Source organism: Bradyrhizobium sp. SZCCHNR1002 (assembly GCF_032381435.1).
Classification (GTDB): domain Bacteria; phylum Pseudomonadota; class Alphaproteobacteria; order Rhizobiales; family Xanthobacteraceae; genus Bradyrhizobium; species Bradyrhizobium aeschynomenes.
The window spans coordinates 285,986-382,500 of record NZ_JAUHIS010000007.1 but is presented as its reverse complement, the minus strand read 5'-3'; the positions used below and the strand labels follow the sequence as shown (position 1 = coordinate 382,500).

General features: G+C 66.2%; 82 protein-coding genes, 2 tRNA genes, 2 rRNA genes, 1 pseudogene and 1 riboswitch (2 of these 88 running past the window's edge). Of the genes and pseudogenes, 39 read left to right on the top strand and 48 right to left on the bottom strand.

Annotation, left to right across the window (positions count from 1 at the left end; translation table 11 throughout):
- The 4 genes from QX108_RS29170 to QX108_RS29155 all read right to left on the bottom strand — a co-directional run.
- Positions 1-197, bottom strand: a 23S ribosomal RNA gene (locus QX108_RS29170) (it extends 2,648 nt beyond the left edge of the window).
- Between the two features lie 486 nt (positions 198-683).
- Positions 684-759 (bottom strand) — tRNA-Ala (locus tag QX108_RS29165).
- A 94-nt stretch (positions 760-853) separates the two neighbouring features.
- Positions 854-930 (bottom strand) — tRNA-Ile (locus QX108_RS29160).
- Between the two features lie 229 nt (positions 931-1,159).
- A 16S ribosomal RNA gene (locus QX108_RS29155) occupies positions 1,160-2,648 on the bottom strand.
- The 16S and 23S rRNA genes sit together here with 2 tRNA genes alongside, the layout of an rRNA operon.
- A gap of 801 nt (positions 2,649-3,449) precedes the next feature.
- On the opposite strand from QX108_RS29155, the gene QX108_RS29150 reads away from it, so the two are divergent.
- Complete coding sequence (locus QX108_RS29150; RefSeq protein WP_315722026.1) at positions 3,450-5,504, top strand: M23 family metallopeptidase; 2,055 nt, start codon at positions 3,450-3,452, stop codon at positions 5,502-5,504.
- Between the two features lie 95 nt (positions 5,505-5,599).
- Here the strand turns inward: QX108_RS29150 and clpB are convergent, their stop codons facing one another.
- Positions 5,600-8,239 (bottom strand): ATP-dependent chaperone ClpB, encoded by a 2,640-nt coding sequence (gene clpB, locus QX108_RS29145; RefSeq protein WP_315784065.1) that lies wholly within the window; start codon positions 8,237-8,239, stop codon positions 5,600-5,602.
- Between the two features lie 225 nt (positions 8,240-8,464).
- Here clpB and QX108_RS29140 point away from each other — a divergent pair, with 225 nt between their 5' ends.
- Positions 8,465-9,250 carry an MOSC domain-containing protein gene (locus QX108_RS29140; protein WP_409998563.1) on the top strand — a complete coding sequence of 262 codons (786 nt, stop codon included), beginning with the start codon at positions 8,465-8,467 and terminating at the stop codon, positions 9,248-9,250.
- Positions 9,251-9,761: 511 nt separating this feature from the next.
- Here the strand turns inward: QX108_RS29140 and QX108_RS29135 are convergent.
- Positions 9,762-10,415, bottom strand: coding sequence for a TIGR02594 family protein (locus tag QX108_RS29135; RefSeq protein ID WP_172115594.1), 654 nt, complete (start codon positions 10,413-10,415; stop codon positions 9,762-9,764).
- Positions 10,416-10,671: 256 nt separating this feature from the next.
- Here QX108_RS29135 and QX108_RS29130 point away from each other — a divergent pair, with 256 nt between their 5' ends.
- Positions 10,672-11,535 carry an alpha/beta hydrolase gene (locus QX108_RS29130; protein ID WP_315784057.1) on the top strand — a complete coding sequence of 288 codons (864 nt, stop codon included), beginning with the start codon at positions 10,672-10,674 and terminating at the stop codon, positions 11,533-11,535.
- Positions 11,536-11,612: 77 nt separating this feature from the next.
- Here QX108_RS29130 and QX108_RS29125 read toward each other — a convergent pair whose 3' ends face one another.
- Complete coding sequence (locus tag QX108_RS29125; protein WP_315784054.1) at positions 11,613-12,518, bottom strand: LysR family transcriptional regulator; 906 nt, start codon at positions 12,516-12,518, stop codon at positions 11,613-11,615.
- 123 nt (positions 12,519-12,641) lie between these two features.
- Between QX108_RS29125 and QX108_RS29120 the strand changes: the two genes are divergently transcribed.
- Positions 12,642-13,502, top strand: a complete 861-nt coding sequence (locus QX108_RS29120) for an alpha/beta fold hydrolase (RefSeq protein ID WP_315784051.1) — start codon at positions 12,642-12,644, stop codon at positions 13,500-13,502.
- Positions 13,503-13,729: 227 nt separating this feature from the next.
- Here the strand turns inward: QX108_RS29120 and QX108_RS29115 are convergent, their stop codons facing one another.
- From QX108_RS29115 to QX108_RS29100, 4 genes and pseudogenes are all read right to left on the bottom strand, one after another.
- Positions 13,730-14,149 (bottom strand): secondary thiamine-phosphate synthase enzyme YjbQ, encoded by a 420-nt coding sequence (locus QX108_RS29115; protein WP_315722032.1) that lies wholly within the window; start codon positions 14,147-14,149, stop codon positions 13,730-13,732.
- Between the two features lie 722 nt (positions 14,150-14,871).
- Positions 14,872-15,162: pseudogene (locus tag QX108_RS29110) on the bottom strand (GIY-YIG nuclease family protein).
- Between the two features lie 283 nt (positions 15,163-15,445).
- Positions 15,446-16,108, bottom strand: coding sequence for a methionine biosynthesis protein MetW (metW, locus tag QX108_RS29105; RefSeq protein ID WP_315722033.1), 663 nt, complete (start codon positions 16,106-16,108; stop codon positions 15,446-15,448).
- A 3-nt stretch (positions 16,109-16,111) separates the two neighbouring features.
- Entirely contained in the window at positions 16,112-17,326 is a 1,215-nt protein-coding gene (locus QX108_RS29100; protein WP_315784046.1) for a homoserine O-acetyltransferase, read from the bottom strand.
- 91 nt (positions 17,327-17,417) lie between these two features.
- Positions 17,418-17,497, bottom strand: a riboswitch (SAM riboswitch).
- 199 nt (positions 17,498-17,696) lie between these two features.
- On the opposite strand from QX108_RS29100, the gene QX108_RS29095 reads away from it, so the two are divergent.
- Genes QX108_RS29095 through QX108_RS29085 form a run of 3 tightly spaced genes read left to right on the top strand, consistent with a single transcriptional unit; the run spans position 17,697 to position 20,602 of the window.
- A complete protein-coding gene (locus tag QX108_RS29095; RefSeq protein ID WP_315784043.1) occupies positions 17,697-18,530 on the top strand; it encodes a chorismate mutase in 834 nt (277 codons plus the stop codon).
- 42 nt (positions 18,531-18,572) lie between these two features.
- Positions 18,573-19,670, top strand: a complete 1,098-nt coding sequence (gene hisC, locus QX108_RS29090; RefSeq protein WP_315784039.1) for a histidinol-phosphate transaminase — start codon at positions 18,573-18,575, stop codon at positions 19,668-19,670.
- Positions 19,667-20,602, top strand: a complete 936-nt coding sequence (locus tag QX108_RS29085; RefSeq protein ID WP_315722037.1) for a prephenate/arogenate dehydrogenase family protein — start codon at positions 19,667-19,669, stop codon at positions 20,600-20,602. Before hisC ends, QX108_RS29085 begins: the two co-directional genes overlap by 4 nt.
- Before the next feature lie 2 nt (positions 20,603-20,604).
- Here QX108_RS29085 and QX108_RS29080 read toward each other — a convergent pair whose 3' ends face one another.
- Positions 20,605-21,789 carry a DUF2125 domain-containing protein gene (locus QX108_RS29080; RefSeq protein ID WP_315784036.1) on the bottom strand — a complete coding sequence of 395 codons (1,185 nt, stop codon included), beginning with the start codon at positions 21,787-21,789 and terminating at the stop codon, positions 20,605-20,607.
- A gap of 108 nt (positions 21,790-21,897) precedes the next feature.
- On the opposite strand from QX108_RS29080, the gene QX108_RS29075 reads away from it, so the two are divergent.
- On the top strand, positions 21,898-22,488 hold the full coding sequence (locus QX108_RS29075; protein WP_315784163.1) for a gamma-glutamylcyclotransferase: 591 nt from the start codon (positions 21,898-21,900) through the stop codon (positions 22,486-22,488).
- 6 nt (positions 22,489-22,494) lie between these two features.
- On the opposite strand, the gene QX108_RS29070 is transcribed toward QX108_RS29075, so the two are convergent.
- The 4 genes from QX108_RS29070 to ftsE all read right to left on the bottom strand — a co-directional run bounded on the left by QX108_RS29070 (position 22,495) and on the right by ftsE (position 25,864).
- Positions 22,495-23,262 (bottom strand): lysophospholipid acyltransferase family protein, encoded by a 768-nt coding sequence (locus QX108_RS29070; RefSeq protein WP_315784033.1) that lies wholly within the window; start codon positions 23,260-23,262, stop codon positions 22,495-22,497.
- Between the two features lie 12 nt (positions 23,263-23,274).
- Positions 23,275-23,988: a YdcF family protein gene (locus QX108_RS29065; RefSeq protein ID WP_315784031.1), complete on the bottom strand. Its 714-nt coding sequence runs from the start codon at positions 23,986-23,988 to the stop codon at positions 23,275-23,277.
- 255 nt (positions 23,989-24,243) lie between these two features.
- A complete protein-coding gene (locus QX108_RS29060) occupies positions 24,244-25,212 on the bottom strand; it encodes a cell division protein FtsX (protein WP_172183656.1) in 969 nt (322 codons plus the stop codon).
- Positions 25,205-25,864 carry a cell division ATP-binding protein FtsE gene (gene ftsE / locus QX108_RS29055; RefSeq protein WP_006615648.1) on the bottom strand — a complete coding sequence of 220 codons (660 nt, stop codon included), beginning with the start codon at positions 25,862-25,864 and terminating at the stop codon, positions 25,205-25,207. The genes QX108_RS29060 and ftsE overlap by 8 nt, the downstream gene beginning before the upstream one ends.
- A 214-nt stretch (positions 25,865-26,078) precedes the next feature.
- On the opposite strand from ftsE, the gene QX108_RS29050 reads away from it, so the two are divergent.
- Both QX108_RS29050 and QX108_RS29045 read left to right on the top strand, forming a co-directional pair.
- Positions 26,079-26,936: an MJ0042-type zinc finger domain-containing protein gene (locus tag QX108_RS29050; protein ID WP_315726421.1), complete on the top strand. Its 858-nt coding sequence runs from the start codon at positions 26,079-26,081 to the stop codon at positions 26,934-26,936.
- 54 nt (positions 26,937-26,990) lie between these two features.
- A complete protein-coding gene (locus QX108_RS29045; protein ID WP_172183654.1) occupies positions 26,991-27,371 on the top strand; it encodes a response regulator in 381 nt (126 codons plus the stop codon).
- 970 nt (positions 27,372-28,341) lie between these two features.
- Here QX108_RS29045 and QX108_RS29040 read toward each other — a convergent pair.
- Entirely contained in the window at positions 28,342-29,211 is an 870-nt protein-coding gene (locus QX108_RS29040; RefSeq protein ID WP_315784028.1) for a LysR family transcriptional regulator, read from the bottom strand.
- 456 nt (positions 29,212-29,667) lie between these two features.
- On the opposite strand from QX108_RS29040, the gene QX108_RS29035 reads away from it, so the two are divergent.
- The 5 genes from QX108_RS29035 to QX108_RS29015 all read left to right on the top strand — a co-directional run bounded on the left by QX108_RS29035 (position 29,668) and on the right by QX108_RS29015 (position 34,507).
- Positions 29,668-30,744: an LLM class flavin-dependent oxidoreductase gene (locus QX108_RS29035; protein ID WP_315722042.1), complete on the top strand. Its 1,077-nt coding sequence runs from the start codon at positions 29,668-29,670 to the stop codon at positions 30,742-30,744.
- Positions 30,741-31,256 carry a flavin reductase family protein gene (locus QX108_RS29030; protein ID WP_315784026.1) on the top strand — a complete coding sequence of 172 codons (516 nt, stop codon included), beginning with the start codon at positions 30,741-30,743 and terminating at the stop codon, positions 31,254-31,256. Before QX108_RS29035 ends, QX108_RS29030 begins: the two co-directional genes overlap by 4 nt.
- A 17-nt stretch (positions 31,257-31,273) precedes the next feature.
- Complete coding sequence (locus QX108_RS29025) at positions 31,274-32,764, top strand: sodium:solute symporter family transporter (RefSeq protein ID WP_315784025.1); 1,491 nt, start codon at positions 31,274-31,276, stop codon at positions 32,762-32,764.
- 62 nt (positions 32,765-32,826) lie between these two features.
- Entirely contained in the window at positions 32,827-33,117 is a 291-nt protein-coding gene (locus QX108_RS29020; RefSeq protein WP_315784023.1) for a hypothetical protein, read from the top strand.
- Between the two features lie 61 nt (positions 33,118-33,178).
- On the top strand, positions 33,179-34,507 hold the full coding sequence (locus tag QX108_RS29015; RefSeq protein WP_315784021.1) for an LLM class flavin-dependent oxidoreductase: 1,329 nt from the start codon (positions 33,179-33,181) through the stop codon (positions 34,505-34,507).
- A 55-nt stretch (positions 34,508-34,562) separates the two neighbouring features.
- Here the strand turns inward: QX108_RS29015 and QX108_RS29010 are convergent, their stop codons facing one another.
- From QX108_RS29010 to QX108_RS28980, 7 genes are all read right to left on the bottom strand, one after another.
- Entirely contained in the window at positions 34,563-35,732 is a 1,170-nt protein-coding gene (locus QX108_RS29010) for a mandelate racemase/muconate lactonizing enzyme family protein (RefSeq protein ID WP_315784019.1), read from the bottom strand.
- A gap of 33 nt (positions 35,733-35,765) precedes the next feature.
- Positions 35,766-36,473, bottom strand: coding sequence for an SDR family oxidoreductase (locus QX108_RS29005; protein ID WP_315784017.1), 708 nt, complete (start codon positions 36,471-36,473; stop codon positions 35,766-35,768).
- Entirely contained in the window at positions 36,470-37,540 is a 1,071-nt protein-coding gene (locus QX108_RS29000) for an ABC transporter substrate-binding protein (RefSeq protein ID WP_315784015.1), read from the bottom strand. The genes QX108_RS29005 and QX108_RS29000 overlap by 4 nt, the downstream gene beginning before the upstream one ends.
- A 17-nt stretch (positions 37,541-37,557) precedes the next feature.
- Complete coding sequence (locus QX108_RS28995) at positions 37,558-38,397, bottom strand: ABC transporter permease (RefSeq protein ID WP_315784013.1); 840 nt, start codon at positions 38,395-38,397, stop codon at positions 37,558-37,560.
- Complete coding sequence (locus tag QX108_RS28990) at positions 38,390-39,211, bottom strand: ABC transporter ATP-binding protein (RefSeq protein ID WP_315784011.1); 822 nt, start codon at positions 39,209-39,211, stop codon at positions 38,390-38,392. The genes QX108_RS28995 and QX108_RS28990 overlap by 8 nt, the downstream gene beginning before the upstream one ends.
- Before the next feature lie 77 nt (positions 39,212-39,288).
- Positions 39,289-40,233, bottom strand: coding sequence for a dihydrodipicolinate synthase family protein (locus QX108_RS28985; protein ID WP_315784009.1), 945 nt, complete (start codon positions 40,231-40,233; stop codon positions 39,289-39,291).
- Between the two features lie 25 nt (positions 40,234-40,258).
- Positions 40,259-41,074, bottom strand: coding sequence for an IclR family transcriptional regulator (locus tag QX108_RS28980; protein WP_315722053.1), 816 nt, complete (start codon positions 41,072-41,074; stop codon positions 40,259-40,261).
- Between the two features lie 225 nt (positions 41,075-41,299).
- Here QX108_RS28980 and greA point away from each other — a divergent pair, with 225 nt between their 5' ends.
- A complete protein-coding gene (gene greA, locus QX108_RS28975; protein ID WP_315784006.1) occupies positions 41,300-41,782 on the top strand; it encodes a transcription elongation factor GreA in 483 nt (160 codons plus the stop codon).
- 29 nt (positions 41,783-41,811) lie between these two features.
- On the top strand, positions 41,812-42,273 hold the full coding sequence (locus QX108_RS28970; protein ID WP_315722055.1) for a metallophosphoesterase family protein: 462 nt from the start codon (positions 41,812-41,814) through the stop codon (positions 42,271-42,273).
- A 53-nt stretch (positions 42,274-42,326) separates the two neighbouring features.
- Here the strand turns inward: QX108_RS28970 and QX108_RS28965 are convergent, their stop codons facing one another.
- Positions 42,327-44,675: a phosphocholine-specific phospholipase C gene (locus QX108_RS28965; protein WP_315784004.1), complete on the bottom strand. Its 2,349-nt coding sequence runs from the start codon at positions 44,673-44,675 to the stop codon at positions 42,327-42,329.
- Positions 44,676-44,843: 168 nt separating this feature from the next.
- Here QX108_RS28965 and QX108_RS28960 point away from each other — a divergent pair, with 168 nt between their 5' ends.
- Positions 44,844-45,719, top strand: a complete 876-nt coding sequence (locus QX108_RS28960; protein WP_315784002.1) for a MurR/RpiR family transcriptional regulator — start codon at positions 44,844-44,846, stop codon at positions 45,717-45,719.
- A 21-nt stretch (positions 45,720-45,740) separates the two neighbouring features.
- Here the strand turns inward: QX108_RS28960 and QX108_RS28955 are convergent, their stop codons facing one another.
- Positions 45,741-48,377, bottom strand: a complete 2,637-nt coding sequence (locus QX108_RS28955; RefSeq protein ID WP_315784000.1) for a TIGR02302 family protein — start codon at positions 48,375-48,377, stop codon at positions 45,741-45,743.
- 1,044 nt (positions 48,378-49,421) lie between these two features.
- Between QX108_RS28955 and QX108_RS28950 the strand changes: the two genes are divergently transcribed.
- The 4 genes from QX108_RS28950 (at position 49,422) to QX108_RS28935 (ending at position 51,776) form a co-directional block, all read left to right on the top strand.
- Positions 49,422-49,934: a hypothetical protein gene (locus tag QX108_RS28950; protein WP_315783999.1), complete on the top strand. Its 513-nt coding sequence runs from the start codon at positions 49,422-49,424 to the stop codon at positions 49,932-49,934.
- A gap of 219 nt (positions 49,935-50,153) precedes the next feature.
- Positions 50,154-50,687, top strand: coding sequence for a hypothetical protein (locus QX108_RS28945; RefSeq protein WP_315783998.1), 534 nt, complete (start codon positions 50,154-50,156; stop codon positions 50,685-50,687).
- Positions 50,662-51,189, top strand: a complete 528-nt coding sequence (locus tag QX108_RS28940; RefSeq protein ID WP_315783997.1) for a hypothetical protein — start codon at positions 50,662-50,664, stop codon at positions 51,187-51,189. The genes QX108_RS28945 and QX108_RS28940 overlap by 26 nt, the downstream gene beginning before the upstream one ends.
- 68 nt (positions 51,190-51,257) lie before the next feature.
- Positions 51,258-51,776: a hypothetical protein gene (locus tag QX108_RS28935; RefSeq protein ID WP_315783996.1), complete on the top strand. Its 519-nt coding sequence runs from the start codon at positions 51,258-51,260 to the stop codon at positions 51,774-51,776.
- Positions 51,777-51,903: 127 nt separating this feature from the next.
- On the opposite strand, the gene QX108_RS28930 is transcribed toward QX108_RS28935, so the two are convergent.
- Both QX108_RS28930 and argC read right to left on the bottom strand, forming a co-directional pair.
- On the bottom strand, positions 51,904-53,649 hold the full coding sequence (locus tag QX108_RS28930; RefSeq protein ID WP_315783994.1) for an SUMF1/EgtB/PvdO family nonheme iron enzyme: 1,746 nt from the start codon (positions 53,647-53,649) through the stop codon (positions 51,904-51,906).
- A 284-nt stretch (positions 53,650-53,933) separates the two neighbouring features.
- Positions 53,934-54,908: an N-acetyl-gamma-glutamyl-phosphate reductase gene (gene argC / locus QX108_RS28925; RefSeq protein ID WP_315783992.1), complete on the bottom strand. Its 975-nt coding sequence runs from the start codon at positions 54,906-54,908 to the stop codon at positions 53,934-53,936.
- A 192-nt stretch (positions 54,909-55,100) separates the two neighbouring features.
- Between argC and QX108_RS28920 the strand changes: the two genes are divergently transcribed.
- Entirely contained in the window at positions 55,101-55,397 is a 297-nt protein-coding gene (locus QX108_RS28920) for a HigA family addiction module antitoxin (protein WP_315783990.1), read from the top strand.
- 220 nt (positions 55,398-55,617) lie between these two features.
- Here QX108_RS28920 and lysA read toward each other — a convergent pair whose 3' ends face one another.
- From lysA to argH, 3 genes are all read right to left on the bottom strand, one after another.
- A complete protein-coding gene (gene lysA / locus QX108_RS28915) occupies positions 55,618-56,883 on the bottom strand; it encodes a diaminopimelate decarboxylase (protein ID WP_315783988.1) in 1,266 nt (421 codons plus the stop codon).
- A gap of 333 nt (positions 56,884-57,216) precedes the next feature.
- On the bottom strand, positions 57,217-57,510 hold the full coding sequence (lptM, locus tag QX108_RS28910) for an LPS translocon maturation chaperone LptM (RefSeq protein ID WP_315783986.1): 294 nt from the start codon (positions 57,508-57,510) through the stop codon (positions 57,217-57,219).
- A 97-nt stretch (positions 57,511-57,607) separates the two neighbouring features.
- Positions 57,608-58,999 carry an argininosuccinate lyase gene (argH, locus tag QX108_RS28905; RefSeq protein ID WP_315783984.1) on the bottom strand — a complete coding sequence of 464 codons (1,392 nt, stop codon included), beginning with the start codon at positions 58,997-58,999 and terminating at the stop codon, positions 57,608-57,610.
- Positions 59,000-59,095: 96 nt separating this feature from the next.
- Here argH and tlpA point away from each other — a divergent pair, with 96 nt between their 5' ends.
- Positions 59,096-59,785, top strand: a complete 690-nt coding sequence (tlpA, locus tag QX108_RS28900) for a thiol:disulfide interchange protein TlpA (protein ID WP_315783983.1) — start codon at positions 59,096-59,098, stop codon at positions 59,783-59,785.
- Between the two features lie 199 nt (positions 59,786-59,984).
- Here the strand turns inward: tlpA and QX108_RS28895 are convergent, their stop codons facing one another.
- The 6 genes from QX108_RS28895 to QX108_RS28870 form a co-directional block, all read right to left on the bottom strand.
- Positions 59,985-60,182: a putative motility protein gene (locus QX108_RS28895; RefSeq protein WP_172111345.1), complete on the bottom strand. Its 198-nt coding sequence runs from the start codon at positions 60,180-60,182 to the stop codon at positions 59,985-59,987.
- A 73-nt stretch (positions 60,183-60,255) separates the two neighbouring features.
- Positions 60,256-61,134 carry a 3-hydroxybutyryl-CoA dehydrogenase gene (locus tag QX108_RS28890; protein WP_315783981.1) on the bottom strand — a complete coding sequence of 293 codons (879 nt, stop codon included), beginning with the start codon at positions 61,132-61,134 and terminating at the stop codon, positions 60,256-60,258.
- Positions 61,135-61,234: 100 nt separating this feature from the next.
- The gene (locus tag QX108_RS28885; protein ID WP_315783979.1) at positions 61,235-62,173 is read right to left on the bottom strand and encodes an electron transfer flavoprotein subunit alpha/FixB family protein; all 939 of its coding nucleotides are present in this window, start codon (positions 62,171-62,173) and stop codon (positions 61,235-61,237) included.
- Positions 62,173-62,922: an electron transfer flavoprotein subunit beta/FixA family protein gene (locus QX108_RS28880; protein ID WP_008964844.1), complete on the bottom strand. Its 750-nt coding sequence runs from the start codon at positions 62,920-62,922 to the stop codon at positions 62,173-62,175. The genes QX108_RS28885 and QX108_RS28880 overlap by 1 nt, the downstream gene beginning before the upstream one ends.
- 117 nt (positions 62,923-63,039) lie before the next feature.
- On the bottom strand, positions 63,040-63,612 hold the full coding sequence (locus QX108_RS28875) for a cob(I)yrinic acid a,c-diamide adenosyltransferase (protein WP_172111349.1): 573 nt from the start codon (positions 63,610-63,612) through the stop codon (positions 63,040-63,042).
- A gap of 41 nt (positions 63,613-63,653) precedes the next feature.
- On the bottom strand, positions 63,654-63,848 hold the full coding sequence (locus QX108_RS28870) for a twin transmembrane helix small protein (RefSeq protein ID WP_008964842.1): 195 nt from the start codon (positions 63,846-63,848) through the stop codon (positions 63,654-63,656).
- Positions 63,849-63,978: 130 nt separating this feature from the next.
- On the opposite strand from QX108_RS28870, the gene QX108_RS28865 reads away from it, so the two are divergent.
- Positions 63,979-64,872, top strand: coding sequence for a YihY/virulence factor BrkB family protein (locus QX108_RS28865; RefSeq protein WP_315726423.1), 894 nt, complete (start codon positions 63,979-63,981; stop codon positions 64,870-64,872).
- On the opposite strand, the gene QX108_RS28860 is transcribed toward QX108_RS28865, so the two are convergent.
- Together QX108_RS28860 and gluQRS are read right to left on the bottom strand one after the other, a co-directional pair.
- Positions 64,799-65,995 (bottom strand): ATP-binding protein, encoded by a 1,197-nt coding sequence (locus tag QX108_RS28860; protein ID WP_315783976.1) that lies wholly within the window; start codon positions 65,993-65,995, stop codon positions 64,799-64,801. The two genes, QX108_RS28865 and QX108_RS28860, sit on opposite strands and share 74 nt — an antisense overlap.
- Positions 65,996-66,509: 514 nt before the next feature.
- Positions 66,510-67,379 carry a tRNA glutamyl-Q(34) synthetase GluQRS gene (gene gluQRS / locus QX108_RS28855; protein WP_315783974.1) on the bottom strand — a complete coding sequence of 290 codons (870 nt, stop codon included), beginning with the start codon at positions 67,377-67,379 and terminating at the stop codon, positions 66,510-66,512.
- A gap of 126 nt (positions 67,380-67,505) precedes the next feature.
- Between gluQRS and QX108_RS28850 the strand changes: the two genes are divergently transcribed.
- The 5 genes from QX108_RS28850 (at position 67,506) to QX108_RS28830 (ending at position 73,101) form a co-directional block, all read left to right on the top strand.
- Complete coding sequence (locus tag QX108_RS28850) at positions 67,506-68,159, top strand: DNA-3-methyladenine glycosylase 2 family protein (protein WP_315783972.1); 654 nt, start codon at positions 67,506-67,508, stop codon at positions 68,157-68,159.
- Between the two features lie 168 nt (positions 68,160-68,327).
- Positions 68,328-69,299 (top strand): peptidyl-alpha-hydroxyglycine alpha-amidating lyase family protein, encoded by a 972-nt coding sequence (locus tag QX108_RS28845; protein ID WP_315783970.1) that lies wholly within the window; start codon positions 68,328-68,330, stop codon positions 69,297-69,299.
- 222 nt (positions 69,300-69,521) lie between these two features.
- Complete coding sequence (locus QX108_RS28840) at positions 69,522-70,079, top strand: HNH endonuclease (protein WP_172111355.1); 558 nt, start codon at positions 69,522-69,524, stop codon at positions 70,077-70,079.
- A 417-nt stretch (positions 70,080-70,496) separates the two neighbouring features.
- Positions 70,497-70,793 carry a hypothetical protein gene (locus QX108_RS28835; RefSeq protein WP_315722072.1) on the top strand — a complete coding sequence of 99 codons (297 nt, stop codon included), beginning with the start codon at positions 70,497-70,499 and terminating at the stop codon, positions 70,791-70,793.
- 343 nt (positions 70,794-71,136) lie between these two features.
- Entirely contained in the window at positions 71,137-73,101 is a 1,965-nt protein-coding gene (locus QX108_RS28830) for a putative bifunctional diguanylate cyclase/phosphodiesterase (protein ID WP_315783968.1), read from the top strand.
- 52 nt (positions 73,102-73,153) lie between these two features.
- On the opposite strand, the gene QX108_RS28825 is transcribed toward QX108_RS28830, so the two are convergent.
- The 4 genes from QX108_RS28825 to QX108_RS28810 all read right to left on the bottom strand — a co-directional run bounded on the left by QX108_RS28825 (position 73,154) and on the right by QX108_RS28810 (position 79,913).
- Positions 73,154-74,257 (bottom strand): NAD(P)/FAD-dependent oxidoreductase, encoded by a 1,104-nt coding sequence (locus tag QX108_RS28825; RefSeq protein WP_315783966.1) that lies wholly within the window; start codon positions 74,255-74,257, stop codon positions 73,154-73,156.
- On the bottom strand, positions 74,254-77,190 hold the full coding sequence (locus tag QX108_RS28820) for a LodA/GoxA family CTQ-dependent oxidase (protein ID WP_315783964.1): 2,937 nt from the start codon (positions 77,188-77,190) through the stop codon (positions 74,254-74,256). Before QX108_RS28820 ends, QX108_RS28825 begins: the two co-directional genes overlap by 4 nt.
- A 163-nt stretch (positions 77,191-77,353) precedes the next feature.
- On the bottom strand, positions 77,354-78,637 hold the full coding sequence (locus QX108_RS28815; protein ID WP_315783962.1) for an MgtC/SapB family protein: 1,284 nt from the start codon (positions 78,635-78,637) through the stop codon (positions 77,354-77,356).
- A 34-nt stretch (positions 78,638-78,671) separates the two neighbouring features.
- Positions 78,672-79,913: an APC family permease gene (locus QX108_RS28810; protein ID WP_315783960.1), complete on the bottom strand. Its 1,242-nt coding sequence runs from the start codon at positions 79,911-79,913 to the stop codon at positions 78,672-78,674.
- Between the two features lie 836 nt (positions 79,914-80,749).
- On the opposite strand from QX108_RS28810, the gene QX108_RS28805 reads away from it, so the two are divergent.
- The 4 genes from QX108_RS28805 to QX108_RS28790 all read left to right on the top strand — a co-directional run bounded on the left by QX108_RS28805 (position 80,750) and on the right by QX108_RS28790 (position 85,015).
- Positions 80,750-81,202, top strand: a complete 453-nt coding sequence (locus QX108_RS28805) for a hypothetical protein (protein ID WP_315783958.1) — start codon at positions 80,750-80,752, stop codon at positions 81,200-81,202.
- Between the two features lie 469 nt (positions 81,203-81,671).
- Positions 81,672-82,811, top strand: coding sequence for an RNA ligase RtcB family protein (locus QX108_RS28800; RefSeq protein WP_315783956.1), 1,140 nt, complete (start codon positions 81,672-81,674; stop codon positions 82,809-82,811).
- Positions 82,808-83,431, top strand: a complete 624-nt coding sequence (gene prfH, locus QX108_RS28795; RefSeq protein WP_315783954.1) for a peptide chain release factor H — start codon at positions 82,808-82,810, stop codon at positions 83,429-83,431. Before QX108_RS28800 ends, prfH begins: the two co-directional genes overlap by 4 nt.
- A gap of 324 nt (positions 83,432-83,755) precedes the next feature.
- Positions 83,756-85,015 carry an Hsp70 family protein gene (locus QX108_RS28790; RefSeq protein WP_315783952.1) on the top strand — a complete coding sequence of 420 codons (1,260 nt, stop codon included), beginning with the start codon at positions 83,756-83,758 and terminating at the stop codon, positions 85,013-85,015.
- A gap of 9 nt (positions 85,016-85,024) precedes the next feature.
- Here QX108_RS28790 and QX108_RS28785 read toward each other — a convergent pair whose 3' ends face one another.
- Both QX108_RS28785 and QX108_RS28780 read right to left on the bottom strand, forming a co-directional pair.
- Complete coding sequence (locus QX108_RS28785; RefSeq protein ID WP_315799624.1) at positions 85,025-86,623, bottom strand: hypothetical protein; 1,599 nt, start codon at positions 86,621-86,623, stop codon at positions 85,025-85,027.
- A gap of 128 nt (positions 86,624-86,751) precedes the next feature.
- Positions 86,752-88,164, bottom strand: coding sequence for a hypothetical protein (locus tag QX108_RS28780; RefSeq protein ID WP_315783948.1), 1,413 nt, complete (start codon positions 88,162-88,164; stop codon positions 86,752-86,754).
- Positions 88,165-88,526: 362 nt separating this feature from the next.
- Between QX108_RS28780 and QX108_RS28775 the strand changes: the two genes are divergently transcribed.
- A complete protein-coding gene (locus QX108_RS28775; protein WP_315783946.1) occupies positions 88,527-89,099 on the top strand; it encodes a GNAT family N-acetyltransferase in 573 nt (190 codons plus the stop codon).
- Between the two features lie 5 nt (positions 89,100-89,104).
- Here QX108_RS28775 and QX108_RS28770 read toward each other — a convergent pair whose 3' ends face one another.
- A complete protein-coding gene (locus QX108_RS28770) occupies positions 89,105-90,154 on the bottom strand; it encodes an alpha/beta hydrolase (protein ID WP_315783944.1) in 1,050 nt (349 codons plus the stop codon).
- 135 nt (positions 90,155-90,289) lie between these two features.
- On the opposite strand from QX108_RS28770, the gene QX108_RS28765 reads away from it, so the two are divergent.
- Together QX108_RS28765 and QX108_RS28760 are read left to right on the top strand one after the other, a co-directional pair.
- Positions 90,290-91,843 (top strand): winged helix-turn-helix domain-containing tetratricopeptide repeat protein, encoded by a 1,554-nt coding sequence (locus QX108_RS28765; RefSeq protein ID WP_315783942.1) that lies wholly within the window; start codon positions 90,290-90,292, stop codon positions 91,841-91,843.
- Between the two features lie 161 nt (positions 91,844-92,004).
- Positions 92,005-92,175 (top strand): Flp family type IVb pilin, encoded by a 171-nt coding sequence (locus QX108_RS28760; RefSeq protein ID WP_315722087.1) that lies wholly within the window; start codon positions 92,005-92,007, stop codon positions 92,173-92,175.
- A 129-nt stretch (positions 92,176-92,304) separates the two neighbouring features.
- Here QX108_RS28760 and QX108_RS28755 read toward each other — a convergent pair whose 3' ends face one another.
- Both QX108_RS28755 and QX108_RS28750 read right to left on the bottom strand, forming a co-directional pair.
- Entirely contained in the window at positions 92,305-92,709 is a 405-nt protein-coding gene (locus QX108_RS28755) for a four-helix bundle copper-binding protein (protein WP_315783940.1), read from the bottom strand.
- A 281-nt stretch (positions 92,710-92,990) separates the two neighbouring features.
- On the bottom strand, positions 92,991-94,994 hold the full coding sequence (locus QX108_RS28750; protein ID WP_315783938.1) for a primary-amine oxidase: 2,004 nt from the start codon (positions 94,992-94,994) through the stop codon (positions 92,991-92,993).
- Positions 94,995-95,197: 203 nt separating this feature from the next.
- Here QX108_RS28750 and QX108_RS28745 point away from each other — a divergent pair, with 203 nt between their 5' ends.
- Together QX108_RS28745 and QX108_RS28740 are read left to right on the top strand one after the other, a co-directional pair.
- On the top strand, positions 95,198-96,217 hold the full coding sequence (locus QX108_RS28745) for a helix-turn-helix domain-containing protein (protein WP_315783936.1): 1,020 nt from the start codon (positions 95,198-95,200) through the stop codon (positions 96,215-96,217).
- Positions 96,218-96,282: 65 nt separating this feature from the next.
- Positions 96,283-96,515 carry the 5' end (the start) of an AMP-binding protein gene (locus QX108_RS28740; protein ID WP_315783934.1) on the top strand. It continues 1,285 nt past the right edge of the window, so 233 of the gene's 1,518 nt are visible here — the first part of the coding sequence; it begins with the start codon at positions 96,283-96,285; its stop codon lies off the right edge, out of view.

Genomic DNA, 96,515 nt, shown 5'->3' with positions numbered 1-96,515 from the left:
CGGGATCATCCTAGTCTCCTATTCAAACCCCAAGACCAAAGGTCTTGGAGTTCCGGCTATCGAAGGTGGGTTTCCCCATTCGGAAATCCGCGGATCAAAGCTTCTTCGCAGCTCCCCACGGCTTATCGCAGCGTAGCACGTCCTTCATCGCCTCTCAGCGCCAAGGCATCCACCGAACACCCTTAAGGCACTTGATTGCTCTCATTATCAATGTCCACACACTCGGCAGAATGTTGTCAGCTCCCCACCTGCCCCGAAGGACAAGCGTTAGTGAGCTGCAGGACACTGATTAGAAAGACCAGCTTGCTTCTTAAGATCGAACCGATCGCCGTGCGGTCAAGCGCGGCGAACAGAGTCATTTACAACAGACAGGATGCTTCACAGCTTCCAGCCTGCGCCGAAATGACCCGGAGATAGTGAAGGCGTCGATGCAAAGTCGAACGCGGACCGCTTGCGCGGTGGCGCTCATTGCACGACCCAACTCGGATCGATCTCCTCTTCACGATGTCAGATAACACGCAGTTGCCTGTCGTCCCGGTGAGGACCAGACAATGCGAAATGTTGTCTCGCGGACGAATTGAACACGCTCGATACAGCCCGCCTACGCCCTATCGGGCTCCGGCGCGGCAGCCTTCGCTGCACGGCTGGCTTGCCGAGCCGAAGCAGGCGTAGCCTGCGAAGGCTGGTGGAGCCTGTCGGGATCGAACCGACGACCTCATGCTTGCAAAGCACGCGCTCTCCCAGCTGAGCTAAGGCCCCCTACTCGGAAAGACGAATGCAATGTAGCGCGATCGTCGAGACGATTGGCTTACCAAATGGCTTGCCAGGCGATAGCGCCGGCAGGCGCGAAGATTGGTGGGCCTGGGAAGACTTGAACTTCCGACCTCACGCTTATCAAGCGCGCGCTCTAACCAACTGAGCTACAAGCCCTAACGCTCGAAGCTCGTCACTGCCCTGCCCCGAAAGGCTGATACAGCAACCGCGCAGCCCCAGGCAGCGTGTTCGTCCGCGAAGAAAGAGAAACGAAGACGGCGAAATCCCGCCAATGGAACTCAACCCGATCTGGCGATCGTGCTGGTCCCTGATGTTTCTAAAACAGCTCGATAGTGCGCGATCCGAAGATCGTGACCCGAAGGTCAGACTGAAGAGCCATCCTTAGAAAGGAGGTGATCCAGCCGCAGGTTCCCCTACGGCTACCTTGTTACGACTTCACCCCAGTCGCTGACCCTACCGTGGTCGGCTGCCTCCATTGCTGGTTAGCGCACCGCCTTCAGGTAAAGCCAACTCCCATGGTGTGACGGGCGGTGTGTACAAGGCCCGGGAACGTATTCACCGTGGCGTGCTGATCCACGATTACTAGCGATTCCAACTTCATGGGCTCGAGTTGCAGAGCCCAATCCGAACTGAGACGGCTTTTTGAGATTTGCGAAGGGTTGCCCCTTAGCTTCCCACTGTCACCGCCATTGTAGCACGTGTGTAGCCCAGCCCGTAAGGGCCATGAGGACTTGACGTCATCCCCACCTTCCTCGCGGCTTATCACCGGCAGTCTCCTTAGAGTGCTCAACTAAATGGTAGCAACTAAGGACGGGGGTTGCGCTCGTTGCGGGACTTAACCCAACATCTCACGACACGAGCTGACGACAGCCATGCAGCACCTGTGTTTCGGGCTCCGAAGAGAAGGTCACGTCTCTGCGACCGGTCCCAAACATGTCAAGGGCTGGTAAGGTTCTGCGCGTTGCGTCGAATTAAACCACATGCTCCACCGCTTGTGCGGGCCCCCGTCAATTCCTTTGAGTTTTAATCTTGCGACCGTACTCCCCAGGCGGAATGCTTAAAGCGTTAGCTGCGCCACTAGTGAGTAAACCCACTAACGGCTGGCATTCATCGTTTACGGCGTGGACTACCAGGGTATCTAATCCTGTTTGCTCCCCACGCTTTCGTGCCTCAGCGTCAGTATCGGGCCAGTGAGCCGCCTTCGCCACTGGTGTTCTTGCGAATATCTACGAATTTCACCTCTACACTCGCAGTTCCACTCACCTCTCCCGAACTCAAGATCTTCAGTATCAAAGGCAGTTCTGGAGTTGAGCTCCAGGATTTCACCCCTGACTTAAAGACCCGCCTACGCACCCTTTACGCCCAGTGATTCCGAGCAACGCTAGCCCCCTTCGTATTACCGCGGCTGCTGGCACGAAGTTAGCCGGGGCTTATTCTTGCGGTACCGTCATTATCTTCCCGCACAAAAGAGCTTTACAACCCTAGGGCCTTCATCACTCACGCGGCATGGCTGGATCAGGGTTGCCCCCATTGTCCAATATTCCCCACTGCTGCCTCCCGTAGGAGTTTGGGCCGTGTCTCAGTCCCAATGTGGCTGATCATCCTCTCAGACCAGCTACTGATCGTCGCCTTGGTGGGCCATTACCCCACCAACTAGCTAATCAGACGCGGGCCGATCTTTCGGCGATAAATCTTTCCCCGTAAGGGCTTATCCGGTATTAGCACAAGTTTCCCTGTGTTGTTCCGAACCAAAAGGTACGTTCCCACGCGTTACTCACCCGTCTGCCGCTGACGTATTGCTACGCCCGCTCGACTTGCATGTGTTAAGCCTGCCGCCAGCGTTCGCTCTGAGCCAGGATCAAACTCTCAAGTTGAACTTGAAGCTTTGAACCGGCTGATCACAACGTTTGACGAGGTCCCACCAATCGATCTCCACGCTTCACAGCGCGAAAACCATGGTGTTACCTTTGAAACATTGTCCGCCGAAGTCTTCTCGTCCGATCTCGAAATCAAGCCGAAGCTCAACCCCGAGACCCGCAAGGACTCCGCCGTCCACGTTTCTCTTTCTTCATCTTCACTTGTCAAACAGCCCGGGACCTTGGTCCCACCCTCTCTTGGAGGGGTTCCGCAGCCTTATTCGACGGCGATGGGCAACCGGGTTCTACCGGTTGTGCACCACTCAACGAAGTGAGGAGCAGTATTGGCGCGAATGCTCGCCTCGGTGTGTCCCGAAGCGGCGCCGCGCTCAGTGATCGGGTGTATAGGGGGAGCCGATCGGGGTGTCAACGACCATTTTCATGAAATCGTCGCATCGGGTGATTTTTTTCCGTGCCCCTACGGAAGCCCGATTTCTTGCGGACATCGTGCCCCACTTGGGCCACAATCCTGCGACGATTTGTTAAGCATCGACCTGGGTTGATTTGGGTCCAGCGGGGACGCCATCGATTCAAGGATGATCCAGATCAAGGAAATGGCGAGCCCTTCGCCTGACTCAGACGGCCGAGACGACATCGAGAGATCCTGAAGAACAATAGCGGTTTGCGGCGTCCGGCCTCCTGGCCCAGATGTCTCGAACCGTCAGAAGCGCGCCATCATTCCGAGCCGTTTATCCTGGACGGTACGCCAACCGGCAGCTGAGTGATCTCGGTGCTGACTTTGAACTTGGGGGACGAAGGTTGAACCATCGGACGTCACGCGGGGGGATTGGGCGCGAGATCGGCATGATCGATCTCGGGCATGAGCCGCCGCTATCGGTCGATGGCTCCGAGGCTGCGGTGATCGACCGCCGCCGCGTCTCCGTTCAATGGTTCTCAGGCACGATTCTGACCGGTCTCTGCGGCGCAGCCCTGATCGGCGGCGCCGTTTTCGCATCGCTCGACGGCGAATTGACCTTCGCGCGCATGCCGGAGCGGATGGAGAGCGCGCTGCGCGGCGCGTTTGGCGCCAATGACCGTGTCGCCACATTGCGCAAGAGCGACCGCCTGCCGCCGCCGAGCGAAGCGGCCGCCGCACGCAATGTCGTGCGTGTCTCGACCGTGACCCGCGCCGGAACGCGCGAAGTGATCCGTGTCCGTCCCTATGTGCGGATCTCGGGCAATCTCTCGATGACCACGAGCGATCTATCGTCGAAGATTCCGCCATTCAACGCGCAACGGCTGCTCACCGATACCGACAACGACAAGGCGGGGTCCGGTGAGGATCCCAACAATCCTGCGGCCGTCGAGCCCGACGCCGAGGTGTCCTTCGTCACCAAGGATCTCGCGACCGTGCTGCCCAAGGCGAAGATCGCAGCCTCGGTGGCGCTGGACGAGATCGTCATGCGGGTGCGCGATGCGGCGAACTGGCGCGGCAACAATGGCGGCGTGCGCTATGCGTCGCTCGCCAACGCTGCGGCCGACGCCGCCGGCGCGCAAGGCGGCGATCTGAAGCTGTCCTACGCCAATGACGGCAGCTCGCCCGATCCCTATGCCGGCTTCGAGACCCGCGTGGTGCCGGAAAACGTGACCCTGCTGCCCAAGACCAAGGACCAGATCACCGGCGGCAACCCGCTCGGCGAGCGCGTGCACCTGGTCAAGAAGGGTGACACCGTCGCCTCGATCCTGCGCGATCAGGGCGCCACGCCCGACGAGGCCAGGGCGATCGCCGCCCAGCTCGGCGCCCGCGGCCGCGATGGCGGCCTGAAGGAAGGCGAGAAGCTGCGCATCCTGATGGCGCCGACGAGCCCCGCCCCCGGCGCCCGGCTGCAGCCGGTTCGGGTCATCGTCGCCAACGACAGCATGATCGAAGCGGTCGCCGCGCTGTCGGACCTCGGTAGATACGTCGCGGTCGACGTGCAGAGCATGAATACGGTCACTGAGACCGCCGACAACACCAACGACGACGAGGATGACGGCACCGGCGTCCGCCTCTACCAGAGCATCTACGAGACGGCGATGCGCAACAAGGTGCCGACGCCTGTCATCGACGACATGATCCGGATCTACTCCTACGACGTCGACTTCCAGCGCAAGGTGCAGCCGGGCGACTCGTTCGACGTGTTCTATGCCGGCGACGACGACGACAAGCCGGGCAACAACGACAAGAGCGAAGTGCTGTTCGCCTCGCTGACGGTCGGCGGCGAGACCAAGAAATACTACCGGTTCCAGACCCCCGATGACAGCGTCGTCGACTACTATGACGAGACCGGCAAGAGCGCGAAGAAGTTCCTGGTCCGCAAGCCCGTCAACAACGCCATCATGCGCTCCGGCTTCGGCGGCCGCCGCCACCCGATCCTGGGCTATGTGAAGATGCACACCGGCGTCGACTGGGCCACCGCCTACGGCACGCCGATTTTTGCCTCCGGCAACGGCGTGCTCGAGAAGGTCGGCACCGAAGGCGGCTACGGCAAGTACATCCGCATCAAGCACAACAACGGCTACGAGACGGCCTACGGCCATTTGTCCGCCTTCGCCAAGGGCATGGAGCCCGGCAAGCGCGTCCGTCAGGGCCAGGTCATCGGCTTCGTCGGCTCCACCGGCATGTCGACCGGCCCGCACGTGCACTACGAAATCCTCGTCAACGGCCGCTTCGTCGACCCGATGCGCGTGAAGCTGCCGCGCGGTCGCTCGCTCGAAGGCCAGATCATGGCCGGCTTCGAGAAGGAGCGCGACCGCGTCGACCAGATGATGGCCGGCCGCGGCAACGGCGCCTCGCGCATGTCGGATGCCGGCCCGATCCAGGTGAGCCGTTAAGACGCTAGCTTTCTTGGAGAGGTCTCCAACGACAACGGCCCCCGCTGATGGCTCAGCGGGGGCCGTTTCGATTGGTGTGCTCGGTCAGCGGCCGATCAGTTCAGCTTGCGCTTCGGGATCGGCGCCTCGAACGTCGCGATCTCGGCGGTGCGATGCGCCTTGCCGTTGAAGGTCAGCACGTTGCCTTCCGAGGAGATGGCGACCTTGTCGCCGTCCTTGATGTCGCCGGCGAGGATCATCTCGGCGAGCGGATCCTGCACGCTGCGCTGGATCACCCGCTTCAGCGGACGCGCGCCATAGGCCGGGTCCCAGCCCTTGGCGGCGAGCCAGTCGCGCGCATCGCCATCCAGCGACAGCGTGATCTTGCGCTCCTCCAGCAGCTTCTGGAGCCGCGAGAACTGGATCTCGACGATCCGGCCCATCTCGCTCTTCTGCAGGCGGTGGAACAGGATGATCTCGTCGACGCGGTTCAGGAACTCGGGCCGGAAATGCCCGCGCACCGTGCCCATCACCAGCTCGCGCACCTCGGACGTATCCTCGCCCTCGGGCTGATTGACCAGGAACTCGGAGCCGAGATTGCTGGTCATGATGATCAGCGTGTTGCGGAAGTCGACGGTGCGGCCCTGGCCATCGGTCAGGCGGCCGTCGTCGAGCACCTGCAGCAGCACGTTGAACACATCCGGATGCGCCTTCTCGATCTCGTCGAACAGGACGACCTGATACGGCCGGCGCCGCACGGCCTCGGTCAGCGCCCCGCCCTCGTCATAGCCGACATAGCCGGGAGGCGCGCCGATCAGCCGCGACACCGAGTGCTTCTCCATGTACTCGGACATGTCGAGCCGGACCATCGCAGTCTCGTCGTTGAACAGATACTCGGCGAGCGCCTTGGTCAGCTCGGTCTTGCCGACGCCGGTCGGCCCCAGGAACATGAACGAGCCCATCGGCCGGTTCGGATCCTGCAGCCCGGCGCGCGAACGACGGACGGCGGTCGCGACCGCATGCACGGCCTCGAACTGGCCGACGACGCGCTTGCCGAGGCTGTCCTCCATCCGCAGCAGCTTGTCCTTCTCGCCCTCGAGCATCTTGTCGACCGGCACGCCGGTCCAGCGCGAGACCACCTGCGCGATGTGGTTGGCGGTCACCGCCTCCTCCATCATCTCGCCGCTCGTCTCCTTGGCCTCGATGTCGGCGAGCCGCTTCTCCAGATCGGGGATGCGGCCATAGGCCAGCTCGCCCGCCTTCTGGTACTCGCCGCGGCGCTGTGCGTTGGCCAGTTCGATGCGAAGCGCGTCCAGCTCGCTCTTGAGCTTCTGCGCGTTCGACAGCTTGTCCTTCTCGGCGCTCCACTTCGCCGTCAGCGACGCCGACTTCTCCTCGAGGTCAGCAAGCTCCTTCTCCAGCGCCTGAAGCCGGGTCTTGGAGCCGAGATCGCTCTCCTTCTTCAAGGCCTCCTGCTCGATCTTGAGCCGGATGATCTCGCGGTCGAGCGAGTCGAGCTCCTCGGGCTTGCTATCGACCTGCATCTTCAGCCGCGCCGCCGCCTCGTCCATCAGGTCGATGGCCTTGTCCGGCAGGAATCGGTCGGTGATGTAGCGGTTCGACAGGGTGGCCGATGCCACCAGCGCGGAATCGGTGATGCGCACGCCGTGGTGCTGCTCGTATTTGTCCTTCAGCCCGCGCAGGATCGAGATGGTGTCCTCGACGGTGGGCTCGGTGACGTAGACCGGCTGGAAGCGGCGGGCGAGCGCGGCGTCCTTCTCGACATGCTTCTGATACTCGTCGAGCGTGGTCGCGCCGATACAGTGCAGCTCGCCGCGCGCCAGCGCAGGCTTCAACAGGTTCGACGCATCCATCGCGCCGTCGGCCTTGCCGGCGCCGATCAGGGTGTGCATCTCGTCGATGAACAGCACGAAGGTGCCTTCGGCCGCCGTGACCTCCTGCAGCACGGCCTTCAGCCGCTCCTCGAACTCGCCGCGATATTTGGCGCCGGCGATCAGCGCGCCCAGATCGAGCGACAGCAGCCGCTTGTCCTTCAGGCTCTCCGGCACGTCGCCATTGACGATGCGCAGCGCGAGGCCCTCGACGATCGCGGTCTTGCCGACGCCGGGCTCGCCGATCAGCACGGGATTGTTCTTGGTGCGCCGTGACAGCACCTGGATGGTGCGGCGGATCTCCTCGTCGCGGCCGATCACCGGGTCGAGCTTGCCGTCGCGCGCCGCCTGGGTCAGGTCGCGGGCATATTTCTTCAGCGCATCATAGGCGTTCTCGGCGGTCGCCGAGTCGGCCGTGCGTCCCTTGCGCAAGGATTCGATCGCCGCGTTGAGGTTCTGCGCAGTGACGCCGCCCTTGGCCAGAATGCTTCCGGTCTCGCTCTTGGCATCCAGCGTCAGCCCGAGCAGCAGGCGTTCGACGGTGACGAAACTGTCGCCGGCCTTCTCGGCCGCCTTCTCCGCCGCGTCGAAAGCGCGCGCCAGCTCTGGCGACAGATAGATCTGCCCGGCGCCGCTGCCCGACACTTTCGGCATCTTGTTCAGCGCGTCTTCGGTCGCCTTGAGGATCGCGCGCGAGTTGCCGCCGGCGCGGTCGATCAGGCCGCCCGCGAGTCCCTCGCTATCGTCGAGCAGGACTTTCAGCAGATGCAGCGGCGAGAACTGTTGATGGCCGTCGCGCACCGCCAGAGACTGCGCCGATTGGATGAACCCCCGCGCGCGCTCGGTATATTTGTCGATATTCATGATGTTTCCCTCAGCCTGCTGTGACGCCCCGAAGGCACGGTTCCAGCATCTTCATTGGGTTTCGGTCTGCGCATGTTGACGTCCGTCAACGCCGCGCCAATCCACGTCGCCGGCTTGCGTCCGGCTTGAGAAGAAATGTGGGAAGGCGGCCCGAAAACGGAAGGGGCTGCTTCACAAATTCGTGTGCCCTGGCCGCGGCGACGGGAATCTCCTATGACCCCCGCCATGAGCCAGACTTCTCCTGCCCGCATCGCCGGCCTGTACCGCTATCCCGTCAAGGGCCTTACTCCGGAACCACTGCAGACAGCTCCGTTGCGGGTTGGGCAAACGCTGCCGGCCGATCGCCGCTATGCGCTGGAGAACGGCCCGACCGGGTTCGACCCGGAGGCCCCGGTCTGGAAGCCGAAGACGGCGTATCTGATGCTGATGCGGAACGAGCGGCTGGCCGGCTTCAAGACGCTGTTCGAGGACGTGACCAACGTCCTCACCATCCGCAAGGACGGCGCCATCGTCGCGCAGGGCGATCTCGAAAGCCCGGAGGGGCGCGCCGCCATCGAGCGCTTCTTCGCGACCGAGTTCGCCGGCGAATTGCGCGGTCCGCCGAGACTGCTGTCGGGAGGCGGCTACAGCTTCACGGATCTGGCCCGCAAGGTGGTCTCGATCATCAATCTCGCCTCCGTCGCCGAGATCGAGCAGCTGGTGGGCGCGACCGTGCACCCGCTGCGCTTCCGCGCCAACATCTACGTCACCGGCTGGCCGGCCTGGCACGAGGCCACGCTGATGGGCGAGACCTTGCGCATCGGCGCGGCACGTCTGAAGGTCGTCAAGACCACCACCCGCTGTGCCGCCGTCAACGTCGATCCCAACACCGCGGCGCGCGACCTCGACATCCCGCCCGCGCTGATGCAGGCCCGCGGCAACAATGAATGCGGCATCTACGCCGAGGTGATCGAAGCGGGTGATGTCGCGGTCGGTGACGAACTCGCGGTGGAGCAGCCGCGGCTGGTTTAGCTCGCTCTCACAGCCCGGACAGTGCGCTCCCTCTCCCCGTTCTTCACGGGGAGAGGGCTGGGGTGAGGGGCAGCCACACGAGCGGTGCCGCTTGTCACCGCGAACGCCTCTATCTTCTGATCCTGTTCGTACGTGACCGCGAGACCTCGAACGCATGCGGAAGAGCCTTGCCCGTCCGATGGACCGGCGATCCGGGCCACGCATGTGCCATGCCCCTCACCCGGATTGCTGCGCAATCCGACCTCTCCCCGCGAAGAGCGGGGAGAGGTTGCCCCTGCCGCGCCGAGATGTGTCGGGTTAATTGCGAAGGGCGAAACGCCGTCGCCGCATGACGCCGCAACTAATCCTGATATTCAATCGAGAACTGACGACTGGATCTCGAACACAAGCGTTCGACCCGCCATGCCCCCGCACCGACGGTGCGCTCCCTCGCCCCGTTCTTACGGGGAGAGGGTTGGGGTGAGGGGCAGCCGCACGGGCGGTGCCGCCCTCGTCCAGAACGCCGGACCTATCAGTTCGGCATCACATACGCATAAACGCGGCCGCGCGACACCGCGGTCTCGCGGACGCGGCCGCCATTGTTGCCGGAGATGACGATCGGATTGCCCTGGGCATCGACGCCCGAGACCACGCCGACGTGACCGCCGCCGCGGCGGCTCATGACCGCGATGGCGCCGACCTGCGGGCCGGAGACGCGCTGGCCATAGCTCGCGAAGGAGCGCGCCATGTCGGAGCCGGTGCCGCGATGGCCGGTGCGCTCCAGCACCATGTTCATGAAGCGCGCGCACCACAGGCTGCGCCGGCCAGTGGGATTGCCGCCGCCGATGAAGCTGCGCGCCGCAGAGACGACCGTGCTGCCGCCGAAGCCTCCTGACGACGCCATGCCGTCGGACGCCGAGCCAGGCATCATGAGGCTGGCCTGCGCGTCGGCGACGCCGGTGACCTGCATCCGCGCCACGCCGCGCTCCCAGCGCGACAGCCGGGCGGCGGAGCGACGGTGATGATGATGCCGAGCGTAGTGATGGCCGCCGTGGCTGCGGTGGGCATGATGCCCGGAGCCGTGATGCGGACGGGCCGAAGCCGGTGTTGCGGTGGCGGCAATCACTGCCGAGCACATGGTCAGCGCAACGATATGAAGCGACCGGCGAAGGGTAGACACAACCATACTCAATCCTTCTGTTACTTCCCCCAGTACCCTGACTTGGCACCCCCTGGTCCTCAGCGCGGCCCCTCTGCAAGCCGCCAGCGGGGTCCGTAAAAAGTCGCCGTGTGACGAAACCATGACGATTGGCGGCGAAAAACCGGCGACGAGAGGGTGATTCCGGGCTTATTCTGCGGCCAAAATCAGGCGACGGGACCACCGATTGTCGCGCCTCGCGCGATCAGTCATGCTCCGGCACGCGACACGGGAGGAGCTGAGAATGCCCCATGCGACGGCGAAAGACGGCGTTCGCCTCTATTTTGAAGAGGCCGGCACGGGCACGCCGCTGCTCTTCCTGCACGAGTTCGCGGCCGACCACACCAATTGGGAGCCGCAGCTGCGCTACCTCGCACGCCGCCATCGCTGCATCGCCTACTCGGCCCGCGGCTATACGCCCTCGGACGTGCCGCCATCGCCCGACCTCTACAGCTACGTGCACTTCACCACCGACGCGTTGGCCGTGCTCGATCACCTCGGCATCGACAGCGCGCATTTCGTCGGCCTGTCGATGGGCTCCTACTCGTCGCTGCAGGTGGCGCTGAACGCGCCTGATCGCATCCGCTCCATGGTGCTGGCCGGGGTCGGCTCCGGCTCGGACGTCGCGCAGCTCGAAGCCTTCCGCGCCCAGTGCCGCGCCACCGCCGAGCAGTTCGAGACGCTCGGCTCAGCCGAGACCGCCAAGGTGACGCGCGAAGCCCCCGGCCGCATCCCCTTCCTGGTCAAGGACCCGCGCGGCCACGCCGACTTCTACGCCGCGCTGGCCCGCCACGACGCCAAGGGCTCGGCCAACACCATGCGCGGCTTTCAAGGCGCGAGGCCGTCGATCTACACCATGGCCGACGCGATCCGCCGCGTGCCCACCCCGGCCCTGATCATCTGCGGCGACGAGGACGACGCCTGCATCGAACCCAGCCTCTTCCTCAAGCGGCATCTGCCGGCATCAGGGCTGACGTTCTTCCCGAAGTCCGGCCATGTGCTGAACCTGGAGGAGCCGGCGCTGTTCAACGAGGCAGTGGAGCGGTTCATCGCGCTGGTGGAGGCCGGACGATGGGGGCCGCGTGATCCCCGGTCGATGGCGGGATGAGCCAAAGGACGTCTCCCCCTTCGACCGATCCACCGGCGCCTCGCAGTCCTCCGCTGTCGTCCTGGCGCGCCCTCGCCTCAGATCGCCGCCTCGACCAGCCGCTGCCGCAGCAGCGGCACTGTGAAATCGACGAAGGCGCGCAGCTTCAGCGGCAGCCGGGTCTGGCCGTCATAGACGAGATGCACTGGCCGCGGCGCGGGCTCGAAACGTTCGAGCACGAGCTCCAGCCGGCCGCCGCGAATGTGCTCGACGACCTGATAGGACAACGCCCGCACCAGGCCGGCTCCCGACAGCCCCGCTTCGATCGCCGCATCGATCGTGTTCACCCCGAGGTGCGCGCGGAAGTGCGCGGTGACTTCAGATCCATCGACCAAGAACGGCCAGGCACCGGGCACGGACACGCTCTGGAACGAGATCACGCTGTGCTGCGCCAGATCGTCCGGCGTCATTGGGCGTCCATTGGCGGCGAGATAATCGGGGCCGGCGCAGACCACGTGGCGCACGCTGCCGAGTCGGGTGGCGATCAGGCTGGAATTCGGCAGCTGCCCGATGCGCAGGGCGACGTCCACCTGGTCGTCGAGGAAATGCGCGACACGGTCGGTCATGACGAGATCGACTGCAACATCCGGATAGGCCGCGAGGAAGCGCGTCACGACAGGCAGCGCATGCAGCCGGCCGAACATGATCGGCGCCGTCACGACCAGATCGCCCTTGGGCTCGGAATATTCACCGCTCGCGGCGCGCTCGGCTTCGGCGACCTGCTCCAGGATCACGCGCGCTGCCGCGACATAGGATCGCCCCGCCGGCGTCAGCTCCAGCCCCTTGGCCGAGCGGATCAAGAGCGAGGCCTTCAGATGCGCCTCGAGCTCGGCGACCTTGCGACTGACGGTCGCCAGCGGCAGCCCGAGCGCCCGGCTGGCCTTCGACAGGCTGCCGGCATCAGCCGCAGCGAGAAGCACGGACATCGCATCCAGGCGATCCAAGCAGGGCCCTTTCAATTTTCGGGAGGCACCCTCCTGATCGTATCGACTTCCGCCGATTCTTGGAAGGCATACAACTCGCTGCAACGGCGGCAAACGCCCCCGCCGTCTGACCAGGAGACCCTCATGACCACCAAGACCCGCTACCGCACCGCGACCGTTCACGGCCGCAAGGTGTTCTACCGCGAGGCCGGCGATCCCACCGCCCCGACCATCCTGCTGCTGCACGGCCTGCCGACCAGCAGCCAGATGTTTCGTGACCTGATCCCGGCGCTGGCCGACCGCTTCCACCTCGTCGCACCCGACTACATCGGCTTCGGCCATTCCGCCGCGCCTGATCGAAGCGAGTTCGCCTATACATTCGACAATCTCGCCGCCCATGTCGAAGGCCTCGTCGACGTGCTCGGCCTCGACTCCTACATCCTCTACATGCAGGACTATGGCGGGCCGGTCGGCTTCCGCCTGTTCACGCAACGACCCGAGCGCGTGAAGGGCTTCATCCTGCAAAACACCAACGCTTATATGGAGGGCGTCGGCGAGGCGCCGAAGAAGGTGCTGCTGCCGCTGTGGGAGAAGCGCACGCCTGAGACCGAGGCGCCCGCGCGTGAGCTGCTCAGCCTCGACGGCACCAAATTCCAGTGGCTGGTCGGCGCCAAGGATCCCGAGGCCGTCAATCCCGACAACTGGATCTTCGACCAGGCCCTGCTCGACCGTCCGGGCACTCAGGACTATCAGCTCGATCTGCTGGAGAACTACAAGACCAACGTCGCGCTGTATCCGCAGTGGCAGGCCGCGTTCCGCGTCCACAATCCGAAGACGCTGATCATCTGGGGCCAGCACGACCCGTTCTTCATCCCGCCCGGTGCCCGCGCCTATCTCAACGACCTCTCCGACGTGAAGCTGGTCTGGCTCGACTCCGGCCACTTCGTGCTCGACGAAAACGCGCCGAAGGTCGCCGCGGAGATCAAGGCCGTTTTCGCCGGATAGGCGGCGCCGGCGTCGACGTCATCCATCATGTCCGCAGACGATACGCGCCATCTCAAGCTGGACGCTCGCCCGCGTCGGCATGACAGCGGAGGCTGTCACCACCTTCCTCCGTCATCGCGAGCGCCAGCAAAGCGATCCAGGGGCCACACTGAAGGACTTTACGCGTAACCCCTGGATTGCTTCGTCGCTTCGCTCCTCGCAATGACGACCGGGGCTCATGACATCACCTACTCTCCGATGATCTTGATCAGCGCCCGCTTGCGGCGGCCGCCGTCGAATTCGCCGTAGAAGATCTGCTCCCACGGGCCGAAGTCGAGCTTGCCCTGCGTGATCGCCACCACGACCTCGCGGCCCATGATCTGCCGCTTCATGTGGGCGTCGGCATTGTCCTCGCCGGTGCGGTTGTGGCGATAGCCCGAGACCGGCTCGTGCGGCGCCAGCTTCTCCAGCCACTGCTCGTAGTCGTGATGCAGCCCGCTCTCATCGTCATTGATGAACACCGATGCGGTGATGTGCATGGCGTTGACCAGGACGAGTCCTTCGCGCACGCCGCTCTCCCTGAGCGCCGCTTCGACCTCACCCGTGATGTTGATGAAGGCGCGCCGGCCGGGGATGTCGAACCACAGCTCCTTGCGGAAGGATTTCATGGCGGGGCACCTCATCAGCGTTGGCGTATTTGCCCTCCAATTCTACCAAACTTGCGGCGGCAGCGTCGAGCGCTCGACGACCTCGATCCTGCTGCCGATGCACGACGGGCAATTCCCGCAGGCGCGCCATGCACAAACTGCCCGTCGTGTTAGTTTGTCGCATGGTCCGCACTTGCACCGTCGGGCAAATCAAGCGCAGATTTCCGGCCGTCCCGCCTCACAGCAAGGGGCGTATCGCGGTCGTCACGAACGCTGAGGCGGGATGCGGTGGGCGTGTCGGGTTGCGCGTGAGTTCGCTCGCGCGGACGAACAATCTCGATGCGCACGGTCAAGTCGCGCGGTCCTGATCCTCCGACGCTAGGATCAAGTTGGCGATGAATGTCGCCGACGATGGTGGCCAGAAAGCCCGGCGCACCAGGGAGAACGCGAAGCAGCCGTACAACCATCGCGCAGGGAAGGCCGGGTGTTCCGGCTCGTACCTGTGGTACCTGCCGCCTGCATTTTTTCTCGCAGGCGGGCCATGGGTGCGGCCAGCATCCGGCCTTCCCTGCGCCTCTGCGTTATCGGAGGCGATGACTGACGCAGAGCCCGGGCGCGGATGCGCTGCGGGATCGGCGTCTCACGTCTCACATTGACCGCTCTTTGAAAAGTGAAATCCGCCAACTCCAAGCTCGTCATGGCCGGGCTTGTCCCGGCCATCCACGTCGCTCCGCATCCGCGATCTACATTACAATCGTGTCGTAGAGATCGTCCCAGTCGGGGTTGCTTGCAACGATCAGCCCAACTTTCCACGCTCGCGACCAATGCTTGATGTTGTGCTCGCGCTGGATCGCGCTCTGGATATCGTCGAAGACCTCGAAGTAGACGAGACGCTTCAAGCCATATCGCTTGGTAAAGCCATCAAAGAGGCCGCATCAATGCTGATAGACGCGTTGCACAAGATCGCTGGTCACACCGACGTCGAGCGTGCCATTTGGACGATTGGTCATGAAATACACGTAGCCACCCGCCATTGCGAGATACTACGACGAGACATTGCCACGAGCAACATGCCAACTGATTTGCTCGTCATGCCCGGGCTCCGTCCCGGCCATGACGACGGAGAGAGACGATGACCATCGCTCGCTCCATGCTGGATCGCTATTGGGTTACTCGTCATGCCCGGGCTTGTCCCGGGCATCCACGTGGTTCTCAGCATGCCGGACGACGTGGATGGCCGGGACAAGCCCGGCCATGACGGTGGAGAGAGCGAGCGCCAAACGCCGACAGCGCGCCCGGGACTGCAGTGTCCGAGCCCTACCGCCTCTCCGCCCGGCTCAACAAAAACACCCCCTGCTCGCCGAACATGTTCCAGAACCACCAGGGCATCGCGACGCGCAGCGGACGGCCGTAACTATCCAGCGCCACCGCGCGCTCCATCTTGACGCCGATCTCGTCGCAGAGCTGCACGAAGTCCTTGATGGTGCAGAAATGGATGTTGGGCGTGTCGTACCAGGTGAAGGGCAGATTGTCCGTGCGCGGCATGTGGCCGCCGACGAGCAGTTGCAGGCGCAGCCGCCAGAAGCCGAAATTCGGGAAGGTGACGATGGCGCGGCGGCCGATGCGCAGCAGATTCTCCAGCACGACCTTGGGCTGCCGCGTCGCCTGCAAGGTCTGCGACAGGATCACGTAGTCGAACGCGTCGTCCGGATAATCGACGAGGTCCGTATCGGCGTCGCCCTGCACCACCGCGAGCCCCTTGGCGACGCAATGGTTGACGCCCTCGCGCGACAGCTCGATGCCGCGGCCGTCGATGCCCCGGCTCTCGAGGAGCTGCAGCAGGTCGCCGTCGCCGCAGCCGATGTCGAGCACCTTGGAGCCGCGCTCGACCATGCCGGCCACGAGCAGATGATCGGGCCGATAGGCCAGCACCTCGCCACCAGAAAAGCCGTTCAGCGGCAGCACACCCTGCAGGCTCATGGCTCAGCTCCCCTTCGCGGCGTTGAGGCCACGTGCCTTGCCCGCGGAATCGAGAAACGCGCTGGCGATCTCGAAGAACTCGGGCACATCCAGCAGGAACGCGTCGTGCCCCCGGTCGGTCTCGATCTCGGCGAACGACACCCGCGCGCTGGACGCGTTGAGCGCATGCACCAGCGCCCGCGATTCCGAGGTCGGAAACAGCCAGTCGCTGGTGAACGAGACCACGCAGAAGCGGGTCTGGATGCCGCGGAACGCCGCAGCCAGCACGCCGTCATGATCCGCGGCGATGTCGAAATAATCCATCGCGCGCGTCAGATAGAGATAGGAGTTGGCATCGAAGCGCTCGACAAAGGACGAGCCCTGGTAGCGCAGATAGCTCTCGACCTGGAAATCGGCGTCGAACGAAAAGGTCGGCAGCTCGCGGTCCTGCATGCGGCGGCCGAACTTGCGATGCAGGGCGGCGTCCGACAGATAGGTGATGTGCGCGGCCATCCGCGCCACCGCGAGGCCGCGATGCGGATGCGTGGCCTTGTCGGCATAGCGGCCGTGATCCCAGTCCGGATCGGCCATCACGGCCTGGCGGCCGAGCTCATGGAAGGCGATGTTCTGCGCCGAGTGCCGTGTCGCGCAGGCGATCGCGAGATTCGCGAACACGCGGTGTGGATAGGCCACCGTCCATTGCAGCGCCTGCATGCCGCCCATCGAGCCGCCGACCACGGCGAACAGGGTGTCGATGCCGAGATGATCGATCAGCATCGCCTGCGCCCGCACCATGTCGGGGATGGTGATGATCGGGAAGTCGAGGCCCCACACCTTGCCCGTCGCCGGGTTCAACGAGGCCGGCCCGGTCGAACCCATGCAGCCGCCGATCACGTTGGAGCAGATGATGAAGTAGCGCGCCGGATCGAGCGGCCGCCCCGGACCGACCAAGGTCTCCCACCAGCCGGGCTTGCCGGTGACCGGATGGCGGTTGGCGACATGCTGGTCGCCGGTCAGCGCGTGGCAGATCAGCACCGCGTTCGATCTGTCGGCGTTGAGCTCGCCATAGGTCTGGTAGGCGATCTGGAACGGCGCGAGGTCGACGCCGCAATCCAGCTTGAGCGGCTTGTCGGCGCCGAACTGCGCGACCAGCGAGCTCGGATGGTCGACCTCGTGCGAACGCTCTTCCGGCGCAACCCTGCGCAATGCGGAGGTGGATTTCGGCGTCAGGCCTGTCATGTCTCTCACCCCGGCCATTCCGCCGGAGCTCCCGAACCACGTGACATATCAGGCCATGAAAAACCCGGCCTGAACTGGGGTTCGGCCGGGATCGATAACGTCCCCGGCCTGTTTAGCGAGTTTTTTAACGTGGCTGCAAGCCGGCCGGCTCAAATGACCACGGAACGAGCAGAAACTAGTCCCGCGGGCGCTCCTCGTCAAGGCAAGCTGGGGTTGACCGCCGCTCGGGCGCCCCACCGCTGCAGTCGGGGCAAGCCTAGGCAGCACAAGGTAAACTTGCTGTTGCGCGCGCCCACCGCATCGGAGAGAACGGCATCCGTTCCCTGTGGCCGCGCGTTTCCCCGTGGCCTCGCGAAGAGTGACACGGACCATGTCGAACCCGCCGCCCGCCCCGCCCTCGCTCGCCGACCTGCGCAAGGAGATCGACGCGATCGACGAGCAGGTGCATCACCTGCTGATGAACCGGGCCGACATCATCGACCGGCTGATCAAGGTCAAGAAGACCCAGGAGGTCGGCTCGGCGTTCCGCCCGGCGCGCGAGGCCGACATGATGCGCCGGCTGGTGCAGCGGCATCGCGGCATCCTGCCGCTCGACACGGTCGAGGGCATCTGGCGCGTGATCGTCTCGACCTTCACCTATGTGCAGGCGCCGTTCTCGGTGCATGCCGACGTGTCGGTCGGCGAATCCGCAATGCGCGATTCAGCCCGGTTCCATTTCGGCTTCGTGGTGCCTTATGTCGCGCATTTCAGCGCCCAGGCCGCGGTCGAGGCGGTGGCGCGCTCGAAGGGCGATCTGGCGCTGGTCTCGACGACCTCGGGCCATACGCCGTGGTGGATCACGCTGGAGCCCGTGGGCGCACCGAAGATCATTGCGCGGCTGCCGTTCATCGAGCGCGCCGACCATCCAGCGGCGCTGCCGGTGTTCGCAGTGTCGCGTGTCGCCGACGATGCGCTGGTGCTGGAGGTCGAGACCTGGAGCATCCGCGTGTCCGGCTGGAACGCCCAGGTGTCGCGGGCGCTGTCGCCGCTCGCCGACGTCATCGCGGTGCCCGATACCGCTTTCGACGGCGCTGCGCTGCTGGTGTCGATCGAGGCGCCCGCGAACCTCGAAAAAATCAAGGCAGCCCTGATCGCGGCAGGCGCCTCGGTACGCTCCGCAGCCCTCGTCGGCGGCCACGCGAAACGCTATACGGTTCCCAGCTGAGGCCGCCTTGCGCCCCTCCCAAGACATTCTCCGGAGTTGACGATGTCCCGTCCCGTGCCGAACCCCGGCATCCTCGATATTGCGCCCTACACGCCCGGCAAGAGCCCGAAGCCGGAGCCCGGCCGCAAGGTCTTCAAGCTGTCGGCCAACGAGACCCCATTCGGTCCGTCGCCCAAGGCGATCGAGGCCTTCAAGAGCGCGGCCGGCCATCTCGAGGATTATCCTGAAGGCACCTCGCGGGTGCTGCGCGAGGCCATCGGTCGCACCTACGGCCTCGACCCCGACCGCATCGTCTGCGGCGCCGGCTCCGACGAGATCCTCAACCTGCTGGCCCACACCTTCCTGGGCCAGGGCGACGAGGCGATCTCGACCACGCACGGCTTTCTGGTCTATCCGATCGCGACCATGGCCTGCGGCGCCAAGAGCGTGGTCGCCGCCGAAAAGGAGTATCGCACCGACGTCGACGCGATCCTCGCCGCGGTGACGCCGCGCACCAAGCTGGTGTGGCTCGCCAACCCCAACAACCCGACCGGCACCTATATCCCGTTCGACGAGGTCAAGCGGCTGCGTGCCGGCCTGCCCTCGCACGTCGTGCTGGTGCTCGACGCCGCCTATGCCGACTACGTCTCGCGCAACGACTATGAGTTCGGCATCGAGCTGGTCGCGACGACCGAGAACACCGTGGTCACGCACACCTTTTCCAAGATCCACGGCCTCGCCGCGCTTCGCGTCGGCTGGATGTTCGGCCCGGCGCACATCGTCGACGCCATCAACCGTATTCGCGGGCCCTTCAACGTCTCCTCGCCGGCGATGCTCGCAGCCGTCGCGGCGATCGAGGACACCGCGCATCAGCAGATGTCGAAGACGCACACGGAAACGTGGCGCAACCTGCTCACCGAGGAGATCGGCAAGCTCGGGCTCAAGGTGACGCCGAGCGTCACCAACTTCATCCTGATCCACTTCCCGGCCGAGAACGGCAAGACCGCGGTGGAGGCGGACGAGTTCCTGACCCGCCGCGGCCTCGTGCTGCGCGCGCTCGCCAACTACAAGCTGCCGAACGCGCTGCGCATGACGATCGGCACCGAGGAAGCCAACCGTCTCGTGATCGAGGCTCTCAGCGATTTCATGGGGGCGAGGTGAGCGTCGCCGGACGGTTCGAACGCGTCGCGCTGATCGGCTTCGGCCTGATCGGCGGCTCGATCGCACGTGCGGCCAGGCTGCAGGGCGTGGCGGGCGAGATCATCACCACGGCGCGTTCGGAGAAGACCCGCGCCCGCGTCGCCGAGCTCGGACTCGTCGACCGCGTCGTCGCTAGCAATGCGGACGCCGTGAAGGACGCCGATCTCGTCATCCTCTGCATTCCCGTCGGCGCCTGCGGCCCGGTCGCGGCAGAGATCGCGCCGCATCTGAAGCCCGGCGCCGTCGTTTCCGACGTCGGCTCGGTGAAGGGCGCCATCGTCCGCGACATGGCCCCGCATCTGCCAGCGAATGTGCACTTCGTGCCGGCGCATCCGGTGGCGGGCACCGAGAATTCGGGCCCCGACTCCGGCTTTGCCGAGCTGTTCATCAACCGCTGGTGCATCCTGACGCCGCCGGACGGCGTCGATGCCGGCGCGATCGATCGTCTTCGCGCGTTCTGGGCTGCACTCGGCGCCAAGGTCGAGATCATGACGCCGGATCATCACGACCGCGTGCTCGCGATCACCAGCCATCTGCCGCATCTGATCGCCTACACCATCGTCGGCACAGCGGATGAGCTGGCGCAGGTGACGGAGTCCGAGGTGATCAAGTTCTCCGCCGGCGGCTTCCGCGATTTCACCCGCATCGCCGCGTCAGATCCGACGATGTGGCGCGACATCTTCCTGAGCAACAAGGACGCCGTGCTCGACATGCTCGGCACCTTCACCGAGGACCTGTCGAAGCTGACGCGGGCGATCCGGCGAGGCGACGGCGAGGCGCTGTTCGATCACTTCACCCGCACCCGCGCGATCCGCCGCGGCATCGTCGACATCGGCCAGGATTCGGCGGCGCCGGATTTCGGCCGGCCGCTGCCGCAGCTCAAGAAGCCCTGAGATCAGAACAGCGGAGGGACGCGGGCGACCTTGAACGGACCGAGCACCACCGCCCCGTCGGAGAAGCGCAACGGGAAGGTCCGCGCCTTGCGGCCCTCCAGCGTGGCCTCCTTGCCGAGCGCATTGATCCCGGCGGCGACACCGACATTGGCGTTCTGCTTGACCACCTTGCCGAGGCCGGGAATGGCGCGGTCGAGCGCCCCGATCAGATTGCTGACGTCCTGCGACTTCACGCCGGGCGCGACGCGATCCAGCGTCGCCTGCGGCACGCCGTTCTCGAGCATCTTGTCGAGGCCGAGCGCCGGGATGACCTTTTCAATTCCAGCCACCGTCATCTGCACCTCGCCGTCGATATTGCCGTTGGCGGTAAGGGTCAGCGTGCCTGCGGCCACGGCGAGCAGTTCGCCCTGCTGGATGCGCGCCTGGACGATCTCGACATGACCGCCGGCCGCCTGGATCTCGCGAAACCGCTCCGGCCAGGGTTTGGGGCGGAAATCCTTCAGCCCCGTGACCCGGCCCTGGATATCGGCATTGAACGGCTCGGCGAGCAGCGGATGGGCACCCTGGATGCTGCCGCCCGCGATCTGCAGCGACGTCTCCAGCACCGGGTGGTCGGACGGCGTGCCCTCGGCGAGCCGGCCGTGCAATTCGGCGTGATCGGCCCGCGCGGCGGGCACGGCGGCGGCCCCCTCAATGCGGTCGACGGTCGGTTGCTCGAACACGAGATCGGCCCGCTGCGGCGGCCCGGGGAGGCCACGAACGCTGGCCTGCCCCACGCTCCAATTGACGGCATAGGACGCCGGCCCGCGCCCATCAGCGATGGTTGCCGGTCCCTTGAACTCCGCAATGATCCGCTGCGGGTCCCACACCTGGGCGACGACCAGAATCTCGTCGAGCTTGGCATTCATCAGCGGCGTGCCGGCCGCCTGCGAGAACAAGGCGACGCTCGGGTCGGCGCAGCGGACCTCGAGCCGGAACGGGAAACCGGCGACGGACCGCTTCGCGCAATCATAGACGCGGCCCGACTTCGCCTCGCGCGCGCGCCAAGCGTCGGCCTGGACATCGACCTGCGAAGCGGCGAAGAACCAGAAGGCGCTCCACGCCACGCCGGCGATCAGGAGCAGGGCGGGGGCAAGGAACAGCCCCCAGAGCGGGCGCCTGCGGCGCGCTTGTGGCAAACGAGACATGCAGGACACCCTTTGGGCAGCAATTTTGGCGATTCCGCGATCACGGATTGTGTACATAAGTTAACAATTCGCGAGCATCACACTTAGGCTTCCGCTGCCATGTCCGCAATGACCCTCTCCCCACGCGACCTTCCCCACGGCGATCTCTGGGTGTTCGGCTATGGCTCGCTGATGTGGCGCCCCGGCTTCGACTTTGTCGAGCAGGTGCCCGCACGCCTGATCGGCGAGCATCGCGCGCTGTGCGTCTATTCCTTCGTCCATCGCGGAACACCGGAGAAGCCGGGCCTCGTGCTCGGTCTCGATCGCGGCGGCGCGTGTCGCGGCATTGCGTTTCGTGTGGCCGAAAACAAGCGCGACGAGACGATTGCGTATCTGCGCGCGCGCGAGCAGGTGACCTCGGTGTATCGCGAGGTGACCCGATCGGTGTGGCTGGAGAACGACGCGCGCGAGCGGGTGAGCGCGCTGGTGTATGTGGTCGATCGCGGCCATGTGCAATATGCCGGCCGGCTGTCGCCGCAGGAGCAGCTGCGCCATGTGCGGCAGGGTCACGGCCAGTCCGGCGCCAACCGCGACTACGTGCTCGCGACGGTGAAGGCGATCGAGGCGCAGGGATTTCGCGACACGCAGCTGCATCGGCTCGCGATGATGCTGCACGACGACGGTCACTCGCTTCACCCGGCCTCAGGACATCAGGCATAGCGAGCTTCAGGCTTTCGCCTCTGCCGGCACGCGGCCGAACAGCTGGGCCTGCTCCGCCTGCCCGGCCGCCACGAGACGGTTGGTTGCATCCTCGATGACGCTCTCGACGCGAACCATGAATTCATGCCGCGACAGGCCCGGCGGCAGGGGATCGAGAAACTCCACCACCAGGGTCCCGGGATAGCGCAGGAACGTGCGGCGCGGCCAGAACAGACCCGAATTGAGCGCGACCGGCAGACAGGGCACGCCGCAATCGACATAGATCGCGCCGACGCCGGCCTTGTAGTCCGGCGGCGCGCCGGGCGAGCGCCGCGTTCCCTCCGGAAAGATCAGGAACTGGCGACCGTGCTTCACCTCCTCGGCCGCCCTCCGCATCACCTGCTTCAAGGCGCGCGCGCCCGAGCTGCGGTCGATCGCGACCATGTTCGCCTTGACCAGGTACTGCCCGAACAGCGGGATGCGCAGCAGCTCGCGCTTGAGCACGAAGAACGGCTGGTCGAAGAAATGCAGCAGCGAGATCGTCTCCCACATCGACTGGTGCTTGGCGGCGACGATCAGCGGTCCCTTGGGGATCTTCTCGGCGCCGCGATATTCGACGCGGATGTTGCAGATGGCGCGCATCAACAGAATGTTGCTCTGCGCCCACCAGTTCGCGACGCGCAGCAGCGCCTTTCGCGACATCGCCAGGGTCGGCAGCGCGACCAGCAGCCAGAACACGAAGTTCGGGTAGAACAGGATGTTGAACAGGAGCGAGCGCAGGAAGATCGAGACCATCAGAAACCCAGTTCAATTGGCTTGCGCCGTCGCCGGCCGGCGCGACACCGAGCCGGTCGGCAGCTCGCTCTCGGGCACCAGATCGATGCCGAGGTCGGCGAGCCGCAGCCGGGCCTCGGCGGCAACGTATTTGACATATTCGGACAGCAGCAGGCGAAGGGTCGGTCCGCTGGTCCACCACGGCTCATCCCGCCATTTCTCGCCGACGACGGCATAGGGAATGAGATCCATGCTCGGCATCGCATGCGACAGCTCCACGATGGCCCGCGGCATGTGATAGTTCGACGTCACGACGACCAGCGACTTGAACCCCCGTTCGGCCGCCCAGCGCCGCGTCTGGGCCGCGTTGCTGCGGGTGTTGATGGCGGAATAATCCAGATCGACGCAGCAATTGATGAACGATCGCGCCTCCGGCAGCGAGCGGGTGATATCGCTGGCCTCGTTGGTGGGGTGGACCCCGGAAATCAGCAGTCTGCGGCCATAGCCGCCGGCCAGCAGCTCGACCGCATCCGACACCCGCGAGGAGCCTCCCGTCAGGACCACGATGCCGTCGGCCTTGCGCTCGGGCTTGATCTCGGCGCCGCGCAGCTGCGACAGAAAACCGATGAAGCCGACGGCCGCGACGAAGAAGCCGACCGCGAGCATGGCCACGACGCCCGCGAACGTCCGGCCCACCACCACGAGGAGCGGCAGCTTGCGGCTGCTATCGTCGGTCTCAGACCCCATGCTGCGCTTGGCGATTCCTTGCCTGCCCGCGCGCGGCGCCATGCCGTCGCGCAATCCCGTCGTTCAAGTCCGGGAGCGCAGGCGGGTTTCGCCGGCATCCCGATCACGTTCGCTCGCCGCCGATCCTGTCGCGCGCCCTCAACCGTGTTCGTGACCCAGCTCACCCCATCTTGCCTCATCCCGGCGCGGACGATTCTAGGCGGTTTTCGGGCCGAGTGAAATCCACACTGAGGCGGCTTGCGACAGAAGCTGCCATCAGTCGATGCTCGCCAGGGTCGCGAACAGGGTCCGGCGGGCGGCCCAGCCGGTCACCGCGGCGATGACCACGGCCTGTAACGCAATCGCCACATAACCAAGCGGCCGGAGCGAGAAGGTGCCGAGCAGCGCCGCGAACTGATCGCCGACCGGCGTCCCGGAGAACCAGCTGGCGATCGACTCCGAGAACCCGAAGCCGAGCATTGCCAGCCCGCCGCCGATCACGCCGCCCTCCAGCCCGAGCTGGAGAAAGTGGCGCAGGAAATGATTGGCAATGTAGCGGTCGCCGGCGCCGACGAAATGCAGGACCTCGACGATCGGCCGGTTCGCGGCCATGGCACCGCGGGTCGCGAACGACACCGAGATGATGGTGGCCACGATCACCAGCACGAGAATGCCGAAGCCCGCGAACAAGGTCGCGCCGGTCATCGAGCGCATGCGCTCGATCCAGGCACGATGATCGTCGACGCTGGCGCTCGGCGCCACCTGGGTCACGCGATTGCGCAACGCGTTGAGATCGAAGCTGGTTCCGGGCTGCACCCGCGCGATGATCACGCGCGGCACCGGCAGCTCCTCGAACGACAGGCCGCTGCCGAGCCACGGCTCCAGCAGCTTGCTCGATTCCTCCTTGGTGAAGGGCCGGACCTCGACGATGCCGGATTGCCCCCGCATCGCCTCCGTCACGAGAGCAATGTCACGCTCGATATCGCGGCCGGTCTTGGGACGCACCTGGACCGTGATCTCGCTGGCGACCTCCGACTGCCACTCGGCCGCGGACTCGCTGACCAGCAGCACGGCGCCGGTGGTGATCGACGCCAGGAAGGTCATGATCGCCACCACGGCGACCAGCGCGCGGCCTGCAATCGAGGCCCGTGGCACGATCGGCGACACGATGCGCGCCTGCGCCGGCAGTTGCGGGCGGTCCTCGCCGAGATCGACCAAGAGGCCGCGATCGTCCACGCTACTCATAGATGTGCAATCGTCCCTGGTGCAGCACCAGCCGGCGGGCCTCGTACTGGTCCATCAGCGTGATGTCATGGGTTGCGATGATCACCGCCGTGCCCGAGCGGTTCAGCTCGATGAACAGCCGCAGCAGCCGGCGCCCGAGCGTCGGATCGACGTTGCCGGTCGGCTCGTCGGCGAGCAGGAGCTGCGGACGCGAGATCACGGCGCGCGCGATCGCGGCGCGCTGCTTCTCACCGCCCGACAGGATCGGCGGCAGCGCATCCATGCGCTCGCCCAAGCCGACCCATTTCAGGAGGTCGATGACCTCCTTGCGGTAGCTCGATTCATCCCGCCCCATGACGCGAAACGGCAGCGCCACGTTCTCATAGGTCGTCATGTGGTCGAGCAGGCGAAAGTCCTGCAGCACGATGCCGATGCGCTTGCGCAGGTCGGCGATCTCCTCCTTGCTCAGCAGCGAGATGTCGTAGCCGAACAGGTTGACCAGCCCGCGCGTCGGCCGCAGCGACAGGAACAACAGCTTCAGCAGCGAGGTCTTGCCGGCACCCGACGGGCCGGTCAGAAACTGAAAGGAATGGGCCGGAATCTGGAAGCTGAGGTCGCGGAGGATCTCCGGCCCCAGTCCATAGCGCAGCCCAACATTTTCGAACCGAACCAAAGCCTCAGCTCCGTTCGACCGCGTGCACGGCAAGCCCGCACGCTCCAAGCTCAGCGGTACGATGACCCGATTGAGCGCCCGTTATGGTTTCCGGTTCGTTAATGGTTGCCATGTACCAATGGCGCGATTGAGTTCCGAAGTTCGTCGACATGGCGGTCCTTGTAGCACGAACTGTCGGAAACAAAGCGGCAATGGCCGTTGGAGAAAAGGCGCGATGTTCATCGTTTGCCCCCATTGTGCGACGTCTTATGCCATCGATCTGGCAACTCTGGGTATGGCCGGCCGCAGCGTACGCTGTTCCCGTTGCAAGGAGGTCTGGCTGGCGCGTCCCGAGGATGCGGTCGAGGCTCCGGCCCCGATCCCGGCGATGGCCGAGGCCGGCGCGACCCCGGCGCCGCGGGATGCCGCCGACGAATGGGAAGCCCTCGCCCGGGAGGACACCGACGAGCAGCCCCCCGAGGTGGAAAGCCCGTCCATTGCCGCCGGATGGCCTGAGGATGCCGTCACCGAGGATTCCGAGGACGCCGCGGCCGATGGCGATCAGCCGGCACCGCGGGGCAAGCTCGCGCGCCTCGCAGGCCTCCGCAAATCGATCAAGCTCCCGTCCTTGCCGGACTTCCCCGGCAAGAAGGTATTCAACCTGCCGGCGCTGACCGCGGCGATGGCGGCACTCTCGATCGCGCTCGTGGTGTGGCGCGGCGACGTCGTCCGCCTGCTGCCGCAGACGGCCTCGTTCTACAAGCTGGCCGGGCTCGAGGTGAACCTGCGCGGCCTGTCCTTCAAGGACGTGAAGGTGGCGACCGAAACCGTCGACGGCAAACCGGTGCTGGTGATCGAAGGCACCATCGTCAGCGTCACCAAGAAGGCGGTCGACCTGCCCCGGCTGCGCTTCAGCGTACGTGACGCGCAGGGCACGGAGATCTATGCCTGGAATACGCTGCTCGAGCAGACGGCGCTCAAGCCGGGGGAGCGCACGACCTTCAAGTCGCGGCTGGCCTCGCCCCCTCCCGAAGGCCGCAATATCGATATACGGTTCTTCAACCGGCGCGACCTGGCCGCCGGCAGTGCATGATGATTCCGGTCTCGTGGGTCGCCCGCGGGGCCCACGAGACGGAGACGAAACGACATGTCGCGCGTCCTGATCGCAGACGACGAAGATTCGATGCGGACGCTGGTCGCGCGCGCCATTGCGATGGATGGGCATGACATCGTGACCGCGCAGGACGGCGCCGAGGCGCTCGACATCCTCACCCGCGAGAACGGCGCCTTCGACCTGCTGCTCACCGACATCCAGATGCCCATCATGGACGGCATCGCGCTGGCGCTGTCGGCGGCGCGCGACTTTCCCGATTTGACCATTCTGCTGATGACCGGCTTTGCGCATCAGCGCGAACGGGCGTCGAATCTCAGCGCGATCGCCCATGACGTGATCACCAAGCCGTTCTCGGTCGCCGACATCCGCACCGCGGTCGCCGATGCGCTGGCGTCGAAGCCGGCCAAGGCGTAGGGCCGCCGCCGCGGTGGCGATCAACGGATAGCTGCATTCCCCGCACTTGCGACAGTCCCCGCTGTCCTCCCGGTGAACGCCGGGCCCCACAGACACCGGCGGCCGTTGAGATACGAAAGCTGGTCCTCCATCGTGCGCCATCACGCCTCCCTGGGGTTCTGGGTCCCGGCGTTCGCCGGGACGACGGCGGGGGTGGCGCGCCAGATGAGAGTCTCACCAACGCTCGCGCCTTGCCAATGATCGTCGAGGGTGCCTCACCTCTCTCATCCGTCATTGCGAGCGCAGCGAAGCAATCCAGAATCCGTCCGCGGTGACAGTCTGGATTGCTTCGCTGCGCTCGCAATGACGCCGGGGCAGGCATCTCATGTCCTCAATGTCATCTCGTAGATATGAGATCGCGATCCCGCGGCACGTGATGCCCGAGTTGTGCTGATCATCGTCACCCTCCTCAAGGTCGGAGGGCGCAGGGAATGCCGGGTGAAGGCCTCACCCATGGCCCGCCTGCGAAAGAAAATGCAGGCGGCAGGTACCACAGGTTCAGCCGATCATCCGGCATTCCCTGCGCGATGGGCTTACGGCTGCTTCGCGGTCTCCCCGGTGCGCCGGCTTGTTGGCCACCGTCATCCACGCCGTGCATCAGCAGCGGCGCAGACTTGACCTCAGCGTCGGGAGGCCAGGACGACGCGACTTGACCGTCCGCAAGCGCCCGTTCGTCCGCACGTCCGAAAGGACATGCTGCGAGCTCTCGCGGCCATCGCATCCCCGCCTCGCGTGTCGTGACGATCGCGCGCAACGCCCCTTCCGAGTGAGACGGGATGCGCGGAAACATCGTCCTGATTTGCCCGACGACACAAGCCTGCAAGGTGCGGCAAACTGGCTCGACGGGCAGTTCGCGCAGAGCTGTCATGAGCAGATTGCCCGTCGGGCAATCGTGTCGTCGCCCTTGCTCCATGCGGGGACGCAGCCGGTGCTATTCCACGCGCGCACCGAACAGCGCCACGAACCTGTCGATATCGTGCTCACGCAGGCCGAACAGCCAATAGCGCACGGGAATCTCCAGCATGCCGATGCGCACCAGCCGCCCCGACATCAGCCACGGCTGCGCGGCGCGGTCCGACACGAAGCCGATGTAGTGGCCGCCGAGCAGCGCCGAGATCACCGCCGTGCTCGACGACAGCTTGAGGACGGGATGCGCCACACGCTCGGGCTCGACACGGTGGGAGACGAGCGCCGCCGTCAACGTCGGCGTCAGCTCGCCGTGCTCCCACAACAAGGGCGCCTGCGCGGCCAGTGACCTCCAGCTCATATCGGCCGGCACGTGCCGTGCCCGTTCGGGATGGGCGCATAGCACCAGCCGGTCGGCGAACACGGCGACCTGGCGGAACTGCGGGTGGCTCGGCATCGCGCTGGTCACCCCCGCATCCGCCGTTCCACGCATGACATAAGCCGCCACCTCGTTGACGCTGCCCCGGACGAGATCGACACCGGATGCGCCGGGACCATGGTCCCGCGCCAGAAGATGCGGCATCCAGAAGTCGTAGGCACTGGGGGTGCAAGCCACCAGCGCCGACGGCGAGACGGGACGCCGGCCTTCGACACGGCGCATCGTCAGCTCGACGTCGCGCAGGATCCGCTCGGCCTCGTTCAACAGCACCTGCCCGGCCTCGGTCAGCATCAGCCGGCGCCCGGAGCGGTCGAACAGCGGAACGTCCAGCTTCTCCTCCAGCTTCTTGATCGAGACGCTGACCGCCGACTGCGTGAGGCCCAGCCGCTCGGCAGCATGGGTGAAGCTGCCGAAATGAGCGGCTTCGAGGAAGATCCTCATTTGCTCGAAGGTCATGGACTCTCCTGGGCCTCGGCAACATCCGGCGCGTCGCCGAATGCGCTCCCACGGACAAATTCGAACCGGTTCCCGAGCCGGCCTGCCGTCAAACCAGTCACTCCCATGGCTTTCGATGAATTCGTTTCATCCTCGCAGGGACCAGCATCAAAAGCGGCGCCGCATCATTCATACACTTCAGTGCGCATGAACTGAATGAATAAGTAGTTCCGATCTGCTTTCACTGCAGGCATTTCAGGACGCTTTATCGATCAATCACGCCGCTATTTTCAGCATCGACGTCCGACGCCTGCGCGGGACCCGATTTGGCAAGACGCTTGCTAATTACTTCGCACGAAGGGTTTCGAGCGAGGACAGCGAGGACATGCCGCCTGCACCTTCTGCGACACAAGCCGACGAGGCACCGATCCATGATGGTGCTCCGCGAGCCTCCTTCACAGCATGCGAGGTCGCGTGATGGAGTTCGGCATCTGGCTTCCCGTCTATGGCGGCTGGCTGCGTTCGCTGGACGCACCGACCGGCCCTGACGTTGCCGCCTGTCTGGCCATCGCCCAGCAGGCCGAAGCGCTCGGGTTCGACTTCCTCTACGCCTCGGAGAACCTGCTCAACTGCATCCATGGCCCGAGCGAGAGCGTCGCCGACGCCTGGAGCATTCTGGCGGCGATCGCCGCCGTCACCAGCAAGGTCGGGCTTTGCGGCGCCATCAAGCCCGGCTTCCGCTCGCCGTTCCTCGTCGCCCGGATGCTCGACACGCTATCGAAGATCGCCGAGCGCAGGCTCGGCATGAACATCGTCTGCGGCTGGTGGAAGGAGGAGTTCGACCTGTCCGGCGTCGACTGGCTGGATCATGACGGACGTTACGACCGCGCCGGCGAATTCCTGCGCACGCTCTATGGCCTGTTTCAGCCGCCTGCCGAGATCGCCGGGACGGACGCTCTGCCTGGAGAGGCCCAGCCGGTCGAGCTCAAGCAGCCGCCGACCTATGGCCTGGACCAGAACGCCCTGCCAGAGGTGTGGATCGCCGGCCACTCCGGCCGCGCCATGCAGATGGCGGCGGAATGGGGCCATTGCCTGTTTCTCAATGGCATGGGCGACGAAGAACTGAAGCGGCGCATCGAGGCGGTGCGTCAGGAGGCCAACAGCTGGGGCCGGACCATCCTGATCGCCGCGAATGCCTATGTGATCGCGACCGAGACGACCGAGCAGGCAAGGCAGCGCTGGAAGACCGTCGTCGGTCGCCGCAATTCGCAGACCATCGACTTCTTCCGCAAGGTGATCGGCAGCTCCGGCGCCGCCGCCTGGGCCGCCCTCGGCGAGGAGCAGATGGTCGATTCCAATGCCGGCTTCGAGCTCGGTTTGATTGGATCGTTCGAGGACATCCGCAACCGCATCCCCAAGCTGCAGGCCATGGGCCTCGATCGCATCGTCTGTCAGTTCGACGACCCGATGCGCGACGCCGGTCCGTTCATGAAGCAGGTGATCCGCCCGCTCAGGGACAATCGCACACTCGCCTTCGAAGGTCAGATGTCATGAGCGCGCTCGAAGCCACGATGACTGCCGCTGACAGTCTCAGACAGGACTTCAAGAACGTGTTCAGCCAGCTCGCTTCCGGCGTCTGCATCGTGACGTTCCGGCGCGGCGGACAGCTCCATGGCTTCACGGCCACCTCGGTCACGTCAGTCTCGTTGCAGCCGCCGCGGGTGCTGTTCTGCGTCGCGCAGAGCAGCCAGAGCTACGCCTGCCTCGGCGTCGGCATGAGCGTGGGGGTTTCCGTCCTCAGCGCCGGACAACGCGCATTGTCCGATCGCTTCGCGAGCAAGCTCGCACCCGGCTCCTATGACGACGTGGCGACGATCGAAGGCGCTGGCCAGGCGCCGCTGATCGCGGGCGCTCTCGGACAGCTGAGCACCGCCATCGTCGACCTGATCCCGTCCGGCGACCACGCCATCGTGCTCTGCGACGTGACCTGGGCCCATGCGGGCGGCGGCGGCGCGCCGCTGCTCTACCACGCCCGCAACTATCACACGCTTCACCAGAGTTCCTGAACCCCGGAGAAATCGCAATGGACAAGTCTATCTTTGCCGCGATGCCGAGCCTGACGCCGACCCTCGGGTATGCGTCGATGATCGGACTAGGCCTGTTCTCACTGGCCCTGTCCTATGCCGTGAAGACCCTGCTCGTTCGCAACACCCACGACTTCATCATCGCCGACCGCCGCGTCGGCTTCGGCTTCGGCGTCGGCTCCGTCATCGCGGTGTGGACCTGGGCCATGGCGGTGATGATGAGCTCGGCGATGACGTATCAATGGGGCCTGTCCGGCCTGTTCTGGTTCGTGGTGCCCAACGGCTTCGCGGTCATGGCGATGATTCCGTTCGCGCGCATCCTGCGCAAGAACATGCCGGAGGGCTACACCATCTCCGAGTTCATCGAGTACCGGTTCGGCAGGTCGAAAGCCGCGACCGCGATCGTGACCGTGACCATGATCTTCGGCATCATTCTGGAGATCCTGATCAATCTCAAGGGCACGTCCGTCGTCGTCTCGACGGTGTTCGGGATCGACTGGAAGGTGGCGACCATCGTCGGCATCATCTGCGTGCTCGCCTATTCCTACTTCGGAGGATTGTGGACGAGCGTGATGACCGGAACGCTCAACACGCTGATGATCACCGTGCCGGCCGCGATCATCGTGGCCGCGGTCTATGCGACAATCCCTGGCGGGTCGGAGGCGGTCTTCAACGCCGCAGGCGCGGCGGACGCCCGCAACCTGTCGGTGCTGCGTCCCGACGCCGCCGCAGGCTTCGGCATCACGCTTGCGTTCGGTCTCCTCGCGGCGACGGTCTCGGACCAGACGTTCTGGCAGAAGGTCTGGGCGATCAAGAGCCGCGACGTCGGCCGCGTGTTCCTGTGGTCGGGCGCGCTGTTCTATCCGATCCCGATCTGCCTCGGCATGCTCGGCCTGGTCGGCATCGCCTATGGCCTGAAGCCGTCGGATTTCGGCGGTGACATCGTCGCGGTCGGTCCCTACATCGTCTCGCATATCGGCCTCGGGCTGACGCTGGTGCTGCTCTACGTGCTGGTCATCCTCGCCGCCTGCTACTCGACCATCGACGGCGCCAGCGCCGCACTCTCCTCCGTGGTCGCCGTCGACATCGTCAAGCGCTACTTCCCGCAGACCTCCGAGAGCAGCCTGTTCGTCATCACCAAGCTTTCGGTGCTGCTCGGCGGCATCATCGCGACGCTGATCGTGCTCTCCGGCCTCGACTTCACGACATTGGTGCTGACGACCTACGCGCTGAAGACCTCGGTGCTGCTGCCGCTGGTGCTGTCGATCCTGTGGCCGAAGACCAACATGGTCGGCTTCGTCGGCGGCATTGCGCTCGCGATCGGCGTGGGCATGCCGATCTACGCCACCGCCGGCGAGCTGATCGGGACGCTGTCGATCGTCGCGATCAGCGGGCTGACCGTCGTCATCGCGGGTCTGATCGGCGGCAAGGACTTCGACCTCGCCGGCCTGCGGCGCGTCGGCGACGAAGTCTCTGCCCCGGCCGAATAGCCGCGCGAGGCGCGCCGGTCCCCGGCGCGCTCTTTCCTCTGACATTTCCAAAGGAGCCAACCATGTATGTCCTGATCACCATCGTCGGCATTCTCGTCACCCTGTTCTTCCTCGCGGGCTTCTGGCGCGGCCTGCAGAACGCCATCGCCGAATATCGCAGCGGCGCGGCCGAGCCGACCGACGTGCCCGACTACGGCTATGGTGGGCTGGCAGCAATCTCGGTGATCGCGTCCGCCGTCATCATTGCCGGCGTCGGCTTCACCCCTGCGATGATCTATGCCGGCCCGCTGCTTGCGCTGGTGACGGCGGCTGGATGCGGGCTCGCCTTCTTCGTCGAACGGAAGAGCGCCTGATCACCCACCCACCGAAGTTCATGACGGACTGGATGAATTCCGGACGCAAGGAGAGCATTGCATGACGACCACCACGAAGAAGAAGGCGCATCTTCTGGGATTCATCCAGCACGGCGTCAACAGCCACGCCACCGGCATGTGGCGCCACGTCAAAGACAAGATCGGCTGGGATTTCGCCCGGCCGGAATACTGGCAGCACATGGCGCGGACGATGGAGCGCGGGCTGTTCGACGCCATGTTCATCGCCGACGAGCTCGCGCCCTACAACACCCACGAGGACAGCTCCGACGCCATCGTGAAATGGGCGGTGCAGTGCCCGACCCACGAGCCGTCGACGATCGTGCCGATCATCACCACGGCGACCAAGCATCTCGGCGTCGGCGTCACCCTGTCGACGGCGTTCGAGCATCCCTATTCGATGTGCCGCAGGCTTTCGAGCCTCGACCATCTCTCGGGCGGCCGCGTCGCCTGGAACATCGTCTCGTCCTATTCCAAGAGCGAATGGGATGCCTATGGCCACACCATGACCGAGCGCAGCGGCCGCTACGACCGGCTCGAGGAGTACATGGAGGTCTGCTACCAGCTGTGGGACTCCTGGGAGCCGGATGCGATCATCGCCGACAAGGCCTCGGGCATCTATGCCGACCCGGCCAAGATCAAGGTCGTCAATCACGAGGGCAAGTACTACAAGTGTCACGGCCGGCACTTCTGCGCGCCGTCGCCGCAGGGCCGTCCCGTGCTGTGGCAGGCCGGCTCGTCCAACCAGGGGCGCGACTTCGCCGCCAAACATGCCGAGGCGATCTTCGCCGTGCATCCGAACGTCGACCGCATGAGGCAATATGCCACCGACCTGAACGAGCGGCTCGCCGGCAAGTTCGACCGCAAGCCCGGCTCGGTGAAGCTGATCTATGGCCTGCAGACGGTGGTCGCCGAGACGCGCTCGGAGGCGCAGGAGAAATATGCCCGCATCAAGGAATGCATTCCGCCCGAGGGTGCGCTGGCCTGGATGTCCGGCCATTTCGGCCTCGACTTCTCGAAATTCGACGGCGACGCGATCGTGCAGAACATCGAGGTGCCCGGCATCCAGGGGCTGTTCGAGTCGATCATCTACGCCAAGGGCGGCGCGCCGGTGACGGTGAAGGAGGCGGCGATGATCTACGCGCAGGGCATGGGCATGCCGGTCGCGGTCGGCACCGCCAAGGACATCGCCGACCAGATCGAGCAGTACATGGACGAAGGCGGCGCCGACGGCTTCATGCTGGCCGCCACCTACACGCCCGGCTGCTTCGAGGAGTTCGCCGATCTCGTCGTGCCGGAGCTGCAGCGGCGCGACCGGTTCCGGACGCGATACACCGGCTCGACCTTGCGCGACAATCTGCTGGGAGATTGAGGTCTTCCGCCATGGCCGGGGTGTCCCGGCCATGGCTCGGAAACTTGCCGTCGCCTCACGCGCTCAAGGCGCGCATCTCCGCATACAGATCCGACTTGCCCTCGAAGCCGATGCCGGGGAGATCGGGCATGGTGATGTGGCCGTCGATGACCTTCACGCCGTCGGGGAAGCCGCCATAGGGCTGGAACAGATCCGGGTAGCTCTCATTGCCGCCGAGGCCAAGGCCGGCGGCGATGTTGAGCGACATCTGGTGACCGCCATGCGGGATGCAGCGCGACGGCGACCAGCCATGGGTCTTGAGCACGTCGAGCGTGCGCAGATATTCGCACAGGCCATAGGACAGCGCGCAGTCGAACTGCAGCCAGTCGCGGTCCGGGCGCATGCCGCCATAGCGGATGAGATTGCGCGCATCCTGGTGGCTGAACAGGTTCTCCCCGGTGGCCATCGGGCCGGGATAGTAGTCGGCGAGCGTCGCCTGCAGATGATAGTCGAGCGGATCGCCGGCCTCCTCGTACCAGAACAGCGGATAGTCACGCAGCATCTTGGCGTAGGCGATCGCGGTCTCCAGATCGAAGCGGCCATTGGCGTCGACGGCGAGCTGGTTGGTCGGACCGATCTCCTCGAGCACGGCTTCGATGCGCCGGCGGTCCTCGTCGATCGGCGCGCCGCCGATCTTCATCTTCACGACATTGTAGCCGCGCTCGAGATAACCGCGCATCTCGTGGCGCAGGGCCGAGAGATCCTTGCCGGGATAGTAGTAGCCGCCGGCGGCGTAGACGAAGACGCGCGGATCGGCCTTGCGGTCGTGACGCTCTGCGAGCAGGCGGAACAGCGGCTTGTCCGCGATCTTGGCGACCGCGTCCCAGATCGCCATGTCGAGCGTGCCGACCGCGACCGAGCGCTCGCCGTGACCGCCGGGCTTTTCGTTGCTCATCATCGCCGCCCAGGCCTTGTCGGGATCGATGTTGTCCTTCGTGGCATCCAGCAGCGAGGCCGGATCGGCCTCCAGCAGGCGTGCGCGAAACCGCTCGCGGATCAGGCCGCCCTGGCCGTAGCGGCCGTTGGAGTTGAAGCCATAGCCGACGACGGGGCGCCCGTTGCGCTCCACATTGGTGATGACCGCGACGAGGCTCGACGTCATCTTGGTAAAGTCGATATAGGCGTTGCGGATCGGCGATGAGATCGGCTTCGTCACCTCGCGGACGTCGACGATGCGGATGGTCATGGGTCTTCTCCTGATCGTGGTCGCGCGCTGCCCCTAGAGCGAAGCGCCTGCGCAGATGGTGATGGTCTGTCCGGTGATGGCGCCCGCCTCGCCCGACAGCAGGAAGGTCGTGAGCGCGGCCACTTCCGCCGGATCGACGAAGCGGCCCATCGGCGGCAGCACCGGCGCGGTGCCGGCGCGGCCGGGATCGCGCAGGAACGGCGTGTCCGTGGCCGCCGGCGCGATGACGTTGACGGTGATGCGGCGCGGCGCCAGCTCGATCGCCCAGGAGCGCGCGAGCCCCGTGAGCGCCGCCTTGGTCGCAGCATATTGACTGCGTCCCGCGGCGCCATTGGCGGTGCGGCTGCCGATCAGCACGATGCGGCCGCCTTCGCCCATGCGAGGCGCCAGCGCATTGCCCAGCGCCTCCGCCGCAGCCACATGGACGCGCCACATGCCCTCGCCATTGTCGGGCGCGAGCTCGCCGAGCCGGCCGACGCGCATGTAGCCGGCGGCGTGAACGAGCGCGGTCACCGCGCCGATGTCGGCAAGGCGCGCAGCCAACGCATGGGAGTCGCCGAGGTCGGCCTGCAAGCCGACGAAGCCCGCCTGCGTCACCGCCGATGGGGCGCGATCGATGCCGGTCACGCGCCATCCGCTGGCCAACAGGTGCTCGGCAATGGCGCGGCCGATGCCCGAACTGGTTCCGGTCACCACCGCATGGCGGAGACCGGAGCCGCTGTCGTGATGCTCTGCCGTCATCCCTTGTACGCAGCCGCCTCGGCCTTGACCTTCACCGCATCGAAATTGTTGATCGTCTCGATCAGCTCATTGGTGTAGAGCGCATTGTAGTCCTTGATGTCGAGCCCGTTCATCGCGGCTTCCGTGCGGAACTCCTGCTCGTTGATCGCGCCCATCTTGGTGTCGGCATAGGGCGGTGTGTACAGCTTGATGCGGCGACTGATCGACTGCAGCACGGCCTTGACCGCCTCGTCCTCGCTGGCGCCCCGCGGCGCCGTCTCGGGATAGAGCTTGAGGAACGCCCTGGCGCCGGCTGCGGGATTGGCGATCAGGAACTGCGAGGCCTTGCACACCGAACGGCCGAAGCCGATCAGCAGATCGCGCTCCTTCTCGAACGTTACCGGCATCGCCATCAGGAACTGGCCGCCGACCATCGGGATGGTGGTCGGCCGCGGCAGATAGGCGAGCTCGATGCCGGCGGCCTCGATCTGGCCGAAGCCGGTGTCGAAATAAGCGAGCGCATCGATGACGCCGCGCTGCAGGGCGACGCCCGCCGGCGTGCCGTTGCCGACCGCGACGAAGCTCACATCCTTCTCCGGATCGAGGCCGAGCGCCTTCAGCACGTTCTTGGTCACCGGATATTCGGTGGCGCCGAAATCGGAGACGCCGATCTTCTTGCCCTTCAGATCCGTGTAGCTCTTCAGCGCCGAGCCCGGCGGAACGGCGATGTCCCATTTGTAGGGGTAGGTGTACTGATAGAACATTTTGGCGCCGCTCCATTCGCCCTTGGCGAGCAGCGGCAGCGCCGTCGAGGGCACGCCGACACCAATCGCCACCGTGCCGCGATCGGTCGCGACCTGGACGTTGGCGTTGGTGCCGAGCGCCTGGACGTCGAGCGAAAAGCCCTCCTGCGCGTTGTAGCCGAGCGCCTCGCCGATCACGCAATTGATGACGGTGGCGTTGAGCGCCTTGAGCCCGACGCCGAAGCGGAGCTTCTTGGCGTCAGCCGCCATCAGGCCGGCCGGCGCACTGCTCATCAGCAGCGCCGCGCCGGCGCTGCCCTTCAGGAATGACCTGCGCGATACCATGTTCGTTCCTCCCGTTGTTATTTCTTTCTGTTCGCACCCCAATGCACGACCTTGGACTCGCACCAGCGCACGATCCCGTGCAGCACGATGCCGAGCACACCGAGGATGATCAGCGCGGCGAAGACGCCGGCGACATCCGACACCGCTTGCGCCTGGGTGATCACGACGCCCATGCCCCGCTGCGCGCCGAGAAACTCGGCGACGATGGCGCCGAGCAGCGCGTACACCACCGCCATGTCGAGGCCGGCGAAAATGAAGGGCGCGGCGTTGGGCAGCTTGACGATGCGATAGGTCTCGAAGCGCGAGGCCGACAGCGAGCGCATCAGGTCGATCCGCTCCGGCTCGACGGCGCGCAGGCCCGTAAAGCTGTTGATCAGTACCGGGAAGAACGACAGCAGCGCCGAGATCGCGATCTTCGAGCCGTCGCCGAAGCCGAACCAGATCACGACCAGCGGCGCGATCGCCACCTTCGGCAGGCTCTGCAGTGCGAAGGCATAGGGCATCACAAGACGCTCGATGGCTTCGACTTCGGCCATCAGCGAGCCGATCACGAGGCCGAGACCGACGCCGATCGCGCAGCCGGCGGCGGCGTTGCTCAGCGTGCTCCACAGCGGCAGATAGTAGCCGAGCGGGCTGGCCGGGCTGACGGCAAGGCCGGACCACAGCGCACGGATGACGGCCTCGGGCTTCGGCAAGATGTAGGACGGGATGTTCAACAGCTTGACGGCGGCGATCCAGCTCAGGACCAGCACGGCGAGACCGATCCAGGCGATCGGCGAGCCCAGGCTGACACGGCGGCGCGACTTCGTTGGCGTGTGAGACATGGCGGGCGCGACAAGGTTGGCGAGATCAGTCATGGCCGTGCTCCTGGGCATTGAGCAGTCCGCGGACCTCCTTGGCGAGCCGCGCGTAGTCCGGATGCAGCACGATGTCGTCGAACGTCCGGGGCCGCGGGATCGGGACGTGAAGATCGGCGAGGATGCGGCCGGGGCGTGCCGACATCACGACGACGCGGTCAGCCAGGAAGATCGCCTCGGAGATCGAGTGCGTGATCAGCAGGATGGTCTTGCGGTTCTCCTGCCAGATTCGCTGCAGTTCGAGGTTCAGCCGCTCGCGCGTCAGCGCATCCAGCGCGCCGAACGGCTCGTCCATCAGCAGGATTTCCGGATCCCGCGCGAGCGCGCGGCAGATGCCGGCGCGCTGCTGCATGCCGCCGGACAGCTCGTAAGGGTATTTGTCGCCGAAATCCCCGAGGCCGGTGACGGCGAGCAGGCGCTCGATGCGCTCGCCGGCTGGCGCATGCTTGCCGCCGACGCGCAGGGGCAGCCCGACATTATCGCGCACCGTCATCCACGGCAGCAAATTGGCGGCCTGGAACACGACGCCGACCTTGCGGGAGGGACCGGCGACCTTCTCGCCATCGAGCAGCAGGCGCCCCTCGCTATAGCTGTCGAGACCTGCGAGGAGGCGCAGCAAGGTGCTCTTGCCGCAGCCGGAGGGGCCGACGACGCAGACGAATTCGCCCGGCTTGATGTCGAGGGAGATGCGGCTCAGCGCATGCACCGCCGCGCCGGAGGCGGAGACGTAGGTCTTCGAGACCTGGTCGATCGCGATCAGCACGTCGTCCGGCGCGGCGCGCCGGGGTGCGGTCTCGACATCCATCATCAGCATGAGCGTCCACCCGGAATCTTGTTCGTTGATTTAGCGGCGGCAGCCGGGCCAGGCCCGGCTGCCGCGTCGTCGCGACCTCAGGCCGCAGCCTGCACCGTCAGTCCAGCCGCGGCCACCGCGGCGCGGATCGCGGCCATCTCATCGGCGCTCGGCGCATGCGTCGGCGGACGCACGGTGGCGTCGCGAATGACGCCGGCCACCTGCATCGCGGCTTTCATGCGGCCATGGGCCTCGCCGGTCGGCTCGCCCGCGCCATACACCGCGTCCTTCAGCGGATCGATCATGCTTTGCAGCTTCATCGCGAGCTTGAGATCACCGGCGGTGACGGCGGTGAACAGATCGTGGATTAGGTCCGGTATCAGCGAGGCGAAGCCGACCAGCGCGCCGTCGACGCCCTGCACCATCGAGGCCAGCAGATATTCGTCGTGGCAGGTGAGCAGCGCCTTGTGCGGCGCCGCCGCGCGGATGGCCTTGAGGTCGCGGGCGTATTTGTTCATCTCGCGGGTGCCGATCTTGAACGCCTGGACGTGATCGAGGCGGGCGAGCTCGGCGAGCAGCTCCGACGAGAACGAGGCGCGCGTCCAGGCCGGATAGACGTGCACGATCAACGGCAGCCTCGTCGCCTCGCCGATCGCGCTGAAGTAGTCGAGGCAGTGCTCGCGCTTGAAGCCGAAGCGCAGCCAGTGATGCGGCGGCATGATGTCGAGCGCGGCGGCGCCGGCCTCCTTGGCCATCAGCGCATGCTCGATGCCGTCCTTGATGCCTTCGCAGACGACGGAGGAGATGGTCGGGCAGATGCCGGTGAGCGCCTTGGCGACGATGCGCGTGACCTCCGCGCGCTCCTTGGCGGTGAGGCTGAACACCTCGCCGGTGTGGCCGTTGGTCATGATGCCGACGATGCCGCGGCGCTTGCCGAGCCAGGCCGCATAGCGCGTCAGCTCGGCCTCGTCGATCGAATGGTCGGCGTTGAAGGGGACGGCGATCGCCGGGATGATCCCCTTGAAGTTGGTCATGACGCTCATGTCGGGTTCCTCGTGAGTTCTGGTGTTATCGGTTGGAAACGGTGGCGGTGGCGCCGCCCATGGCTTCGAGCGCGCGCGACAGCTGCGCGGCAGCGCGCAGCAGCGGCGCCACGCCCATGCGCTCGAACGCCTCGGCCGAGATGCGCATGGTCGGCGCCGCGACGCTGATCGCGGCGAGCGGCACGCCGTCGCGATCGACCACGGGAGCCGCGAGCACGCAGAGCCCCGGCGCGTTTTCCTGGTTGGACAGCGCGTAGCCGGCGGTCTTGACGTGGCGCAGGCGCTGCAACAGCGCGTCGAGATCGGTGATCGTGGTCTCCGTGCGCTTGATGCGCGGCTGCGCCTCGAGCACCTCGATCTGCGTCTCCACCGGCAGCAGCGCCAGCAGCGCCTGACCGACAGCGGTGGAATAGACCGGCGCGCGGCTGCCGATGCGGACGTCGACGCCGAGCCGGACGAGGCCGGCCTGGATGCGCTCGACATAGACGATGTCGCTGCCGTCGAGCACAGCGAGCGAGGCCGCCTCGTTCATCTCGCCGACCAGACTCCGGAGAATTGGCCGCGCCTGGTCGCGCAGCTCGGAGCGCGCGATCGCGTTGAAGCCGAGGTCGAGGCATTTCAGCGTCAGGCGGAAGCGGCGGGTGTCCGCGACCTTCTCGACATAGCCGAGCATGACGAGCGTGTTGAGCAGGCGGAACGTGGTGCCCTTGTCGAGCCCAGCGCGGCGCGCAACGTCGGCGAGCACCAGTTCGGGCTCCTCGCTGGTGAAGGCGTTGAGCACCTGAAAGCCCTTGGCCAGCGACTGCACGACGCTTTTCCCGGCCTTGGTTTCCTCGTCCACGGGAGGCTCCGACGTTTCCTGCTTGACGCCCGTCTCAATGGCGGGCATTTTCGGCTTGCTAAGGTTCGGATTGCGAACTATAGTTCGTATATTCAAGCTGCGTTATCGACCCCTGTCAAGGGGCACGCCGTGCGCATGGCGCTCGCCTGCCGCTTGAAATTCGTCTCCGCCGCATGATCTCTCCCCGACGCGCTGCGCATCCGGCGGCGCCTGCAGGAGACCCGCGTGAGCGTTGCATTCACCAAGGAGGAGAGCGCCGAGACGGCTGCGGAGACGATGCTGCCGGACCGGCCGGTCTCGCCGCATCCGAACCTCGTCACCGAGGCGGGACTGAAGGCGCTTCAGGATCAGCTTCATCAGGCGCAGGCGGCCTACGAGGCGGCGCAAGCGATCGAGGACGTCAACGAGCGCCGGCGCGAGCAGGCGCTGCCGCTGCGCGATGCACGCTATTTCTCGGCGCGGCTGCGCACCGCGCAGGTGATGCCACCGCCCGCCTCCGCCGCGACGATCGCGTTCGGCAGCACGGTGACGTTCCGGCGCGGCGACGGCCGCGTGCAGACCTACGCTATCGTCGGCGAGGACGAAGCCGACCCGAAGCTCGGCATGATCTCCCACGTCGCGCCGGTCGCGCGATTGTTGATGGGCAAGGCGGTCGGCGACGTGATCGAAGCATCGGGCCGGGAGCTGGAAATCCTGAGCATCGCGTGAGGGCTCAACGCATCGGGTGAGCTTCCGCCATGCGCATCGGCATCATCTCGGACACGCACGGCCTGCTCCGCCCGGAAGCGGAGCAACGCCTCGCCGGCGTCGATCACATCATCCACGCCGGCGACATCGGCCGTCCTGAGATCATCGATCATCTCCGCGCCATCGCACCGGTCACCGCGATCCGCGGCAACATCGACGGTGCGGAGTGGGCGAAGGCCTATCCTGCGACCCAGACCGTCGAACTTGGCGGCAGACGCTTTCACGTCGTGCATGACGTCCATGATCTCACAATCGATCCGGCCGCCGAGGACATCGACATGGTCATCTCCGGCCACTCGCATCGCGCTCGCATCGAGACCCGCAATGGCGTGGTCTACTTGAATCCCGGCAGTGCGGGACCGCGTCGCTTCAAGCTGCCAATCACGCTGGCGACGCTCGATATCTCCTCGGGCAGTCTGTCGCCGCTGATTCACGATCTCGGCGGCGGCTGAATGGCGAGAGGGCGCCCAGGGGCGCCCTCCGCAACTGATTAGGAACACCGCGATCAGAAGCGGTCGGCGAGCGCCATGCCGGGATCGCTGAACGAGGGACGGCCAGTCTCGATGTGGCCGGCGACGCGACGATAGAAGCTGTCGTCGGTGTCGCTGGTGACGACGAAGTCGTACCACAGGCCGGACTTGCGCAGGTGCCAGTACAGCTCGCCGTGGTGGCCGGGCGCCGACGCCTTGACGGTCCACGACGTCGACGGGCCGCCATGGCTCGGGCCGGGGAAGAAGCTCGGCGCGCCGAAGCCGAAACCGGGAGCGTCGGGATCGGGAGCTCTGCGGAAGCCCGGCACGTTGCCGAAGCCGACGGGATGGAAGCCGGGCTGTGGCCCGAAGCCGGGACATTGCGGCTCCAGCGCGGCCGACACCGAGGCGGTGACGGCCTGCAGCGGCCCATAGATCTCGTTGGACTTCACCGTGAAGGTCACGCGGGCATGGCCGTCGTTGCGCAGCTGCATGTGCAGGCCGCCCTCGAAGACGTTGTAACCGACGAAGATCTCGGGATTGGCGGCGTTCGACGCTCTGACCTTGTCGAGGTCGCCCTTGAAGTGGCGATGGAAGCCGTTCGGGCCGAGCACCCAGAGATCATAGAGGCCGTCAGGGCCGACGCTCCATTCGTCATCCAGCATCGTGCCGGCCTCGACGGTGTAGCGGCGCGGAATGAGATCGAGATGCCGCTTGTCGTAGACATGGAAGACGGCGCCGGCGAAGCCGGTGTTGGCGAACAGCAGCTTCACCTTGCCGGAGGCCGCATCGACCTTCGCGGTGGCGTGCAGGATGTAGGGCAGCGGGCGCGAGTAGCGCGCGCCGGTCTCCTGGAACAGCGGCTGCGGCGTCGCGGGCGCGACGGGCGCCGGCAGCGTCTTCTGGTGCGCATCCGACGCCTGCCAGTTGCTCTGGTCGGGCAGCTCCGGGAAGCGCGGATCGTTGGGGCTGGCGAAGTCGAACGCCGAGGTGAGATCGCCGGAGACGGCACGATGCCACGGGCTGATGGCCTCGACCTTGATGCCGAAGCGCTTCTCCAGGAAGCGGCCGACCGAGGTGTGGTCGAACACCTGCGAGTTGACCCAGCCGCCCTTGCTCCACGGCGAGACCACATACATCGGCACGCGCGCCGAGAGGCCCCAGGGGCGGATGTTGCCGCTGATCGTGTCGGTCGCGGTCAGCACGTTGCCGACGGTGTTGGAGAAATACTCGCCGTCGAGCGGCAGGGTCGCCTTGCCCATCAGTCTGCCGTTGATGTCGTAGGACGGCACGGCCGGCGCCGGCAGATGATCGAAGAAGCCGTCGTTCTCGTCGAAGGTCAGGAAGAAGACGGTCTGGCTCCAGACCTCGGGATTGGCCGTCAGCGCTTCCAGCACCTGGTCGGTGAAATTGCCGGCGCGGGTCGGGCTGCCGCCGCCGGGATGCTCGGAGTTCGCCTGCGTCGGCAGGATCCACGACACCTGCGGCAACGTGCCGGCCATGACGTCGGCCTTCAGCCGGTCGAGATAGTCCGGGCCGCCAGTCAGGCCGTGGACATAGTTCGGATCGTTCGGCTGCGCATGTCGGAAGCTGGAGAACGCGAGACAGCCGTGCATCGCGCCGGTCCAGTTGTCGTTCATGTCCTGATAGATGTGCCAGCTGACGCCGGCCTTGTTCAAGAGATCCGGCAGCGTGTCCCAGTTGAAGTCGCTGCCGACATATTTGTAGCTCGCCTGCGGCTGCGGCTGGCCCGCGACCCAATTGTGCGGGTTCGGCCAGCAGCGCAGATTGTTCGGCTCGGAATCGTTGGTGGTGGAGTTGATGCCCTGCGCGCGCAGCGCCGGATTGAAGTTGGAGCCGGACCAGAACACGATGCGGTTGGGATCGGTGCCGGTGGTGATCGAGGCGTGGTAGGCGTCGCAGATCGTGAACGCCTCGGCGAGCGCGAACTGGAACGGGATGTCGTCGCGGCCGAAATAGCCCATCGCATAGGGCGTCTTGTACTTCGCCCAATAGCCCATCTTGCCCTGATTCCACGCCGCCTGGCTGTCGCCGAAGGAATGCGGCGTGCCGTAGCCGACCAGCGCGTTGGAGGTGGTGGAGTCGCGGTGATAGGGCGGGATCTCGCGGGTGCCGTCGGACTGGAACCAGACCGGCTTGCCGCTCTCCAGCGGGATCGGGAAACGGTCGCCGAAGCCGCGCACGCCGCGCAGCGTGCCGAAGTAATGGTCGAACGAGCGGTTCTCCTGCATCAGGATGACGATGTGCCTGACGTCCTGAATGGTGCCGGTCCGGCGCCGCGCCGGAATGGCCAATGCCTGGCGGATGCTGGCGAAGGTCGCCGCCGCCGTGGCGCCTGCGAGAAAGTCGCGACGTGTTGTCATGATGTTTCGGCCTTCTGAAATCCTGGAGAGGACATCGGCGGCGGCCGGGCAACGGCCTCCGCCTGGGAGCGGCCGAAGGGGTAGCAGTGCGACTTGACGTCGCTGTGAAATATTTATTTATGATCGGATTCATGATGAGATTTTCTCAGTCGAACGCATGAGGCGCGCGTGACGGGTTACACCTTCAGCTCCGGGCCGGCTGCGACCGGCATCCTGTCCCGCGTGCGGGAGCTGCAGAACGAGCTGCCGCCGAAGGCGCGGCAGATTGCGGAGCTGGTGGTCGCGCGGCCGGAGCCGTTCATCCACATGTCAATCACCGAGGTGGCGGAGGCCTGCGGGGTCAGCGAGGGGACGATCGTGTCGTTCTGCCGGCGGGTGGGCGTGCGCGGCTTCCAGGAGCTCAAGATCATGCTGGCGCGGGACCTGATCGAGCCGGTCCGGCTGATCCAGGAGGATTTGCATCGCGGCGATGATCCGGCGACCGTCACCGACCACATCTTCGCCGCCCATGCCGCCTCCTTGCAGGAGACGCGGCGGCTCTTGTCGATGGACGCGCTGGCGCAGGCGACGCGGCTGCTGCGGCAGGCGCGGCGGATCGAGATCTACGGCATCGGCAGCTCGGCGCCGGTGGCGCAGGATCTGTCGTATCGGCTGCTGCAGCTCGGCCTCGCCGCGAATGCCATCGTCGACTCCCACGTCCAGGCCGTCAGCGCCGGGATGACTGGCCCTGAGGTCGCCACCGTCACCGTGTCGCATTCCGGCAGCACGGTCGAGACAGTGCTGGCGACGCGTCTCGCGCAGGCCGCCGGCGCGCGGACCATCGGCATCACCCGGCTCGGCAAGTCGCCGCTGGCGGCGCATTGCGAGGTGCTGCTCTACACCGTCGCCAACGAGACGCGCTATCGCCCGGAGGCGATGAGCAGCCGCGTCGCCCAGCTCGCGATCATCGACACGCTGGTCAGCTGCTGCGCGCTGACCGACACCGAGCGCTCGGTCGAGAAGCTGCAGCACGCGGCGCGCATCCTGTCCGAGAAGCGCTACTGACATCCGCGGCCCGCGCGCGAACTAATAGTCCTTCAGCAGCCGCTCGATGTAGTCGAGCTCGAGCTGCGGCCGCGACTGATCGCCGAGGCGGCGGCGCAGTTCTTCCAGAATGCGGCGGACGCGCTGGACGTCGATCTCGCCCGGGATCTTCTGCGAGAAATCGTCGATGTCGCGTCCCGGATGCATCGGGCGTCCGAGCGGATCGGTCTGCTGCGCGCCCTGCTGGCGGCCGGCGCGCTGACCGGGGCCGTCGCCCGGCTGGTCGCCGTCGCCCTGCTGCATCGCCTCGGCGAGGCTCTTCGCGCCCTTGCGCAGCGCGTCCAGCGCCTTGCCCTGCGATTCCACCGCGCCGTCGGCGTTGCTGTCGCCGAGCTGGCTGCCGGCATCGCCCATCGCGCCGTCGGCCTCGTCGAGCCCGTCGCCGCCATCGCCCTCCTCGCCTTGATCCCCCGGATCGCCTTGCTGCCCCTGCTGCCCCTTCTGGCCTTTCTGACCCTTCTGTCCCTTCTCGCCCTTCTGGCCCATGCCGCGCTTGGCGAGCTGCTCCTGCAGCTGCTTCAGCCGGTCGCGCAGCGCCTGCTGGTCCTGCTGCAAATCGCCCATGCTCGGGTCCTGGTCGCCCTGCTGACCCTGCTTGTTGCGGTTGCGGCGCGAGTCCTGGCCCTGCTTGAAGGTCTTGTCGCGAAGCTGCTGCTGCTTGCGGATCATGTCGCCGAGTTCGTTGAGCGCCTGCTCCATGTCCTGGTCGCCGCCCTGGCCCGGCTGCGCCATCTGCAGATTCTCCAGCATCTGCTGCAGCTGCTCGAGCAGCTCGCGCGCGCCCTCCTTGTCGCCCTGGCGCGACAGCCGCTCCATGCGGTCGATCATGTTCTGCAGGTCCTGCTGGCGCAGCACCTTGGTGTTCTGGTCGAGCGGCCGCTGCGCCATCTGCGGATTGTTGCGCAGCTGCTCGGCGAGCTGGCGCATGTAGTTGTCCATCGCCTTGCGCAGGTCTTCGGCGAGCTTCTTGATCTCCTCGTCGCTGGCGCCGCGCTCCAGCGCCTGCTTCAGCGCGTCCTGCGCCGCGCGCAGTGCCTTGTCGACGTCGCTGATGTTGCCGTCCTCGATCGTGACCGCGAGCGCCCACAGGCTGGCCACGACCTCGCGCAGCGCGTCATCGGTGCGCGCGGCCTCGAGCTGGCGCGTCACCGACTGCAGGCCGAGATACTGACCGAGCTCCGGCGAGAACAATTCCGGCGCGATCGCCAGCGCATCGAGCGCGGTGAACACGTCGCCATTGCGGTTGCCGTCGAGCGCCAAGATGCGGCGCTGCTCGATCAGCGCCCGCGCCAGCGGCTTGGTGAACAGCCGCTCCGGCAGCCTGGTCTCGAACGGCTCGCTGGTGCCCTCGTTGCCGGCCTCGTCCTTGGCGGTCAGGGTCAGCGTGACCTCAGCGCCGGCATAGGGGTCTTCGCTCAGGTCCTTGACGGTCTGGCCGAGGCCGTTGCGGGTGCGCGCGTTCGGCAGCACCAGCGGAAACTCCGGCGGCTGGAACAGCGGCCGCGCCGCGGGCGCGTCCGGCTTGGTCTCAGCGGCACGCGCGGCGACCTTGGCGCGGGCTTCGGTGACGCCGTAATCATCCTCGATCTTGTAGGACAGTTTCAGCGAGCCGCGCGCCTGGCGCTCCGGGTCCTTGGCCATGCTGATGACCGGCGGCTTGTCCGGCGTCGCCGCGAACACCCATTGCGGCTGGCCCGCCGGCGCGCGCACATGCACGGTGCCGTCGGACTTGATGACATAGTGCTTCTCGGTCGTGCCCTTCGGCGCGGCTTCGCTCGCGGCGACCTCGTTCGCCGCGGCCTCGGTGACGCCGCCGCCGGTGATGACGTCGAGATTACCGCCGCTGGAGCGGATGATCAGGGTCGCGCCCGCGGGCACCACGATCGGGCCATTCGCCGGCACCGCGCCTTCCTTGTTGGCGGCGGACAGGATGATCGGCGGCTTCGCGGTATAGAGCGGCGGCTTGACCCAGGCATCGACGCGGATCGCGACCGGCGTCATCACGCCGTTCCAGTCGAACGCCGAGGCGATGCGCATCGGCCGCTCGTCGCCGGCGGCAAAATACGTCGCGACCAGCAGCACGACGACCAGCGCGCGCACCGCCCAGGGATCATGCAGCAACAGCCGCGGCCGCGGCGTGCCGGCGCGGATGCGCTTGATCGAGGCGAGCGTGCGCTCGCGCTGCGCCTGCCACAGCGCCTGCGCGATCGGATCCTTGGTGGTGAGCGTGTCGGTGAGCGCGGTGGCCGGGCGATGCGCGATGCCGGAGCCGCGATCGAGCCGCGACAGGCCCTCCTCGCGGCTCGGCCAGCGATATCTGAGGATCGGCACGGCGGCGCCGAGCAGAAGCAGGAGAAACAGCGACACGCCGATCATGCGCGCCGCGAACGGCAGGCCGAGCCACAATCCGGCCCAGGACACGATCAGGAACAGGCCGACGACCATCAGCAGCCGCGCGAGATGCGGCCAGCCGCGCTCCCAGGCGATGGCATACCGCGCCCGCTTCAGCGCCTGCGCGAGCTTGAGCCGCGCGAGGCGATCGCTGGAAAGCCCATCGCCGGGACGCCCATCGGGAGTGCTGCTTGCCGGCGAGGCCGGCTCGTTCGTGAGGCCGCTCAACAGTCTCTCCAGGTTGCCCGGATGTTCACCCTACCACAAAGGCATCCATGAGGCACGCACCGTGCCAAGACTTTCCCGCCTGCGCAGGCCGTCCACACGGGAGTGTGACCGGGGCGGGTTCCCGGGGCGTTACGGGCGTCCGGGGCCTCATGGTTCGAGACGCGCCGCGCCCGTCGCAGTATCGCTGCACATCAGACACCGTCCGGCGCGGCGCTCCTCACCATGAGGGTCAGCAGTTGGACCAGCGCTGACACTCAGCGGCCACTCAGCACACAACTCGCGCCCCTCACCCTGAGGGCCCGCCGCAGGCGGGCGTCTCGAAGGGCGAGGCCCCCGCTGCCGACCACGCACATCTCATGCAAATCCGTTCTCGCGGCGCCTTCGCACCCGAGCTATCCAAGAATTCGTCACCCTCTCCAAACAGAGGGCGCAGGGAAGGCCAGGTGCCGGCTGGCACCTGCGGTCCGCGTGCAGCAAATAAGCACGCGGCAGAACCACAGGCTCAGCCGGGATCACCCGGCCTTCCCTGCGCGATGGTGTTACGAATTATACGCGCTCTTCCCGGGGACCGGCTTGTTGGCCCCGTCGCGGACGACACGTCCTCGCCCGCTTGGCATCAGCACCGGGATGCCAGAACCACGCGACTTCCTCGTCGCACCGGGATCGTTCGTCCGCGCGAGCAAGCCCACGCTGCGTCCCCATGCGCCCACCGCATCCCGCACCCGACGTCCGTGACGATCGCGAAGCGCCCCCTCAGCGGGACGGGATGCGAGGAGTAGAGCATGATTTCGGATAAAGCGCAAGACATATTTCGGTACTTTGCTCGAAAGGATCGAGCGCGCATCGGGAACGGAAAAATCGATCCAAAGCCAACGCCGACCGAGGGACCGGCCCGGGGCACACGCAGCAGGAATGGTTGAGCGCTCCGACGCTGCAATTGCAGCGAGATTTTTGGCAAACTCGACATCGATCAATGAGACGACATCAATATGCAGCATCGCTGTCTTGCGATAAGTTACGAACCAGACCTTCTGGAGAGCTGCAATGCGGCTTGCGTTTCCTCGTATCGAAAGCCTTCAGACAGACGATGGCACCGCGTCGATCCGGTACCTCACGGTCGACATGAACCGCGACAACGGCGGCCTCAAATATCTGTTCACATTTGAAGCTCCAAATGGCGAGATGAGGATCCCTACCACCGTTGCCCTTCTGACAAGCTCTCCGGCGCGAGAGAAGTTCCGCGCGGACACGGGCTTAGACCTGTTCGATTCGAGACTAAGCGAGATTGGCAAATATACTGAGGAGTATGCTGGCCGATATGGAAATACATTTCTGGTTCAGGCCTTTGATGTGCCCGCCAACATGGACGAGGATGCAATTGTTGCGCTGAGATCTGCATTCTGCGCGCTGTTTTTTGAGTATTGGTCATCGTACCGGCATAACAATCAGGATGACACGTGCGATCCAGCAGAGCGTTATCCCGACACCCTTCATTTTGTGCCGCAGAATCTGGGCAGAAAATTCCATCTTACTCTTCACGCGAGGCAGGAGGGGTGACGACTGATTTTCGGAACACCGCCCCAGTTCGGCTCTGAGAGCGGTCTCAAATTCGAATGACGACACACACTTGTCTCCTGCGCTCGATCGTCACCAAGCGCACGACCACCGCACCTCTGAGGACCACACTTGAAAAGCCAAATGCAACCTTATGCCGCGCAGCGCTTGGCCCATGTTGCGTTCGGCCCGGTCCCCACCACGCCCAGGCGCAGAACCGGCATGGACAAGTCAAACACGCGGCGCCAGCCCTGGCGTAAGACAATCGCGACGTCTCTGCGCGCTCTGACATGCCTGCTGACCTGTGCGTTGGCGCTCGCATGGCCGGCGTACGCTCCTGCAACAGATGCTTCGGCTTCCGCCGCCCTCGAAATCATCAACGGACCGACGCCCGGCGAACTCGAGCTTCGCGGCCATGGGACGGTCGAACTCGCTCCGGAGCTGATCGTCGAGGAGCAGCGCGACGACGGCAGCTTCGAGCGCGTTCAGGATCTCGACGGCGGCACGATGAGGCTCGTGGCGTCATGCGATCAGCGGCCCGGCACCTGCGTGACGATCGACGAACGCGGCCTGCGGCCCGAGCCGTGGAGCGGCCTGACCTGCTCGTCCCAATGCAACGGAGGCTGCGACCGGAATTATCCGCTGTTCGGTCGATTCCGCTTCGTAGTGGTGTCGTGCGACCGCCGGACAAGGTTCGAGGGCCCCGTCTTCGAGCTGTCCCGGCCAACACATGGATCTCGCTTTCGCCGTCCTTGAGCGCATCTTGGTCCAACCAAGCTTCGGAGAAAGTCGATTGCTGCGCCCCTGCGCCCTGACATGCCTGCTGACCTGCGCAATGGTGTTCGCATGGCCCGCGCACACTCCCGCGGCAGACGCTCCGCCATCCGCTGCCGTCGAGATTCACAACGGACCAGCGCCCGGTGCGCTCGAACTTCGCGCCCATGGGACGATCGAACTCGCCCCCAAACTGATCGTCGAGCAGCAGCGCGACGACGGCAGCTTCAAGCGCGTTCCGTATCTCGATCGCGACACGATGAGATTGGTGGCGTCGTGCGACCAGCGGCCCGGCACATGCGTGCAAGTGGACGAACGCGGCCTGCGGCCGGTGCCGTGGACCGGCATGTCCTGCTCGTCCCAATGCAACCGCAGGTGCGACAAGAACGTGCCGCTGCACGGCCGCTTCCGCTTTGTGGTGATGTCGTGCGACGGTGCGACGAGGTTCGAGGGCCCGGTGTTCGAGCTGGCCGAGAAGCCGTGACACAGCCTGCATGAACGCGCGGACGTTACTTAGTGCACTTGCAACGCAATCCTGGATGGGCCCGTGCCATGAGCCATATGAAGCTTGTAATCTTGCTCGTTCTAGGCGGGCTCTATAGCGCTGCCGCCCATGCGGGCGATCAGAAATGTGGTGCGCCTCAACTCTACGAAAACCTCATGAAGTCGGACAGCTATTGGCTGGTTGAAGACGATCCACTTCCACCAGATGAGCGGATCGTGGTTGGATCGGTTGCATATCAACCAATCAAACAGCTTTGTTTTAATCGTGGTGCGTTCTGGGTGGCTCAATTCGGGGCAGACTTCAATCAGGCCAGGATTCGAGTGGTGGGTAAAGCGCTCAGCATTGATCGAATCCGATTTATGCGCGCCGTCGGCCCAAGAATGTGGAAGGCCCTGATTGCGCAAAGCTATACGCAACCACGTGTGCGGTTCACGCTCTCCGCGACAGATGGCGAGTGTGGAGCGCGAGCGCTCGTTCTGGCAATTGACGGCACATCGGCCCCTGAACCATTCGGGATCGAGCGGTGGCAATTCAGACTCAAGTCGCGCTATCACTGCGCCGATTGAATCGCCGGCCTATTTTGTGTCACTGTAATTCCCAGGGGTGGAGGTTTCTTCCCTCTTGCCAAGACAAATCATCCTTCGGAAGGCCTAGCATCCAGAGCATCGGATCTCATTCGCCGGGAGACGTCCGCTACTCCAATGCGCGAACGACACGGATTCCGACATTGAGCTTGTCCTCATCGTAGCTCGCAGAGAAGCGATCCGTACTACTGACATAGAGATAGTTGATGGAGCCTCCCCGGATGATTCGGTTGTTGCAATCGGCTCCCTTGGTCCATGCCGATCCGTCGGATGGAGCCCCATTGTAATCGTCATGTGTGCAATCCAGCACCCACTCAAATACGTTTCCGTACACGTCATGGAGACCGAATAGATTGGGCTTCAGTTTCCCGACGGGAGCGAGATCCGGAAAGCCGTCGTTGCAAAGAGCAGCGCGAACCTTTGGATACTTCTTGCGTGCGTCGAGATCCGAGACATTGGCATAGTCGCAATGCTGCTTCCAATCTTCTTCAGTGCCGTAATAGAATTCGGTCTTGGATGTGGCGCGAGCTGCGTATTCCCATTCCGCCTCGGTCAGCAGCCGATAGGGCTTGCCGGTCGTCTTTGCCAGCCATTCGACATAGGCCGTCGCGCCGCCGAAGGTGACGAATGACACCGGATGATCTTCATAACCTTCGTCGACGTAGTACCATGGGCCGCCCGACGATACGCGGAAGTTGAAATGCGAATTCGGCTCGGCTCGCTTTGGCGCAACGAAGGAATCGATACTCCCCGACTTGGCGACGGCCGTCAAAAATGCCGCAAACTGAGCATTGGTGACTTCGAAGCGGCCGACGGCCAGTTTCGCCGCGATCTTCACGGTGTGGAACGGCAGCTTGTTTCGCGACGGATTTTTCTCGTCCGGACTTGCGCCCATCATGAACTCGCCAGCCGGAATGACGACGAGTTCAGGACATTGCGCGCACTCCCTGAAGGTTTCACCGACCTTGATCGCCATGGTCTCAGCGCTGGAGAGAGCTGACGGTCTTCGTCCTTCCTTGAAGGCTTTTATCGGCCGGGGCTCGGAGACCGGAGGCGGGGCAGCGGCGCCGGGAGGAGATGCCGTCGATGGACCACCTGCTACCGAGTTTGGCGCCAAGTACAGCTCTCCGACCAGCGAAATCGAAAGCTCCGGAAGCTGCTGTTTGTTGGTCAGCTCGTACACGTCGCTCGCGATACGTCGAAAGGTGACGCCAATCTCCGTCGGATCCGCGATGCGCGCCAGGATCGATCGGGTGAACGGACTGTTTCTGCCGCTGCCGTCTTCCGCAGTCCGCCCTGCTTGCGTGGCATACGCTGTGATGGTCCCGACCGGGCTGTCTATCTTCGCCAACCCCTGTTGGACGAATGAGCTTCTTGACCGTTCGAGCTTGCGACGCAGCCCATCCGCCAGAGGATTGTCGCGACACGCATCAAGAACCAGGATTCGAAGCGTCTTGGCGGCCTGCAGGTCCGACATGATGTCGTCGACGCGGATGAGCCTGCGCAGGTCGGCCTCGTCCTCGAGCTTGGCATCGATTGGGACGAGATAGTTCACGCCTCCGAACTGGATACCGTGACCAGCGTAATAGGCGAGAGCGACATCCGACGATTTCACCTCGCGAGAAAATCGAATGAGCAGATCTTCCATTGCGGATTTGCTGAGATTGGTGCCCGAAAAGATTTCGAAACCAAGCCTCTTCAAAGTCGCTGCCATATCCTCTGCATCATGCTCCGGGTTCGGGATGGCAGGCGTGTTCTTGTACGCGGAATTTCCGACGACCAGTGCGATCCGCTTTTGCGCGTTCGCAGCACCGGAGAATATGAAAACGAAAATCAGGGCCAGCAACAACCGCATGAAATCTCCCGGGTGCGTCCAGACAAATCAGAAAGGAACTCTATTATCATATAATATCTACAGAAGGGGTGGTATGAACGTGCAACCAGGGGATGACAGTGATCACGGTTATGGTGGGGGTATCTGAGCTCTCTCTGTCTCCAACGTGGGCTTGGTGGACGGCTCCGAACAACGAGGGTGAGTGAGCACAAGACTGGCGACCGTCGGGGGCGCTTCGCTCGTCGAACCGCCCGCGTGCAGTGATTGCGCCTCTTAGCTACGCCGTTACCGACGCGACAAGCGCCTCACGGCCAAACCGGCGCCCCCTCCAGCCCCACCGTCTCCGGCAGCCCGCACATCAGGTTCGCATTCTGCACCGCCTGCCCGGCGGCGCCCTTGCCGAGATTGTCGACGACGCCGAGCGCGATCACCAAATTGCGGTCGGGGTCGGCGGCGTAGCTGACGAAGGCGAGGTTGGAGCCGTTGGCCCATTTGGTCTGCGGCGGCGTGTCGGTGACGCGGACGAAGGCGCTGTCACGATAGAAGCGGCGGGCGGCGTCGAGGCATTGCGCCGTGGTGGCGCGGCCGCGGGCGTAGATGGTGGCGAGGATGCCGCGGGTCATCGGCACCAGATGCGGCGTGAACACGAGGCCTGTGGCGCTGCCGCCGCTGAGGCGCGCGATCGTGCTTTCGATCTCGGGCATGTGGACGTGCCGGAGCAGGCCGTAGGGGATCAGGTTCTCGTTGCTCTCGGCGTAGCCGAATTTGCTGTCGCCGCCGCGGCCGGCGCCGGAGATGCCGGTCTTGGCGTCGATCACGATGTTCTCGGGCGAGATCAGTTGCGCGGCGAGCAGCGGCGCCAGCGGGGTCAGCGCCGCCGCCGGGAAGCAGCCGGGATTGGCGATGCGGGTCTGGCCCGCGATCTCGCTCGGCCAGACGTCGGCGAGGCCGTAGGTCCAGCCGTCGGCGTAGCGGTGGTCGCCGCCGATGTCGACGATCTTCACGTGGCTTGGCACGCGCGCCAGCGCCTCGCGCGAGGCGCCGGTGGGGAGCGAGGCGAACAGCACGTCGAGCGGCGGCAGGCGCGCAGGGTCCCACTTCTCGATCACGAGATCGGCGAGTTTTGCGGGCACGCCGGGGAAGCGCTGCGACAGACGCTGGCCGGCGCTGCCCTCGCCCGCGGCGTAGACCAGCTCGAACGCGGGATGCCCCGCGACCAGGCGCATCGCCTCGCCGCCGCCAAAACCGGAGATGCCGACGATGCCGACGCGAATGCTCATGGGTGGGGGTCCTCGCAGAACAGTGTGACCGATCAGGTCGGGAAGCGACCAGGGAACGCGATCTCGCGGAGGCGTCCGATCCGGGTTAAACTAAAATCGCCATGGCCAATAAGCAAACCAGGCTGCTGCCGTCAGCCCTGCCCCCGAGCGCCGGAACAAGTCCGATGTGGCCACAGACATGCGAGAACGCAGATGGCGAAGAAGCTGCCGCCGGTTCATCCCGGTGAAATCCTGCGGGAAGAGTTCCTCGTCCCGCTTAAGCTCACGCCCTATGCGGTCGCCGCCGCGCTGAAGGTACCGCGCACCCGGATCGAGCGCATTGCGCGCGAAGAGAAACCGGTGACGGCCGACACCGCGTTGCGGCTCGGCAAATTCTTCAAGACCGGCGGTGCATTCTGGATGAACATGCAGGCGCGCTTCGATCTCGAAACAGCGGAAGACATGCTCGCGCCTGACATTGAGAAGATTGCGGCTTACGAGGCCGTGTGAGTAACAACTCGGCAGGAGGATCGTGGCAGTCACGACGATCTATGCTGGTGCGCCGAACGACCTGCTTATCAGTTACTCCGTCATGGCCGGGCTTGTCCCGGCCATCCACGTCGCTCTGCGCGCTCGGATGGACGTGGATGCCCGGGACAAGCCCGGGCATGACGTTGTGGAGACAGGCGAGCGCAACAGCGCGGGTAAGGTGTCGGGGCGATAGCGCCCCTCACAACCACGGCGCCGGCGTGTCCATCGCGATCAGTTGCTCGACCTCAATGCGCGGGCGGATCACGGCGGACTGGTCGCCCTTGACCAGCACCTCAGGCACCAGCGCGCGGGTGTTGTAGGTGCAGGCCTGCACGGCGCCGTAGGCGCCTGCGGTCATGATGGCGAGGAGGTCGCCGGGCGCGGGCTCCGGCAGCGCGCGGTCGAGCGCGAGGTAGTCGCCGCTTTCGCAGACCGGGCCGACGACGTCGGCCACGAAGGCGGGCGCGTTCGGCGCGGGCTGCTTGACGGGGAGGATGTCGTGATGCGCCTCATAGAGCGTCGGGCGGATCAGATCGTTCATCGCGGCGTCGATGATGACGAAGTTCTTGGCCTCGCCGTGCTTCACATAGATCACCTTGGCGACGAGGATGCCGGCATTGCCGACGATCATGCGGCCCGGCTCGAACATCAGCGTGCAGCCGAGATTGTGCGACACGCGCTTGACCATCGCGGCGTAGGCGGCGGGCTCCGGCGGCACCGCATGGTCCATGTGATAGGGGATGCCGAGGCCGCCGCCGAAATCGACATGGGAGATGTCGTGGCCGTCGGCGCGCAGCGTCTGCACGAACTCGGTGAGGATGCGGAACGCGGTCTCCATGGGGCCGAGATCGGTGATCTGGCTGCCGATATGGACGTCGACGCCGGTGACCTTGATGCCCGGCATTTTGGCCGCGCGGGCGTAGACGCGGCGGGCGTGCTCCAGGGGAATGCCGAACTTGTTCTCCGACTTGCCGGTCGAGATCTTGGCGTGCGTGCCGGCATCGACGTCCGGATTGACGCGGATGGAGATGCGGGCGGTGTGGCCGGTCTCCACGGCGAGGCGCGCCAGCAGGTCGAGCTCGGGCTCGGATTCGATGTTGAGGCAGTGGATGTCGGCCGCGAGCGCGGCGCGCAGCTCGGCCTCGGTCTTGCCGACGCCTGAGAACACGATTTTCCGCGACGGAATGCCGGCGGCCAGCGCGCGCTTCAATTCGCCGCCGGAGACGACGTCGGCGCCGGCGCCGAGTTTGGCGAGCGTGCGCAGCACCGACTGGTTGGAATTGGCCTTCATCGCGTAGCAGATCAGCACGTCCTGGCCGGCGAAGGCGTCCGCGAACACGCGGTAGTGCCGCTCCAGGGTGGCGGTGGAGTAGCAGTAGAACGGGGTGCCGACTGACGCGGCGAGATCAGCGAGATTGACGGCCTCGGCGTGCAGCACGCCGTCGCGGTAGTCGAAATGGTTCATGGGTTTTGGTCCGCGCGCGGGGCTGCGAGATGAGTGATTGTGGCGGCGAATTGCCGGGAAATGGGGTGGAATGTCAAACCCGCGCTGCCACCCTCCCCTGGAGGGGGGAGGGTGAAGCAGCGCACTTGGTGAAGCAGCGCACTTGGAGTTCGATTGTGCCCAGCTATCTCTCCGGCGTCATGCCCGGGCTTGACCCGGGCATCCACGTCCGTCCCAGGATGCCGCACGACGTGGATGGCCGGGTCAAGCCCGGCCATGACGAGAGGAGAGACCCGGGACCAGATCGTCGGGCCCGGTGAGGATCAGATAGCGGCTTCCCGCCGCCAGCAGCCGCTATTTGCTGTCCAGCAGCGGATCCAGGAAGAACGGTTTCTTCTGGCCGCGGGTGGCGGCGGGGGCGGAGTCGGCGCCGTAGCCGGAGTTGAACAGGCCGGGCTTGTTGGCGGCGTCCGTCGCGGTATCGGCGGGCGCCGCGGACATCTGCGGGGCCGGCGGGGAATTGGCCGGCAGGTCCAACGGGCCCTTGCGGCCGCAGGCGGCCAGCAGAAGGGCGGAGGCGCCCAGGACGAGAACGATCCGGGCGGCGGAGGTTGGACGGCGAGCGCGATTCACGTGTGAAATCCCCATGCGGGCGGCACCATACAGAGAATGCACCGGCCTGACGAGTGCGGGAGTGCCACGCCAGGACGATCAAATTGCGGCGATCGAATTTCGGGCGAAAACCCTACTTTCGCTGCTTTTCCAGCCGCTTCAGCCAGGCCTTGGCCTGCGAGGCCACGTTCTTCGGCGCGGTGCCGCCGAAGCTGGTGCGGCTCTTCACGGAGGATTCCACACTGAGCACGCCGAGCACGTCGGCGGTGATCCTGGGCTCGACCTCCTGCATCGCCTTCAGCGGCAGCTCGTGCAGCGCCACGCCCTGCTTCGAGGCGAGTGCGACGATTCGGCCGGTGACGTGATGGGCCTCGCGGAACGGCATCTTGAGGGTGCGGACCAGCCAGTCGGCGAGATCGGTGGCGGTGGCGTAGCCCTCGCCGGCGGCGGCCTTCATGCGGGCCTCGTCGGGCACCAGGTCGAGCGCCATGCCGGTCATGGCCCTGATCGCGAGCGACAGCGCGGCGAAGGCCTCCATCGCGCCCTGCTTATCCTCCTGCATGTCCTTCTGATAGGCGAGCGGCAGGCCCTTCATGACGATCAGCAGGCCGTTGAGCGCGCCGATGACGCGGCCGGTCTTGGCGCGGACGAGCTCGGCGGCGTCCGGATTGCGCTTCTGCGGCATGATCGAGGAGCCGGTGGTGAACTTGTCCGACAGCTTGATCAGGCCGACCAGCGGCGAGGTCCAGATCACGATCTCCTCGGCGAAGCGCGACAGATGCACGGCGCAGATCGATGCGGCCGAGAGCGTCTCCAGCACGAAGTCGCGGTCGGAGACGGCATCGAGCGAATTGGCCATCGGACGGTCGAAGCCGAGCGCCTCGGCGGTGGCGTGGCGGTCGATCGGGAACGAGGTGCCGGCGAGCGCGGCCGCGCCCAGCGGCGACTCGTTGAGGCGCTTGCGGGCATCGAGGAAGCGGCCGCGGTCGCGGCCGGCCATCTCGACATAGGCGAGGAGATGGTGGCCGAAGGTGACCGGCTGGGCGGTCTGCAGATGGGTGAAGCCGGGCATCACGGTGCCGGCGAATTCCAGCGCACGGGTGGCGAGCGCCTGCTGGTAGGCGGCCAGCGCGGCGTCGATGTCGTCGATGGTATCGCGGACGAACAGGCGGAAATCGGTCGCGACCTGGTCGTTGCGCGAGCGCGCGGTGTGCAGCCGGCCGGCGGCGGGGCCGATCAGCTCGGACAGCCGGCTCTCGACGTTCATATGGATGTCTTCGAGGGCGCGCTTGAACGCGAACGAGCCCTTGGTGATCTCTGACAGGATCGTGTCTAGACCCTTCCCGATATTTTTCGCATCACCCGAGGTGATGATGCCCTGGGCGGCAAGCATGGCGGCGTGCGCCTTGGACGCGGCGATGTCCTGCGCGTAGAGGTGGCGATCGACGTCGATCGAGACGTTGATGTCCTCCATGATCTCGTCGGGACGTTCCGTGAACCGGCCGCCCCACATCTTGTTGCTCATGCCTGCCGCTCTTAAACCTTGATGACCGCGTCTGGATGGGACACATCGTTTCGATGCCCCGAAATTCGCGCCTCTGATAGCCGCAACCGACCCGACATGACAAACGATAAGCCAGAGCCGTCCCCTGCCCGCCCCGCCTCGCGCGGCCGAACCGTGCTCGTCGCCGGCGCGGTGGCCGTCGTCGCCGTGGCCGGCATCGCGGCGGTTTCGTTCGGCGGACTGTTGAAGGGCAAGCCGTCCGGGGACCAGGCGTGCGAGGCGGCGGTCAAGACCGCGGCGCGGCTGGCGCCGCTGATCAGGGGCGAGGTGGCGGCGCTGACGGCGGCAACGACGCCGCTGCGGCTGCCGGATCTGGCCTTCGAGGACGCCTCGGGCGCGGCGAAGAAACTGTCGGACTTCCGCGGCAAGACGGTGCTATTGAACCTCTGGGCGACCTGGTGCGTGCCCTGCCGCAAGGAGATGCCGGCGCTGGACGGGCTGCAGGCCAAGCTCGGCAGCGACGCCTTCCAGGTGGTCGCGGTCAACATCGACACCCGCGACCCGGAGAAACCAAAGACGTTCCTCGCCGACGCCAAGCTGACGCAGCTCGCTTATTTCAGCGACGCCAAGGCCAAAGTGTTCCAGGATCTGAAGGCAGTCGGCCGCGCGTTGGGCATGCCGACCTCGGTGCTGGTCGACGGCAATGGCTGCGAGATCGCCACCATCGCCGGTCCGGCCGAATGGGACAGCGCCGACGCGCTCAAGCTGATCCAGGCGGCGACCTCGAAGGTCGCGGCAGGGCTCTGACGCTCGGGGTTTGGCGAAGCTATTCCTACGGGGTCATGGCCGGGCTTGTCCCGGCCATCCACGTCGGCCGGCATGCGCAGAACGGCGTGGATGCCCGGGACAAGCCCGGGCATGACGACCAACTGGTTGGTTGGGAGCGTCGGACTCCACTGCGGATTTGCCGCGACAGGCCGCTGGCCCCGCAACCAGCCCCTCGCGCTCAGGCGGCGATATTCAGGTTGCCGCCGACGCCGGGGCCGACATTGGCGAGCGACAGGGTCTGCTGGGCGCCGCCGAGCAGGGTCAGGACGGCATCCTTCTGCGCATCCAGGTTCTGCTTCAAAACCGATGTCGCGACCTGCTGCTGGGTCGCACTCGCCTGCTGCGCCATGACCGCAGCCACCAAGCTCATATCCATACGCAAATACCTCGCCTGAGCTGAACGGTAGCCGATCAGCCTTAACGAAGCGTGTCGATCGTTTCAGATTGTTTCAGCGGGTCGGCACCGGCTTGGGGCCGCGATAGTCGTAGAAGCCGCGCTGCGTCTTGCGGCCGAGCCAGCCGGCCTCGACATATTTCACCAGCAGCGGGCACGGCCGGTACTTCGAGTCCGCCAGACCCTCGTGCAGCACCTGCATGATCGACAGACAGGTGTCCAGGCCGATGAAATCCGCCAGCTCCAGCGGCCCCATCGGATGATGCGCGCCGAGCTTCATCGCCGCGTCGATCGCCTCGACGTTCCCGACGCCTTCGTACAGCGTGTAGATCGCCTCGTTGATCATCGGCAGCAGCACGCGGTTGACGATGAAGGCCGGGAAATCCTCGGAGACGGCGACCTGCTTGCCGAGACGGCCGACGAACTCCTTGGCCGCCTCGAAGGTGGCGTCGTCGGTGGCAATGCCGCGGATCAGCTCGACCAGCTCCATCAGCGGAACCGGGTTCATGAAATGAATGCCGATGAAGCGCTCGGGGCGGTCGGTGCAGGCGGCAAGCCGCGTGATCGAGATCGAGGAGGTGTTGGAGGCGATGATCGCCTCGGGCTTCAGGACCGCGCAGAGATCGTGGAAGATCTTGCGCTTGACGTCCTCCTTCTCGATCGCGGTCTCGATGACGAGATCGCAGTCGGCGAGGCCGTCGAGGCTTTCCGTGATCGAGATCCGGCCCAGCGCCTGGCTGCGCGCCTCCTCGGAGATCACCTTCTTGGCCACCTGGCGGGTCAGGTTGCCGTTGATGGTCGCCATGCCCGATTTCAACCGGTCGGAGGTAACGTCGTTGAGCACCACGTCGAGCCCGGCCAGCGCAGCGACATGCGCGATGCCGTTGCCCATCTGTCCTGCGCCGATCACACCGAGCTTGTTGATCTGAGCCATGTCGTCATCCACCGGAACGGCGCGAGGTCGGCGCCCATCCATGCCTTAACAGATGAAACACCGGCCGCGACAGTCCCATGCGCGGCCGGTGTGTAGGGTCTTACTTGCCGAGCGCGTCCGTCAGCTCGGGAACCGCCTGGTAGAGATCCGCCACCAGACCGTAATCGGCGACCTGGAAGATCGGCGCGTCCTCGTCCTTGTTGATCGCGACGATCACCTTGGAGTCCTTCATACCGGCGAGATGCTGAATGGCGCCTGAAATGCCGATGGCCACGTACAGCTCCGGCGCAACCACCTTGCCGGTCTGGCCGACCTGCCAGTCGTTCGGCGCGTAGCCCGCATCGACCGCGGCGCGCGAGGCGCCGACGCCGGCGCCGAGCTTGTCGGCGAGCGGCTCGATGTACTTGGCGAAGTTCTCGCGGCTCTGCATCGCGCGGCCGCCGGAGACGATGATCTTGGCCGAGGTCAGCTCGGGCCGATCGCTCTTGGCGACCTCCTCGCCGACGAAGCTCGACAGCGCCGGATCGCCGGCCGCCGCCACCGTCTCGACCGACGCGCTGCCGCCTTCGCCCGCCGCAGCGGCGAACGTGGAGGTGCGCACGGTGATGACCTTCTTGGCGTCCTTGGACTTCACGGTCTGGATCGCGTTGCCGGCATAGATCGGCCGCTCGAACGTGTCGGGCGCGACCACCTTGATGATCTCCGACACCTGCATCACGTCGAGCAGGGCGGCGATGCGCGGCATCACGTTCTTGAAGCGCGAGGTCGCGGGCGCGACGACCGCGTCGTAGTTGGCGGCGAGCTTGACGACGAGGTCGGCGAGCGGCTCGGCGAGATCATGCGCATAGGCCGCATCATCCGCCAGAAGCACCTTCTTGACGCCGGCGAGCTTGGCGGCGGCGTCCGCCGCGCCCTTCGCGCCCTGGCCCGCGACCAGCACGTCGACATCGGCGCCGAGCGCGGCAGCCGCCGTCAGCGCCTTGTTGGTCGCGTCCTTGATCCCGGCATTATCGTGTTCGGCAATCAGCAGCGTGGCCATCAGAGCACCCCCGCCTCGGTCTTGAGTTTGGAAACGAGCTCGGCGACGTCCTTCACCTTGACGCCGGCCTTGCGGCCGGCCGGCTCGGCGGTCTTGAGCACTTCGAGCCGCGGCGTGAGATCGACGCCGGTATCGGCGGCGGTCTTCTCGGCGATCGGCTTCTTCTTCGCCTTCATGATGTTCGGCAGCGACGCGTAGCGCGGCTCATTGAGGCGGAGGTCGGTGGTGACGATCGCCGGTCCCTTCAGCTTCACGGTCTGCAGGCCGCCGTCGACCTCGCGGGTGACCTTGAAGTCGGAGCCTTCGACCTCGAGCTTGGAGGCGAAGGTCGCCTGCGCCCAGCCGAGCAGCGCGGCGAGCATCTGGCCGGTCTGGTTCGAGTCGTCGTCGATCGCCTGCTTGCCGAGGATGATCAGGCCCGGCTGCTCTTCCTGCGCCACGGCTTTCAGGATCTTGGCGACCGCCAGCGGTTCCACATTGCCCTCGGCCTTGACCAGGATGCCGCGGTCGGCGCCCATCGCGAGCGCGGTGCGGATGGTCTCGGAGGCCTGCGCGGGCCCGATCGAGACCACCACGACCTCGGTCGCCTTGCCGGCTTCCTTCAGCCGCAGCGCTTCCTCGACGGCGATCTCGTCGAACGGATTCATCGACATCTTGACGTTGGCGAGCTCAACGCCCGATCCGTCGCTCTTGACGCGGACCTTGACGTTGTAATCGACCACCCGCTTGACCGGCACCAGAACCTTCATCGATCCTCTTTCGCTCTTAATTGTCCGGGGTTGACCTTTCGGGCGCGGAACCTAAAGCGCCCGTACCCCCCGGTCAACGCGCGAGGGGTGAAAAAAGCAAGCTCGCACGCCGCCGGGTTAACGGTTCTGCCCGGGCACCCACAACACGTCGCCGGCGCCGTTCCGGTTGGCGGCGCGGCTCGCCACGAACAGGAAATCCGACAGCCGGTTCATATAACGAATGGCAGCCTCGCTGACCGGCTCGTCGGGTTTGCCCGCGAGTTCCGCCATGATCCGTTCCGCCCTGCGGCAAATGGTACGCGCGACGTGCAGATAGGCGGCCGCGGGGGTTCCCCCGGGGAGCACGAACGAGGTCAACGGCGCGAGCTTCTCGTTCAGCGTATCGATGTCGCGCTCCAGCCGGTCGACCTGGCTGCCGACCACGCGCAGCCGCTCCGCCTTGCCCTCGCGCTGCGGTACCGCCAGATCGGCGCCGAGGTCGAACAGGTCGTTCTGGATCAGGCCCAGCATCGCATCGATCTCGGGCGCTTCGGCGAGATGCAGCCGGACGACGCCGAGGGCAGCGTTGGTCTCGTCCACGGTTCCATAGGCGGAGACGCGCAGGTCGAATTTCGGCCGGCGCTCGCCATTGCCGAGCGCGGTCGTCCCGTCATCACCGGTGCGCGTGTAGATGCGATTGAGGACCACCATGCTGTTTTCTCAACGTCCCAGTTTGCCAGCGTCGAAGCGTCTCAGCGTCCCATCGCCCAGATCGCCGCCATGGCAATGACGATCGCGACGAATTGCAGGATCACCCGCCAGCGCATCAGCTTCTGCGACAGATTGGGCGAGCCGCCGCGCGTCATGTTGACGAGGCCGAGAAACAGCACCAGGGCCACCGCGCCGACGGCGATCGGAAGGATGAATTTACCGAGAAGTGAAGCCATTCGCGCTAGATAACACCGCAGACGCAGGAGCGCCATGCCGGATCGGGACGTCCAGGGCTGCAACTTCTGGCTTTTGCATTCGTAATATCGGATTGTAGGAGATCGATTGTTGCGCGGAGTGCAGGGACAGGTGAAGGCGCTTCGCTACATCTTCCACGTCGTCATGGATGCGTTCTACACGTTCCTCGCCGATGACGGCTGGGCGATTGCCAGCCACATCGCGCTGTCCACCCTGATGGCGCTGTTTCCCTTCCTGATCGTGTTGACGTCGCTCGCCGGCTTTCTCGGCTCCAAGGACCTCGCCGACCAGGCCGCCACCCTGATGCTCGAGACCTGGCCGGCGCAGGTCGCGGATGCGCTGACCGGCGAGATCCACGACGTGCTGACCACGACCCGGACCGACGCGCTGACGATCGGTGCCGTTCTCGCGGTCTATTTCGCCTCGAACGGCGTCGAGGCACTGCGGGTCGCGCTCAACCGCGCCTATGGCGTGATCGAGCAGCGGCGCTGGTATTGGCTGCGGCTGGAATCGATCGGCTATACCCTGGTTGCCGCGATCACGGCGCTGGCGATGTCGTTCCTGATCGTGCTCGGCCCGCTGATGCTGGCCACCGCCCGGCGCTATCTGCCGCTGGCGGTCGAGGCCAATGAGCGCTTCGTCAACCTGTCCCGCTACGGCATCACCATCAGCGCGCTGGTCGTCGCGCTGTTCATCCTGCACGCCTGGCTGCCGGCGGGGCGGCGCAGCTTCATGCAGATCATGCCCGGCATCGTCTTCACCTTCGTCGCCTCGCTGGTCTCGGGCATCGTGTTCGGCCAGTACCTGGCGCGGTTCGCCAACAACTACGTCACCATGTATGCCGGACTCGCGTCCGTGATCATCGCGCTGGTGTTCCTGTATTTCATCGCCGCGATCTTCGTGTATGGCGGCGAGCTGAACGCCTCGATCATCAAGTCGCGGTTGCCGCGCGGCGTGTCGCTCCAAGAAGCGCAGTCGCTAGAGCCCGCGGCGAAACGGGCTTGAGCAGGAAGGCATCGGCCCCCGCGGCACGCGAGGCCGCCTCGTCTTCGCCGCGCCCGGACACGCCGATGATCGGGATGGCGCCATGGGGCGCACCAAGGGCGCGGATCCGGGCGATCGTCTCGATGCCGTTGATGCCGGGCAGCACCATGTCCATCAGCACGGCGTCGTAGCTGCCGGCAGCGACCCGCTCGGGCGCGGCTTCGCCGCGGCCGATGAACTCGGCCTGATGGCCGAGCTCGTTGAGGATGGTGTTGAGCACCACGCGGCCGAACGGATTGTCCTCGACGCCCAGGATGCGCAACGGCCGCGTCGGTGCCAGGGTCACGCCGTCCTCGCCACCGCCTGCCGTCGTGTGCGGCGCAGTTGCAATGGCCAGCGTGACCGTCAGCGTGAAGGTGGTGCCGCCACCCTCATTCGACGCCACAGCGACATCGCCGCCCATGGCGCGCGCCAGCTGGCGCACGGAGGACAGCCCCAGACCGGCGCCGCCGAAGCGGGAGGCGATCGAGACATTGGCCTGGCTGAACGGGCGGAACAGCCGCTTGATCTCCTGCAGGGTCAGACCGATGCCGGAATCCGAGACGTGAAAGGCGACCGCAACCTTTCCCTTGCCGGCGCTCCTGGCCGCCTTGCCGCGCGCCGACTTGCCGGCCAGGGCGATCTCAAGCGCCACACCACCCTGCTCGGTGAACTTGACGGCGTTGTCGATCAGGTTCTCGAGCGCCGCCCGAAGCCGGACGGGATCGCCGATCACCAGCCCCGGCAGCGCGTCGGAGACATCGACGCGCGCCTCCAGCCCCTTCGCGGCGGCACGGCCCGACAGCGAGTCGCCCGCAGCCCGCGCCAGCACCCGCAGATCGAACAGATCCTCGCGCAGCAGCGCGCCCGCGGTCTCGTCCTTGGCCGCATCCACGAACAGCGTCGCCAGACTCGACAGATGCTCCGCACCGGCCTTGATCGTATCCACCCAGCGCCGCTCGCGCTCGCCGAGCTCGGAGGTGGCGAGCAGGTCGCTGATGGCAAGAATGCCCGTCAGGGGCGTGCGCACCTCATGCGCGAACACCGCCAGGGCGGCCTCGACGACACCGGCCCCCGGCGATCCAGAGCCCCCGCCCCTGGACATCGAAGCCCCAGACATCGACTTCGCCGTTTCAGCCTTCCGGGCGTGGGATTTGGACGAGCTTCGCCGTCCGCCCGCCATCGCCGTGACCTGAGGAACATGTTTCTTGAGCGGCCGCGCCTTGGCGCGCTCCTTCGCCGGCGCCGCGCCCGCAGCGTTGCTTTTCGGCTTCTGCGTCTTGGACGACGGCCTTCGCGACGATGTCGTCCTGGTGGACGTCTGTCCCCCGGGCGCTCCGGACGCGCGGCCGGGCCTGGGCGCAGCCGGCTTGGCCGGTCGGGCCCGACGCCCCGTACTCATATTCCGAACGCGCTTCATCATGGCCCCTGTGACATGAACTCCGAAAAACGAAGGGGCACTTCTACTGTCATGTCTCGTCGTGCCGCTTTCGATTGAAGCTCCCGATTAACCCGCGCCACTGAGCAGCATGGCACGGTCGTTTCCGGGTGTCACGATGCCCCGGAGGTTGTCCCCGCCGGAAACATGCGGAGACACCGGGACTTGCGGCGGGACGCGGCTAGACCAAGCCGATCCTGTGTCGGATTTCCGCCGGCGGGACGCCTTCCGCGCGCAATGTGCGCAATCCCGTCGCCTGAGTGGACTTCGACAGCTTGCGGCCTTGCTCGTCGCGAATCAGTTGGTGGTGCCGATAGGCCGGCGCGGGCAGGCCGAGCAGCGCCTGCAGCAGGCGATGGACGCTGGTGGCGTGGAAAAGATCCTGTCCGCGCACCACCTCCGTCACGCCCTGCAGCGCATCGTCGACGACGACGGACAGGTGGTAGCTGGTGGGCGTCTCCTTGCGCGCCAGGATCACGTCGCCCCAGGCCTCCGCTCTCGCTTCGACCGTGCCGGTCTCGCCTCCGGGACCGCTGCCGGCCTCGTTCCAGCTCAACCGACCGACGCGGGCGACCGCTGCGGCCATGTCCAGCCGCAAGGCGTAGGGCACGCCGCTGGCGATCAGCTCTGCACGCCGCGTTGCAGATATTGCCTTCGCCACGCCCGGATAGAGCGGCGCCCCGTCGGGATCCCGCGGCCAGCCACCATCGACATCCCGCTCCGCCACCAGCCGCGCGATCTCGGCACGGCTCTCGAAGCTCGCATAGACCAGGCCCATGGCCTGCAGCCGCTCCAGCGCCGAACGGTACTCGGCGAGATGTTCCGACTGCCGCCGCACCGGCTGCTCCCAGCGGATGCCGAGCCAGGCCAGGTCCTCGGTGATCGCCTGCTCATAGTCCGGCCGGCAGCGGGTCGGGTCGATGTCCTCGATGCGCAGCAGGAAGCGGCCGCCGCTCTCCTGCGCGCGCCGGACGTTCAGCAGCGCCGAATAGGCATGGCCGAGATGCAGATAGCCGTTCGGGCTGGGGGCAAATCGGAAAACGGGTGGCATATCATCTCGTCCTTGCAGGACTTGAGCTCGCGTGATCCGACACACATGCTCCTTCGCGGGCACGTTCGATCCGAGATGGATGCGCGGGTCAAGCCCGCGCATGACGATCCAGAAGGCCCTGTCACGATGACCCTCCACCTCGACACCCAGGCCATTCTCGAAGAGGCGATCCGCGATCTCGTCAGACAGGACACCCGCCTCGTGCCGATCCTCGCAGCCACCGGCATGCCGGCGCTGCGGCGGCGGGAGCCGGGCTTTGCCGGGATCGCCCACATCGTCTGCGGCCAGCAGCTGTCCACCGCCAGCGCGGCGGCGATCTGGGGCCGGCTGCAGGCGGCGTTCGATCCGTTCGATGCGGACGCGATCCGCCGTGCCCGGACCGACCGGCTGGGGCGGCTCGGTCTGTCCGCCGCCAAGATCAAGACGCTCAAGCACATGGCCCGCGAGCTCGGTGCCGGCCGGCTGAACCTCGACGTGCTCGCCAATGAGGACGCCGATGCGGCGCACGCGACGCTGACTGCCCTGCCCGGCATCGGCCCGTGGACCGCCGACGTCTATCTGCTGTTCTGTCTCGGCCATGGCGATGCCTGGCCGGCGGGCGACCTGGCGGTGCAGGAGGCGGTAAAGGTCGGGCTCGGCCTGGCCACCCGCCCGACCGCGAAGCAGATGATGCCGCTCGCGGAAGGCTGGCGGCCGCTGCGCGGCGCAGCAGCGCATCTGTGGTGGAGCTACTACCGCGTGCTGAAGAAGCGCGAGGGCGTCATCGCGCCTGCCAACTAACAATTCCGGTCAACGGCGTTTGAAATATAATTGGGGTGCAAAACGGTCATTGAGGTCGGCCAGAATCGCAAGAGATCCGTCCATGATGCCGAGGGGATCATCAGGGTTTCCGCCGGTGGCTGACCCGTGTAGCGTCGCGCAACGCAGCTTGCATGGGGAACAACGGCGATGACGACTCTCGGGACCGGCGACTACACCTATCGTGTCGTCAAGGACTGGGCGAAGCTGCCCGACGGTTGGGCGCTGACCGATGTCGCCTCGGTCGCCGTCGACAGCAAGGACCGCGTCTACGCGTTCAACCGCGGCGCCCATCCTATAATCGTGTTCGACCGCGACGGCAACTTTCTGCGCAGCTGGGGCGAAGGCCTGTTCAGCCGCGCCCACGGCCTGTCGATCGATGCCGACGACAATCTCTACTGCACCGATGACGGCGACCATACCGTGCGCAAGTGCACGCCTGACGGCAAGGTGCTGCTGACCATCGGCCTGCCGGAGCGCCCAAGCCCGTTCATGAGCGGCGAGCCGTTCAACCGCTGCACCCACACTGCGCTGTCGCCGTCGGGCGAGATCTATGTCTCCGACGGCTATGGCAATGCCCGGGTGCACAAATACACGCCGGACGGCAAGCTCATCAGAAGCTGGGGCGCGCCGGGCTCCGATCCCGGCCAGTTCAACATCGTTCACAACATCGCGACCGATGATGATGGCTTCGTGTATGTCGCCGACCGCGAGAACCACCGCATCCAGATCTTTGATGGCGATGGCCGCTACGAGACGCAGTGGAACAATCTGCACCGGCCTTGCGCGCTGTGTGCCTGCGGCGCCAAGCGCAAGACCTTCATCATCGGCGAGCTCGGCCCCGGCATGCCCGTCAATCTCAACGTGCCCAATCTGGGGCCGCGGCTGACCATCACCGACGCCGGTGGTCGGCGGTTGGCGCGGCTTGGCGGCGAGCACGGTCCCGGGCTGGAAACCGGCCAATTCCTGGCGCCGCATGGCCTCGCGATCGACAGCCGCGGCGACATCTATGTCGGTGAGGTCGGCGTCACCAATTGGAGCACGAGCTTTCCCGGCCAGGCCATGCCGGCAGAGGTCAACATCCACCGTTGCCTGCAGAAGCTGGAGAAGGTCCCGGCCTGACGGCATCGGGAAACCGCGAGGCTCGGCGACGCCGGATTTGCGAGCGAGTTGCACCGCAGAGATCCACGCTATTGCCTTGCATCCGACGTGCTTTGGGCGCAGGCTCGGAACGTGGACAAGCGGGGCCCAAGCCGTTCTTGGGGCTTCACAATCCCGTCACGCTGCATGTAGTATGTCAGGGCATGCTGCTTCGCAGCCGTATATGGAGGCCAGGAGCGTTACTTGAACGCACATGTCTCACAAGGCGGTTGGCCGGTGTTGGTGCTGAACGCGGACTTCCGGCCGCTGAGCTACTATCCGCTGTCGCTTTGGTCCTGGCAGGACGCGATCAAGGCGGTGTTCCTCGATCGCGTCAACATTGTCGAGTACTACGACAGGGCGATCCGAAGTCCCTCCTTCGAAATCCAGCTGCCCAGTGTGGTGTCGCTGAAATCCTTCGTGAAGCCGACGACCCATCCGGCCTTCACCCGCTTCAACGTCTTCCTGCGCGACCGCTTCGCCTGCCAGTACTGCCACTCCGGCGACGACCTCACCTTCGATCACGTCATTCCGCGCAGCAAGGGTGGCCAGACCACCTGGGAGAACGTCGTCGCCGCCTGCTCGCCCTGTAATCTCAAGAAGGGCAACCTGACGCCGCAGCAAGCCAAGATGTTTCCCAAGCAGGCGCCCTACGCGCCGACGGTCCATCAGCTCCACCGCAACGGCCGCCTGTTCCCGCCGAACTATCTGCACGAGAGCTGGCTCGACTATCTCTACTGGGACACCGAGCTGGACCCATAGCGACAGGCCGCACGGCTGTTTGTCATACGTGCTCTGACCATCGCAGTGTCAGCTCGCGCGCGGCAGTCGTCCGCATCCGTCGAGGCTTGGCTTGGTGTGCAACCTCGCCATCCCTGTGACCAGAGCCGCCGCGCGAATCTGCGCCGCGCCGGTCTACAGATCGCCGCAACGACCACCGTCTGATCAGGCTTCGCTCGCACGCACGTCGATCCTCGCCAATCCAGGACAAGCGCCCCTCGTCCGCATCTCCCTCTGAGTGACGAGGATCACGCAGGCAGGAGGCCCGGTTCGACTTTCGGTTGTCCTGCTCGAACGCCGCCCGTCTCCAGTCCGACCGATGATCACGGCGCCAAACGGTGCGTTCAACCGGGCACGCCGAACATCACGCCATTGATCAAACGGATACAGGAGAAGGACATGAAGCTTCCGGCCAAGATGAACTGTCGGGTCCCGGCATTGATCCGGAATCCGGTCACCGCTTTCACGCTCGCGACCCTCATCGCCGGGGCCGGGTCGATGTCGACGCCAGCGAGGGCGGCTGAAGGCTGCAACCCGCCATGCCCGAAAGGGCAGGTCTGCGCATTCAAGGACGCGAGAGGCGGCAATGGAGAAACGGTCTGCAAGACCCCGATCAAGATCGAGTGCCCCAACAACAACGACCCGCTCTGCGGTTTGAAGAACACGACCGGTCCGAGCTCACTGCGCGCCAAATAGCCGAGGCCGCCGCGGGCGGCGTCGAGCGACCGATCGCAGGCCTGTGACGCAACACCACCTCGACGCACTCCGCCGCCCGGCCTTGCCGGAGCACGGCGGAGTGCGACCGCGGCTGTCTTGCCTTCGGCGAGAACGATCGGGGCGTGCGAAGCGGCGCGGCGCCGAAGGCCCGCACCGCCCCCACCAGGCCGTCCGAGCGGCCGACGAGTGGCGGCCGCTGGGTATTATTTGACGGATTAACTCCACCTTAGGCCTCTGTTCAGCATGCTCCTGCGCTGCCGCATGGCCGCCACCAGAGCTGCCTTCATCCGTGACCGATCCAGCAGGGCCATCCGTTTCGCGCATGCAGACCGCTCCCACCGACCCCAAGGCGGCGGCGCTCGCGAAAGCCCAGGCCGCCAGCTCGCTGCAGAACATCGCCCTGACCCTGTTCGCCAACGTCGCCATCGCGGTGTCGCTGGCGCTGCTGATCTATCTGCGGGAGGGCAGCGCGCCGATCCTGTGGTGGCTGGCCGCCGCCGTGGCCTTTGCCGTGCTGCGCGCCGCATGGGTCTCGCACCTGAAATCGTCGGGAAAGATCGAGCGACATCCGCATCGCGTGCTTCGCGGCCTGACGATCATGGCGTTCGTCAGCGGGCTGCTCTGGTCGGTGGTCCCGCTCGGCCTGCCGGTCTTCACGCATGCGCACAACGTCAACGACGTCGTCTTCATCATGGCCGGCACCACGACCGGCGCGATCATCCAGAGCCTGGCCTATTCGCCGATGGCGATCGCCTTCGGCGCGCCGCTGATGGGCGCCACGATCCTGCGGATGCTGCTCTCCGGCGGCGACGTCGGCTACATCGTCGCCGCCGACATCGCGTTCCTCACCGTCATGCTGTTCCGCGCGGCACGGCTCGGCGAGCGCAACTTCATCGCCAGCCAGAGTACGACGATCGCGGCAACCGAGCTGGCGGAATCGCTGGCCGCGGCCAACCAGACGCTCGAACGCCTCGTGAGCATCGACTCGCTGACCGGCCTGGCCAATCGCAGCCACTTCCGCTCCGTGGCCGGCGCCGCCTGCGCTGCGGGACGCGGCGTCGCCTTTCTCCTGTTCGACGTCGACAACTTCAAGATCATCAACGACACCCGCGGCCATGATGCCGGCGACCGCGTGCTGCAGACCGTGGCCGCGCTGCTGCGCTCGGCCTGCAGCGGCGACGATCTCCCGGTCCGCCTCGGCGGTGACGAGTTCATCGTGGTACTGCAGGGTGAGGATGTGGCCAATCGAGCCGTTGCCCTCGGCGAGCGGCTGATGCAGGCGCTGCTGCGGCCGGTGATGATTGCCGGCCAGCCACTGGCCGTGAGTTGCTCGATCGGCATCGCCACGCAGGCGGAGGGCGCCATCGACCTGGAGGAGCTTTCGGCCCGGGCGGACGCTGCGCTGTACCGCGCCAAGGACGACGGCCGCGCCTGCATGCGGGTGTTCGACGCCAAGATGCAGTGCGCGCTCACGCTGCAACGCCGCCTCGACGCGGAGCTGCCGGCGGCGCTGGCGCGGCGCGAGCTCCATGTCGAATTCCAGCCGCAGGTCGCGATGGCGACCCAGGAGGTCATCGGCTTCGAGGCGCTGCTGCGCTGGAAGCACCCGACCGCCGGCCTCATTCCGCCGCCCGACATCGTCTCCGCCGCGATCCGGCTGCGCCTGTCCGGCCAGCTCACGGAATTCGTCGGCGAACGCGTCTGCGCGTTCCTGCGGGCGCTCGACCGCAAGAAGGCGCAGGCCATCCGGGTCTCGATCAACGTCTCGCCGCGCGAATTCCCGATCCACTCGCCGGCCCAGACGCTCAAGCTCGTGACCGAGCGCTACGGCGTCGATCCCAGGCGGATCGAGATCGAGGTCACCGAGGAGGCGATGTTCGATCCCAAGCGCTGCGCCGATGAGCTCAAGCTGATCGACGAGCACGGCTTCGCGCTCGCGATCGACGATTTCGGCGTCGGCCATTCCTCGATCGCCAATCTGATGGCGGTCGAGATCGACACCATCAAGATCGACCGCTCCTTCATCGACGGCATCGCCGGCAATCGCAGGGATCAGCAGCTCGTCGCCGCCATCACCGCCGTGGCGCTGCCGCTCGGCCATCGCATCATTGCCGAGGGCGTCGAGCGCGAGGCGGATGCGGAGTGCCTGCGCATGCTCGGCTGCTCCTACGGCCAGGGCTGGCTCTACGGCAAGCCGATGAAGGAGGACGACGCGATCGCCTGGCTCGTCCGGCATCGCAGCGCTGCTCCGCCGGCGGTCGCGCCCATCGTGGCGCGCAGCGCGTAGCCGCGATTGCACACTCGCCACCGTCGGCATCCCGCGCTTCGCCCGCATCGCCTCAGGCATCGCGGCCGCCCCCATCATGCCGACGGCGCCAGAATGGCTGCGCAGCGAAGCGGCGCTCCTGGCCGTACCAGGCCACGAGGTGATCGTCATAGGCTTGCCGGATCGCAGCCAGGCCGGTCGCGTACTCCGGCAGCGCCGCAGCATCGCCATCGAGATGGCGATGGGCGGCCTCGGCTGCGGCGAGGCCGGTGTAGAGCGCGTTGAACAGGCCCTGCGACGACAGCGGGTCGAAGGCGAGCGCGGCGTCTCCGGCCGCGAGCCAGCCCTCTCCGGCCGGCGGTGCAAGCGCGGCGCTGTGCGCGGCGCAGACGCCCGATGACGCGTCCGGCGCGAAGCCGCTGGCGGCGAGAACGGCGCCGAGCTCCGGCAGCCTTGCGGCGCGCGCCAGCAGCGCCGTGGCGCTGCGAGTGTCGGACGCCGCGCCAAGGTCGGCATCGGTATGGAACGCGAGCACGCGGCGATCACCTGGCAGCGGCGCCGTGTACCACCAGCCCTCGGGCTCCGCGGCGGTGAAGGTCACGCCGGCGTCGGCGGCCTGTCGTGCGGCCCCCTGAACCCAGCCGCACAGCAGCTTGTCGCCGGCGTTGCGCTGGCCGCCGAACGGCCGCAGCAGGGTCGAGCTCCGGCCGCCGGCATCGATCAGAAGCGGCGCCCTCACCAGCAGCCGCTGGTCGCGATGGGCGACGCGCAGCTGCCATGCGCCATGCTCCCACGCGACGCCGATCGGGTGCGCCGGCGACAGCACGGCGGCGCCGCGGGCCGTCGCAGCGGTGCGCAGCATCGTTTCGAAGCGGACGCGATCGAGATGCCAGCCATGGCCGAGGGGATCGCGGATCGAATCCTGCTCGTCGGCCGCGGCGCCGCCCCACACGCTGCGGCGGACGTAGCAGGGCGCATGGCGATCGGCGGCGAAGGCGTCCCACAGCCCCATGTCCGCCAGCAGGCGGCGGATCGCGCCCGGCACGGACTCGCCGATGCGCGGGGCGGGCGCCGCGTTGCGCTCCAGCACCAGCACGCGGCGGAACGGCGCCAGATTGAGCGCCGTCATCGCCCCGGCGGGGCCGCAACCGACGACGACGACATCGGCCTCGATCATTCCGTTCGACGTCCGAGACCTCCCGGGAAGCGCCGCACCTTCTCGATCTGCGTCAGGTCGACATCGACGAACACCGCCGGCGTGCCGCGCTGGCTCGACACCCGCGTCCCCGCGGCGCGCAGCTTCTTCTGCGCCTGCGGCGTATCGGTCGCGTCCTTGATCGGCTCGTGCTGATCCTCGACCTCGATCATGGCCGGGAACGCCGCATCGCCGGGACCCTTGCGCACCTCGACGACGCCGAGATGATCGAAGCCGTGGATCATGTTGTTGATCTGGTCGGTGTAGCTCGTCGTTCCCAGCGGTGCGATCCAGGCGGCGCGGTTGGCGAAGGCGGCGAGCCGCTCCTGCATCGGCTTGCCGGTGTCCATGACGATGGCGTAGTTCTCCTCGGTGAGAACCTGGTTCGGCACGCGCGCTGGCCAGAAGCTCGGCACATAGGGATCGTAGCTCTTGTCGTAGCCGGAGCGGCAGCTCGCGGTGTCGGTCTGCCACGGCACCGCCATCCAGCGCGTGATGCTGCCCGGCAATTGGCCGTAGAGCGGCCCGTTCGGAATGGTGACGCCGTCGCTGGTCAGTACCTCGCCGAGGCCCGGCTCGATCCACCCCTCAGGGGCGTGCAGGAATCGAAACGGTTCGAGATACATCGTCGCGGCCCGCACCGGCCACGTCATCTCGCAGCCGGGGTGGAAGGCATCGGCCAGGCAGAATTCGAGCGCGGCGCGCGTGAGGGTCTCGCCCTGCGCCGCGACCGGCACCTCCTCGATCGTCGCCGGGGCCTTGCGCGCAGGATCATAGTCGGGCTCGAAATCCCCCGCCGCCCATTGCTGCAACATCATCAGCTGCGTGTTGCTGAGAGAGGCGTGCTGCAGAGGCGTCTGCGCCGGCGGGATGTTCATGGCGTCGCCATACAGCCACGGCCACGGCACCGGCGACCAGGAATCGATCTTGTCGTTGCGGAACTGGTTGGCAATCACCTTGCGCAGCTCGGCATTCGCCGCGCTGCCGTCGCCGAGCCGCGCGATCCAGTCCGGGCTCGCGAAGTCGAACGCGCTGCGCCAGCCGAAGCCGGCGGCGAAGCCTGCATTCACCCATTGCAGGCCGTTGAGGCGCTGGAAGATCGGCAGGATGTCGAAACTGAAGGATGGTCGCGCCGGGCGCGGCAGCTGGCCGGCCGCGATGGCGACGTCGCGCATCAGGTCCCACAGCGTGCGCACCGATTTCTGCTGCGGTCCATAGTTCGGCGGCGCCACCACGACCCAGGCCGGCACCACGTCGAGCGGCGCACCATCGAGCTCGACGCGCGCCGTCACCGGGCCGTCGGAGACGTCATCGTGCCAGCCTTCATTGTTGGCGAAGGTGATGGCGCGGGAGTGGTCGAAGGATGCCGAATGACCATGACCGCCGAGCACGAGCAGCCGTCCCTGCGCATCGGTGAAGACCTCGCCGAGATAGACGCGCTTGCCCATGAACTCGCCGCTGTCGAATTGTTGCGGCGGGGCGTTCGCCCCGGACACATCGCGACGACCGGGCTTGATCGACAGGCGCGTGCGATCGGCGACGGCGGCGTTGCGCAGCACCGTCGGCGGCGCCGACGCCGCCTCGGGAATGTCGAGCGCGAGCTCGAAGCCATACCACGCCGCCTTGGTGTTCGCGAGCTCGACCGACCAGGTGATCTTGGCATCGGCCGCGGTGAGCTCCTTGACGATCACGCCGCGCGCATTGACGCCATAGACGCGAAAGCGCGCCGCCTGCCGCTTCAGCGCGCCTTGGGCATCGCGATAGAAGCCTTTGGGTGCCGGCGGCGGATCGGGCACCTCGGGCCCGATGAAGTAGTCGCGCGGGCTGGTGCCGACGCGGGCGATGCCGATCGAGGGATAGATCACCGCCTTGACGATGCAATGATCGGGCTCTGCTTTGGGCTCTGCCGCCGGGCGCGGAGCTGTCGGGTCCTGCAGCGGCTGGCCGTTCGCGATATGGCGCACGTTCGCGCTCGACGCATAGACCACCTTGCGCGCCGCGGCGATCGTCGACTCCTTGGCCGGCGCATTCGCCTCCGGAACGCGCCAGATGTTGTAGGCGAGACCTTGGCCATACTCCGGCTGGCCGCGCTCGTTCACGTCCTGGCGGGGCAGCTCCAGGATGCCGACCTCGACGAACGGACTCTCGCTCTCCGGCCAGTCGACCGTCGCACGGTCGAGCGGCATCGTCGCCGGATTGGTGCGCAGCTGCACCATGAAGCGGAAACGATAGGGACGCTGTGACAGCCTGAGCGCGAGGTCGGTGGCGAGATAGTCGGCGGCGTCGTTGGGCACGTTCTCGGGCGGCGTCTCGGGATCGAGACGATACTTCACGAAGCGGTCGCCGCAGCGGAACGGCAGGATCGCCCAATAGGTCGTCGTCAGCACGCTGCCTTCGACCCGGGCCATGGCGTCGAGGATCTTCGCCGTCTTCGGATGCTTGGCGAGATAGCCGGGATAGTCGCCGGCGACGACGCCGGCATAGGTGAACTCACACATCTCCTCGGCATTGTCGACGAAGAACACCGGGTAGTTCTGCATGATGATGTCGGCGGTGTCGCCGTGGGTCCCCAGCGCATCGCTGCCGGCGACGCCGAACAGCTTGATGCCGATGCCGAGCGTCGACTGCAGGTCCGGCGAGGTCGGTGACGTATCACTCGAGAAGCGGACCCAGGCGGGCAGGCGGTGATGGGCGAAGATGCCGACCTTGAGATCGGCCGGCAGGTCGGCACGCATCTCCAAGGTCCCATGCGCAACGCCATGCAGCTTGCGGAACACCGGCCGCTCGGCCGGCCGCTGGCCGAGCGCGATGCGCTTCTCCTGGACGATGCCGACGAACATCTCGTCGAGGCGCTCGGTTGCCTGGTGAGCGCAGTCGAAGCAGGATGGAGGCGTGGGTGAGGACTCGTCGGTCATCGAAATATCTCCCGGCAGGAGCGAAGGGCGCGCGGCGCTGAGGCGAATCTAAAAATTTATGTAACCAATGGTTGTTGAGCCTAGTCGCGCCGGGAATGACGGTCAAGCGTCGGACCGCCGCGCTTGAGGGAGAGCATGATCGCGCGCGTCTCGTGTTGCTCCTTCAATGAGTGAGAAAATGTTGCGCGAGGTCTACGCCGAACGCGCCGGCCCACGCCGCAGCGACGACGAGAACGAGTCCGGGAACCAGCCGCAGCGCGAACGACGACCCGCCGCTGGTCCATGCCACGACGATCTTGCTGATCGTGTTCATCGACAGCGCGGCCAGGACCGGCAGCACGGCTGCGGCGGCATCGATCTTGCCGGAAGCGGCGAGCGTGGCCGCGGCCACGGCAGGCGCATGCGTGTCGACGAGGCCCGCGACCGCCGCGCTGAGCACGAGGCCGGTTTCGCCGAACATTTCGCGCAACCCGGCGGAGATCACCATCACCGCGGAGATCGTCGCGGCCAGCATCACGGCGCCCGGCAGGCTGAAGGCGCGTCCGGGCTCGAGCTCTGCCCTGCTCGCCTGACGCAGGCCGGCGATGGTGAAGATCGCTCCGTAGGCCGCCGCGGCCGCACCGGCGCAGAGCAGCGGGACCAGCATCGCCCGCAGCGCGGCGGGGCTCGTTGCGGCGAGAACCGCGGCGAGCTGGATGACGGTCGCAAGGGTCGACAGCGTCGCGCCGGCCGCGGCTGCCCCGCGCAGCTCGGGCGTGGTGCGCGCCCGTGCGCCCATCGCGCCGATCGTCGCCGTGCTGGAAATGAAGCCCGACGCGAAGCCCGAGACGGCGAGGCCGCCACGGGCGCCGAGCAGCCGCATCGAGACATGGCCGGCGGCGCCGATCGCCATCATGAGGACGACCAGCATCCAGATCGCGCGCGGATTGAGCGTGCCGAACGGACCGAGCGGCCGGTCGGGAAGCAGCGGCAGGACCACGAGCGTGGCGGCGGCGAAGATGAGGCCGTCCCTGAGCTCGCTTTCGCTGAGCACCGAGCGGACGAAATCGTGCAGCACCGGTCGCGCGGCAAGCAGCACCGCCAGGATGACGGCGACCCCTGCGGCCAGAGCCGCATGCTCGGTGGCGAGGCCACCGAGCAGAACGGTCAGAACGAGCGCCGTTTCCGATGTCAGTCCGGGATCGTCGCTGCGGGAGCGCAGATAGGCGATCGCCACCAGGGCGATGACCCCGGCGGTGACGACCGCCAGCAGCGTCCTGCCACCGGCCAGCATGCTGACGGCGCCCGCGAGCGATGCCGCGGCAAAGGTCCTCAGCCCGGCGGGCCCGCGCCCCGGCCCCTCGCCCTTGCGGCGCTCGCGCTCCAGGCCGATCAGAAGGCCGATGCCGAGTGCGACGGTGATCGCGATGATCTCGGGGCTCGGCGCCAGGCTCATGACGTCCGGCATGGGTCAGACCGACTGTTGCAGGGTCCGGGTCCCGTCATGGTGCGACGAACGCGCTGATGATCATCAGCATGCACGTGACGAGACCGATGGCAGGGACCCAGAGCGGCACCCGGACATGCCCGGCCGGCGACGCGACGTTGCGGGCCCGGAGCCGCAGCAGGCACAGATTGACGACGGCAAAGATCGTGAGCGTGACCAGCGACGTCCCCTCCGCCAGGCGCTCCAGCGGAAAGCTCAGCGCGAGCGCCGCAACCGCCAGCATGACGAGCCCGGTCGCGATCAGCGGCGTTCCGGTGCGGCGATCGACGCGTCCCGCAATCCGCGGCAGGTCGCCCTGCTCCGCCATGCCATAGACGACCCGCGCCGTCATCGTCATCTGGGCGAGAACCGTGTTCAGCGTCGACACGATGGCGATCATGTTGAATGTCGCCGGACTGATATGCGCCACGGCGTTGAACACCAGGCTGAGCGGTGCCGGCGACGCCGCGAGGACGGCCGGCGGCACGGCGCTGACGGCAATCGCGGCGATCAGCACGTAGAGAAGCGACGTGATCAGCAAGGCGAGCGCCATCGCCCACGGAATGTTCCGCTGCGGGCTCTTGGCCTCCTCGACGACGTTGGCGAGATCCTCGAAGCCGACGAACGCGAAGAAGGCGAGCAGGCCGGCAAAGGTGACGCCGGAGAGCACGCCGACATCGAGCGGCGGCGGCACGAGCAGCGCCGGGCCGAACGACACGCCGGAGTGAACGGCCGAGACGATGATCCACAGCAGTCCGCCGGTCTCGATCAAGGTCAGCAGGCCCGCGAGCATCACCGATTCGAGAATGCCCCAGGCGGCGACGACGCCGAGCGCCCCGACGATCACCAGGGCGACGAATGGCGCCGGCAGATCGATCAGCTGCCGGATGTAGCCGGCGCCGCCGAGTGTCACTGCGGCCGCAGCAATCACGCCGGTGGCCAGCCGCAGCGAGCCGACGGCCGTCGAGAGCAGCCGCGACTCGAACGCCGCACGGACATAGGCGGCTTCGCCGGCACTGACGGGATAGCGGGTCGCGAGCTCGGCGTAGGAGGCCGCCGTGAAAGCCATCACCGTGGCTGCCAACGCGAAGGCCCACGACGAATAGACGCCGGCGTGACCAGCGACGGCGCCGATCAGGACATAGATGCCAGCGCCCACCGTGACGCCCGTGCCGTAGAGGACGAGCAATGGAAGTCCGAGCCGCCGCCGCAGGCCGGCTGGAGGCACGATGGGATCTTGCGGCACAACGGCGTCCATTCCTGATCACGACGAGCGACGGATGTTGTAGGGGCTTAATCGAGCAAGCGCGAGTTCTCTTGATCTCGGTCAACCGGACCGCGTTCGCGGCTCCCAGCGCTGCGACGTTCGGTCGCCCGTCGGCGTGACGCGCGCGGAGACATGCGTTTGCTGCCTCGCGGCGCGGTTGGCCCGAGCTGTGCTGACGATGTCCCCTCTCCGCCATCGAGAGGGTGCAGGGAAGGCCGAGCCTCGGCTGAGGCCCGTGGCCCCCGTGCGGGGAAAATGCACGGGGCAGGAACCACAGGTACAGCCGGAAACGACCCGGCCCTCCCTGCGCGATGGTTGGAACGGCTGCTCCGAGCTCTCCCCGGGGACCGGCTTGTTTGCCCCCGTCACCCGCGGCGACGCACGAACGTCATCGCGAACTTGGCGCCAGCTTCGGGGCGCCAGGACCACACGGCTTGACCGTCCGCCACGCTGCCAGTCGTCTGCGCGAAACGCGCCTGACATCGCGACGGCCACCACTCCCCACCTCCACGTATCGTGACGACGCGTACGTCCCTCTGCATGCGGCGGGATGCGCGGGAGATAAGCATGAATTCCGAAAATAAGAAACAAGAATCTTTTTCGTGGCACGGCTGGACATCGGCGGTGGATTGCGTGTGCCGGTTCGACCGATTTGCCCGACGGGCAGCCTGCGACCATCCCCTGTGCGCGGCGATTTGAACCACATCTCGTCGACGGTCGACAGATGATCCGGCATTCGGTCCTGCAGGCGTGGCTCCCGTCGCGACGACGTCGGCAGGTTGCGCATGCGGCAGCCCCGGAGACGGATGGCTCGGAGACGGACGGCAATGATGGACACGATGGCGCGCTCACGCCGTCTCGGCTCGATCGGCAGCGTGGTCGGACTTTTCGCGCTCGTCGCAGCGGTCCTGCCCCACTGGGTGTTGCCTGTGATCGATCCGCCGCCGCCCATCGACAAGGTCGTTGTCGACGTCGGACACCGCGTCAAGGACCGGCTGGTGGCACGCATCAAGGGTGTCGACTACCAGGCGCCGGTACACGAGCCATCATGGACCGACCGGCTGCACCAGCAGTTGCCGGTGGCCGCGGTGTCGCTCGGCCTGCTCGCGATCATTCTCGGTGTGGTGGGCCAATTGCGCCGCGAAGAGCGCCACATCGCGGCGATGGCGACGACGCTGGGCGGCTGCGCGATCGCCGTGCAGCTCTCCTTCGTGCTGATGGGCGTTCTGATCGTGATGGCGATCATCTATTTCGTCGGCGATTTCCTTTCGCTGTTCTGATCGCGGGATGCGTGTCCACTCATTCGCTTGCCGCGGGCGAAGCGATTTTTTGTCGATCGAGATCTTTCAACGTCATTGCGAGCGCAGCGAAGCAATCCAGGATGGTGGGCGGGACTCTGAATTGCGTCGTCGCTGCGCTCCTCGCAATGACAGAGAGAAGCAGACCACCACAAACGGATGACCCATTCGTGGCCTGTGTGCCACAGCGAGGCAGCGATTGCTTCCTGCACATTGCCAATGCGATCGTGATGTGATTAGTACGCGGCCGGCGTCGAGCATTCGACGCGGCCGGCGTCGAGCATTCCGCTCCGCCGCACAGGAGAAAGACGATGACTGCGATCATCCGTTGCTCCGCCAGGAGCCGCCGGGCCTGATCCTCGCGTGAGGCGGGGTGTGGCCAGGCACGCGCGCGGCTGCGCGCGCTGTTAGTCCCAGACCATATCTCCCTGTCTTTCTCCAAGGTACCCACATGGGCAATTCCCATCGCGTGGACGGCCGTGCGCCGGTCCACGGCTTCTACTCGTCCAGCTCCTGGATCGAGGGCGCCGCCGTGCGCCAGCTCGAAACCGTGGCTGATCTCGATGGCGTGCGCGCGGTCGCCGGCCTGCCGGACCTGCATCCCGGCAAGTTCGGTCCCGTCGGCTGCGCCATTCTCGCCGACCACATCCACCCGGCCTTCGTCGGCGCGGACGCCGGCTGCGGCATGGCCTTGTTCGCACTCGATCTCGCCGCACGCCGCATTCGCGTCGACAAGGCGGCCGACCGGCTGCGCGACATCGCCAAGCCCTATGACGGCGACATCGCAGGCGAGCTGGCCACGCACGAGCTTGCGTCGTCCGACTTCGATGCGTCGCTCGGCACGATCGGCGGCGGCAATCACTTCTGTGAGCTGCAGGCTGTCGAGCAAGTGTTCGATGCGACCTGCGGCATCGATCGCGACCGCGCTTATCTGCTGGTGCATTCCGGCTCGCGTGGTCTCGGCCATGCGTTGCTCGAACGGCACGTCGCGGATGGACTGAAGCCGCTCGCGCCTGATAGCGCCGATGGCCAGGCCTATCTCGCGGCGCATGACCATGCGCTGCGCTGGGCCCGGCTCAACCGCGGCGTCATCGCGCGGCGGGCAGCAGCGGCGTTGCGCTGCGAGGCCGATCCGGTCTGCGAATGCTCGCATAATTGCGTGGTCCATCGCCGCGAAGGCGTGCTGCACCGAAAGGGCGCGGCGCCGTCCGATCAGGGGCTGGTCGTCGTGCCGGGCTCGCGCGGCGCGCTGTCCTATCTGGTCGCGCCGCTCGCGACGGCGCCGAAGGAAGCGCTGTGGTCGATCGCGCATGGTGCGGGCCGCAAATTCGACCGGTCGTCGATGATCGGCCGGGTCGGCGCCACCAAATCGGATCGCGAGCGGCTGGCGCGCAATCCGTTCGGCGGCCGCGTGATCTGCGAGGACCGCGCGCTGCTCGCCGAGGAAGCGCCGGAGGCCTACAAGCCGATATCAGGCGTGATCGCCGATCTCGAGTCCTTTGGACTTGCGCGCGTCGTCGCCAGCTTCCGGCCGCTGGTGACGGTGAAGAAGATCGCCACCGAGCGGCGGCACAAGGAGGACCGCCGATGAGACGGCTCCTCCTCACCTCGGGACGCGGTCCGGCGGAATGCCGGATCGCCGTCGCGCATGCGCTGCAACGGCTCGCCGAGGAAGCCGAGGCGGCGGAGTGCGACTGCGCGATTGCGCGCAGCGACGCGGAACGTCACGGGCCGGCCAGCGCGATCACCGTGCTGGACGGGCCGGGCGCCGACGCCATCGCGCAACGCTGGACGCAGGGCTCGCTGCTCTGGGTGTGCCGCAGTCCGCTGCGGCCGCATCACGGGCGCAAGAACTGGTTTGTCGGCGTGGTCGATCTGCCACTGCCCGCGCAGGTCCCGGCCTTGGCGGCGGTCGACGTCCGGTTCGAGAGCTTCCGCGCCGGCGGTCCCGGCGGCCAGCACCAGAACAAGACCGAGAGCGCGGTGCGCGCCGTGCATCTGCCGAGCGGCCTCACCGCGATCGCCCGCGACGGCCGCTCCCAGCATCGCAACAAGGCGCTCGCGCTCGCACGCCTCGCGGCGTTGCTGGACGGCCGCGCGCGCGTCGCGGAGGCCGGCGAGGCCCGGCTGGTGCAGGCCGCGCATGACCGCGTCGAACGCGGCGCAGCCGGCCTGCGCTTCGAGGGACCGGCATTCAGGCCGACGGGGTGATGAAGAGCGGCGGGGGCCCCTGTGTCTCCACGTCGTCATGGCCGGGCCTGTCCCGGCCATCCACGTCGTCCGGCATACTGAGGACGACGTGGATGCCCGGGACAAGCCCGGGCATGACGGAGTAACTAACTGGCAGGATCGCTCCTCGAGGTGACTCCTGGCCGATATGCGATTGCCCTGAAAGCGGATGCGAGACGCAGCGCGTGGGAGAAGCCATGCGCCATCTGAGGTTCTTCATGCCCATCATGCCTCACATTCGCACATGACATTGCACTGCGAAACGGCTAAGCGGTCCGCCCTCCCCGGACGGAAAACGAGACGAGCATGGCGGCAGCGGCCCATTGCGGCATCGACTTCGGCACTTCGAACACCACGGTCGGCCTCAGCGATCACGCCTCCGCACAGCTCATCGCACTGGAGGGCGAGCAGCGGACCTTGCCGAGCGCGATGTTCTTCGACTTCGAGGATCACGGCGTGCAGTTCGGGCGCGCCGCGATCGAGCGCTATCTGACCGGGCATGACGGCCGCTTCATGCGCGCGCTGAAGAGCATTCTCGGCACCGCGCTGATCCATGAGAAGACCTATATCCGGCAGAAGGCCGTGCCGTTCTCCGGCATTCTCGGCTTCTTCTTCGCGCATTTGAAGACGCAGATCGAGACGCGGCTGGGCCACGAGGTCGACCAGGTCGTGCTCGGCCGCCCCGTGCGCTTCGTCGACAAGGACGACGCGGCCGATGCCGAGGCGCAAAACGCGCTGGAGCAGATCGCGCGCGAGCAGGGCTTCAGGCACATCGCCTTCCAATACGAGCCGATCGCGGCCGCGCTCGACTACGAGCAGCAGGTGAGCCGCGAGGAGCTGGTGCTGATCGTCGACATCGGCGGCGGCACCTCGGACTTCTCGATCGTGCGCGTCTCGCCGGAGCGGCGCGGCAAGGCTGACCGCGAGGACGACATCCTCGCCAATGGCGGCATTCACATCGGCGGCACCGATTTCGACCGGCTGCTCAGCCTCAAGAGCGTCATGCCGCATCTCGGCTATGGCAGCCTGACCGCCGACGGCAAGCGCAATTTGCCGACCGCCTACTATCACGAGCTCGCCACCTGGCACCGCATCAACCAGCTCTACAAGAAGGGTGTCATCCACGAGCTGCGCCAGATCCGCTACGAGGCCGAGCGGCGCGACCTCGTCGACCGCTTCATCAAGGTGGTGGAGGAGCATCGCGGCCATACGCTGGCGATCGGCGTCGAGCAGGCCAAGATCGCGCTCACCGAGGCGAAGTCGCTGACCTCGGTGCTGTCGGAGAAGGACGAATGGGCGCGCATCAAGTTCACGCGCAAGGATTTCGACCGCGCCATCGCCGATTCCGTCGAGCGCGTCGTCCGCACTGTCACGACGCTGCTCGCTGACGCTGCGGTGGACGCCGCCGCCATCAACACGATCTTCCTCACCGGCGGCTCGAGCATGGTGCCGGCGCTGCGCCAGGCGATCCTGGCGCTGTTTCCGGCGGCGCGCGTCGCCGAGACCGACCTGCTCGGCAGCGTCGGCCTTGGGCTTGCGTTGGACGCGCGGCGCAAGTTCGGCTGACGGCGCGGCTCATTCCGAGGAGGCTGTGGCGGCCGGCCGCGCCGGCCTTTTCGGCGCGCCCTGAAGCTGGGTTCGGGTCACGGGATGCGGCACGGCCGACGCCGGCTCGGCGACACGGACGGGCGCAGGCTTTGCGCGGACGGGCCGAGCACCGGCCGGTCCGGTCCGCCCCGGCTCTCCGGCCCGGATGATGCCCCAGGGTCCGGCATTGGCCGAAGGCGACGGAGATCCCGAGCCGGCTCGGCTTGCGCGCTGCGTCCGTGGCAGCTCCGCGCGCGGCACCGGCGCCGAGGCGGGGACGGCCTCGGGAGGCGCGTCCAGCCGGGACATGGCGACGGCGGGCTCGGCCTTCGCACTGACGGCGAGCGTCAACGCGGGTTCGACGACGAGAGCGACCGGCGCAGGCGATGCGACTTCCAACGGAGCTGCGTGCACCGCTCGCTCCTCAGGCAAGTCCACGAGGGCCGGAGCGATGACAGCAGCGGCCTCGCGTCGAGCATCGATCGTATCGTCGGCCAGCCTGTGAAGCATATGGCTCGGCAGCAGGAACCCCGCCGCCGTCAAGGCGACGGCTACGCTCCGGCCAAGCCCGGCCTTCATGGCGTGAGTCGGGGCCGGCAGCGCGCTGGCGGCCCGCCAAGCCAGGTCGACGCCAGCCACCGCAATGAATGCCGCAAGACCGAGGCTGCCGCCGACCATCGGCAGAACCGTCGAAGCCTGGACCAGAACCACGGTGAGGGTCAGCGCGGCCACGATCGGCTGCAGCGCGCCGGACAGCCGCTGCGGCGACGACATGCCGAGAAAACATCCCGCATAATAGGCATCGACCAGACAGCGTTCGTCGGACCAAAGCCCCTGCATGATTGCCATTCCGGCAAACGCCAGGGTGGCCGAGACGAAGGTGCGGGCCGCCCGCCCCGACTCTGCAACATGCGAAAGGCGTTGCATCAAGAGTGTCAGGACCGTTCCGGTGAAACAGGCTGCAAGAATCGCCAGCGAGCCGCCAAGCTCCCGGTCGAACTGATTCAGGTGCGCCAGATGGAGTGTTTCGCCGTGCCCGGCGAGCCAGGGTCCGAGGCTGACGAACAGCAGCGATCCGAGCGCAGCCAGCACGCCCAAGCGTCCGCCATAGCCCTGCAACAGCACGATACGCTGCCGGATTTCGATCGCGGTGAAAATGCAGAACAGCAGGCCGCAGAAGACCGACAGCAGATAAAGTGACGCCTCCTGCGGCAGTCCGGTGCGAACGACGCTTTCGCTGAGCAGTCCGATCGGCGTCATGCCGCTGAAACTGCCGCCATAGACCGAGGACGAGAATGTGGTGGCTGCAAGATTATCGGGAGACGTCGTCACCAGACCTGCGCACAGCACGACCGTCACCGCCGCCGAGGCGAACGCGGGTGACAGGCCCAACGCGCTCAGATGCAACGTCGCGAGGCAGCCGAGACAAGCGCCCGCAAAGGACACGAGAAGCGCGACGGAGAAATCGAAACGCCGCGGCTGAGGACGCGGCTCGAACAGGACCGGCAGGCCTGTTCGCCATGGCGCGCAATCAGAGGCCTGCTGCATCTGCGAACCACCCCCATGTGGATCGACCGGGCTTCTCATCCCGTCCTGACCACCGGACGAGCCCCCCTAAGCACCGCACGGTGCACGATGAAGTGGAAACATGGCGAAACGCGTGCGGAGGTGTGGCGGTGGCGGGTTATCGCCTCAAAAAGGCTTGGCGTCTGCCGTCAGGGGGCCGCCGAGGTCGACGGGTCGGGCCTCCACTCCGGTGCAGGCTGCACATCCTGGCGAGCCATGATGCGCGGGCGCGGGGACGCGTGCGGGACCACCCGCGCCTGGCTGCGCTTGGGCAGCATCGTCGGCACCGTGGCCACCTGGCCATAGCGGACGACGCGCCGCTGCGGCTCCGAGGACATCGGCGCAGGCGCGGCCGGACTTTGCTCGCTGGATCGGCGCGCCGGGGACGGCTCTCCGCCGTCCGGCCGCAGGATCTGCATGGGAAGCTCTGGCACCGGCGCGTTGACCGGCTTCTCGCCGGGCACGCCGCCGTCGCCTCTTGCCTCGTCGGCCGGCGCCGTCTGCCGCACCGGCGCAACCGGCTTTGCCACCGACAGCGTCGAAGCTGCCGGCTGCTCGCGCGGCTGCTCGAACAGCAGCTCGCTCGACAGCAGCACCGCGACGATGGCCAGGGTGGCGAGAAGACCGCGCGACCACGCGATCATGGTCTGCCGCGGCGATTCTCCGGCCTCGACGAACAGCCGCACGCCGGCGTCGACGAACATCACCGAGACGAAGGCGACGTAGCCGAGGCTGCCGCCGACCGCGGGAAGGATCGGGTATGTGAAGATCACGAGAGCCGTGAGCAGCACCGCCGCCGCCATCGCCTGCGGCAGGCTGCGCAGCCGGCGCGACGACGACATGCCGAGAAAGCAGCCGGCGAAATAGGCATCGAGCTCGGGGGCGTTGCCGGGGACGAATTGCAGCAGCAGGACCAGGCCGACGAACGCCACCGTCGCCGCGACGACGATGCGCACCGCACGCCGCGATCCTGCGACGGGGGCCCAGCGCAGCGCCGCCATGGTCGCCAGCATGCCCGCCGTGCACAGCAGGAAGGTGATCGCCGCTGCGCCGAGCCCGAGCTCCGGCACGGGCCGGCGTGCGATCGGAAACAGCTCGCCGTCGGCGCCCAGCAGCGGCGCCAAGCCGACGAACAGGAAGGATGCGACGGCCGCGAGCGCGCCCAGCCGTCCGCCATAGCCGCGGGCCAGCCCCCCGCGCAGCCACATGTCGAGCGCACATCCGAGACAGAACATCAGGCCGGTGAACAGCGACAGCAGGGTGAAGGCGGCATCGAGCGGCAGACCAGCGCGGATCACGCTCGCGTTCAACAGCGCCACCGGCGTCATGCCGACGAAGCTGCCACCATAGGCCGATGAGAAGAACGTGCTCGGCACCAGATCCGCGGTGCGCGTCAGGATCAGCGACGCACAGAGCAGCAGCGCGGCAGCTGCGGACGCGACCTGCGGCGACAGACCGGATGCGCTGAGATGCAGGGTCATCAGGCAGCCGAGGAAGGCGGCAATGAAGGAGGCCAGCGGCGGGCAGCCGAGCTGAAACAGCTCAGAGCCGTAAAAGGGCATCGGCCGGCTCAGCTGCCGTGTGCGCCACATGTGTGGATCGAACGCACGCTGCGCCTGTGAGCCACGCGACCGATGTCCCGCCGTCCCGCGATTCATGTCCAACACCTCATCGGGCGCAACCCTGGGCCCGCTCCGCCTCCGATACCTGCGGCGGTTGTACACACGCTGCATCCCTGCAATTGCGTGCATTCGATTCATGCACCGCAATGCAGCGTTGTGGAAGTATCTGGTTCCATCACGCGGTCGAAAGTCTTCCGTAACCTTAATCGGGGTAACGTCTCCAATATATCAATGGGATAGCCCTTTGCGAGGCGACCGCGGGCCCGACTTGCGATCCGCGTTGGTTAACGCCACCATGGCCCATGCTCACGCCCACGTTGCATACTGCTCGCCTGCTGTTGCGCCCGCTCGCGCTCAGCGACGCGCCCGCGATCCAGCGCCACTTCAATAACTGGAACATCATCCGTACCCTCGCCACCGTCGTGCCCTGGCCGTATCCGAACGACGGCGCCGAGACCTTCGTCAGGCTGCAACTCGACAAGATCGCGGCCGGCGAGGAGATCCATCAATGGGTGCTGGTGCTGCGGGGCGGCGACGGCACGGCGATCGGCAACATCCACTTCCGGCCGCGCGTCGAGTCCCGCAAAGGCCAGCGCGGCTTCTGGCTCGCGGAGCCCTATTGGAATCAGGGACTGATGACCGAGGCGATCGCGGCGGTGAACGACTTTGCCTTCGGTCCGCTCGGGCTCGATGCGTTCTATGTCTGCAACGTCGCGAGCAACGTCGCCTCGCGCCGGGTGAAACAGAAGACCGGCGCCGAATTCTCCGGCTTCATCGACCTCGCGCATCACACGGGTGAGACCCGATCGGAGCGATGGATCGTGCGGCGGGAGACCTGGCTGCGCTACCGGGGCTCGCAGCAGCCTCCCGCCTGAGATCGTCAGGCGCCGGCCATCACGTCGATCACCGCCTGCGCGAAGGCGTGTGGCGCCTCCTGTGGTAGATTATGTCCGATGCCGCCGATGATCAGCCGGTGCTCGTAGCGGCCGGCGAACTTCTTGGCATAGCTCTCGGGCGCAGGATGCGGCGCACCGTTGGCGTCGCCCTCCATCGTGATCGTCGGCACCGAGACGTCCGGAAATGTCGCCAGCTTCGCCTCGAGCGCATCATACTTCGCCTCGCCCTGCGTGAGGCCGAGCCGCCAGCGATAATTGTGCACGACGATGTCGACGTGATCGGGATTGTCGAAGGCTGCCGCACTGCGGGCGAAGGTGGCGTCGTCGAACGTCCATTTCGGCGAGGCCGTCTGCCAGATCAGCTTCGCGAAATCGTGCCGGTTCTTGTCATAGCCCTCGCGGCCGCGCTCGGTGGCGAAATAGAACTGATACCACCATTGCAGCTCGGCGGCCGGCGGCAGCGGCATGCGGCCGGCCTGCTGGCTGCCGATCAGATAGCCGCTCACGGAGACCATCGCCCTGCAGCGCTCCGGCCACAGCGCGGCGATGATGTTGGCGGTGCGCGCGCCCCAGTCATAGCCGGCGAGCGTCGCTGATTTGATCCCCAGCGCATCCATCAGCGCGACGATATCGGCGGCGACCGCGACCGGCTGGCCGCTGCGCAAGGCGATCGGCGACAGCAGCCGCGTCGTGCCGTAGCCGCGCAAATGCGGAATGATGACGCGATGACCGGATGCGGCCAGCGCCGGCGCGACGTCGGCGAAGCTGTGGATGTCATAGGGCCAGCCATGCAGCAGGATCACGACCGGGCCATCGGCGGGACCTGCCTCGGCATAGCCGATGTTGACGTCACCGGCGACGACCTGCTTGATCGGCCCCAGCGTCGTGGCGGTGCCCGGCCTGATCGCGGGCAGCTTCGATGCAGCCTTGAAGGTCTCGGCCTTCGCGGCATCGGAACCGAGCTGAAAGGCGGCGATGGCGGTTCCAGCCAAGCTCAGGAAATGGCGGCGGCTGTGCTGAAGGACGGTCGGCATGACGAAGCTCCTGGTTCGGATATGCCGGCCTCTTGTGCGCGGTGTGAGCAGGATGCGCTTGGAGAGGGCTTTGATTTTTCCTTGAGACCAGCTTGATTTTGCGTGAGGAGAAGGGGACCGGTTTCCGCGGCAGCGATGGCGGCGCATGTGGTGTATTGCTTCGACGATTTCGTACTCGACGCCGGCCGCCGCGAGCTGCGCCGTGGCAGCAATCTGATCGCGCTGGAACCGCAGGTGTTCGACCTGCTGACATTCCTCATCAGGAGCCGTGACCGCGTCGTCAGCCGCGACGAGATCCTCGCCGAGATATGGGGCGGCCGCATCGTCTCCGAGGCGACGCTGGCGAGCCGCATCAGCGCAGCACGGAGCGCCATCGGCGACAGCGGCGAGGCACAGCGCCTGATCCGCACCATCCCGCGCAAGGGCATCCGCTTCACGGGCGAGGTCAGCGAGCAGGCCGAGGCCGAGCGGACGCCGACCGCCGCGGCTGCGACGTCGGTCGACGGCCCCGCCATCGCGGTGCTGCCCTTCACCAACATGAGCAGCGATGCCGCGCAGGACTACTTCGCCGACGGCATGGTCGAGGACATCATCACGGCGCTGTCCCGCTGCAGCGGGCTCGCCGTGATCGCCCGCAACTCGTCGTTCACCTACAAGGGCAAGGCGGTCGACATCCGTGAGGTCGGACGCGAGCTCGGCGTCGGCTACGTGCTCGAAGGCAGCGTGCAGCGTGCCGGCGCGCGCCTGCGCATCAGCGGCCAGCTGATCGACGCTCGCTCCGGTGCGCATCTGTGGGCCGACCGATTCGATGGCGAGGTCAGCGACATGTTCGCGCTGCAGGACCGCATTACCGAAAGCGTGGTGGCTGCCATCGAGCCGACCCTGGAGCTCGCCGAGAGCGCGCGGCGCCGCGCGCTGCCGCGCCCCGACGCCTATGATCTCGTGCTGCGCGCCGCCAGCCTGCGCGACGCCTTCACTCCGGAAAGTCTCAAGGCGGCGCTCGGCTGTCTCGACGAAGCGCTGGCGATCGATCCCGGCTATGTGCCGGCGATGGCCGCGAGCGCCTATTGCCAGGCGCTACGCCATTTCCAGGGCTGGAGCGATCCGGGCGAGACCTATCGCGAGACGGCCGTCGCGTTGGCGTGGCAGGCGAGCGAGCGCGCCCCCGGAGATGCACAGGTGCTGTGGATGGCGGCGTTCGCGATCTGGAACATGGCCGACGACATCGCGCCTGCGCGCGAGCTGTTCCAGCGCTCGCTCGCCATCAATCCGAATTCGGCGATGGCGCTCACCATGAGCGGCTGGATCGAGGCCATGGCCGGGCGCCCAGCCGAGGGGCGGGCGATGATCGAACGCGCCTTGCGGCTCAATCCGCGCGATCCGCGCGGCTGGTTCGCGGCCGGCGCCATGGCGATTTGCGCCGTGACCAGCGGCGACCTGGCAGAGGCCATCGCCTGGGCCGAGAAGGCGCTCAGTCAAAACCGCCGATTTGCCGTGGCGCTGCGGGTCCTGATCGTCGCCTGGGTCGGAATCGGAGAGATGGATCGGGCCGCCGACATCGCGCGCCAGCTCCTGAGCGTGGAGCCTCATCTCACGGTGACGGGCTTCTTGAACCGCATCCCGTTCCCCGTGCGCTCCATGGCTACAACCTATGCGGAAGCGCTTCGCGCAGCAGGCGTACCCGCTTAGACCGATAACGTGCAGAACAGCGCGATTGCGGCTGGAAATCGTATCATTTCAGCAAAGTCGCGAAACTTGGTCGCACCCCATTCACACTACCTTAGGTTCCAACCCGTAGTTTCGCGGACGTCTTCTGGAGGCTGAATTCGCGGAGGTGGGAAGGGGAACCGATGAAGAAATTTCTTCTCAAATTTTATGAGGATGAATCGGGTGCGACCGCCATCGAATACGGCTTGATCGCTGCCGGCATTGCGCTCGCGATCATCACAATCCTCAACCAGCTCGGACTGACGATCGAGGGCATCTTTACGACGTTGACGACCAAATTGAACGGCGGCTGATCGAAGCACTTCGTCTGGATGGCGTTCTCAGGACCGGAGCAATCCGGTCGCCATGGTCGGACGGGCCGGGCCTTCGGGTCCGGCCTTTGCTTGTCTGGCCCCTCCTGGTCTCAACGACCGTTCCCGGACTCAATGGGCCATGCTGCGCCCGGCTTCCTCGCAGGCGCTCATGCAGCGGCGGCAGGATTCGGCGCAGACGCGGCAATGCGCATGCATGCGAGCGTGCTTCTCGCATTCCTCGGCGCAGAACCGGCAGGCCGCCGCACAGGCGTCGAGCATGCGCCGGATCATCTCCTGATCCGATCCGGTGCGCCGAGTCGCCATACGGCCCGTGATGGTGCACACATCGGCGCAGTCGAGGTTGAGACGGATGCATTGCGTCAGCTTGGCGACATTGTCCTCGGCGAGACAGGCATCGGCGCAGGACGTGCAAGTCTGCGCGCAGGAATAGCACTCCTCGATGCAGCGCACGAGCGCGTCATCGACCTGGCCGCGGACATGCGGATGGGTTTCGATCATCTGTTGGGCGTGCATGGCAAACTCCGAGAGCTGGCCCCCTCCGGGTCAATGATGATCCGCCGAGGAGGTTCTTAAATCGGAGCCCTGCTTGGAAGCCGCGATCTCATCCGGAACGGTTCGCCGGCGAAGCAGTTGTCCTTGCGCATGCCGGGTGACAACCGGCCACAATGGGGAACGGCGGACGCAGCTGATTTTGCCGGTTTCTGGCTGCGACATCAACGTATCGGTACGCGCTGACGCCTAACCTGTTCCCGGCATGCATCCTTCGTCTTCGGCGCGATCCGGTGCCCGGCAGCTCAACTGCCGTGACAGCAGCTGCCGCCGCCTGCCGCTCCCGCCGGCGTGTCCGCACTGAGCACGCTCTTCGCGTTGCGCTCCGGAGGAATGTCGAAGCCGGCGTTGGCGGCGAAGAAGCCGACCGGCTTGAGCATGAAGCCGGCATATTCGACCGGCATCACCGGAAAATCCTCCGGCTTGCACACATGGGTGTGCCCGAACGAATGCCAGACCACGATGTCGGCGTTCTCGATGGTGCGGTTCTGCTGGATATAGCGCGGCAGGCCGTCACCGCCGGCATGCACGTTCGGATAGTCGCCGCTGGCGTACTTCTCAGCCGGATCAAAAGCGGTGACCCAGACGTGCCTCGTGGCGAAGCCGCCGCGACTGCGCACGAAGCTGCCCTCCTGCGCCAGCATCAGCGGGCTCGGATTGACCACGAGCTTGTAGCCGGGCGAGGCGCCGACGGAGTTCTTGACGTTGGGATTGGAGATCTTCCAGTAGCGGCCGGTCTCGCCATTGGCGATGCGCGCGGCGTCGCGCTCGCGCGACAGCACGCGGCTCGTCGTATCGAATGCGTTGCCGTGCGGGTTGTCGCGCCCCCACGGACGCGGCACGAATTCGTGCTCGCTGACCGTGTTGCCGCCGCCGTCGATGTCCATGTGCAGGCGTACGTTGAAGAAGTGCTGATGCGTCGGACCGCCGAGATCGTCGTCGACCATGCCGCCCCAGGGATAGGTCGCACCCGGCGCAATCGCCGCCGTCTGGATGATTCCGGTGAGCTTGCATTCGAGCTGGATGGTGCCGTCCTGGTACAGGTACCAGTAGAAGCCGTAATCGTAGTTGCCGACGGTGGCGAAGAAGCTGATGACGAGACGGCGCGAGCGCCGCACCTCGAACAGACCGTTGCGGAACTCGTAATGCTTCCAGAGGATGCCGTAATCCTCCTCATGCATGCAGATCGCGTTCTTCATGACGAACGGCTCGCCCTTGCTGTCGGCGGCCGGCACGTCGAAATAGTGGATGTTGCCGAGGCAGTCGCAGCCGAGCTCGAGCGCGTTCGCCAGCATGCCGAGGCCGTATTCGCCGGCGTCGAACGCCGACTTCCAGAAGTGGTTGGCGGTCGGATCGGCGTAGGGCACCACCATCTCGGTGACGCTGGCGCGATGGATGATCGCCCGCTTGCGCGCGCCGTCCTGATAGGACAGCTGATGCAGAACGAGACCTTCGCGCGGCGTGAAGCCGACGCGGAAGCTCCATTTCTGCCAATCGACCTTCCATCCGTCGACGGTGAAGCTCGGCCCCTGGGGCTGCTCGATGTTGAGCGGCTTGATATCGGCGCGTGGGGCCGTCATTTCATGGGCGCCGTAGTTGCGCTTCTTGCGGGGGATCGGAATGACCGGATCCGCGTCGGTGAGATCGATGACCTTGCCGGCGATCAGGTCGACCACCGCGACGACGCCTTCGATCGGGTGGGCATAGCCGTTGTCCTGCGGATGCTCGCGGAAGAAGCTGACGGCGCGGACGATGCGGGCGCCGCGCTCGAACGGCAGGTCGAAAAAGCCGGACGAGAACGGATCGACCTGCACCAGCTCGATGTCCTTGTCCGTGAGACCGCGCCGGTGCATCGCCTTGCGCCAGCCGGGATCGGCCTTCACCGCCGCCTCGCAGCGGAAGAACTCCTCCAGCATCACGGGCGGTTGGCCATAGGGCGCCTCTTGGTTGGGCACCGGCTTGCGGGAGACGATGCTCGGCCTGCCGAGATCGACGACATGCTCGACCGACTCGCCATTTTGAATGTCGAGCGAGACCACGAACGCCCTGCGCGGCAGCGCCTGCCCGCCGTCAAGGGCCGCAAGCTCGGCCTTCGTCGGCTCCTCGAGCCGCACGATCGGGAAGCGGCAGCTGTCCGCCGCCACGGCGCCTGCGCGTACCAGATTGCAGGCGGCGGCGATCTCTTCGGAGGTCAGCGGGTCGAGCGGGTGGACGGCGGCGATTGCCGGAGCTGCAGCGATGTCCTGCACGATGATTCTCCCTCGATCTGGTCGGTCCGTCTCGAAGGGGCAGGAGAGTACGCGTCCGACCGCGGCTTGTCTGGCCGCGAGACTGCCAATCAGACGCAGGACAGCGTTATCGAAATCGGGCAAAATCGACGTCTGCCGGTGCGACCGGCGGCCGGCCGGCGTGCATCTTGCACGGCGGTCTCATCAGATGACGCCGTGATGCCATGAGCTTGACGCCGACGCATAGCGAGGCCGCGTGCCCGGGCCTGGTGCAGACGACCAGCGCCGACGTCGACGAGCATTGCGCGCAGCTCGGTGGCTGGCGTCTGACCTATGACCAGATCAGCGCCGGCGCTTTCCGCGGCAGCTTCACCCAATTGTCGCTGCCGCAGCTCGATATCTTCCACGAAGTGACGAGCCAACAGGTGCGGCAGCATGGCGAACTCGGGCGCGACTGCTGCGGCCTGGCCGTGCCCTGCAGCGGCGAGGGCCCGGTGAATGTCAACGGCACGAGCATTCCGCAGGACGCGCTGATCGTTTCCTTCGATGCCGAGGTCGACATCTGCACACCGCGCGGCTTCACGTTGCGCGGCGTGACCTTGTCGGCCAGTCTCGTCGACGAGATCGCAAGCCAGCTGGCGATCGAGCTGCCGCGCGATCTGCGACATCGCATGCGCGCGATGTCCGCACCGGCGGATGCGCTGGCGCGCTTCCGCACCGCGCTGACGACGATCGACAGGCTGTGCGGCACGCAGACGGAGCCGAGGCAGAGTGCAGCGCTCGGCGACATGCTTCAAGACGGGCTGCTGCTGGCGATCACCGATCTGTTGTCGGATGCGCGGCCCTGCGACGACACCCGCAGCAGCGCCGCACGCAAGCGGATCGTCGATCGGGCCTGCGAGCTGATGCTGGCATCGTCAGACCAGCCCATCGCGTTGCTCGACATCTGCAAGGCGGTCGGCGCCAGCCGCCGCAAGCTCAGCTACTGCTTCCAGGACGTGCTCGGCACCAGTCCCCTCACCTATTGGCGCGCGGTGCGCCTCAACCGCGTGCGGCGCGAGCTGAAGGCTGCTCACGATCCGCGCGACGGAATTTACGACATCGCCGTGCGCCACGGCTTCTGGCACTTCAGTCAGTTCTCGCTCGACTACAAGCGCCATTTCGCAGAACTGCCATCCGAAACCCTGCGGCGCGCGCGTATGGACGCATCATCCGAGTTGAGGCACAACACCTTGCGTCACTGACGTGCGGCGCGAGCTGCCGAACGAGAAGGGCGCGCGAACAAGTCGCCCGATGATGCGGAGGAAACATGCTGATCCCGATCGCGGATGTGCCGCGCTGGTACGCCGAGCGCAAACCGAAAGACAGCATCGCGGTTCAGCACGGACCTGATGCGCTGACCTGGGAGCAGCTCGAGCGCCGCGCCAATGCGCGCGCCCGTGCCTTCATCGCCAAGGGCGTCAAGCCCGGCGACTTCGTCGCCATCGGCCTGCCGAACGGGAATGCGCTGTTCGAGACCAGTTTTGCAGTTTGGAAATGTGG

What these genes read in the sequence shown, in the direction of transcription:
- QX108_RS29100 (WP_315784046.1), bottom strand. Translation starts at nt 17,326, where the DNA reads ATGACAGGCCTGACGCCGAAATCCACCTCCGCATTGCGCAGGGTTGCG.
- QX108_RS28800 (WP_315783956.1), top strand. Translation starts at nt 81,672, where the DNA reads ATGGGCAATTCCCATCGCGTGGACGGCCGTGCGCCGGTCCACGGCTTC.
- QX108_RS29030 (WP_315784026.1), top strand. Translation starts at nt 30,741, where the DNA reads ATGAGCGCGCTCGAAGCCACGATGACTGCCGCTGACAGTCTCAGACAG.
- QX108_RS29130 (WP_315784057.1), top strand. Translation starts at nt 10,672, where the DNA reads ATGCCCCATGCGACGGCGAAAGACGGCGTTCGCCTCTATTTTGAAGAG.
- QX108_RS28780 (WP_315783948.1), bottom strand. Translation starts at nt 88,164, where the DNA reads ATGCCCTTTTACGGCTCTGAGCTGTTTCAGCTCGGCTGCCCGCCGCTG.
- QX108_RS29005 (WP_315784017.1), bottom strand. Translation starts at nt 36,473, where the DNA reads ATGACGGCAGAGCATCACGACAGCGGCTCCGGTCTCCGCCATGCGGTG.
- QX108_RS29010 (WP_315784019.1), bottom strand. Translation starts at nt 35,732, where the DNA reads ATGACCATCCGCATCGTCGACGTCCGCGAGGTGACGAAGCCGATCTCA.
- QX108_RS29120 (WP_315784051.1), top strand. Translation starts at nt 12,642, where the DNA reads ATGACCACCAAGACCCGCTACCGCACCGCGACCGTTCACGGCCGCAAG.
- QX108_RS28945 (WP_315783998.1), top strand. Translation starts at nt 50,154, where the DNA reads ATGGACAAGTCAAACACGCGGCGCCAGCCCTGGCGTAAGACAATCGCG.
- QX108_RS28965 (WP_315784004.1), bottom strand. Translation starts at nt 44,675, where the DNA reads ATGACAACACGTCGCGACTTTCTCGCAGGCGCCACGGCGGCGGCGACC.
- QX108_RS28825 (WP_315783966.1), bottom strand. Translation starts at nt 74,257, where the DNA reads ATGATCGAGGCCGATGTCGTCGTCGTCGGTTGCGGCCCCGCCGGGGCG.
- QX108_RS28940 (WP_315783997.1), top strand. Translation starts at nt 50,662, where the DNA reads ATGGATCTCGCTTTCGCCGTCCTTGAGCGCATCTTGGTCCAACCAAGC.
- QX108_RS29070 (WP_315784033.1), bottom strand. Translation starts at nt 23,262, where the DNA reads ATGGTCTCGATCTTCCTGCGCTCGCTCCTGTTCAACATCCTGTTCTAC.
- metW (WP_315722033.1), bottom strand. Translation starts at nt 16,108, where the DNA reads ATGAGCCTGCAGGGTGTGCTGCCGCTGAACGGCTTTTCTGGTGGCGAG.
- QX108_RS29015 (WP_315784021.1), top strand. Translation starts at nt 33,179, where the DNA reads ATGACGACCACCACGAAGAAGAAGGCGCATCTTCTGGGATTCATCCAG.
- QX108_RS29045 (WP_172183654.1), top strand. Translation starts at nt 26,991, where the DNA reads ATGTCGCGCGTCCTGATCGCAGACGACGAAGATTCGATGCGGACGCTG.
- QX108_RS28920 (WP_315783990.1), top strand. Translation starts at nt 55,101, where the DNA reads ATGGCGAAGAAGCTGCCGCCGGTTCATCCCGGTGAAATCCTGCGGGAA.
- tlpA (WP_315783983.1), top strand. Translation starts at nt 59,096, where the DNA reads ATGACAAACGATAAGCCAGAGCCGTCCCCTGCCCGCCCCGCCTCGCGC.
- QX108_RS28890 (WP_315783981.1), bottom strand. Translation starts at nt 61,134, where the DNA reads ATGGCTCAGATCAACAAGCTCGGTGTGATCGGCGCAGGACAGATGGGC.
- QX108_RS28970 (WP_315722055.1), top strand. Translation starts at nt 41,812, where the DNA reads ATGCGCATCGGCATCATCTCGGACACGCACGGCCTGCTCCGCCCGGAA.
- QX108_RS29075 (WP_315784163.1), top strand. Translation starts at nt 21,898, where the DNA reads ATGACCCTCTCCCCACGCGACCTTCCCCACGGCGATCTCTGGGTGTTC.
- QX108_RS28950 (WP_315783999.1), top strand. Translation starts at nt 49,422, where the DNA reads ATGCGGCTTGCGTTTCCTCGTATCGAAAGCCTTCAGACAGACGATGGC.
- QX108_RS28815 (WP_315783962.1), bottom strand. Translation starts at nt 78,637, where the DNA reads ATGCCGGACGTCATGAGCCTGGCGCCGAGCCCCGAGATCATCGCGATC.
- QX108_RS28755 (WP_315783940.1), bottom strand. Translation starts at nt 92,709, where the DNA reads ATGCACGCCCAACAGATGATCGAAACCCATCCGCATGTCCGCGGCCAG.
- QX108_RS28835 (WP_315722072.1), top strand. Translation starts at nt 70,497, where the DNA reads ATGAAGCTTCCGGCCAAGATGAACTGTCGGGTCCCGGCATTGATCCGG.
- gluQRS (WP_315783974.1), bottom strand. Translation starts at nt 67,379, where the DNA reads ATGCCACCCGTTTTCCGATTTGCCCCCAGCCCGAACGGCTATCTGCAT.
- QX108_RS29080 (WP_315784036.1), bottom strand. Translation starts at nt 21,789, where the DNA reads ATGTCTCGTTTGCCACAAGCGCGCCGCAGGCGCCCGCTCTGGGGGCTG.
- QX108_RS29020 (WP_315784023.1), top strand. Translation starts at nt 32,827, where the DNA reads ATGTATGTCCTGATCACCATCGTCGGCATTCTCGTCACCCTGTTCTTC.
- QX108_RS28875 (WP_172111349.1), bottom strand. Translation starts at nt 63,612, where the DNA reads ATGGTGGTCCTCAATCGCATCTACACGCGCACCGGTGATGACGGGACG.
- QX108_RS29135 (WP_172115594.1), bottom strand. Translation starts at nt 10,415, where the DNA reads ATGGTTGTGTCTACCCTTCGCCGGTCGCTTCATATCGTTGCGCTGACC.
- QX108_RS29050 (WP_315726421.1), top strand. Translation starts at nt 26,079, where the DNA reads ATGTTCATCGTTTGCCCCCATTGTGCGACGTCTTATGCCATCGATCTG.
- QX108_RS29060 (WP_172183656.1), bottom strand. Translation starts at nt 25,212, where the DNA reads ATGAGTAGCGTGGACGATCGCGGCCTCTTGGTCGATCTCGGCGAGGAC.
- QX108_RS29115 (WP_315722032.1), bottom strand. Translation starts at nt 14,149, where the DNA reads ATGAAATCCTTCCGCAAGGAGCTGTGGTTCGACATCCCCGGCCGGCGC.
- QX108_RS28995 (WP_315784013.1), bottom strand. Translation starts at nt 38,397, where the DNA reads ATGACTGATCTCGCCAACCTTGTCGCGCCCGCCATGTCTCACACGCCA.
- QX108_RS28870 (WP_008964842.1), bottom strand. Translation starts at nt 63,848, where the DNA reads ATGGCTTCACTTCTCGGTAAATTCATCCTTCCGATCGCCGTCGGCGCG.
- QX108_RS29095 (WP_315784043.1), top strand. Translation starts at nt 17,697, where the DNA reads ATGTCGAACCCGCCGCCCGCCCCGCCCTCGCTCGCCGACCTGCGCAAG.
- hisC (WP_315784039.1), top strand. Translation starts at nt 18,573, where the DNA reads ATGTCCCGTCCCGTGCCGAACCCCGGCATCCTCGATATTGCGCCCTAC.
- QX108_RS28785 (WP_315799624.1), bottom strand. Translation starts at nt 86,623, where the DNA reads ATGAGAAGCCCGGTCGATCCACATGGGGGTGGTTCGCAGATGCAGCAG.
- QX108_RS29040 (WP_315784028.1), bottom strand. Translation starts at nt 29,211, where the DNA reads ATGACCTTCGAGCAAATGAGGATCTTCCTCGAAGCCGCTCATTTCGGC.
- QX108_RS28880 (WP_008964844.1), bottom strand. Translation starts at nt 62,922, where the DNA reads ATGAAGGTTCTGGTGCCGGTCAAGCGGGTGGTCGATTACAACGTCAAG.
- QX108_RS29065 (WP_315784031.1), bottom strand. Translation starts at nt 23,988, where the DNA reads ATGGGGTCTGAGACCGACGATAGCAGCCGCAAGCTGCCGCTCCTCGTG.
- QX108_RS28760 (WP_315722087.1), top strand. Translation starts at nt 92,005, where the DNA reads ATGAAGAAATTTCTTCTCAAATTTTATGAGGATGAATCGGGTGCGACC.
- QX108_RS28985 (WP_315784009.1), bottom strand. Translation starts at nt 40,233, where the DNA reads ATGAGCGTCATGACCAACTTCAAGGGGATCATCCCGGCGATCGCCGTC.
- QX108_RS28810 (WP_315783960.1), bottom strand. Translation starts at nt 79,913, where the DNA reads ATGGACGCCGTTGTGCCGCAAGATCCCATCGTGCCTCCAGCCGGCCTG.
- QX108_RS28895 (WP_172111345.1), bottom strand. Translation starts at nt 60,182, where the DNA reads ATGGATATGAGCTTGGTGGCTGCGGTCATGGCGCAGCAGGCGAGTGCG.
- QX108_RS29035 (WP_315722042.1), top strand. Translation starts at nt 29,668, where the DNA reads ATGGAGTTCGGCATCTGGCTTCCCGTCTATGGCGGCTGGCTGCGTTCG.
- argH (WP_315783984.1), bottom strand. Translation starts at nt 58,999, where the DNA reads ATGAGCAACAAGATGTGGGGCGGCCGGTTCACGGAACGTCCCGACGAG.
- lptM (WP_315783986.1), bottom strand. Translation starts at nt 57,510, where the DNA reads ATGGGGATTTCACACGTGAATCGCGCTCGCCGTCCAACCTCCGCCGCC.
- QX108_RS28830 (WP_315783968.1), top strand. Translation starts at nt 71,137, where the DNA reads ATGCAGACCGCTCCCACCGACCCCAAGGCGGCGGCGCTCGCGAAAGCC.
- QX108_RS29140 (WP_409998563.1), top strand. Translation starts at nt 8,465, where the DNA reads ATGAGCCAGACTTCTCCTGCCCGCATCGCCGGCCTGTACCGCTATCCC.
- QX108_RS28935 (WP_315783996.1), top strand. Translation starts at nt 51,258, where the DNA reads ATGAGCCATATGAAGCTTGTAATCTTGCTCGTTCTAGGCGGGCTCTAT.
- QX108_RS29025 (WP_315784025.1), top strand. Translation starts at nt 31,274, where the DNA reads ATGGACAAGTCTATCTTTGCCGCGATGCCGAGCCTGACGCCGACCCTC.
- QX108_RS29000 (WP_315784015.1), bottom strand. Translation starts at nt 37,540, where the DNA reads ATGGTATCGCGCAGGTCATTCCTGAAGGGCAGCGCCGGCGCGGCGCTG.
- QX108_RS28845 (WP_315783970.1), top strand. Translation starts at nt 68,328, where the DNA reads ATGACGACTCTCGGGACCGGCGACTACACCTATCGTGTCGTCAAGGAC.
- lysA (WP_315783988.1), bottom strand. Translation starts at nt 56,883, where the DNA reads ATGAACCATTTCGACTACCGCGACGGCGTGCTGCACGCCGAGGCCGTC.
- QX108_RS28775 (WP_315783946.1), top strand. Translation starts at nt 88,527, where the DNA reads ATGCTCACGCCCACGTTGCATACTGCTCGCCTGCTGTTGCGCCCGCTC.
- QX108_RS28930 (WP_315783994.1), bottom strand. Translation starts at nt 53,649, where the DNA reads ATGCGGTTGTTGCTGGCCCTGATTTTCGTTTTCATATTCTCCGGTGCT.
- QX108_RS28885 (WP_315783979.1), bottom strand. Translation starts at nt 62,173, where the DNA reads ATGGCCACGCTGCTGATTGCCGAACACGATAATGCCGGGATCAAGGAC.
- argC (WP_315783992.1), bottom strand. Translation starts at nt 54,908, where the DNA reads ATGAGCATTCGCGTCGGCATCGTCGGCATCTCCGGTTTTGGCGGCGGC.
- QX108_RS28765 (WP_315783942.1), top strand. Translation starts at nt 90,290, where the DNA reads ATGGCGGCGCATGTGGTGTATTGCTTCGACGATTTCGTACTCGACGCC.
- QX108_RS28990 (WP_315784011.1), bottom strand. Translation starts at nt 39,211, where the DNA reads ATGCTGATGATGGATGTCGAGACCGCACCCCGGCGCGCCGCGCCGGAC.
- QX108_RS28850 (WP_315783972.1), top strand. Translation starts at nt 67,506, where the DNA reads ATGACCCTCCACCTCGACACCCAGGCCATTCTCGAAGAGGCGATCCGC.
- QX108_RS28860 (WP_315783976.1), bottom strand. Translation starts at nt 65,995, where the DNA reads ATGTCCAGGGGCGGGGGCTCTGGATCGCCGGGGGCCGGTGTCGTCGAG.
- QX108_RS28790 (WP_315783952.1), top strand. Translation starts at nt 83,756, where the DNA reads ATGGCGGCAGCGGCCCATTGCGGCATCGACTTCGGCACTTCGAACACC.
- QX108_RS28745 (WP_315783936.1), top strand. Translation starts at nt 95,198, where the DNA reads ATGAGCTTGACGCCGACGCATAGCGAGGCCGCGTGCCCGGGCCTGGTG.
- QX108_RS28805 (WP_315783958.1), top strand. Translation starts at nt 80,750, where the DNA reads ATGATGGACACGATGGCGCGCTCACGCCGTCTCGGCTCGATCGGCAGC.
- QX108_RS28770 (WP_315783944.1), bottom strand. Translation starts at nt 90,154, where the DNA reads ATGCCGACCGTCCTTCAGCACAGCCGCCGCCATTTCCTGAGCTTGGCT.
- QX108_RS28820 (WP_315783964.1), bottom strand. Translation starts at nt 77,190, where the DNA reads ATGACCGACGAGTCCTCACCCACGCCTCCATCCTGCTTCGACTGCGCT.
- clpB (WP_315784065.1), bottom strand. Translation starts at nt 8,239, where the DNA reads ATGAATATCGACAAATATACCGAGCGCGCGCGGGGGTTCATCCAATCG.
- prfH (WP_315783954.1), top strand. Translation starts at nt 82,808, where the DNA reads ATGAGACGGCTCCTCCTCACCTCGGGACGCGGTCCGGCGGAATGCCGG.